Origin of the sequence: Mesorhizobium sp. M1C.F.Ca.ET.210.01.1.1, from assembly GCF_004791585.1 — a bacterium.
Classification (GTDB): Bacteria; Pseudomonadota; Alphaproteobacteria; order Rhizobiales; family Rhizobiaceae; genus Mesorhizobium.
This window is the reverse complement of record NZ_SRUU01000001.1, coordinates 55,260-166,854: the sequence shown is the minus strand read 5'-3', so window position 1 is coordinate 166,854 and position 111,595 is coordinate 55,260. Positions and strand designations below refer to the sequence as shown.

Sequence of the window (111,595 nt, the reverse complement as noted above, 5' to 3'; positions counted from 1 at the left end):
GTTCGTTGCTTGCCATTAACTGGCCGCCCGAGCTTGTCGCGCTAACCACCAAGCCGGCGCTCGATTTCGACCCTTATGTTTCCGGTGGAACGCTGCTTGCGCGGCAAACCTTCCGCCAGCTCTTCCGGTCCGAACGTGTCGACGAGAAGGAGGGGCTCGGCATCCGGCAGATCACCTTCCTGTTCACGGACCTCAAGGGTTCGACCGCCATGTATGAGCGCCTGGGTGACCTCAACGCCTATGCTTTGGTCCGCGAGCATTTCGCTCTGGTCAATGCGGCGGTTCAGCAACATTCCGGAGCGGTGGTCAAGACGATCGGGGATGCGGTGATGGCTGCATTCTCGCAGCCGTCGGATGCGGTTTCGGCTGCCCTCCACATCTTTGAAGAAATCGATCGTTTCAACGGCGACCATGACGGGCCGGGGATCATCCTCAAGATCGGTGCCCACTGTGGCCCCTCGATCGCCGTGACGCTCAACGACAACCTCGACTATTTCGGCCAGACGGTGAATGTCGCCGCGCGGGTGCAGTCCCTGGCAGAGGCCGGACAGGTCTGCATTTCCGAGGCGCTCCATTCCGCGCCCGGGGTCAGCGAAATGCTTGCCGGCCATCGTGTCGTGGCCTTTGACGCGCCTCTTCGAGGCGTGGAGGGTGATGCAACCGTCTATCGCATTATGCGGGAATAGGCACGATTGGGTGCCAACTCCCTTTCGCAATGCCTGGGATCGGAGCCTGTGGCGTCCGTCCGGTGAGCGCGGTCAATTCGATTGCGCCCTCGAAGCATCGCGTTGTGCTTTCGACAAGAGCGATCGTTCCTCGCAAGAGCGATTGGGGGCCCGGCCCGATTGGTGCTACACTCACAAACCGGCCAGCGCCGCGGACCCTTGTTCAAGAACATGACCAAAGTAACCGCTCTACCTGACCAGATCGATTTCGACGTGGCCGCCGATGAGACCTTGCTCGAGGCGGCTCTCAGATCGGGCGTGCCGTTCGCGCATGCCTGCGGCGGCCGGGCGAAATGCTCGACATGCCGCGTCTGGGTGCTCGATGGCCTGAAGGCCTGCCCGGACCGGAATTCTGCCGAGACTTCGATGGCGGACCGATTGCGATTGGCGGATGAGGTTCGGCTGGCCTGTCAGCTCAGGCCGGAAGGCGAGCTTCGCGTCCGGCGCCTGGTGCTGGACGAAACCGACATGATGATCACCAGCCAGCTTGGCGGTTCTGCCGCGACGCGTTGCGGCGAAGCAAAGCATGTTGCGGTCTTCTTCAGCGACATTGTCGATTTCACGGCGCTGTCCGAGCGGCTGTCGCCCTACGACGTGATGTATCTGCTCAACCGCTATTTCGCCCAGGTCGGCGACATCATCGAGCAGAATGGTGGCTTCGTGGACAAGCTCATCGGCGATGGGCTCATGGCAATATTCGGTATCGACGGCCAGCACGACGCTCCGCTCCGCGCCGTGAACGCCGCGCTTCAGACCCTCGCCACAGTCGATCGTCTGAAGCCGTTCTTTGCCTCGATGTATGACATCGATTTCGATATTCGGATCGGCCTCAACTATGGCGAAGCCGTCATCGGCACATTGGGTTTTGCCGAACACGAACGTCTTACGGCAATCGGCGACGTGGTGAACCTGGCCAGCAGGATCGAGGCGGCCAACAAGGATGCCGGTACGCGACTGCTGATATCCGAGGCGCTGCGCGACCAGATCGTCGACAAGGTGGAAATCGCCGACTTTGTCAGGGTGCGCCTTCGCGGTACCGCCGAGCGCACGAGCCTATTCGAAATCGTCGGGCTGAAGCCCGAAATTGACGCCGAACTGAATGCCAGACGGCCTCGCGAAACCATCCGTCACGGCGGCAGGAGGTGGATTCGCGCTTTTGCCGAAGACGAGCTCCAACCCTACCAACGCCGGATTCTCGATTTCGAGAACTGCGATATCGTCGTCATTCGTGGATCCGACAGCTATTGCGCCTTCAACAATGCCTGCCCGCACCTTCATCTGCCGCTCTACGAACGCCGAAGTGCCGCTCAGACCGAAATGCTGAAGCTCCCACACACGGAGAGCACGATCACCGCGGATCTCGGCTTGGTCTGCCGCTGGCATCAGAGTTGTTTCGACCTGCTTACCGGCGAAATCAGGGAGTGGGCGAAGTTGCAGCAGGACGGTACCAGAGCGGGCTTTGAATATTTGGGTGACATTTCGAAAAACCGCACGAAGCTGATCGTTTATCCCTGCCGGAAGCAGGATGGCTTCGTGTGGATCGGGCTCGAGTGAAAGCGACGGTCCGTCACGATCCCGTACCGTGGCCGCATCGATGCCTCAGAAGGCCACCGCGATGCGCTGACCACCGCCGTGCGCGCCCATTCCGAACGCCTGGTGGGCGAGATCGGCGCGCCTTGAACGCCCAGCCTGCGGCGATCAGGCCGCGCCTGTCGACGAAAACCCTCAACGCGCTCGAATCCGCTTCGGTGAACGGCGATCTGTTCTCGGTGCGCGGCAATGCCCGCTGCGATGCCGATCCGATCATCACAGCCTCGCCTCGGCGAAAATGCGTAGCGCCCATTCCAGGAAGGCGCGCAGCCGCGGCGCGAGCTGCCGGTTCTGCGGATAAAGCGCGAACAACTGCGTCGGCGTCGGCGGAAAATCTCTGAGCACCTCAATCAGCGTCCCGTCCGCCAGATCTTGTTCAAGCCTGTAGCGTGGAGCCTGGATAAGTCCGAAGCCCAGTCGCGCCAGATCAGCCGCGGTGTCGGAATTGTTGACCCTCACCCGGCCGGGCAGCGTGACCTGATGCACCTTGCCGCCGATGCTGAATTCCAGCGGCAGGACTTCGCCGGTGCGCGAGGAGACGAACCCGACGGCCTGGTGACCCTCCAGCGCGTCAGGTGATGCCGGCGTCCCATGGCGTTTCAGGTAATTCGGGCTGGCGCAGGTGATTTCGCATATCATCGCCAGCCGCCGCATGATCATGCCGCTGTCCTGCGGTTCGCCGGCACGAATGACGCAATCGACGCCTTCGCGCACCAAGTCGACCAGCCTATCGCTCTGGCCGATATGCAGATCGATTTGAGGGTAGCGTTCGAGGAAGGCAGGCAACTCCGGCAGCAGGAACCGTTGCGTGAGCCGCGGATGCGCATCGATACGCAGCAGACCGCGCGGTTCGGCGCTGCGGAAGCCGGCCTCGGCATCCTCCACCTCGCCCAGGATCGACAGGCAGCGCTCGTAGTAGGCCTGCCCGTCCAGCGTCGTGGCGACATGACGCGTGGTCCGGTCCAACAGCCGCGCACCCAAATGATCCTCCAGCTGCTTGATCGCTTCGGTCGCGGTCGAACGCGGCAGACCGAGATCGGCCGCCGCTGCGGTGAAATTGCGCCGCTCCACCACGCGCACGAACAGCCGCATTCTGTCGAGTCGATCCATTCCGGATTGTTCGACCCATCCGAATACTGCTGTCAATAGCAGGCCGATTATCCGGAAGCCGCGCCGGTCTATATCCGCTTGGCAACAACGAATGGAGATGATCATGCACAAGACAAGGACAGCGATCGTGACCGGCGCCTCCAGGGGTATCGGTGCCGCGATCGCCAAACGGCTCGCCCGGGACGGCATTGCCGTCATCGTCAATTACGCGCGCGGCAAGGATGCTGCCGATGAGGTTGTTTCGGCCATCGAGACCGCCGGCGGTAGCGCCATCGCTGTCCAGGCCGACATCAGCGAGCCGACCGGCATGGCCTCTCTGTTCGACGCGGCCCAAAAGGCTTTCGGCGGCACCGACATCCTCGTCAACAACGCCGGCATGATGAAGCTGGCGCCGATTTCGGAAACCGATGACGCGGATTTCGAACGCCAGCTTGCCGTCAATCTCGGCGGACCGTTCCGCGGCATGCGCGAGGGCGCCCGCCGCCTGAACGATGGCGGCCGCATCATCAACTTTTCATCAAGCGTGGTGGGCTTCTACCAGCCGGCCTACGGGGTCTATGCGGCAACCAAGGCCGGCGTCGAAGCCATGACCCACATCCTGGCCAAGGAACTTGGCCCGCGCCGCATCACGGTCAACGCTGTCGCGCCCGGCCCGGTCGACACCGAACTTTTCACCGAGGGCAAGAGCGCCACGCAGATCGAGGCAATAAGGAAACTCATTCCGCTCGGCCGCCTTGGCCAGCCCGACGACATCGCCGGGCTCATCGCGTTCCTTGCCGGTGCGGACAGCCAGTGGGTCAACGGCCAGGTCATCCGAGCCAATGGCGGCGCGATCTGAAATCCGAAAGAAGAGATGGAGGCTATCGTGCAGCAGACAATTCTCATCACCGGCGCGTCGAGCGGCTTCGGCGCCATGACGGCCAAGGCGCTCGCCAGGGCCGGTCACCGGGTCTATGCCTCGATGCGGGACCCACAGGCACGCGGAGGCGCCGCGGCAGCCGAGATCGAAAAGCTGGCGCGCGACGAGAAACTGGCAATCAGCGCTATCGCGTTGGACGTGCTTTCGGAAGCCTCGATCGAGGTGACTGTGAAAACCATCCTCGCGGAAGCAGGCAGGATCGACGTCGTCATCCACAATGCCGGCCACATGGTGTTCGGGCCGGTCGAAGCCTTCACGCCGGAGCAACTGGCGCAACTCTACGACGTCAACGTCCTCGGCACCCAGCGCGTAAACCGGGCAGTGCTTCCGCATATGCGCGGGCTCGGCCGGGCTCTCATGATATGGATCGGATCGAGCAGCACGCGCGGTGGCACGCCTCCCTTCCTTGCCCCATACTTTGCCGCCAAGGCAGGCATGGATGCGCTGGAGCTTGCCCGTTTCGGCATCGAGACGACGGTCGTGGTGCCGGGCGCCTTCACCAAGGGCACGAAGCATTTCGCCCATTCCGGCAAACCCTCCGATGCAGAACGCGCCGCCGCCTATTGGTCGCGACCATATGCCGGCGTGGATGAGCAGGCGCTCAAAGGTCTTGCCGGGTTGGAGCCCGCCGATGCCGATCCCGCCAAGGTCGCGCAGGCCATCGTCGATCTCGTCGCGAGGCCGCATGGCCGCCGGCCGTTCCGCGTCCATGTCGATCCGTCCGATGACGGCGCGGCCATCGTCAACGGCGTCGCCGACCGCGTCCGGGCGCAACTCCTGGAACGCATCGGCCTCGCCGACCTCCTCCATCCATCGCTGTAAAGTAACCCGAAAGGAACCCTGGACATGCCCTTTGCCAATTTCAAGACACCGCAGGCGGCTCTCACGAAGGCGCAAAAGGAAGACCTCGTCCACAGGACGACGCAGATGCTCGTCGACTATTTCGGCGAGGCCGCGCGTGCCCACACCATGGTGCTGATCGAGGAAGTTGCGGATGGAGGCTACGGCCGCGCCGACGAAGTCTTCATCCTCCCCAATGGCTACCGGGCAAAGGATCCCGCTTGATTTTGAACCAGGCGAGCCGCTTGCCGAGCGGCTCGTCTTGCGGGCGACGCGGAACAGTGCGTCGGTTTGCTGCGCCCCCACTCTGCAATCATGTCGGCACCAACGAAATCTTAATGTAAATCAAGCGTAATCCCGGCCATTAAAATTGTGCGTATTGGGTTGGGGGTTGCGCATGCCGGAGTATTCCTCCTTCATCCGGTCGATCCGGATTCGCTATTTTTCGGGATTGCTCGTCTTCGCGCTGGCCTCGGCCGCCGTCTTGTTCGCGCTCAACCGCGTGAATTCATACCGCCACGAGGTCGATGCCCTCAGCGGCAATTTCGTCGTCTTCTCGCGCGACCTCCGCAACGCCACCAACTTCGCCGAGACAACCGGAACGACCTGGCGGGCCGAGACCCGCGATGCGCTGACCACCGCCGCGCGCGGCCATTCCGAACGGCTGGTGAGCGAGATCGGCGCCTTGAACGCGCAGCTTGCGGCGATCAGGCCGCGCCTGTCGACGAAAACCCTCAATGCGCTCGAATCCGCTTCGGTGAACGGCGATCTGTTCTGGTCGGCGCGCGACATGGTGCGCAACTTCAATCTGATGTCGGTGGCCCAGAAGGTCGATGAATGGAGCTACCGCGAGATCCGCAACCAGAACGACCTTTTCGCCCAGCCGATGCTGGTGCGGGTGCGGACCGCGCTCGATGAAGAGCGCCGTCTGGCCGACGCCTCCAGCGACCGTCTGCTGCTGTGGGCAAGCGGCCTGCTGATCGCCGTGCTGGCCATTGCCGCGGTTCTGATCTTCCGGCCGATGGAGAATGCGATCCGCCGCGCCTTCGCCGAAACCGCCGCGTCGCTGTTCAAGGCGGAAGCCGCCGACCGCGCCAAGTCGGAATTCCTTGCCAATATGAGCCACGAGATCCGCACGCCGATGAACGGCGTGCTCGGCATGGCCGAGCTGCTGGCCAAGACCGAGCTGACGCCGCGCCAGAAGACCTTCACAGACGTTATCGTCAAATCCGGCAACGCGCTGCTCACCATCATTAACGACATCCTCGATTTCTCGAAGATCAATGCCGGCCAGCTGACACTCGACCCCGCCCCCTTCCGCCTGGCCGAAGCGGTCGAGGACGTGGCGACGCTGGTGTCGGCCCGCGTTGCCGAAAAGAACCTCGAGCTCATCGTGCGCGTCGATCCGCGCCTGCCGGCTTTCGTCGTCGGCGACGCCGGGCGTTTCCGCCAGATCGTTACCAACCTGCTTGGCAATGCGGTGAAGTTCACCGAGAAGGGGCATGTGCTGATCGACGTCGGCGGCGATGTCGTCGACGGCGCGGTCCAGCTCAAGGTCCGTGTCGAAGACACTGGCATCGGCATCCCCGCCGAGAAGCTGCAGAGCGTGTTCGAGAAATTCGCCCAGGTCGACGGCTCGTCCACCCGCCGTCACGAAGGCACCGGCCTCGGCCTCGCCATCTCCGCCCGCCTCGTCGACCTGATGGGCGGCAAGATCGGCGTCGAGAGCGAGATCGGCCGAGGCTCGGTTTTCTGGTTCGCCGTGCCGCTGCCGGTGCATCAACAGAATTCGCGCGACGAGATCGTGCCGGTCGACGTCACCGGCGCGCGCGTGCTGGTCATCGAGGACAACCCCGTCAATCGCGATATCCTGCTGGAGCAGTTGAGAAGCTGGAGCTTCGACTGCGCCGCCGCCGAAAGCGGCGCCATCGGACTCGCCTTCCTCGACCGTGCCTGCCAGCTCGGCGCCTCGGTCGACTGCATCATTCTCGACTACCAGATGCCCGGCATGAACGGCGCCGATGTCGCCAAGGCGATTGCCGCCGACAGCCGCCTTACCTCCATTCCGGTCGTGCTGCTGACCTCCGTCGACCAGGTCGACTTCGGCAGGATGGTGATCGACTTCGGCATCGTCGCGCATCTCACCAAGCCGGCGCGTTCGGCCGTGCTGCTCGGCACCGTCATCTCCGCCATCCAGAAGGCGCGCACGCAAGGCGCCAAGGCCCATTTCGTGCGCGAGCCGGTCGTGGCCCCGGCAGCCCCGCCGGCTTTCACCGTCATCCGCGGCCCGGCCGTTCCGGTGCCTGCGGCACTGGAATCGCCCGCCGCGCCGAGCGGCCCGATCGATATCCTGATCGCCGAGGACAATGACGTGAACCAGCTGGTCTTCGGCCAGATCCTCAACGGCCTTGGCTTGAACTATCGCATCGCCGGCAATGGCCGCACCGCAGTGGAGATGTATCGCTCGCTGCGGCCGCGGCTGGTGCTGATGGACGTCTCGATGCCGGAGCTGAACGGCTACGAAGCGACGCGCGCCATCCGCGCGATCGAGCAGCAGAACGACAGCCATACGCCGATCATCGGCGTCACCGCGCACGCGCTGAAGGGCGACCGCGAAAAATGCATCGAGGCCGGCATGGACGACTACCTGCCGAAGCCGGTCTCGCCCGACCGCCTCGGCGCCAAGATCGGCACCTGGCTCAGCGAGACGGTGGCGGCGAAGACGGCTTAGGCCCTTGCGTCAGACAGCTGCGTCGAGACGATAGCGGCGCATCCAGTCGAGGCTTATCTCGTCGGAGAGCGCTGCGACGCCCGGTCTTACATCATCGGCGCTCGGAGGTTGAACGCCCAACGCCTCGCAGACAGAAATCAACGTTGCAGCCGGATTGCCTGCAAGGCGCTCATAACCTATCCGCAGCGGAGCAATGTCCTGCTGTGCGAACCACGTGTTCCAGGCTGTGTCATAGGCTTCGAGTTCACTGACTTCGTCCTTGATGCGCTGGAAGTCATACTGTGGCTCTCCCGGCGGCCCGACCCTTTGGATCTCGGCTCCATCGGGGGCGATGTGCCAAAGGCCGGTCTGCTCCGCCTTGATAAGGGAGACAGCCTGCGCGAGCTTATCCTCGCGCGAAAGGTGCACATAGAGAGTCCGGCCAAAGGCCTTCTCGAAACGCGCCTTGTCTGATGGAAGCCCGGGATAAATCTGGTCCAGGATCGCGGAAAGCTCGTCCAGATTTTCTCGCATCAGGCCGAAGACACTCGACTCGCCCTGGCCAGCTGCATCGCCGCATTGAGATAGGCGACATTGAAGTCGAGTTCGCTCATCGTGCCACGGTCGGGCAGCTTCCACTCCTCGGCCCACTCCACGATGTCTTGCCGACGATAGAATGAGTGAGGAGCTCCGGTCCTCTTGGTCGACGTCAGAAGATCGCACAGCAAAGTGCTGCCGGTTCTGGGTGTGCCGCAGATGATGTATGCGTCAAACATAACGCCCACCGCCGCTGAAGCCAGAATGATCTTGGCCGCCTATAGCCGAAATTGCTGTTGGATGCGCAGGGCGCACTCTTGCGCGGTAAGCATGCTGGTGTCGATTTCGAGATCGTAGCTGATCCCCTCGTGCGCGCGCCCATATTGCCAGCGCGCCAGGCCGGGCATCCGGTCGGCGCGGTCGCTTTCGCGGGCCTCGAGCACGTCGAGCGACGCGAGGACGGCGATGCGGAAGATCTCGAAATCGGCCAGCAGCGCCAGATACTCCGACATTTCGTCACGCAGCATAACGTCGTCGACGATAAGGTTGTTGCCCTGCCGGGCCATGGCGGCGATGGCGTGACGCATGCCTTGCATGGCTCGCCTTCCGACCGGACCGGCCTTGATGGCGACGGAGGGCTTGCCATCCTGCCAACTGGTCTCGAAGAAGAAGCCTTGCCGATGGTTCTGCAGCTTCTCCGGCAGCATCTCCAGGAAGGCGTCCATCTGAACATGCAGGAAGGGCTCGATGGTCATCGCCTGCAATGCCTTGGCGATCGAAGTCTTGCCGGCGCTGCCGACACCGTTGAGCAGGATGATTTTGACTGTCATGTCTGAACGTCTCGAGCTGATCCAACCACACTACCGGTTGCGCATCACCACGCATGCGCCGCCAACGCTCTGCAGCTTGTTGCAGATGCCGTTGGCCTCGGCCCGCGAGTCGGCGCCGATCCTGACCGCATAGATGCCGCGCCTGCCGATCGGCGTGCGCACGCGGCTCACCACCGGATCGTGGCTGGCGAGCAGGGCCGGAAACCGGCTGCGAACCCGCAGCCATTGGCCGATCGCGGCGGAGCGGCGGAAATTGCCGGCCACCTGCACGCCCCACGGCTTGACGTTGATCGAGGCCATGGCGACGGTCCGCGACATGATCACCGGCAGCTGGCGGCAGGCGACCGCGAAGCTCGTCTTCGGATCGAGCGGCTGGATCGCGCCGGCGTAAGCAGCGTCCGAGAACTTGTCGACCGGCTCGCCCATGACGTCGAAGACATAGCTTTCGGTCTCCATCGGCAGAAAGCCGCCGGAATCCAGCCAGCGCGACACCCGGTTCTCGCCGGCATTGTAAGCTGCCGCGGCAAGGCCGAGATTGCCGTAGCCCACCTTCATCTCGGCAAGATATTTCGCTGAAGCCGGAATGGCCTGCTCGATGTCGAAGGGATCGGCAAGCCCGCGCAGCTTGGCCGTGCCCGGCATGAACTGCGCGATGCCTTCGGCGCCCACCGGGCTGACGGCATTGGGGTCGAAGCGGCTTTCCTTCCAGATCAGCCTGGCGAAGAAGTCCTTGGGCAGGCGGTTTTGCTCGGCCTGGGTCTCGATCAAATCGCAGACGCGACCGATCAGCCGCTTGGCGGCCGATTGCGACTGCGGCGGATCGGCGAGCGCCTGGCCTGCAGGGATCAGCGCGCATGTCAGGATCAGTGCCGCCCCGAACAAGCGCCGCATGGGATCATTCCGCCGCGGCTTTGTCGTGTCCGTAGCGCTGCTCGATATAGTCGGCGACCATCTTCTCGAAATCCTGCGCGATCGAAGGGCCGCGCAGGGTTGCCGCCTTCTTGCCGTCGATGAAAACCGGCGCCGTCGGCGTCTCGCCGGTACCCGGCAGCGAAATGCCGATGTCGGCATGCTTGGATTCGCCTGGACCGTTGACGATGCAGCCCATCACCGCGACCTTGAGGTTCTCGACGCCGGGATATTTCTCGCGCCACACCGGCATGTTCTTGCGGATGTCGGCCTGGATGCTCTGGGCCAGCTCCTGGAACACGGTGGACGTCGTGCGGCCGCAGCCGGGGCAGGCGGCGACGATCGGCACGAACTGGCGGAATCCCATCGTCTGCAGCAATTCCTGCGACACCTGCACCTCGCGCGTGCGGTCGCCGTTCGGCTCCGGCGTCAGCGAGATGCGGATCGTGTCGCCGATGCCCTGCTGCAGGAGGATGCCCATCGCCGCGGAGGAAGCGACGATGCCCTTGGTGCCCATGCCGGCTTCGGTGAGGCCGAGATGCAGCGCATGGTCAGAACGGGTCGCAAGCTCGGTATAGACGGCGATCAGGTCCTGCACGCCGCTGACCTTGGCCGACAGGATGATCTTGTCGCGGCCGAGCCCGATCTCTTCGGCCATCTCGGCCGACAGGATCGCCGACTGCACGATCGCCTCGCGCGTCACTTCCTGCGCGGTGAGCGGCGAGCCCTGGGCCTGGTTGTCGTCCATCAGCCGGGTCAACAGCTCCTGGTCGAGCGAGCCCCAGTTGACGCCGATGCGCACTGGCTTGTCATGCTTGATCGCCATTTCGACGATCGCCGCGAACTGGCGGTCCTTCTTCTCCTTGAAGCCGACATTGCCGGGATTGATGCGGTATTTCGCCAGCGCCTCAGCGCAGGGCGGGTGATCGGCGAGCAGCTTGTGGCCGATATAATGGAAGTCGCCGACCAGCGGCACGTTGACGCCGAGCCTCAACAGCCTCTCCTGGATGCGCGGCACGGCGGCGGCACTCTCGTCGCGGTCGACGGTGATGCGCACGATCTCCGAGCCGGCGCGATGCAGCGCAGCCACCTGCGCGACCGTCTGGTCGACATCGGCGGTGTCGGTATTGGTCATCGACTGTACGACGACCGGCGCGCCGCCGCCGACCGTCACGCCGCCGACATCGACGCCGACCGACGCGCGGCGCGGGAAAGGAGAAGAAAAATATCCGGTCATGGGCCGGCCGCCTTTAGCTTGGAGCAGGAAGATGCTCAAGGGTCCGGGCATGAGGTGGAGGAGCAAAGAAGGCTTGTCAATGGCGGGGAGCCGTCGATCGGGCAAATCGGCTGCCCGAGCCGCCGTCGAGACCATAAGACCCGGCTCCGGCCTCGAAGGCGCCCAAGCCACGCCGCCGCTGCCGAAACTGGTCAGAAATCGAAATCAAAAAACCAAGCACCGGTGGCATGAGAGCCACCGGGTGGGATGATTGCGCCGCGAATGGCGCATATGTTGCCTAGAGGAGCCTCAGTGTGCCGTCGGTTTCGCCTTCAGCTTTTCAATCTCGTCCTTGATTGCCAACTTGCGCCGCTTGAGAGTGGCGATCTCGAGGTCGTCTACCGAAGGATGGTTCATCGCGTCGATAAGCTCACGCTCGATGTCGCCGTGCTTTCGCTGCAGCTCATCAAGATGGGATGCAAGAGACATGATTGGTTCTCCCTTTCATGGTTTCCTCGATTGCAGCCGTCGCAGGCACGTCCACCGCAGGTCGCTACTGTGACGGCACGATGACACTTTGCCACCAACCAATCTCGATGTCGAATGCCGCGTGGTAGCATTCCACGACAATGTGAAATGTGATATCAGCGGCGCGCCGGTCACAAACCCCACCGGCCCCGCCCAAAAGGCCCATCCCTGGGCGACGCATACGCAGACGGTAGATAATGTCCGAACAGGAACAGGCTGAGATACGCCTAGAATATTCCCGGCTCAAACAGGAACACGCCGATTTCGACGCCGCCATCAATGCGATGATCGCCATGGGTTGCGACCCGCTGCAGATCCAGCGCATGAAGAAGAAGAAGCTTCTTCTCAAGGATCGGTTGATGGCGCTTGAAGACCGCATCATCCCCGACATCATCGCTTAGAGCAATTCCAGCAAAAGCAAGTAACGGTTAGGCTCGGCGCCTTCGCCGTAGCTTTCCGTTCGGAATTGCGTAAAAACAAATACTTAGAGGGGTTCGGCGATTCTATGAATCGCCGAAACGCTACCAGCGAAACTTTCTCTCGACCTGCTACGAGATCGAAAGCCTGGCCGCGCGTTCGCGCAGCAGCGCGACCAGCTCGCCTGTCCGCTCCTGCGATGTGTCGATCGGCACCACCAGGCACATCGTCGCCTCGACCTTGCCGGGCGCCGAGAAGACCGGCGCCGCCAGGCATTTAGTGTAGGCGTCGACAAGGCCTGAGGTCACGCAGTAGCCGGTGACGCGAGCCTTTGCGATTTCTTCGATGAAGTCGTCGAGCTCGATCTTGCGGCCGTCCGGCAGCACGAGGTCGTCCTCCGTGATGATTGCCTCGATCCGGCTTCGTTCGAGGCCGGCGAGCAGCAGCCGGCCCGACGCAGTCCAGGGCAGCGGTATCTGCAGGCCGGTGGCCGAGCTGATGCGGAACGGCCTCATGCCGGGGCTTGAATGGACGATCGTATAGCGGCCGCTCTGCAGCATGCAGAGTTCCGAGGTCTCCCCCGTCTCCCGCGACAGCGTATCGACCTCCTGCCGTCCGCGCCTGAGCAGATCGTTGCCGCGCATATAGGCCATTCCATAGAGGTAGAGCTTCTTGCCGAAATAGACGCGATTGCCGTCGCCGGCCATCTCCAAGAGCCCTGCATCGACCAGTTCGCGCACCAGCGTGTAGGTCGTCGAGCGCGGCGCGTTGAGCCCCTTCGCCAGCTCGCCGATGCCGATGGCGCGCTGTGTGGCGTGCAGGAACTCCAGGATGTGCAGCACGCGGTTCAGGCCCTTCTCGCGTGAGTTAGCGGGCTTCTCTTCGTCCCTGCTGCCGGTCGGCCACTCCGTCATCGCTTCGCCATCTTGCATTGTCGATTCCTAATGCTAGTATCTGTCTTGTACAGGATACATGCGTCTCTTATAAGAGACAAGACCTTTCGATCATCGACGCATGTATCGCTGCTTCATTGGGGAACAACCAGCAAAGGAGGTCGCCGTGAACGACACATCCGGCAGACGTGATTTTCTGAAATTGGGAATGGCAGGGCTTGCAACCGCCGGGGCGCTCACCGCGGTCAGCGCCGAGAAGGCCGCCGCGCAGGCCGCGTCTGACAGCGTGCTGCGCACAGCGCTCGATCGCGGCAAGCTGATCGTCGGCACCGGCAGCACCAATGCGCCGTGGCATTTCGAGAACGATGCCGGCGAGCTGGTGGGCATGGACATCACCATGGGCCGCATTCTGGCCAAGGGCCTTTTCGACGATCCGACCAAGGTTGAGTTCGTCATGCAGGATCCGGCGCAGCGCATCCCGAATGTGACCACCAACAAGGTAGACATCACCATCCAGTTCATGACCATGACCGCGCAGCGCTCGCAGCTGATCCATTTCTCGCGGCCGTACTACGTCGAAGGCGTCGCGCTGCTGACGCTGCCCTCTTCCGAGAACAAGACCTTCGACAAGCTGCTGGCAAACGGCTCCGCCACGCGCATCTCGATCCTGCAGAATGTCGATGCCGAAAGCTCGGTGCATTATGCGCTGCCGCAGGCGCAGGTGATGCAGATCGACACCCAGGCGAACGTCTTGCAGGCGCTGGAGTCGAAGCGCGTCGATGCAGCAGCGGTCGATCTCTCCACGGTGCGCTGGCTCGCGTCGCGCAATCCGGACAAGTATTTCGATGCCGGCAAGAGTTGGTATTCGATGCTCTACGGCGCCGCTGTCAGACAGGGCGATCTCGACTGGCTGACCTATGTCAACCAGACGTTCACCATCGCCATGTTCGGCCACGAGACGGCGCTCTACGACGCCGCCTTCAAGGAATATTTCGGCCAGGAGCCGCCGCCGCGCCACCCGGGCTTCCCGGTCATCTGACCAAGCCTTTCTGACAAAGCCGGCGGAGGGGGCACATCCCTCCGCCCGTTTCCCCTCGACACGGGCCTGGCGAGTGGCGGATGCTGGATCCGTCACCGCGGGCATTGAGACGGACACATGGGCTACACGCTCAATTTCAACCTGATCTGGCGGCACTTCGACAAGCTTTCGGGCGGCTTGCTGCTCAGCCTCGAGCTTGCCCTGATCGCGATCGCCATCGGCATCGTCATCGGCCTTGTGCTGGCGGTCTGGTACGTGTCGGCCGGACGCGTCGTGCGCGGCATCATCGCGGCTTACGTCGAATTCATCCGCAACGTGCCGCTGATCCTCTTGGTCTATCTGGTGTTCTACGGCCTGCCGACGGTCGTCGACCTTGCCTACAGCGCGCAGACCTCATTCGTTGCCACGCTTGCGCTTTACAGCGGCGCCTATCTGGTCGAAGTGTTCCGCTCGGGCCTCGAGGCCGTGCCGCGCGGCCAAATCGACGCCGGCAAGGCGATCGGCCTCACTCCCTGGCAGCGGCTGGTCCATGTGCGCCTGCCGACGATGATGCGCATCACCCTGCCGGCGCTCTCCAACACCTTCATCTCGCTGTTCAAGGACACCTCGGTCGCCTCCGTCATCTCGGTGCCCGAGCTGACCTATGGCGCGCAGTGGATCAACTTCAACACCTTCCGCATCGTCGAGGTCTATCTGGTCGTGACGGCGATGTATCTGGTGACGGGCTACGCCCTGCTCTTCGCGCTGCGGCTGGTCGAGCGCTGGTACAGGACGGCGCGCTGATGCTTAGCCAGATCCTCTATGCCCTGCCCTTTCTCGCCCAAGGCTTCGCGCTGACGCTCTGGGTGTCCTTGCTGGTCGTGGTGCTGTCGCTGATCGCCGGCGTGATCCTCGGCGTCGGCCTGGTCTACGGCCCGGCGCCGCTGCGCTGGGCGGTGCGCATCTTCAGCGACACCATCCGCGGCATCCCGATCCTGGTGCTGATCTTCTTCGTCTATTACGGCCTGCCGGCGGTCGGCGTGCATCTCCAGTCCTTCTGGGCCGCCGTGCTGGCGCTGACCTTGTTCAAGACCGCCCAGGTGGTCGAATATCTGCGCGGCGCGGTCGCCTCGATCCCGAAGGGCCAGTCGGAAGCAGCGATGGCGATCGGCCTGACCTTCCGCCAGCGGCTGGTTTACGTCGTCTTCCCGCAGGCCTTCCGCCGCTTCCTGCCGCCCTGGATCAATGGCGTCACCGATGCGGTGAAGGGCAGCGCGCTGGTCTCGCTGCTTGGCATCACCGATCTGATGCAGGCCATCAACCAGGTCATCGGCCGCACCTACGAGGCCATGCCGCTCTATATCCTCGGCGCCCTGATCTATTTCGCCGTCAACTACGCGCTTTCATACGCCAGCCGGCGGCTGGAGCAGCGCTTCGCCTTCATCCGGGACTAGCACTATGGCCAACAGCTCAAACAACAGCCCAGCGCTTCTCGATATCGCCGAAGTCTCGAAATCCTTCGGCTCCGTCGAGGTGCTGCGCTCGGTCGGACTGCAAGTGGCGAAGGGCGAGGTGGTCACCGTCATCGGTCCCTCGGGAAGCGGCAAGACGACGCTGCTGCGCTGCGTCAACTTCCTTGAAAGCTATGACAGCGGCTCCATCCGCATCGACGGCAAGGAGGTCGGCTTTCGCGACGGCGGCGCGCGCCAGCGGCGCAGCGAGCGCGACTTGGCCGGCATGCGCGCCGAGACCGGCATGGTGTTCCAGGGCTTCAACCTCTTCCCGCATCTGACCGCCGCCGGCAACATCATGCTCGGCCTCACCAAGGTGCGCGGCAAGAGCACGTCAGAAGCACGCGCGGCCGCCGAGCACTGGCTCGGCCGCGTCGGCCTCGCCCACAAGGCCGACAGCCTGCCGGCGGAGCTTTCAGGCGGCCAGCAGCAGCGCGTCGGCATCGCCCGCGCGGTCGCCATGGAACCTAAGATCCTGCTGCTCGACGAGATCACTTCGGCGCTCGATCCGGAGCTAGTCGGGGAGGTGCTGGCCGTGGTGAGGAGCCTGGCCGAGGACGGCATGACCATGGTGATGGTGACGCACGAGATGGCGTTCGCCCGCGATGCCTCGAGCCGCATCGTCTTCATGGCCGATGGCAGCGTCAGCGCCGTCGGTCCGCCGAAGGAGGTCCTCGCCGCGGAAACCACCAACGAGCGCCTCCGCACGTTCTTGGCCCGCTTCCGCGCCTCGCATTTCTGAAATCGGACGGCCCTCATCGTCCAAGGAGCATTCTTCCATGACGCCTTACATCAGGCTCGCCGAACTCGGCCTGACGCTGCCCGAACCACCGACGCCCATCGCCAACTTCGTCACCCATGCCGAGAGCGGCCGGCTGATCTTCCTCTCCGGCCAGGGGCCGCTGCGCGCCGACGGCACGCTTTGCACCGGCAAGGTCGGCGAGGACGTGACCGTCGAGCAGGCCTATGAGCATGCCCGCCTCACCGGCCTCAACCTTCTCGCCGTCATGCATGCGGCGGCGGGCGACCTTGGCCGTATCGTGCGCGTCGTGAAACTGCTCGGCTTCGTCAACGCCACGCCGACCTTCAGCGACCATCCCAAAGTGGTCAATGGCTGCTCCGACCTCTTCGCCGATGTCTTCGACAAGATCGGCGGCCATGCGCGCTCGGCGATCGGCGTCGGCTCGCTGCCTGGAAACATCACTGTCGAAATCGAAGCGGTCGTCGAGATCGCGGCCTGACATTCACGGGGTCTACCGCCATGAAAACCTATTCCGACACCGGCTCCAACACCACGATCCGCGAGCGGCTGGGGCTGAGACCGATCATCAATGTCTCCGGCACGATGACGACGCTGGGGGCCTCGATCATCGTTCCCGAGGCGATCAGTGCCATGGCCGAGATCGCCTCGCAGTGGGTGGAGATGGACGATTTGCAGCGCGCCGCGAGCGCGATCGTCGCGCGCCTCACCGGCGGCGAGGCCGGTTTCATCACCGCTTGCTGCGCCTCAGGCATCACCATGTCGATTGCCGGCGCGATGACCGGCACCAACCTTTTGGCGATGGAACGCCTGCCGGACGACACCGAAGGGCTGAAGTCCGAGGTCGTCATCCAGCTTGGCCACATCGTCAACTACGGCGCGCCGATCGACCAGTCGATCCGGGTGGCTGGCGCCAAGGTCATCCCGGCGGGCACCGTCAGCGTCACGCAGGACTATCACGTGCGCGAGGCGATCAACGAGCGCACGGCGGCAGCGCTCTACGTCGTCGCGCATCACACCGTCCAGTACGGCATGCTTTCGCTGGAGGAGTTCTGCGAGATCTGCCACGCCAAGGGCGTGCCGGTGATCGTCGACGCGGCTTCCGAATACGACCTGCGCGGCTTTCTCGCCCGCGGCGCCGATATCGTCGTCTACAGCGGCCACAAATTCCTGAGCGGTCCGACCAGCGGCATCGTCACCGGCCGCAAGGACCTGGTGCGCGCCGCCTATCTGCAGAACCGCGGCGTCGCGCGGGCCATGAAGGTCGGCAAGGAAAGCATCGCCGGCACCATGGCGGCGCTCGAAGCCTGGGAAAAGCGTGACCATGCCGGCATCCGTCGGCGCGAGGAAGCGGCGCTCAATCTATGGAAGGACGCCTTGCAAGACATTCCGGGCATCGGCGCGCAGATCATTCCCGATCCGACCGCGAACCCGCTCGACCGCCTGCAGGTCTTCGTTCGTCCGGAAAGCCGCTTCACCGCAGCCGGCCTCGCCTCGGCTTTGGCCGCCGGCTCGCCGCCCGTCATCGTGCGCAACCATGAGGTCGAGCGCGGCCATTTCTTCCTCGACCCCTGCAACCTCCATCCCGGCGAAGCCGAGATCGTGGCCGAGCGGCTGCGCGCTGTGCTGACCGCGAAGGACCGCCCGGCCGATGCGATGAAAGCGGCACGCAAGGATTCATCCGGCGCGCTGCGCTGGCCGGACTAGGCCCCGACGCGCGTCGGGTCCCGCCGCAGCCGTGAAATCCTTGCGGCTGCCGGCGAATTCCGCTAAGGCGCGCCTTTGCCGCCGGGAGCGAAAACCTTGACCGATCAGCGTGCCGACGTCGCCATCATCATGGGCAGCCAGTCCGACTGGGCGACGATGCGCCAGGCGGCGGAAACGCTGGACGCGCTGGGCATTCCGCACAAACGGCTGATCGTCTCGGCGCACCGCACGCCGGACCGCCTCTATGAGTTCGCCAAGGGCGCCAAGGCCGCCGGTTACAAGGTGATCATCGCCGGCGCCGGCGGCGCGGCGCATTTGCCCGGCATGACGGCGGCGATGACGCCGCTGCCGGTCTTCGGCGTGCCGGTCGAGTCCAAGGCGCTGTCCGGCCAGGATTCGCTGCTTTCCATTGTGCAGATGCCGGCCGGCATCCCGGTGGGCACGCTGGCGATCGGCAAGGCGGGCGCCGCCAATGCGGCGCTGCTCGCCGCCGCGGTCCTGGCGCTCAACGATGAAAAGCTCGCCGCCCGGCTCGACGCCTGGCGCGCCGCGCAGACGGCCAAGGTCGCCAGCGAACCGGCGGATACGCCGTGAATCTCGCTCCCGGATCGACCATCGGCATCATCGGCGGCGGCCAGCTCGGCCGTATGCTGGCGATGGCTGCAGCCCGCCTCGGCTACCGCGCCGTCGTGCTGGAGCCTGAGGCAGATTGCCCGGCGGCGCAAGTCGCCAACCGGCAGATCGTCGCCGCGTATGACGACCAGGCAGCCCTTGCCGAACTGGCCAGCGCCAGCGCCGTCGTCACCTATGAGTTCGAGAACGTTCCGGTTGCGGCGGCTCAGACGCTCGCCGCGCGCATTCCTGTCTATCCGCCGGCACGCGCGCTGGAAGTCGCGCAGGATCGCGTGACCGAAAAAAGCTTCCTGAACGGCATCGGCATTCCCACCGCAGAATTCTGCCCAATCGACAACGACGACCAGCTGACGGTGGCGTTGAAGAAATTCAACGGCAGCGGCGTCTTGAAGACGCGCCGCCTGGGCTATGACGGCAAGGGCCAGCGCGTCTTCCGCAACATGGAGACCGGCGGCTTTGCCGGCACCTGCGAGGCGATGGGCAATGTGCCGCTGATCCTCGAATCGCTGGTCGCCTTCGAGCGCGAGATTTCCGTGATCGCCGCGCGTGGACGGGACGGCTCGATTGCGGCCTACGATCCGGCGGAGAACGTCCACCGCGAAGGCATCCTGCGAACCTCAACGGTACCGGCCGGCATCGGTCAGCAAACTGCCTTAGCGGCGAAGGAGGCGGTAGCAAAGATCCTCTCGGCGCTCGCCTATGTCGGCGTCATCGGCGTCGAGTTCTTCGTCCTTGCCGACGGCTCGCTGCTGGCCAACGAACTGGCCCCGCGCGTCCACAATTCCGGCCACTGGACGGAAGCGGCCTGCACCGTCTCCCAGTTCGAGCAGCATATCCGCGCCGTCGCCGGCCTGCCGCTCGGCTCAGCGGCCCGGCATTTTGACTGCGTGATGGAAAACCTGATCGGCGACGATATGCTGAAGGTCCCGGCGCTGCTCGCCGAATCCGACCTGATGCTGCATCTCTACGGCAAGGCGGAGTCACGCCCCGGCCGCAAGATGGGCCATTTCACCCGAGTTCTTCGTCGGAGCTAGAGCAATTCCAGGAAAAGTGTGTAACGGTTTTCCGTCCGGAATTGGGCAAAAAACAAATACTTAGGGCGGTTCGGCGATTCCGTGAAACGCTGAGCCGCTCTAGTCCCGACTACTGCATGTCCTGATCTTCGTCCTCGTTCGGGCTGGCGCAGCTCGTTTCGCCTGCCTGGCAATTGCTGCCGGAGGTGAGCTGCTTGATGCGCTGGTTGGTCAGCTCCATCAGGCACTCGGAGACCTCCATCGGATGGATGGAGCCGCCCTCGCTATCGGCGGTCGAATAGGCGCATTCGGCATCGCGAAAGGCGATCCAGGCGCGCTGCGCCGTCTGCAGCAGCTTGTTGGCCTTTTCGTCATTGCCGCCGACGAGGTTCTTGTAGGCGGCGTTGAGCTTGGCGTCGGCCGCCTCATAGTCGGTGTTGGCGCAGATGGTCATCATCGACTGGCTGTCGTCGCCGCGGTCGCATTCCTGTCCCCAGGCTGCCGTGGCCGTTGCGGCCAAGACAAGACAGGCAGGCAGAAACAGGCGGCGCATTTGGAAACTCCGGTCCTTTCGCGAGGCCGCACCTTTCCAGCCGCCCTTGAGTCGCGCAATGCCGCGCGCCACGGATGGCGAATATTTGATTGGCCGCGCCATTTCTGGCATTCGGGCCGCGCTTGCGGTTGACACGGGCAAGGCTCCTCGTTTATGAGCCACGCAAGTTCAAAGGCGCGCTTTTTCCGGGCGCGCCTTTAAAATTCGGCCCGGGACCGGGCCCCGACCGGATAGGCAAGACCATGAAGATCAAGAATTCGCTCAAGGCGCTCAAGGCGCGTCACCGCGACAACCGGCTGGTTCGCCGCAAGGGACGCATCTACATCATCAACAAGACCGCTCCGCGCTACAAGGCGCGCCAGGGCTGAGACTTGCGCGCGGCTCGATGCATGTCGCCCAAAAGTCCGCAGCGATTTTGGGCGAACGACATGCATCGGAACAAACAGGCCGCGCCCGTTTGATGTCGATTGCCGGTTCGCCGGTGCTTTCACGCTAAAATCATTTTGACGATCCGCCGTCCGGGACTAGATTCCGGCGATGCGGATTCTTTTTTCTTCTTTCGCCGCCATCCTGCTTGCCTGCGCCGCCTCGCCTGCATCGGCCGGGGACCAGGCCACGCAGCCATCCGCGGCCTCGCCGCCGCCGGCCATAACGCCGCCGCCGGCCGCCCCGACCAGGCAGGGGCGCCTCGACCAGCTCTTTGCCGATCTCAAGCGCGAGCGTAACGAAAAGGCCGCCGAGCGCATCGCCGGCCGCATCTGGGGCGAGTGGAACCAGTCCGGCAGCGCCTCGATCGACCTGATGATGCAATGGGCGCAGAAGGCAACCGAAGACCAGAAATTCGACGTCGCGCTCGACTTCCTCGACCAGGTCGTGACCCTGCAGCCTGACTATGCCGAAGGCTGGAACCGCCGCGCCACTGTGCATTTCCTGATGAAGAACTACGGAAAGTCGATGTCCGACATCGACCACACCTTGCAGCTCGAACCGCGCCATTTCGGCGCGCTTTCGGGTCTCGCGCAGATCATGGCCGAAACCGGCCACAAGCAGTCGGCGCTGGAAGCCTGGCAGAAGGTGCTTACCATCTATCCGATGATGCGCAGCGCCCAGGACCAGGTCTCGACGCTTTCCGAAGAGCTCGCCGGCGAAGGCATTTGATATCCCCAAGGCAGTAAGGGAGTAGGGCGGTAACGCAGTAGCGAAAAGAGCACGCCCTACTGCCCTACTGCCCTACTGCCCTACTGCCCTAAACCAATTTCGCCCCACTTCCGTATTCATCCGCATGAACCTCATCTGCGCCGCGCTTCTCTTCCTCATCGCACTCGTCTTCGCCCTCGCCGGTGTCACCCGTGCCGGTGCCTGGCTGATCGAGCGCCGCAATCCTCCTGTGGGAGAATTCGTCGACATCAACGGTGCCCAGATCCATTACGTCCATATCCCGGCCCCGGCCGGCGCCGCTCTGCCGCCGATCGTCTTCATCCACGGCGCCAGCGCCAACCTCAGGGACCAGATGCTGCCGCTCAGGCCCCTGCTCGAAGGCCGCGCCGAGATGCTATTCCTCGACCGGCCCGGCTTCGGCTGGTCGGAGCGTGGAGCGGGCAACAACGAAACGCTGGCGGCGCAAGCCGACACCATCGCCGCGCTGATGGATCGCCTCGGCATCGGCAAAGCCATCATCGCCGGCCATTCCTTCGGCGGCGCGGTCACCACCGCCTTTGCTCAAAAACATCCGGAAAAGACCCTCGGCCTGGTCTTCCTGGCGCCCGTCAGCCACCCGTGGCCGGGCGGCGCGACCGCCTGGTACTACAAGCTGACGGCCATTCCGATTGTCGGCTCGCTGTTTTCCGAGACGCTGGCCTATCCGGCGGGCATCCTGCAGATCGGCAATGCCACGTCTTGCGTGTTCTCGCCGAACAAAGTTCCGGACGGCTATGTCGACGATACTTCGATCCCGCTGGTGCTGAGGCCGCGTGCCTTCCGCGCCAATGCCGTCGATGTGGCACAGCTCTACGATTATGTGCTCAAGGCCTCGCCCGGCTACCGCGACATCAAGGCGCCGACGGTCGTCATCTCCGGCGATCGCGACAAGGTGGTCTATGCCACGATCCATTCCGTCGGCCTCGGGCGCGACATTCCAGGCGCCGAGCTGATCTGGGTCCGCAATCTCGGCCACAAGCCGGACTGGATCGCGCCCGATCTCGTCGTCGGCGCCATCGAAAAGGTCGCGGGCAAGGACATCGATCTGCAGGCGATGGCAAGGACCGTGGAGAGCCGGATCGCCGGCGACACGCAGGGCGCCGGTAGATGTCCGGAGCTCAAGGTTCCTGACGCCCAACTGGCGCCGACTTGAGTTTCTAGAGCAATTCCAGGAAAAGAGTGTAACGGTTTTCCGTCCGGAATTGCGTAAAAGCAAATATTTCGAGCGGTTCGGCGATACTATTCAGGTCAGGCCGAGCCGAAACTGGTGGCTTCCGAGAACCGGAGCGGAGCGTACTTAAGGTACGTGAGCACCGGAAGCGCAGGAAGCCGCTACAGGCCGGACTCACCTGAATATCGGCACACCTCAGTGGGTTTCCGACCCGACATAGGCAATGCGCAGCATGTTGGTCGAGCCGGGTGTCCTCAGCGGCACGCCGGCGGTGATGATGACGCGGTCGCCCGGCTTGCCGAAGCCCTCGTCGAGAGCGATGCGGCAGGCGCGGTCGACCATGTCGTCGAGGTCGATGGCGTCCTCGGAGACGACGCAATGCGTGCCCCACAGCAGCGACAGCCGTCGTGCGGTGTTGACGATCGGCGACAGCGCCACGATCGGCACCTGCGGGCGCTCGCGCGCGGCGCGCAGCCCGGTGGTGCCGGAGGCGGTGTAGGTGATGATCGCCGACAGTTTCAGCGTCTCGGCGATCTCGCGCGCGGCGAGCGAAATGGCGTCGGCGCCGGTCGCTTCCGGCTCAGAGCGCTGGGCGTTGATGATGCCGGCATAGGTCGGATCGGTTTCGACCTTGGTGGCGATGCGGTTCATCATCGCGACCGCCTCGACCGGATAGGCGCCGGCCGCGGATTCGGCGGAAAGCATGATCGCGTCGGCGCCTTCGAAGACGGCGATCGACACATCGGAGACCTCGGCGCGGGTCGGCACGGGCGCGGTGATCATCGATTCCAGCATCTGGGTCGCGATCACCACCGGCTTGCCGGCGCGCCGCGCCGCGCGCGTGATCTGCTTTTGGATGCCGGGCACCGCTTCCAGCGGCATCTCGACGCCGAGATCGCCGCGCGCGACCATCAGCGCGTCCGACAGTTCGATGATCTCGGGCAGGCGAGCCACCGCCTGCGGCTTTTCGATCTTGGCCATGATGAGGGCCCGGCCGCGCGCGATCTTGCGCGCTTCCGCCAGATCCTCCGGCCGCTGCACGAAGGATAGCGCCACCCAGTCGACATTCGCCGCCAGCACCGCGTCGAGGTCGGCGCGATCCTTCTCGGTCAGCGCGCCGACGGGCAGGTCGGTATCTGGCAGGCTGACGCCCTTCTTGTCGGAGATGCCGGTGCCGGCGACGACCGTGCAGGCGATCGACTTGCCGTCGCTCTTCAGAGCCTTGAGCTCCAGCTTGCCGTCGTCGATCAAAAGACGGTGGCCGGCTTCGACCGAGCTCAGGATTTCCGGATGCGGCAGGTAGACACGGCTGGACGTGCCGGGTTCGGGATTGTTGTCCAGCGTGAAGGTCTGGCCGACGGTCAGCGCTTCCTTGCCATTGGCGAACTTGCCGACCCTGAGCTTCGGCCCCTGCAGGTCTGCGAGGATGCCGATCGGCCGGCCGACGGCCGCCTCGACGGCGCGGATGCGACCGACCAGCGTGCGCATCAGCTCGTGGTCGGTATGGCTCATATTGATGCGGAAAACATCGGCCCCAGCCTCGAAAAGCTTCTTCAGCATCTCCTCGGACGAGGAAGCCGGACCGATGGTGGCGAGGATCTTGACCTTGCGGTTGCGTCTCATTGACTGTTCGTTCCCGGGGCGGGGGTCGCTGGCGCGCCTCCCGTTGCGGGCTCGTCGGTCAGCTGGACCATCCAGCTTGCCTGCTCGCCCGTGTCATATTCCTGAAATCCGGCGCGCTGGAAGCCCCGGGCGACGCAATCATTCACGCCGGCGATCTTGAACTCTTTTTCGGCGACGCACATGTTGATCGGGCCATCCCAACGCCCCCCGCGCTCGGCGTCTTCTGCATAAAGATAGTAAAACCTTGATGACAGCGGTCCCTCGATCAGCGTCTTGCAGGTCGATCCTTCGATGTGCCACCAGCCTTCGGTGATCCAGCCGGCCTTGGCGCGATAGCCGATGCCGACGCCCACCAGATTTTGCGTCGCGTTGCAGACGCGGAAGTCGGCGCGCGCCGGCGAGGTCGCGCAAAGCGCGCCGAGAACCGCGCCAAAGATCAGGAGCGGTAGGGTCAGGCGCTTGCGCGGCCTGCCGGCGAAACCCATCCCAAATCCCTTCGCGAACCACATCTGCATCTCTCGAAGCCCTTTTCAGCAAACTCCGGGCGCATGTCAACGCGCCGTTTTGTTCAATTCCAATCGATTTAGAAGGGCCCGGTGTGCGCTAAGTCGTCCCGTTCGGGATTTTTTGCAGAAACCGTGGCCAAACAACGGCATTGCGCCTGCGTCCTCTTCGTGGAATGACGATACCACCCTGCCTGGACACCAGCGAACAGACCGTTTTCAGCCGATGACCCGATCCACAGTTTTCGCGCCTTTCGACATCGTCGAGGGCGACCGCAAAAAAGGCATCGTGCTTCTGGCCGATCATGCCCGCCGCGATCTGCCGGAGGAATATGGCAGCCTCGGCCTGCCGGCGGCGGAATTCGAACGCCACATCGCCTATGACATCGGCGTCGAGACGGTCACGCGCGAGCTGGCGACGGCGCTCGACGCGCCCGCGGTGCTTGCCGGCTTCTCGCGGCTTTTGATCGACCCCAACCGGGGCGAGGACGACCCGACGCTGATCCGCCAGCTCTATGACGGCACCATCGTGCCGGGAAACTATCCGATGGCCGAAGAGGAGCGGGAGCGGCGCCTCGAAGACTTCTACCGACCCTATCACGACGCCGTCGGCGCGATGATCGCCTCGGTGGCGCACGCTTCGGGGAAAGCGCCGTTCATCTTCTCGGTGCATTCCTTCACCCCGCGCATGCAAGGCTTCATCCGGCCCTGGCATGTCGGCATCCTGTGGGACCGCGACGACCGCGTGGCGCGGCCGCTGATCGACATGCTGGCCGCGGACAAGAACCTCGTTGTCGGTGACAACGAGCCTTATGACGGCGCGCTGCGCGGCGACACCATGTTCCGCCACGCCATCGTCAACGGCTACGCCCACGCGCTGCTCGAGATCCGCCAGGACCTGATCGCCGATCGCGCCGGCGCGTTGGCATGGGCGGAACGGCTGGCGCCGATCGTTGACGCCATCGACCGCCGTGCCGATATACACCAAGTGAAGATGTTCGGCTCGCGCACCGGGCCGGTGTGACAGTGGCCCGTGAGGCCGGGAAACGACGAAATGACCGAACTCAGCCAAGAGCAAAAACGCGATTTCGAGGCCGCCGCCTTCCGCCGGCTGGTCGATCACCTGCGCGAGCGCGGCGACGTCCAGAACATCGACCTGATGAACCTCGCCGGCTTTTGCCGCAACTGCCTGTCGAACTGGTACCGCGAGGCCGCCGAGGCCGATGGCGTCGCGCTATCGAAGGACCAGTCACGCGAGATCATCTACGGCATGCCCTATGCCGAATGGCAGGCACTTCACCAGACCGAAGCCTCCGAAGCCAAGAAGGCCGAGTTCGAGGCGAAGCGGCCGAAGGACCACTAACGGAGGCCTTGATCCTGCGTTGAGGCTCGCTACCCGACTCGGCCCAGCGCTATGGCCGATCCCGTGAACGGCAGCGCCAGATCGTAACCGGCCGGCGGCGGCGCGATCGGCGTGGCTGCGGAGGTACCGAACTGGGTGACGCCCTCGCCGAGATGGTGCGCGAGATCATGGCGGCCGCCACCGAACTCAAATGTGCTGCTGGCGACCAGGCGCGCGCTGAACACGTTGGTGCCGATCAATGGCACCATTGCCGTACCGGCGGAGACCGCGACCGTCGTGCCCGCCACCAGGCTGGTGCGGCGGAAGGTGGCGATGCGTTCGCCTTGGTCGAACGAAGCCGGATCGTCGAAGGTTCCCATCGGCCGGCGCTGCAGATAAAGCGAGAACTCCCCCACCGGATCGAGCCCGAGCGACAGCGCTCCGTTGTCGACCCCCTGAGCCTTGAATGGCCTTGCCGCGAAGGTGAAATGCGCGGTCGTCTCGGCGCGCTTGCCGTCGAACAGCGGCACGTCGGGGAAGGGCAGATGCAGGAAATATCCGTAGTCGGCCACCGCGCCATCCTTGGCGCGGTAGAAGCGGCCGGTGGCGTACCAGGCGAGTTCGGCGGGAAGCAGGGCGGTCATGCGGGGTCCTGTCATGTCTGGGAATGGACACCGCGACTGTGCCGCGTTCCGGTGGGCGCGGGAAGCACCGCATTGCCGGCGCGGCTTGGCCCAAGCACTTTCAACCAGCGGCGCTTGACTGAAGGTTGAATCGATCTAATTTGCCGTCCAAGCCTTTCTCGCAGCGGATTCTCGACCATGGGCGCGCGCAATCTCATGCAGGCCGCGATCCGCGGCCGCTGGGCCGTTGCCGGCATCTTCCTGGCCAACGGCTTCCTGACCGGCAGCTGGGCGCCGCAGATCCCGGTGTTCCTCACCCGGCTGGACATCTCGAAATTCACGCTCGGCCTGCTGATCCTTTTGTTCGGCGTCGGCGCGGTCTTGGCGATGACCTGGTGCGGTCATCTCATTTCCAGGCACGGCTCGCGCACCGTGCTGCGCTGGTTCGGCCTCTGCGGCAGTTTCGGCCTGCTGGTCGTGGCGCTTGCACCCAACGTGCAGCTGGCGGCAATCGCCATGCTTATCTTCGGCGGCTCGATCGGCGGCATGGACGTCGCCATGAACTCCAACGCCGTGGTGGTCGAGCGGCGGCTGTCGCGGGCAATCATGTCGCCCTCGCATGGCTTCTGGAGCCTGGGCGGCTTCGCCGGCGGCGCGTTGGGCGGCTATTCGATCCAGAACTACGGCTACCTCGCCCATGCCGTCGTGGTGACGGCAATCGCATTCGCCGTTATCGCCTTCGCGATCGGCCATCTGATCGCCGAAGACAGGCCGCAGGCCACCGAGCACCCGAAATTCGCGCTGCCCCGGCACACGATCGTCTACCTGGTCGGGCTGATGGCGCTGCTCACCATGGTCTCCGAGGGCGCGGTGCTCGACTGGGCGGCGCTCTATCTCCAACAGGAGCTCGGCGCCGACCTTGCGATTGCCGGCCTCGCCTACGCGGCCTTCTCCGGCGTCATGGCGTTGATGCGCTTCTTGGGCGACAGCGTGCGCAACCGCTTCGGTGCGGTGGCAACGCTGCGCGGTTCGGCGCTTGTCGCTGCTGCCGGCATGTTCGTGGCAGGCCTCTCGCCCTCGCCCTGGCTTGCGATTGCCGCTTTCGCCTGCTGCGGCTTCGGCATCGCCAACATGGTGCCGATCCTGTTCTCGGCCGGCGGCAACCAGGAAGGCATGTCGTCGGGCACCGGCATGAGCGTGGTCACCACCATGGGCTATTCCGGCATTCTGGTAGCCCCGTCGGCGATCGGCTTCGTCGCGGAGCATTCGAGCTTCGGCCCGATCTTCATCGCGCTCTCCGGCCTGCTGCTTATCGTGCTGTTGATGGCGAGCCTCGCTCACCGGGCCGAGTTCGCTGCCGAACCGGCGCCGGCCGAATAGCGCTTCAGCTCTTCATGCAAGAAATCCGCCACGCGGCGGATGCGCATGCTCGTGCGCACGTCGCGATGCATGGCAAGCCACACCGGCAGGTTGGGCAAGGGCACGTCCGGCAGCAGCTTCTCCAATAGCGGATCGCGGTCGGCGAGCGGCTCCTGGCCGATACCGATGCCGTTGCCGGCCCGCACCGCCTCCCACAGCACGATCTGGTTGTCGGTCCTGAAACGGAAATTGCTGCGGCTGACCGGGATGCCGAACGCGGTGAAGCCGCGGATGATCTCGTCGCTGCGGTCGAAACCCACCAAAGGATGGTCGGCAAGATCGGCCGGTGTCTCCGGCCGGCCGCGCCGGTCGAGATAGGATTTCGCCGCGCACAGGCAGAGCGCAATGTCGGTCACCCTGTGGGCCACCAGCTCGTTCTGCGCCGGCCTGACCATGCGGATGGCGATGTCGGCGTCGCGGCGCAAAAGGTTCTCGACCTGGTTCGAGGCGACGATCTCGACCTCGATGCCCGGCTCCTCTTCGCCAAGCTTGGCCGTGATCTCCGGCAGCACGCAGGCCGCGACCACTTCGCTTGCTGCGATGCGCACCGTGCCCTCGATCGCCTCTACCGATCCGAGCGCCAAAAGCGAGAAGGCATTGGCCTGCTCGCTGACCGCCCGTCCGCGCTCATAGAGCGCGCTGCCGGCCTCTGTCAGCTCATAGCCGCGACGCCCGCGCCGGAAGAGCGTGATGCCCAGCGCCTGCTCCAGCTCGGCGATGTGGCGACCAAGCGTCGGCTGGCTGGCCGTCAGCCGGCGCGCTGCGGCCGACAGGGTGCCGGTTTCGGCGACCGCCACGAAGCTCTTGATCAGGTTCCAGTCGAACTCTCTCATTCATTTTTGAATATCAGATCGCCGATCTAAGTCAATTTCCATTCGTTTGCGGAAGGGCCAGATTGAGCAGGCAAACGCAAGCAAACGGAGACGAACAATGATCAAGATCGCAATTCTGGGCGCCAATGGCCGGCTCGGCCGCGTGGTCGCCAAGGCTTTCATCGCCGCCGGTTTCGATGTCCGCGCCGTCACCCGCACCGGCAAGGTGCCGGCCGAGCTCAAGGGCACTGTTGCCGTCGCCGGCGATGCGCTGGATCGCCAGTCGCTGATCCGAGCCACCGAAGGCGTCGACATCATCTTCAACGGACTGAACCCGATCTACACCGACTGGGGCAAGTGCCTGCCCATGGCCGAGAACGTCATGGCCGCCTGCCGTGCCAACAACGCGCTGCATCTCTTCCCCGGAACCGTCTACAATTACGGCTTGCCGATGCCTGAGGTGATCACCGAGGAAACGCCCTTCCATCCGACGACCGAGAAGGGCCGCATCCGCTGCGCCATGGAAGAGCTGTTCCGCCGCGAGGCGGAGGCTGGCCGCGTGCGCACCATTGTCCTGCGGGCCGGCGACTTCTTCGGCGGCACCGGCAGCGGTTCCTGGTTCGACCTCGTCGTCGCCGCCAAGATGGAAAAGGGCGCCTATACCGCGCCCGGCCCGGCCGGCCTCACCCATGAGTGGGCCTACCTACCGGATTTCGCCGTGGCCTTTGTCGGGCTGGCGCGCAATCTCGACAAGCTCGGCTTCTATGAAGCGCTGAATTTCCCGGGCCACGCCGTCACCGACCTCGACATCAAGGCCGCCGCCGAGAAGGCGATGGGACGCAAGCTCAAGCTCTCCTTCATGCCCTGGTGGGTACTACGCGCCGGCAGCCCGTTCGTGGCCATGTGGCGCGAGATCGTGTCGATGTCCTATCTGCGCTTCCAGCCGCACCGGCTGGTCTCGGCGCGGCTGGAAGAGGTCATCGGCGAAATCCCGCACACCCCGCTCGACCAGGCAGTCGCGGAAGCCATGCAGGACATCGGCATTGCCGTCGCGGCCTCGCGTCAGGCCGCCTGATCACGACAAAGTACCGAAATGCTGCGGCCGGTCCCGAAGCCCGGCCGCAAACATGTCGAGGTTAAATCCTGCCCATCAACAAGAGGATCAGCAGCACGACCAGAATGACGCCGACAAGCCCCGAAGGCCCATAGCCCCAGGAGCGCGAATGCGGCCAGGCCGGCACAGCGCCGATTAGGATCAGGATCAGGATTATTACGAGAAGTGTGCTGATCGTCATGGTAGCCCTCGCCGTCTGTTGAACTGAGGGAACAATGCGAAAAGCCGCCCGGTTGTTCCCGGGCGGCCTTGGTGTCTGCCGGTTGCGAAGTGGCCCTATTCGGCTGCCTTCGGGAAAGCGATCTCGGTTTCGGCAGCCACGTCCGCCGCCTTGCCGATCGGCGACATCGCTCCGCTGCCGCGGCGGAACAGGCGGCCGAACCAGCCGCGTCGCGCGCCGGGCTTCACCTTGGCGCGGGTGAACACCATCAGCATCGAAGGCGTCACCACCAGCGTCAGCAGCGTTGCGAAGGACAGGCCGAAGACGATCGCCGAGGACAGCGAGATCCACCATTGCGTCGACGGCGCGTTGATCGTCGTCTCGTGATGGAAGATCTCGAGGCCGAGGCCGAAGGCGATCGGCAGCACGCCGAGGATCGCCGAAACCGCCGTCAGCACCACCGGCCGCGCGCGCTCGCGACAAGTCTGCAGAACCGCGTCCATCTTGTCCCAGCCTTCCTCGCGCAGCCGGTCATAGGTGTCGATGAGCACGATGTTGTTGTTCACCACCACGCCGGCCAGCGCGATGACGCCGATGCCCGACATGACGATGCCGAAGGCTTCGCCCGTCAGAAGCAGCCCCAGGAACACGCCGATGGTCGCCATGACCACGCAGGACAGAACAAGCCACACGCTGGTGAACTTGTTGAACTGCGCGAGCAGCACCAGGAAGATCAGGAAGATCGCGGCGCCGAAGGCCTTGCCGAGGAAGGCGCTGGCTTCGGCACTGTCCTCGTTGGAGCCGGCGAGCTTCCAGCGGATGCCGCTGCCGAGATTCATATCGGCGACGGCCTTGGTGACTTCCTGCTGCACCGCCGCAACCTGCGCGCCGGCGCTGACATTGGCTTGCACCACCACGGTGCGCGCGCCGTCGATGCGGTTGAGGATACCCACCGTCGGCTCGGGCTTGCGCACCACGAAGTTCGAGATCGGCACCGACCCTTGCGAGGTCTGCACCCGAAGCTCGTCGAGCGTCGACAGCGTGCGCCGGTCCTCCGGCAGTCGCAGCCGGATGTCGACCGCGTCGTCGGCGCCCGCCGGCCGGTATTCCGAAAGCTTGAGGCCGTTTGTCACCAGTTGCACCACGGTGCCGACCGAGGTCGGGCTGATGCCGTATTGCGCCGCCTTGGCGCGATCGACCTCGAGCGCCCAGTCGACGCCTGGCGGCGGCAGACCGTCCGAAACATCGATGACGTTGGGGATCTTGGCGATCCGCGCCGCCACCGCCCGCGCCCTGTCGTCGAGCCCGGCCGGGTCGGCGGCCGACAGCCTGATCTGTATCGGCTTGCCGGTCGGCGGACCAGCTTCCGGCACGCGCACCTCGACGTCCACGCCGGGAATGCCGGCCATGACGCCGCGCAGGTCGTTCAGGATCTGGTTGGCCGACTTGCGCTCGCGCCAGTCGACGAATTCGTACTGGATCACGCCGACGACGTCTTCCGGAATGTCCTGGCCGCCGCCTTGCGTCTTGCCGGCGCGCGTATAGACCGATTTCACGCCGGGCCAGCCGAGCAGCCGGTTTTCCGCCGTCCTGGTGGCGGCGTCCATTTCAGCCAGCGAAAGATTGCCGCGCGCATGCACGTAGAGCAGGCCGTAATCCGGCTCGACGCTGGGGAAGAACTCGACGCCGGCGCCATATTTCGAATAGGCGAAGCCGACGCCGACCAGCAGGCCGACGGTGAGCAGGATGACGGTGATTGGGAAGCGCACTGCCTGCTTGACCAGCGCCATGTACCAGCCGTCGCGGTTGCCCTCCTCGTGATGCGCCGGCGCCTTGGCGAAGATGGCGCCCAGCGTCGGCGCGAAGACCAGCGCGTAGAGCATCGAGGCCGACAGCGTCACGATCAGCGTGATCGGCATGTACTTCATGAAGTCGCCGATGATGCCGGGCCAGAACAAGAGCGGCGAGAAGGCGGCGATGCGCGTCATCGTCGCCGCGATGACCGGGCCGGCCATGCGCTTGGCTGCCAAAGCGAAGGCGTCGGCCTTCGGCATGCCCTCGCTCATGCGCCGCTCGGCGAATTCGGTGACGATGATGGCATCGTCGACCAGCATGCCCACCGCCAGGATGAGGCTGAACAGCACGATCATGTTGATCGTGTAGCCCATCATGGCGAGGAGAAGGATGCCCATCAGGAAGGATGACGGGATGGCGAGGCCGATGAGCAGCGAGGCGCGTCCCGACAGCGCATAGAGGATGACGATGAACACCAGGATGACGGCGATCATCACGTGGTTCTGCAGGTCGCCGAGCAGCTGGTTGACGAAGACCGACTTGTCCTGCGTGTAGGTGACATGCATGCCTTCGGGCATCGACTTGATGAAGTTGTCCGATACCTCCCTGACATGGTTCAGCGTGTCGATCAGGTTGGCGCCGATGCGCTTCTTCACCTCGATGGCGATCGCCGGCTTGCCGTCAAGCCGGGTCACCGTCTCGGCGTCCTTGAAGGTCGAGCGCACGGTCGCGACGTCCTTGGCCTGCACCACGGCATTGGGCGTGGCGACGACCGGCAGGTTGGCGATATCCTCCGGCGTCTCGATCAGCGACGGCACCTTGACGGCGTATTTGCCCTCGGAGCCTTCGAGATTGCCGGCCGCGACCAGGCTGTTGGAGGCGCCGACGCCCTGGATCACCTGGTCGAGCTGCAGCCCGTAGGAGGAGAGCTTCACCGGATCGATGACGACTTCGACCAGATCGTCGCGCGCGCCCTGCAGCGAGCCTTCCAGCACGCCGGGCACCTCTTCGATCCGGTCGCGCAATTCTCGCGCCGCCGCCGTCAGCACGCGCTCCGGCACGTCGCCGGATAGCGTGACGACCAGAACCGGGAATTCCGAGACGTTGACCTCGTTGACGGTCGGCTCCTCGGCCGCCTGCGGCAGATCAGCCTTGGCGTCCTGCACCTTGCTGCGCGTGTCCTGCAGCGCGGTGGCCAGATTGGTCTGCGGCTGGAATTCGACCAGCACGTAGCCGCCGCCCTGGAAGGCGGCCGAGCGCATCTCCTTGAGCCCCTTGAGGCTCTTCAGCTTGCTTTCCATCGGTCGGAGCAGCAGGCGCTCGGAGTCCTCCGGCGAGATGCCCTGATAGATCAGGCTGACATACATCATCGGAATCGGAACGTCCGGCTCCGCTTCCTTCGGCGTCGACTGATAGGCGACCCAGCCCGCGACGAGCAGGAACATCAGCGCCGATATCGTGAGGCGGGCGTTGTGGATGGCGAGTCTGACGATGTCCATGACTTTTGCCTGCTGTTTCTATGGAAGCGGCGACATTGGCCGGCAGCGCGCCGGCGGCCCGGCGCGCCAAGCGATCGCGCTACTGTGTGCCGGCGGAAGCTTCGCTGATCAGCTTGTTGATGGTCGCCTGGTCGGCCTCGACCGGCTTCACAAGATCGCCTTCCTTCACCAGCTCCTGGCCGGCGACGATGATGCGCGCATCCTGCGGGATGCCGCCGAGCACCAGGCCATGCGGCGTGTCGTCGACCAGATCAATCGGGAAGAACGCCACCTTGTCGTCCTTGCCGACGGCGCGAATGCCGAGGTCACCCTTGTCGCCCAGCGTCACCACGGAGCGCGGCAAAAGCACCGCATCGGTCGGTTCGGCGCTGAGCGCGATCTCGGCCGTCATGCCGGCGGGGATCGAGCCGTCGCCATTGGGGATCGCCACTTCGACGCGGAAGGTGCGGGTCTGCGAGGAGGCATCGCGGCTGATGTAGCGCACCGTGCCGGTGACCTTCTGGTCGTTGACCAGGCGCACATTGGCCTCGTCGCCGATCTTGATGTAGCGCAGGTCGCGCTCGCTGATCTCGCCGCGCGCGATGACCGGATCGAGCTTGAGTATCGTCGCTACTTCGCCGCCCTGCATTACCGAGCTGCCGAGTTCCACCGGCACGCGGTCGATGACGCCGTCGAACGGCGCCTTCACCTCATTGCGGTCGAGTTCGGCTTGCGCCGTCTCCAGCATCGACTGCGCCGCAGTGAGGTTCGATCGGGCGGTGTCGAGCTGCAGCTTGGGCAGATTGCCGGTCTTGGCCAGCCGCTCGGCGGCATCGAGCTCGGCCTTGCGCTGCACCAAGAGCTGCTTGGCGTTGTCGACGTTCGAGATCTTCTCCTCGGCGGCGAGCATCAGCACCAGGTCGCCCGTCTTGACGTGATCGCCCTGCTTGACCGGCAGCTTGTCGATGACGCCGGCGACGCGGGTGGCCAGCACCGCGCGCTTGTCGGCCTCGGTCAGGCCCGAGATCCGTATCGCCCGCGCATAGGTCTTGCGCGGTGGCGTCACCACCGCCACGGTACGCAACGCAGCCTTCGGCTCGGCCTCTGCCGTCTTCGGCTTTTCGGCCCCGGATTGCGTGGCTTTGCTTGGCTCTCCCGCCTTCTGGTGGTCGGCGGCGCTGCCCACTGACGAGAACTCGCCCGTTGCCATCCAGGCGGCGAATCCGATGAGCACAGCAATGGCCGCAAGCTTGTGAAACCTGATTTTCGGCATCGTCATTTTTCCGTTGCAGACTTGGCGAGGTCGGCGCTCCGACTCCCGGGCGCGCGGCCGATATGGGTGCGCGCAAGGCCATGTTCAATTTGCCGTGATCGGCGAAGCGCCGCTTCTACCTCAAAGTTGCAGCGCAATATAGTGAGAAAAATTGCAGCATCATTGCACTTTCACCCGTGGCGATCCTGCTTTTTTCATTTTCAGTCAGTCGACTGCCCTGGTTTTTCCCGATCCGGAGAGACTTCTTGCTCGCGCGGACACTCAATGGCAGCAGATGTCAGCATGATGCGGAATTTTTTCGCGCAATGACTTACAGCATTAGCACGTGACAATGCTCAGGGCGCGCCCACTTCGAAATAAATGCTCTCAGCTGATCAGGTTCAGCAACCGGAATAGTCGCTCGAATGTCCTGCCGTAGGGCGGTCTAAGCAGGCCGCCGGCGCTCAGCCTGGATTGGACGAAGATCGGCTTTTCCTTGCTGAAGGTCCGGAAACCCCATTCGCCGTGATAGGCGCCTATGCCGCTCTCGCCGACGCCGCCGAACGGCTGCCGCTCCTGCACCAGATGCATCATGCAGTCATTGACCGTCACGCCGCCGGCCACGGTTTCCCGCATCACCCTTTGGCGATGGACGCTGTCCTTGCCGAACCAGTAGAGCGCCAGCGGACGCTCGCCCCGGTTCACATGCTCGATCGCCTCATCGACCGTTCCGTATTCGAGGATCGGCAGCACCGGCCCGAAGATTTCCTCGCGCATCAGTCGCAAATTCTCGCCGGCATTCCGGACCAGGACAGGCGCCAGCTTGCGGTCGCTCACGCCAAGTTCTTCGCTTGCCGGATTGACCTCGGTGACATCGGCGCCGGCTTCGCGCGCCTCCGCGATCATGTCGCTCAGCCGCTGGCGGTGCCGTTCGCTGATGATAGCCGTGTAGTCGGGATTGTCGCGCAGGCTGGGATAGAGCCGCGCCATCGCTGCGGCGAGTTTTGCGGCGATCGCGGCGCCCTGCCCCTGCGGGACCAGCAGATAGTCGGGCGCGATGCAGGTCTGGCCCGCATTCAAGAGCTTGCCGTAGGCGACGCTCGAGACCGCGGCATCGAGATCGCAGGAGGCATCGAAGATCGCCGGCGACTTGCCGCCCAGCTCGAGCGTGACCGGCGTCAAATTGGCGGCCGCGGCCAGCGCCACCTGGCGGCCGACGGCGGTCGAGCCGGTGAACAAGAGGTGATCGAAAGGCATCGACACGAATGTCTTGCCGACCTCGGCGTCGCCGACCACCACGCTCATTTCGTCGGGAGAAAAATGCTCTTCGACCAGCCGGGCAAGCAGGTCCGAAAACTTCGGCGTCAGCTCGGAAGGCTTTATCAGCACGCGATTGCCGGCGGCTAAAGCGGCGGTCGCCGGCGCGATGGCGAGCTGGAATGGATAATTCCAGGGCGAGACGATGCCGACGACGCCAAGCGGCTGCGGCAGCAATCGGTTGCGGCCCGGCAGGAACGGCAGGCTGGTGGCGACGCGTCGCTCGCGCATCCAGCCGCGTAGATGCCGAATGGCATGCCTGATGCCGGCGCCAACGACGAACAGTTCCGCAAGCCGCGTTTCCTGGGCTGCCCGACCGGAAAAATCGCTGTCGATCGCCGCGCAGATCTCGGCCTCGTGCTTTTCGGTCAGCGCCAGCAGCCGCTTCAGCCGGTCCTTGCGCACCTCGAGACTGGGAAAGGGTTCCTTCTCGAAGGCCCTGCACTGCGCTTCAAATCTGACCCCGAGGGAGTTCTGTCTGGTCTGCAGCATCGCTACCTCCCGTTTACGTCGAGGTAAACTACTCGCCCGGCGAAGGTGAATCCAGCGCGCCGCCGGTTCCGCAAGGTAAGGCGGCGCAAGACCTGTTCGCGCCTTCCCTAGCAGGCGCTGACGAGGTCACGCCGAGTTTAGCGATTTGCTTAGCCAGTCGGCAAATCCTCGGGCGCGCTTGCTTGGCTGACGGCCGGCCGGGAACAGGGCGTGGATCGGGATGCTCGGCAGCGGGAACTCCGGCAGCAGCCGGAGAAGCCGGCCGTCATTGAGCTCTGTACCGAACATCCATCCCGAGCCGAACGCCACCCCAAGTCCAGCCACGACGCACGCAGTGACGCCAGCAGAACTCGACACCCTGATGCGTGGGCTTTCCGGCAGGACAAAGCCGGCGCCCGGACCGATCTGACCTTGCAGGGTTGCCCCTGAGCTATCGGAAGGACCGAAGATAACCTGATGATGCGCCAAATCGGCAGGAGAGGCCGGCAGGCCGTGCCGGGCGATGTAGTCAGGCGCCGCGACGAGCAGCCTCGGCGTCTGCCCGACCTTACGAGCCATCAGACTGGAATTGTCCAGCAACCCCAGCCTTATCGCGACATCGGCGCCCTCCTCGACAAGGCTGCGCCGGCGATCGTCCATCATCAGCTCGATGGAGAGATTCGGATGTTCTGCAAGAAGGCTGGGCAGACGAGGAATGAGCGCGCGCATTGCGAAAGTGACCGACAACTCGACGCGCAACTGACCACGCAATTCCTCGTTGCCGGCGGCGGTATCTGCCGCTGCTCCAAGCTCGGCGAGCAGCGGCCGGATCTGGTCGAGATAAACTTGCCCTGCCTCGGTAGCCACGACCTTGCGGCTGGTGCGGGCGAGAAGGCGGGCGCCGATACGCGCCTCCAGATCGTTCAGGATACGCGACACCGAAGGCTGCGACAGGCCGATTTCGCGGGCAACCTGCGAAAGATTGCCCCGTTCGGCGACGCGCACAAAAACTTCCAGTTCCTGCAGTCGGTCGGCCATTCGTTTTCCGGATGATTACTATCCCTTTTGGAACGCTACCCCTCTTTCGGGAAATAGGCGAGGACACATTCCGCCGCCCTACGGGCACTTAACCTTTGGAGCAGTCCTATGTCTCTTCAAGAAAAGCTCGATGCCTTCAAAGCCGATTTCGAGGGCAACAAGGCTCCCAGGCACGCCGTGGAGATCATGCATCGCGCGACCGCAGAGCTGATCGCCTCGGGTCAGGCTGAGCATGCTTTGAAAGCCGGCGCGGTCGCCCCGGCCTTCACGCTGATGGAGGCCGATGACGGTCCCGTTGCATCGAACGACCTGCTTGCTCGCGGGCCGCTTGTCCTCAGCTTCTATCGTGGCGTCTGGTGCCCCTATTGCAACATCGAACTCGGCGCCCTTCAGGAAGCCTGGCCGCGGATCGAGACGATGGGCGCGCGGCTTGTTTCCATTTCGCCGCAGTCTCTGGCCAACGCGCGCAAGGCAAAGCGCGACAAGCAGGTCACGTTCCCGATGCTGAGCGATCCGAATGGCGATGTCGCCAATGCCTTCGGCTTGCGGTTCCGGCTGCCGGACGATTTGATCGACTTGTACAGAAGCTTCGGTGTCGACCTGCCGATAATCAACGAAGACGCATCATGGACGTTGCCCATGCCGGCGCGGTTCGTGATCGGGCAGGATGGCATCATTGCCTATGCGGAGGTCAGTCCGGACTACACCCGCCGACCCGACCCGGCTGATCTTATTCCGATCCTGAAGCGGTTGCGCGGTTCCGTGGCTGCCTGAAATTCCGGCGGAGCGGACCATGGCAATCGCGAACCCGGCATTGGCCGGCACCGGCAGGCGCTGGCCAATGCTGGCCCTGATCTCGGTCAGCGCCTTCCTGCCTATGACAACTTGGTTTTCAGCAACGGCGATCACCCCGCAGCTGACGCGATTGTGGGGCCTCTCGCCAGCGCAGGGTGCCTGGATCACCGGCGCAGTGCAGATCGGCTTTGCGATCGGCGCATTGGCATCCAGCATTGCCGGTCTGTTGGACCTTGTCTCGCTTCGCAGGGTGATGGGCGTCAGCGCTCTGATAGCGGCCGCCGCCAATTTTTGTCTGCTGTTTGTCCCCTGCATTACCTTGCTGCTGATTGCCCGTCTGGCCACGGGCATCGCATTGGCAGGCGTCTACCCGCCCGCGATCAAGCTGGTTTCGACCTGGTTCAACCAAGGGCGCGGAACCGCGCTCGGCGCACTGCTTGCCGCGCTTACGCTCGGATCCGCCTTCCCTCATCTGTTGTCTGCGCAAGCCACTGAATTGGCTTGGCAGGATGTCATCCTTGCGACGTCGCTGGCGGCAACGTTGGGAGCAGTGCTCATCCTGTGGTTCGGTGCCGAAGGACCCCATTCCTTCGCCAGGTCGACCTTTGACCCCCGTCAAATCAAAACGATCTTGCGCAACCAAGCGTTGGCGCTAGCCAACATCGGCTATCTTGGGCACATGTGGGAACTCTATGCCATGTGGGGCTGGATATTGGCTTATATCCATGCCGGAGCCCCTGGCCTCGGCGTCAGCAGTCCGAGAATTTTGTCGCTGCTTGCATTCTTCGTCGTGGCATCGGGCGGGATCGGCTCGATTCTTGGCGGTGTCGCGGCCGATCGTATCGGTCGCACTGCGACCGCAGCGGCTATGATGGCAGTTTCGGGTTTCTGCACGTTGTTGATAGGTCTGGTCTTCGACGGTCCGCTCTGGCTGTTCGTCGCGGTCGCCATCGTTTGGGGAATGACCGTGATCGGCGATTCTGCCCAGTTCTCGGCAATGGCTACTGAATTGAGCGATCCGCGCTATGTCGGCACCGCGCTCTCCCTGCAGTTGAGCGCCGGCATTGCCCTTACCTTCGTCTCCATCCATCTGACCTCATTTGTGGCCGAGAGCATCGGCTGGCGTTGGAGCTTTCTGGTCCTCACCCCCGGGCCGCTGCTTGGCGTCGCGGCGATGTTGTTGCTGAGGCGAATGCCGACGGCAAGGCAGATAGCAAACGGGCTGAGGTAGCGCCGTCCGTTGTGTCAGGCACTGGACCTGCGAACGGCCTCCGGCTTGATCCGCGCCGCCAGGAATTCCTTGACCCGCCGCCCGGGCGCCGGACCGCGCATCGGCTTGAAGCCGTCGTCGAGTTCGCCCGAAAGATCGAGCGTCGCCCGGCTGCCGACGGCATCGTAATTCTCCTCCAGCCAGTCGCTTGCGGCATTTCGGCCGAGGTCGCGCAGATAGGCCAGAAAGGCCCATTCGGCGTTGACCTTGGACGAAGCCGAGAGATCCTTGAACGCCTCGTCGGCGTCGATCCTGTGCATGCGGATGTCGCGGTATTCGCCATGCGGCAGGCGGCCGGCGGCGATCAACTCCTTGACGAAGGCGATCGAGCGGAATTCGCGCAAAAGCCCGGCGTTGAAGGTGATCTCGTCGATGCGGTTCTGGATCTCGTTGGCGCTTTTCGGAGTGCCTTCGCGCACCACCGGGTTGATCTGCACCAGCAGCACATCCTCGGTCGCCGCCGTCTTGAAGAACGGATAGAGCGCGGGATTGCCGCCATAGCCGCCGTCCCAATAGGGCACGCCCTTGATCTCGACCGCGCGGAACAGTTGCGGCAGGCAGGCCGACGCCATCACCGTGTCGAGGTCGATCTCGCCGTCGGAGAAGACGCGCAGCTGTCCGGTCTCGACATTGGTCGCCGAGACGAAGAGCTCCATCGACTTGCAGGCGCGCACGTTGCGAAAGTCGATCTCCTTCTCGACCACGTCGCGCAGCGGGTTGAGTCCGAGCGGGTTGGCCACGTAGGGCGAGAAGACCCGCGACATGGTGTCGAAGAAGAAGTATCCGGGCGTGTTCTCGATCGACCAGTTGCCCCACACGACGTCCCAGGGCATGCGCTGCACCGGGCTGAAGCGGCCCTTCGAGGCCACGGCGCGCCAGAAATCGTCGAGCTTCTTGCGCGCGCCCTCGACGCCGCCGCGGACGAGACCGTCGGCCAGCGCCACCGCGTTCATGGCGCCGGCGCTGGTGCCGGACACGGCCGCGATCTCCAGCCGCCCATCCTCGAGCAAGCGGTCGAGCACGCCCCAGGAGAAGGCGCCGTGCGAACCGCCACCCTGGAGCGCGACGTTGATCTTCTTCCTGTCTTCCGCCTTACCGTTCTTCGCCATGGAATTCCTCGTCTCGATGCGCCAGTTTGCCCCTGCGTCATGGCGCGAGGCTGTTGGTCATCAGCTAATGTTGCAGTGCAGCATATAGGGGCGAACCAAGGCAAGAACACGAACACGGTCGCGTGATCGGTTGGAATTTCGGCCATAAAAAAACCTCCCCGCTCGCCGGAGCGGAGAGGTTTCATCAGGCTTGGCAATGTCAGGCGACGAGTTCGGGCACCGGGCCGACATAGCGCGACTGCGGCCGGATGAGCCGGCCGGTCGCCTGCTGCTCGCGCGCATGCGCAATCCAGCCGGCGACGCGGCCGGCGGCAAAGACATTGGAGAACGCCTCTTTCGGGAAGCCGGCTGCCTCGAGCAGCAGCGCCGTGTAGAATTCGACATTGGTCTGGATCGAGCGCTGCGGCTTGGCGACCCTGAGCACCTCGAGCGCCGCCTGCTCCACCGTTTCGGCGAAGGCCAGCCGGTCGCCCATCTTGCGGCTGCTCGTCTCTTTGCCGGAACCGAGCTGCCGCACGACCGCCTTCAGCACGTCGGCGCGCGGATCGCGCACGCGGTAGATCCGATGGCCGAAGCCCATGATGCGCTCGCCGCGCGCGATCTCGCCGCGCAGCCAGGCGGCGGCGTCGCCGCTAGTTTCAATGGCGTCAAGCATCTCGATCACCGGGCCCGGCGCGCCGCCATGCAGCGGCCCCTTGAGGGCGCCGAGCCCAGCCAGCACCGCCGAGGTCAAGCCAGCCTGCGTCGACGCCACCACCCGCGTCGCGAAGGTCGAGGCATTGAGTCCATGGTCGCAGACCGTCACCAGATAGGTGTCGAGCGCCTTGGCGAGCGCCGGCGATGCTGTGCCGCCGAGCATTCTGAGCATATCGGCGGCATGACCGGCACGACTGTCCGGCGCAAGCGGTGCCTCGCCGCGGCCGAGCCGCAGCAGGGCAGGTGTCAGAACCGCCGGCGCAGCAACCAGCCTGAGCGCATCGGCAAGCTCGTCGCCATCCGGCAGCAGGGAGATGCCGGCGCGCATGGCGCTGTAGATATCGAGCGGCGCGAGTTGGCCAAGCGTCGGCTGCAGCCGTTCGAAAACCTCGACGCGCGCCCTGCCGATCGCCTTTTCCAATTCGCTATCGCCGGGAAGCGCGTCGAAGAATCCATCGAACAGCAGGCGAACCACCTGGCCGTAGCGCCAATGGCCGGCCAGCTCCTTCAGCGAATGGCCTCGGATGGTGAGATGTCCGCCGACACCGTCGACATCGGAAAGCACCGTGTCCGCCGCCACAACATCATCGAGCCCGTTTGCCATGACCTGTCTCCTTGACCTTTCGTGCACTCCAACTAATGCTGCACAGTCAATGCATCAATCTTGATCAACTGAATCAATATGAGGCGGCAAGCATGTCGGAATGGCTGACGCGGGAGGAAGCGCTGGCGCGACTCAATGTCCGGCCGCAGACGCTCTATGCCTATGTCAGCCGCGGCCGCATCGGCATGCGGCCGGACGGCACCGACCCCCGCCGCAGCCAGTATCGCGCCGACGACATTGCCGCGCTTTCCACCCGCCGAGCGCGCGGACGTTCACCCCAGGCGATTGCCGAAAGTGCCATCGCCTGGGGCGAACCGGCTATCACCACCGCCATCTCGACGGTGGTTCATGGCCGCCTCGTCTATCGCGGCAAGGATGCCGTGGCGCTTGCGGCGACGGCGACGCTCGAAGAAACGGCAAGCCTGCTTTGGGCCTCCGACACTTTAACGTCCTTCGCATCGCTGACCGCTTCGGCCGCTCGACAGAGCGGCACTCCAACGGCATTTGCGAGGCTTTCGGCGCTTGCGGCCGAAGACCGGCCCTCGCTCGGCCGCCGGCCGGCGATGCTGCAGCAGGATGGCGCCAGCGCCACCAGCGTCCTGGCGACAGCCATCGGAGCCAGCCCAGGGGCGGGGCCGGTGCATGAAAGGCTGGCGCGCGGCTGGTCGGTCGATGCCGCCGGCGCCGATCTCATCCGCAAGGCTCTCGTGCTGCTTGCCGATCATGAGCTCAACGCCTCGACTTTCGCCGCGCGCGTCGCAGCCTCCACGGGGGCGCCGATAGCGGCCTGCCTGCTCGCCGGCCTCGCTACCCTTACCGGCCCGCGCCACGGCGGCGCCGGCGCCGCGGCGATCGCACTGGTTGAGGACGCGGAACGCCTGGGGCCGGACGAGGCGATTGCGCGTTGGCTCGCCCACGATCGGCCACTGCCCGGTTTTGGCCACCCGCTCTACCCGGAGGGCGATCCGCGCGCCGAGGCTCTGCTGTCCGATTTCAAGATCGAGGATGGCCTGTTGCGTCTGCGCGATGCCGCTTCAGCCGCGACCGGCATGCATCCGAACGTCGATTTCGCCCTGGCGGCGGTGACGCTAGGCCTTCGGCTGCCTGCCGATGCGCCCTTCCGCCTGTTCGCGCTCGGACGCAGCGTCGGCTGGACGGCGCATGCCATCGAACAGGTGACGAGCAACAGGCCGATCAGGCCGCGCGCCCGTTACGACGGGCCCGCAGGGATGGAGCGGTGACTGATGAAAACCTTTAGCGCTGGCCTTTGGTGAAGCGCTTTAGGGTGTGTTGAGATTCAGGTCAGGCCGAGTCGAAAATGGTGGCTTCCGAGAACCGGAGCGGAGCGTACTTGAAGTACGTGAGCACCGGAAGCGCAGGAAGCCTCCATTTGCAGGCCGGCATTACCTGAATATCAACACACGCGTCACGACATGGTGTCGAGCTTGCGCTGCATCGCGGCGATCTGCGCCTTCAATTCCTGCAGGTCGTCGGATTTCTCTTCCTTCTTTGACGGCTCGGCCGGGGCGGAGGAATTGGTCCCCGCTGACGGGAACGGCGTGAACATGCGCATGGCGTTCTGGAACATCTCGACATTCCGGCGCGTCTGTTCCTCCAGCGCCTTCATCGGCGTCTTCATGATGTCGATCGGCGTCTTGCCGAAGGCGCCCTTCAGCTGCTCGCGGAAGCGCTCCTGCTCCTTGGAGAAGGCGATCATCGACTGTTCGAGGAAGCTCGGCACGATCATCTGCATCTGGTCGCCGTAGAAGGAGATCAGCTGGCGCAGGAACGGAATCGGCAGCATGTTCTGCCCGTCCTTGTTCTCCAGCTCGAAGATGATCTGGGTCAGCACAGGATGTGTGATGTCGTCGCCGGTCTTGGCATCCTGCACGGTGAACTCCTCGCCCTTCTTGACCATCTCGGCCAGATCCTCGAGCGTCACATATGTGCTGGTGCCGGTGTTGTAGAGCCGGCGGTTGGCATATTTCTTGATGACGATTGGGTCGTCTTTTGCGGCCATCCGTATCCTCCCCAGGATACCGGCGCGTTCAGAGTAAGCGGCCGGTAACGATTGCGCCATTTGTCGAGGATATGCGCAAAAGCCTCACAATTCCAAGTGGTTTGTGCAGTGCGGCATCATTTAATGCGGAATGGGCGGAGCAAATTGTGCTGCACGCCAACTGCCATGCCGTCGCAATAAGCGCTCGACCTGCTTGCCGCGCATGGCGGCCATGCCCATTTCCGGTTTGACTCAGATCATTGAACGGGCAAGAAAAGCCTTCAAGGATAGCCCAAAACACATCACCTCGAAGTCTGGAGAAGAAAATGTCAGCTTCCAACTCGATCGTCGTCGCCAGCGCCGCCCGCACGGCGGTCGGCTCCTTCAACGGCAGTTTCGCCGCAACGCCGGCGCATGAGCTCGGCGCCCTGGTCATCAAGGAATTGCTTGCCCGGGCCAAGGTCGAGGCGGCGGAAGTCGACGAGGTCATCCTCGGCCAGGTGCTGACCGCGGCGCAGGGACAGAACCCGGCCCGCCAGGCCTCGATCAATGCCGGCCTGCCCAAGGAGACCACCGCCTGGGGCCTCAACCAGGTTTGCGGCTCCGGCCTCAGGGCAATCGCGCTCGGCATGCAGCAGATCGCCACCGGCGACGCCAAGCTGATCGTCGCCGGCGGCCAGGAATCGATGTCGCTGTCGCCGCACGCCCAGCACCTGCGCGCCGGCGTCAAGATGGGCGACTACAAGATGATCGACACCATGATCAAGGACGGCCTGTGGGATGCCTTCAACGGCTACCATATGGGCAACACTGCCGAGAACGTTGCCCGCCAGTTCCAGATCACCCGCGACGACCAGGACGAGTTCGCCTTAGCCTCGCAGAACAAGGCCGAAGCGGCGCAGAAGGCCGGCAGGTTCAAGGACGAGATCGTCGCCTTCATCATCAAGGGCAAGAAGGGCGACACCGTCGTCGACCAGGACGAATACATCCGTCACGGCGCGACGCTAGACGCCATGACCAAGCTGAGGCCGGCTTTCGACAAGGACGGCACGGTCACCGCAGCCAACGCCTCCGGCATCAATGACGGCGCCGCCGGCGCGCTGCTGATGACTGAGGCCGAGGCCGCCCGTCGCGGCATCACCCCGCTGGTCCGCATCGCCTCCTGGGCGACCGCCGGCGTCGATCCGGCCATCATGGGCACTGGCCCGATCCCGGCTTCGAAAAGGGCGCTGGAGAAGGCCGGCTGGTCGGTCAAGGATCTCGATCTCGTCGAGGCCAACGAGGCCTTCGCCGCGCAGGCCTGTGCCGTCAACAAGGGCATGGGCTGGGATCCCTCGATCGTCAACGTCAATGGCGGCGCCATCGCCATCGGCCATCCGATCGGCGCCTCCGGCGCCCGCGTCTTCAACACGCTGGTCTACGAAATGCGCCGCCGCGGCGCCAAGAAAGGCCTTGCCACGCTCTGCATCGGCGGCGGCATGGGCGTCGCGATGTGTGTGGAAGCGCTGTGAGCTCAGCGAATAGCCAATAGGGAGTAGCGAATAGGGAAAGCGTCGCGCGGCGGGACACCACATCCCTACTCGCTATTCGCTAACTCTCCATTCGCTCAGACGATCTTAAAGGGAGGACCACATGAGCAAGGTAGCAATCGTCACGGGCGGATCGCGCGGCATCGGCGCGGCGATATCGATCGCTTTGAAGAGTGCAGGCTATTCGGTGGCGGCGAACTATGCCGGCAACGACGAAGCGGCCCAGAAATTCAAGGCCGAGACCGGCATCTCCGTCTACAAATGGTCGGTCGCCGACTATGACGCCTGCGCTGCCGGCATCAAACAAGTAGAGGCCGATCTCGGCCCGGTCTCGGTGCTGGTCAACAATGCCGGCATCACCCGCGACGCCATGTTCCACAAGATGACCCGCGAGCAGTGGAAGGAAGTGGTCGACACCAACCTCTCCGGCGTCTTCAACATGACGCATCCGCTGTGGGGCGGCATGCGCGATCGCAAGTTCGGCCGCGTCATCACCATCTCCTCGATCAACGGCCAGAAGGGCCAAGCCGGCCAGGTCAACTATTCCGCCGCCAAGGCCGGCGATATCGGCTTCTCGAAGGCGCTGGCCCAGGAAGGCGCCCGCGCCGGCATCACCGTCAACGTCATCTGCCCCGGTTACATCGCCACCGATATGGTCAAGGCGATCGATGAGAAGGTGCTCAACGAGCGCATCATCCCGCAGATTCCGGTTGGCCGTCTCGGCGAGCCGGAGGAGATCGCGCGCTGCGTTGTCTTCCTGGCGTCGGACGAGGCCGGCTTCATCACCGGCTCGACGATCACCGCCAATGGCGGCCAGTACTTCGCCTGAGATCTTATTTCGCCCGAGATCTTTGACCTGACGGCGGGCGGTCCGGCGCAAGCGGACCGCCTGTTTTTGTCCACGCCGCTGGCAGGGCGCCACGACGCATGCCTCAATTCGGCACGCAAAAGTTAACGGCCTCCGCGCACCCTGTGTGAAACCTCGTTTACAGGCTGTGAATTTTCGGTGCGCAAGCTGTGGATAACACCATATCTAGGGGTGAACAAAACAGGAAAATTTGTAGATCGCTGATTCGTCGCCGATTCGTTCCGGCTTTGGCCGAAAAGTTAACGCGCGGCGCCGGAAATGGCGCCGAAAAGGTTAACCGCAGTTAGGAAAGATCAACCATTTCATAACGTTGGCGACCAAGCCCAAGCCTGTCACGATCGTTCACCGGCAAAGGTTAATGACCCTTCGGAACTTGGCCGGGCAAAGCATGAAACGGCCAGCGCCTGGATTCAGCATGTGGTGAGACTCGTTGTCAAAAAATCCACATATAGCCGTGAACAAAACCTGAATCAGGCCGAGTCAGCGATTCGTCGCCGATTCGTTCCAGACTCGTTCCAACGGTTAATCAGCAGTGGGATTTTGACCATGCTTGTTGGCGCACCACCTCTCGATTGGAACATTCCGCTTTCGCTTCGCGTCTGAAATCCCTATGTGTCGCCTGTCACATGCGGCGGCGCCGCCATGCTTCAGACTAAAAGCGGCAGAAACCTTATTTCCGAGCCGATGAATATCCAGCCGAAACATTCCCAGCCGCTGATCCTCTCGGGCCGCGACGTGACGGCCGTGCTCGGCCCCACCAACACCGGCAAGACCCATCTCGCCATCGAGCGCATGGTGGCGCACGAGACCGGCATCATCGGCCTGCCGCTCAGGCTACTGGCGCGCGAGGTCTACACCCGAGTCTGCGAGAAGGTCGGCGCGCACAAGGTGGCGCTAATCACCGGCGAGGAGAAGATCCAGCCGGCGGGCGCAAGATATTCGGTCTGCACCGTCGAGGCGATGCCGCGCGAAACCGATGCGGCCTTCGTCGCCATCGACGAGGTGCAACTGGCCGGCGACCTGGAACGCGGCCACATCTTCACCGACCGCATCCTGCATCTGCGCGGCCGCCAGGAGACGCTGCTGCTCGGCGCCGCCACCATGCACGGCATCCTGCAGAAACTGCTGAAGGGCGTATCGGTGGTGACGCGGCCGCGGCTGTCGCACCTTGCCTATGCCGGCTCGAAGAAGCTCACCCGCCTGCCGCGGCGCACGGCGATCGTCGCCTTCTCCGCCGACGAGGTCTACGCCATCGCCGAGCTGATCCGCCGCCAGCAGGGTGGCGCGGCAGTCGTGCTCGGCGCGCTCTCGCCCCGCACCCGCAATGCCCAGGTGGAGATCTTCCAGTCGGGCGATGTCGACTATCTCGTCGCCACCGACGCCATCGGCATGGGGCTGAACCTGGACCTCGAGCATGTCGCGTTCGCCCAGAACCGCAAGTTTGACGGCTACCAGTACCGCAACCTGGCCGCGGCCGAGCTCGGCCAGATCGCCGGCCGCGCCGGCCGGCACCTGCGCGATGGCACCTTTGGCGTCACCGGCCAGGTCGATCCGTTCGACGAGGACCTGGTCAAGAAGATCGAGGGACACGATTTCGATCCGGTGAAGGTGCTGCAGTGGCGCACCGCCGATTTCGATTTCGCGAGCCTCGACGCGCTGAAGCGCTCCATCGAGACCAATGCTCCGGTCGAAGGGCTGACCCGGGCATTGCCGGCAGTCGACGCCCAGGCGCTTGAACATCTGTCGCGCGACGCGGACATCAGGACGCTCGCCACCGGCAGGGAGCGCGTGGCGCTGCTTTGGGAAGCCTGCGCGCTGCCCGACTACCGCAAGATCGCGCCCGCCCAGCATGCCGACCTCATCGCCTCGATCTACATGGACCTTGTACGCCATGGTCATGTCGATGAGAATTACATGGCCGAGCAGGTGCGGCGGGCCGACACGACGGACGGCGATATCGATACGCTGTCGCACCGGATCGCCCAGATACGCACCTGGACTTTCGTCTCCAACCGGCCGGGCTGGCTGGCCGATCAGCTACACTGGCAGGAAAAGACGCGCGAAATCGAAGACAGATTGTCGGATGCGCTGCATGAGCGGTTGACGAAACGCTTCGTAGACCGCAGGACTTCCGTCCTCATGCGGCGCCTTAGAGAAAATACCATGCCTGAAGCTGAAATCAGCCCAACCGGAACCGTCCTCGTCGAAGGCCATCATGTCGGCGAGTTGCAGGGATTCCGCTTCACCGCCGACCAGAGCGCCGGCGGCGAGGACGCCAAGGCGGTGCGCACCGCCGCCCAGAAGGCGCTGAGCACGGAGTTCGAGGCGCGGGCCGAGCGCTTCGCCGCCTGCGCCAACGGCGATCTGGCTTTGGGCTCGGACGGCATCCTGCGCTGGATCGGCGCCCCGATCGGCACGCTGGTGGCCGGCGACGAAGCGCTGAAGCCGCGCCTTGTTCTGCTTGCCGACGAGCAGCTCACCGGGCCGGCCCGCGACAAGGTCGCGGCGCGCGCCGAGCGTTTCGTCAATTTCCAGATCGAGTCGCTGCTGAAGCCGCTGGTCGATCTGAAGAACGCCGAGCAGCTTGCCGGCATCGCGCGCGGCATCGCCTTCCAGCTCGTCGAGCATTTCGGCCTCATCAACCGCCGCGATATCGCGGAAGAAATGAAGTCGCTCGACCAGGAAGGCCGCGCGGCGCTGCGTCGCCTCGGCGTGCGTTTCGGCGCCTACCACGTCTTCGTGCCGGCGCTGATCAAGCCGGCGCCCGCCGGGCTGGTGACGCTGCTCTGGGCGCTGACGACCGACGGCAAGGACAAGCCGGGCTTCGGCGACGTGGTGCATGCGCTCGCCTCTGGCCGCACGTCCGTGGTCATCGATCCGGCCTTCGACAAGACCTTCTACAAGCTCGCCGGCTATCGCAATCTCGGTCGCCGCGCTGTGCGCGTCGACATCCTCGAGCGGCTGGCCGACCTCATCCGCCCGGCAACCAACTGGAAGCCCGGCCTCGGCCAGCGGCCGGACGGCGCCTATGACGGCCACGCCTTCATGGTGACGCCGCCGATGATGTCGATCCTCGGCGCCACAGCCGACGACATGGAAGAGATCCTCAAAGGTCTCGGCTATCGCGCCGAACCGAAGCCGGCCGCCGAGGTGAAGGCCAAGCTCGACGCACTGGACAACGCCGCGCGCGAAGCCGCGGCCGCGAAGCTCGCCGCGGAAGCGGCCGAGGCAACAGCCGCGACTGCCGAGGTTTCGGAAACGGCAGACGAAGCGCAAACCACGGAAGCGGCGGTAGACGCCGGGACAGAGTCCGCTGCAGAGATTGGCGTAGAGCCGATGTCGGATGAGCAGCCCCAAACCGGGACTGTCGCGTCAGAGCCGGTGGCGGCCGAAGCTCCCACCTCCCCCTCGATGGGGAAGGTCGCGATGCGAAGCGACGCGGGTGGGGGTGAAAGCGCCAACGATGCGGATGGTACTGATAACGCCGGCGCTCCCCCCGCCCCGGCGCTGCGCGCCGACCCTCCCCACGAGGGAGAGGGTAACGCTACCGCCGCCGAGGTCCCCGCGGAGGCTGAAGAGCCGAAGCCGATCCTTTTGTGGCGGCAGGCCCGTTTCGATCATCAGCGGCCGCGCCATCGTCATGACAACCGCCGCGACAATCGTTCGCGCAACGGCCAGGCGGCGCGCGATGGCCAGGCAGGCGTCACGGCCGGCCAGGCCGGCGATCGGCCCGCCCAAGAGGGCCGCCGCGACCAGCGCGACGGCGCCGGCAAGCCGCGCTTCGATCGCTCGAAGTTCAAGCCGAGACCGGAACGCGAAGGCGGCGAGCGGCGCGAAGGCCGCCCGCAGGGCGAGCGTCCCGACCGCCGCGAGGGCCGGCCGGACTGGAAAGGCGGCAGGCAGGACGGCAAGGGCAATGCCTCCGCCGGCAAGCCGGCCTTCCAGGGCAAGCCGCGCGAGGAGCGCCCGCAGCGCTTCGACCCGGATTCGCCCTTCGCCAAGCTTGCCGCCTTGCGCGACCAGCTGAAGAAATAGCCTCGGCCGGTTGCGATGGTTGGAGAAGGCCGCCAGCGCATCGACAAATGGCTGTTCTTCTCGCGCGCGGTGAAATCGCGGTCGCTGGCGGCGAGGGTCGTCGTCGCCGGGCGCGTCCGCATCAATCGCGACAAAGCAGCGCAGGCCTCCGATCTGGTCAAGGCCGGCGACGTGCTGACCATCACGCTTGAAGGGCGCATCCTGGTCTGGAAGGTGCTTGGACCGGGAACCCGGCGCGGCCCGGCCGAGGAGGCGCGCCTGCTCTATGAGGACATGTCGCCGCCGCCGGCAGCGAAGGGCGAGGCCGTTCCGGACGCCATTCCGGCGCTGCGTGATGCCGGCAGCGGACGCCCGACCAAGCGGGAGCGCCGGCAAACTGACCGGCTGCTCGGCGAAGACTAAAAGACACGACTGAACCCCGTCGCGGCAGCCGGCTGGAATTCCATTCGGCGACGCCGGCACAGGCAGCAATCCCTGCCCTTGCAAGCGACGGACAAAGGCGTTACCTCACCTTGAAAGCACAGCAAAATCGGGATGTCCCGGAGCCCGCAATGACCTATGTCGTGACCGACAATTGCATAAAATGCAAATACATGGACTGCATCGAGGTCTGTCCGGTCGACTGTTTCTACGAAGGCGAGAACATGCTCGTCATCCACCCGGATGAGTGCATCGACTGCGGCGTCTGCGAGCCCGAATGCCCGGCCGACGCGATCAAGCCGGATACCGAGCCCGGGCTCGACAAGTGGTTGCAGGTCAACTCTGAATACGCCGAGAAATGGCCCAATATCACTGCCAAGAAGGAGCCGCCGGCCGACGCCAAGACCTTCGACGGCGAGACCGGAAAGTTCGAGAAATATTTCTCGGCCGAGCCTGGCGAAGGCGACTGACAGCTGAGCCGGCCAGGTCGGCATGACGCTGCGTAACACAGCCGAAACAATTGCTGTCTTGACAGCCAGCGAGGGCGCTTGGCGTTAGCGAACGCAGCAAAACCTTGATTCTTCCGACTTTTTGTGTTACATCAACCAAACATGCCGGTGACACAACGTCGATTTATGGCGCTAACGCCCCAAATCACTGAAAGGTGAGCTTCTCAAACCCCAACCAGAGCGATCTGGGGCAGGCGTTCGCATTCGTGCGGGTTGTCGGTCTCGGTTTTTCCGGCGGGTTCACCTGTTGTGCGGCTAACGGTCGGCCAACGCCGATCACGTGGGTTCAGCCGGCGCCGCCATGCCGGCGCTACAACTAAGGAGTTCAGGGCGTAATGGCAACGATCACCCCGCAGAAGAAGTCCAACGCGGCCCGTCACGGGTTCAAGACCGGCGAGTTCATCGTCTACCCGGCGCACGGCGTCGGCCAGATCGTGGCGATCGACGAGCAGGAAGTCGCGGGTCACAAGCTGGAGCTGTTCGTCATCGATTTCCAGAAGGACAAGATGCGGCTGAAGGTGCCGGTCGCCAAGGCGACCTCGATCGGCATGCGCAAGCTGTCGGAAGAGGACTATGTCGATCGCGCGCTGAAGGTCGTGCAGGGCCGCGCCCGCATCAAGCGCACCATGTGGTCGCGTCGCGCGCAGGAATATGACGCCAAGATCAATTCCGGCGACCTGATCTCGATCTCGGAAGTGGTGCGCGACCTCTACCGCGCCGACAACCAGCCGGAGCAGTCCTATTCCGAGCGCCAGCTCTACGAGGCCGCCCTCGACCGCATGGCCCGCGAGATCGCCGCCGTCAACCGCATGTCGGAGACGGAAGCCGTGCGCCTCATCGAGGTCAACCTCAACAAGGGCCCGAAGCGCGGCGCCAAAGCCGACAACGAGGAAGCCGAGCAGGAAGAAGCTGCCTGAGCTTTCGCTTACCGAATACGAAAAACCCGGCCTCGCGCCGGGTTTTTTGTTTCCGGCAATCTGACGGGATTACGTCCCGCCGCCGGCCTCCTTCTGCGCCTCTTCCTGCCGTAACGAGGCAATGAACCGCTTGGTCCGCTCGCGCTGCGGATTGTCGAACACGACCGAGGCCGGTCCCTCTTCGACGATGGCACCGGCATCGAGGAACACCACCTCCTGCGCGATCTTCGAAGCGAGCCGCAGGTCATGCGTGGCCATCACCATGGTGGTGCCTTCGCGGGCCAGCTGCCCCAGCACATCGACCACCTCCTGCGCCAGTTCCGGATCGAGCGCCGAGGTCGGCTCGTCGCAAAGCAGCACACGCGGCGACGGCGCCAGCGCCCTGGCGATCGCCACGCGCTGCTGCTGGCCGCCGGACAGCGTCGCCGGCCAGGCATCGGCCTTGTGCGCCATGCCGACCTTTTCGAGCAGGGCAAGCGCACGTTCCCGCGCTCTCGGCCGCGGCCATTTCAGCACCGTCACCAGCCCTTCCATGACGTTCTCGATCGCGGTGCGGTGCGGAAAGAGCTGGAAGTTCTGGAACACCATGCCGGTCTGCAGGCGCACGCGTTGGACATCCGCCGCCGGCACCCTGCCGCCTGGCCGGAACGCAAGCGTCTCATCGCCGATGCGCAACGTGCCGGAGGTCGGTATCTCGAGGAGGTTGATGCAGCGCAGAAGCGTGCTTTTTCCCCCGCCCGAAGGGCCGACCAGCGCCGTGACGCTGCCTTCGTCGATGCTGACGGTGACACCCTTCAGGACAAGGTTGTCGCCGAAGCGCTTCTCGATGTCGGTGAGGCCGATCATGCGTTGGCCTCCAGGAAGCCGCCATAGCGGTTGAGCCGCACCTCCAGCCGCGCCTGCAGCGCCGACAGCACCGAGCTCATCGCCAGGTAGAGCGCGGCCGCCTCGACATAGAGGATCAGCGGCTCATAGGTGGTGGCGACAATACGCTGCGCGGCCTGGAACATTTCCGGCACGGTGATGGCCGCGGCGAGCGAGGTGTCCTTGACCAGCGAGATGAAGGTGTTGGAGAGCGGCGGCACCGCGACGCGGCCGGCTTGCGGCAGGACGGTGCGCCGCATCGCCTGGCTCCAGGTCATGCCGATCGAATAGGAGGCTTCCCACTGCCCCTTCGGCACCGAGCCGATGACGGCGCGGATGATCTCCGAGGTATAGGCGCCGATGTTGAGCGTGAAGCCGATCAACGCGGCGGGAAAGGCATCAAGCAGGATGCCGACCGACGGCAGGCCGTAGAAGATCAGGAAGAGCTGCACCAGGAGCGGCGTGCCGCGAAAGATCCAGACGTAGAAGCGCACCAGCGCGACCAGCGGCTTGGGGCCGAACAGCCGGATCAGCGCCGTGACCAGCCCGGCGATGAGCCCAAGCGCGAAGGACAGCAGCGTCAGCGGCACGGTGAAGATCAGCGCCGCCCACAGCAGCGTCGGCAGTGACTCCAGCATCAGTTGCAACCAGTGCGGCACGGAGCCTTCTCCTTTGCGGATGCTGCGACCGCCTCTGGCCGGCCTTGGCAACGACTATCATGCAAAGACCGGCGGGCCGTCAAAAGACGACCCGCCGGGCTTCAAACGGACCGACGGTAGGACTTACTGCGAAACGTCCTGGCCGAAATAGGTGTCGGCGATCTTCTTGTAGGTGCCGTCAGCCTTTATGTCGGCCAGCGCCTTGTTGATCGCCGCCACCAGTTCCGGATCGCCCTTGCGCACGATGACGCCGGAATAGTCGGCATTCTCTTCCTGCGCGGCGATCTTCACATTGGCGTCGGGCTTGTGCTTCTTGAAGTCGAGGAAGGACAGGCTGTCATTGATGGTGGCGTCGGCGCGGCCGGTCAGCAGCAGCTGGATCGACTGGTCGAAGCCGTCAGTGCCGACCAGTTCGGCGCCGTTCTTCTCGGCGAGCTTGCCGAAGTTTGAGGTCAGCGACTGCGCCGATTTCTTACCCTTGAGGTCGGCGAAGGTCTTGATGTCGGCGTTGTCGCCGCGAACGATCAGCACCGCCTTGGACGCGATGTAGGGATCGGAGAAATCATACTTGGCCTTGCGGGCATCGGTGATGCCTACCTCGTTGATGACGGCGTCGTAGCGGTTGGCGTCGAGGCCGGCGATCAGGCCGTCCCACTTGCCTTCGAGGAACTCGGCCTTGACGCCGAGCTTCTCGGCGATCGCCTTGGCGATCTCGACATCGAAGCCAACCAGCGCCCCGGATTCGTCATGATAGGTGAAGGGCGCGTAGGTGCCCTCCGTGCCGACCTTGATGACGCCTGCCTGCTTGATCTGGTCGAGATTGGCGCCGGCATGTCCGGCGGTGATCGCCAGAGCCTGCAGCGTCCCGGCGACGAGGAGCGATTTGAGCCATTTCATTTTTCTGTGATCCCGTTTTGACCGGTGTCCCGGCGCGCTGTGAGAGCCGGAAACTGACAGATAGATGTCCGCGAATTAAGGAACCAGATTTCAAAAATCGGCTCATCCAGAAATCGGGTACTCAAGGTCGATGCAAATCACGGCAGGCAAGCGGTATGGAACGATAACAAGCCCGTGCTGGCGCGCAGCATGCGCGCCACCGCCGCTACGGAACCATCCATGCGCCTGACACGTTGCAAGCTGTTGTAGGGCGCGGCAGCGTCTTTTCAACCGTCATCAGCGCGCAACGATCGCCAGGGGAGCTAGCATGATCGAGGATGTGGCAGGACGAACACTGGTCCGGGCGGCAATGAAGGCTCCCTATCTCGAGCGCGAGGAGGAGCACCTCCTGGCCATACGCTGGAGGGAAAAGCACGACCAGGACGCGCTGCACCTGATCACCGTCGCCCATATGCGCCTGGTGATTTCCATGGCCTCGAAATTCCGCCACTACGGCCTGCCGCTCGGCGACCTTATCCAGGAAGGCCATGTCGGCCTGCTGGAGGCGGCGGCCCGCTTCGAACCCGCGCGTGAAGTACGCTTTTCCACTTATGCCACCTGGTGGATCCGCGCCTCGATGCAGGACTACATCCTGCGCAACTGGTCGATCGTGCGCGGCGGCACGAGCTCGGCGCAGAAGGCGCTGTTCTTCAACCTGCGGCGGTTGCGAGCGCGGCTCGCAAACGGCGCCGAGCCGATTTCCAATGCCTCGCTCTATCGCGAGGTATCGGCCGCGCTCGGCGTGCCGGAAGCCGACGTGGCGATGATGGATTCGCGCCTTTCAGCTCCAGACAGCTCGCTCAACACCCCGCTCGCGGACGAGAACGGCGCCGCCGAACGGATGGATTTCCTGGTCTCGGAGGACCCGCTTCCCGACGAGGTGGTGGGCGAGACGATCGACGTCGAGCGCCGCGCGGTCTGGCTGAGGAGCGCGCTCGGCGCGCTCAACGCCCGCGAGCTCAGGATCATCGAGGAGCGCCGGCTGAGCGACGACGGCGCCACCTTGGAATCGCTCGGCGCAGCGCTCGGCATCTCCAAGGAACGCGTCCGTCAGATCGAAGCGCGCGCCATGGAAAAGCTGAAGGTGGCATTGGTTAAACAGAATCCCGAATTCCTGGCCGAGGCCGCCTGAGCAACAACTTGAAGTTGCTTGTGTAAAATAGATATCTAATAAAAATAGAATAGCTCATTTCACAACAGCCTTTCTTCTTTTCCATATCAGCGTATTGTGAATTCTTTAACAGACCCGCGCGCCGCAACTGGTCTTTTGTGAATCCGACAGACCATAGCGGATGGGGGACTTGCCATGCTGCGATGCTGCGCCTTCTTTGCAGCCTTGATCCTCGTGGGCTTCACGACGCTCGAGGCTCATGCCGATGGCAGGGTTGCCCTTGTGATCGGCAATTCCGAATATCGCAATATTCCGGCCCTCAAGAATCCGGACACGGACGCCGAGAATGTCTCAAAGACATTGCGGCTGGCTGGCTTCAATGTGTTCGTTGCCAAGGACGTGACAAAGCTCCAGTTCGAGGAGAAGTTCCGCAACTATCTCGCCGCGGTCGACGGCGCGGATCTGGCCGTCGTCTATTATTCCGGCCACGGCTTTCAGATCGGCGGCGAGAATTTCCTCATCCCGGTCGATGCCTCGCTGAAAGATGCGGCCGACATCGAGGTCCAGGCGATCAAACTGGACGACGTGCTGGAGCAACTGCGCTCGAAGTCGAAGATCCAGGTGATTATTCTCGATGCCTGCCGCAACAATCCGTTCCCGCGCAAGGATTACTGGCTGCGCGACCAGTTGATCGTCTCCGGCGATACCGGCCTTGCACAGGTGAAAAGCTCGCTGAACACGCTAATTGCCTTCGCCACCGAACCTGGAGCGGTCGCCTATGACGGCACTGGTGCCCTCAGTCCATTCTCGTCCGCCTTCTCCCGCCGCGCGCTGGCGCCGAACCAGGAGATCCGCGCGGTCATGGCGGCCGTTCGCCGGGATGTCGTGAAAGCGACCAATGGCAAGCAGGTTCCGTGGGAGAATTCCTCGCTGGTCGACGACGTGGTGCTGATGCGCAACGATGAGCCCGAGGGTCAGCAGGTCATGGTCGAGCAGACGCAGCCGGCGTCGGAGCGCGGGCTCCATATCACCGGCGCCGCCGAAGCCATCGACAACCACGGCGTCAGCATCCCGGTCGGTGTCGGCCCGGTGCCTCTGAAGCTGGATTTCCCGACCAACGACCCCGCGGTCAGCCTGAAGCTCGCAAGCTATCCGGCTACGGGCACGCTGTCGCTGCCGGATCGGACCTTGTCTCCCGAATCAAGCCTGATGGCCGATGATGTCGACCATTTGCGCTACGAACCCCAGATCGGCTCGGCGGCTCCCGTCGAGGTCGGCTTTCAGATCAGTGCTGGCAAGGCGTCCAAGCGGGCGACGATGAAGCTGTCGCCAAGCGTCGACCCCTGCGATCAGGCGGCGGGCGCGCCGCTCGACCTGCAAGGCGTCGCCCCCGGCCGGCAGCCGAATGAGATCGGCGGCGGGGCCGTCGAAGCCTGCGAGACAGCCGTGAAAACCTATCCCGATGTCACCCGTTTCCGCTACGAGCTCGGGCGGGCGCTGCTGGCGTCCGGCAAGGTCGACGAGGCCAGGAAAGCCATCCAGGAGGCTGCCGACAAAGGGCATGTCCGGGCCGTTTTCGAGCTCGGCTACATCGCGGCGTCCGGAACAGGGACCGCCGTCGATCCGACGAAAGCCAGCAGCCTCTATTCGCAAGCGTCCGACAAGGGCGACCCCTACGCCATGGCCGCCTGGGGACGCGCCCTGTTCGACGGTATCGGCGTCCAGCCCGATACCGGCAAGGGATTGGACCTGCTGCTCAAGGCGGCGGCTATGGGGCATATCAACGCCATGAACGATCTCGCGGTGATCTTCCAGGAAGGCCGCAACGGGGTGCCTGCCGATCCGGCCCGCGCTTTGGCTTTCCTCAGGGCCGGCATCGAGCGGCAAGGCGTGTATTCCATGAGCATTCTCGGTCTTCCCGCCCGCAGCGCCTTACCGGTCGCGGTGTGCAAGCCCAAGGTCGTGCGGAAGATCATTACGAAGATAAAGGTTGTCAAAATACCCACGCCGCCACCGGTCACCGAAATACCGGTCAAGCCGAAACAGAACGACACCTGGCCTGCGCCATGGCGCGGCAGTGACGGCGATCACGATCGCCCGTCTCGCCCCAGCGGCGGCGACAGCGGCGACTCCGGCGGCGATGTCGGCGCCCCTGAAACCGATAACACCGGCACCCCTGAAGGTGGCAGCACCGGTACCTCTGATACCGGCAGCACCGTCGGCTCTGACACCGGCAGCATCGGGCTCTTCTGACAGATAGCAGCAGCGATGGCATGCCTGGACCGGCCGAACGGAAGCCGCATGAGCGCGGACCCCCTCCTATTTGTCGGTGACGATCTTGACCTTGTCGCCGGTCGACACCGTCGCGCCCGGCGACATCGCGTTCAGCACGCGGAAGAGATCGAGCTTGCGGTCGACCCCGACCATCTGGGCCGCGAGCGTGCCCATGTTCTGGCCGGGCTGCACTGTAACCACCCTGATGTGCAGCGGCTTGAGTGCCGCCTTCTCGGCCGCGCTCAACGTGCGGAAGGAGCCGCTGACCGAGCGCGCGACCGGCTCCAGCGCTGTGCTGGCCGAAGGGGCGGCGGTGAGCAGCCGGTAGACCTGCCCGCCGGAGCGGATCACCGCGATATCGAATTGCCAACCTTGCGCGCTGGCATGCGCCATCGCCGCCTCGTTGCCGTTGACCGTTTCCTGGCGCACGCTTGCATCGTCCAGCCCGGCGACCCAGCCGCTGCGGATGTAATCGGTCAGCGACACCGACTTATTGATCGCCACGCCGTCGAAGCGGATGGCGATGTCGCCAGGTCCGGTCGCTGTCACAGCCGCCGCCGAGTTGTCGATGACGAAGCCGTCCGGCACCGAGAACGACACGCCGAGGCCTGGATGCATGAAGGTCTGGCCGCGCACATAGCCCTCTTCCGGCGTATCGCCGTAGAGCAGGCCGTCTATGCCGGCGAGGAAGGCGTCGCGATCGCGCGTGCCGACGCCCGGCGGCCCGAAGTTGCGGGCCAGCCGCTGCGCCAGATCAATGCGCTGCGGCGTGTTGGGGTGCGTGGCCAGGAAGTCGAGGCTGGCATCGGTGGCGCCGCTCACCGAACGGAAATCGGTATAGGCCGACATCGACTGCAGGAAGCGGCCAGCCGCGTAAGGGTCGTAGCCCGCCTCGCCGATCGACTTGATGCCGATGGCGTCGGCCTGCAGTTCCTGGTTGCGCGAGAACTGCGCCAGCTTCAGCTTGCCGCGGATGAGCGCCGCCTTGGCGGTCGGGCTGTCGCCGAGCACGTCGGAGACGACCTTGGTCGCCAGGCCCTCTTCGGCCTCGAGCTGCTGCCGTTGCAGGCCGTGATTCGCGGTGACGTGGCCCATCTCATGCGCAATGACGGCAGCAAGTTCGGAGGAATCATTGGCCAGCGCCAGCAGTCCGCGCGTGACATAGAGATAGCCGCCAGGCAGCGCGAAGGCGTTGACGTTGGGCGAATTGAGAATGGTGATGCGATAGGTCTGGGTCGGGTTGGCCGACACCACCGTCAGATTGCCGACGACCTTGGCCACCATGCGCTCGAGCTTCGGATCGGAATATTCGCCGCCATAGGTGGCAAGAATCCGCGGATGCTGCGCCTTCGCCATCTCGGCGAGCTTGGCGTTGGCGACGACATTGTCGACGGTGATCGGCTTGTCGGACGGTTGGAAGCCGGATTCCTGCACGTCCGGCGGCGTAAACATTTGGCAGCTCGCCAGCGCCACGACGAAGCTGGCCAACGCGAAAAATCGCGCCAGCGGCTTCGTCCAGACTCTACCGATGCCGGTCGACAGATCGGCTTCCTTTCCAAATTCTCGGCAAATCACGGCCCACCCGGACCAGCGTGGCCGGACCTAGCCACACTCCCCCGGACAAGGCAAGCAAACGCCGCATCGCACGTTGACGGTTTGGGCGTAAATTATGTCCGCTTCCGGGCAATATGTTGTGATCCGGCAACGCTGTCGCCTCGATCGCCGATATAGCGCCGGAAGGCGTCCGGTCCAGAGCGGTCGAAGAAGTCGGCGGCCGGGCCGGTTGCCGCGACCCTGCCCTCGTCCACGAACGCGATCTCCTCGCCGATGCGGCGCGCGTCCTCCGGCTGGTGGGTGACGAAAAGCACCGTCATCCGCCGCTCGGCATGGATGCCGGCGACCAGATCGAGCATGTCGTCGCGCAGCGCCGGACCGAGTGAGGCGAAGGGTTCGTCGAGCAGCAGCACCGGCCGGTCGCGCAGCAGCACACGCGCCAGCGCGACGCGCTGCCGTTCGCCGCCGGAAAGCTCGCGCGGCAGGCGGCTTGCCTTGCCGGAGAGGCCGACGCACGCCAGCGCTTCCGCGACCGCCTGGCGGTCGGCGGAGGTGAGCTTGAGCGATGGCGAGCGGCCGAGCCCGACATTGCCCTCCACCGACAGATGGGCAAACAGATTGTTCTCCTGGAACACCATCGACACCGGCCGCGCTGAAGGCGGCACCTTGCCGACATCGATCCCTCCGATCAGCACCTTGCCCGCACTGGGGGCTTCGAAGCCGGCGATCAGATTGAGCAGCGTCGACTTGCCCGACCCGCTCGGCCCCATGATGGCGGTGATCCTGCCGGCAGCGAATTCGGCGTCGAAGCGGAACGACGCCTCGCCATAGCTGAACGAAACGTCGTCCAGCGTGACAGCCAGCGCCTTCCGTGCCGTGATCGCTGTCATGCCTTTGCTTCCCGCCCCAGCCAATCAGCGGCGGCCACCAGCATCAGGCAGACGAGGCCCAGCAGCAAGGCCAGCCCCGCGGCGTCGGCGGTGCGGTAGCTGCCCATGCGCGCGAGCAGAAGATAGGGCAAGGTCTGCACCGAGTCGCTGCCGAACAGCGCGATCACGCCGAGATCGCCGAGCGACAGCGCCATGGCGAAGGCAAAGCCGGTGGCCAAAGGCCGCCGGAGCGACGGCCAGTCGACCAGGCGCAGCCGGTTCCAGCCGGAGATGCCGAGCGCCAGGCAAAGCCGCTCATGACGCTCGCTTGCTGCATCGTAAGCCGGGCGGACGGCGCGGATGGCGAACGGCATCGCCATAACCGCATTGACGGCGACGACCATGACGGGGGCGATGGCGAACACATCCGTGACGCCGCGCAAAGCCAGGAACCACCCTGCGCCGACCACGATCGGCGGCACGACCAGCACGAAACCGGCGCCGGTGTCGGCGGCATGTTCGAGCAGCGACATGGCGCTGCCCGCGCGGCGCCGCAAGGCCAGCGCGCGCCGGGCCGCGATGAGCGAGAGCGACAGCGTCACCGAAAGCAGCGCCGAAAGGAAGGAGAGCCCGGTGCTGGTGAGCGTCGCCTGGCGCACGGCCCCCTCGCCGGCCAGCCGGCCAAGATCGGCTTGCAGCCCGGCCAGCACGGTGGCCGCCATCGGCCCGGCGACGAACAGCAAGGCAAGCGCGATCAGGCCGGCGTTCAGCACGGTTTCGACCTTGCCCGCCGAAAGATGGCGGCGCGGCGCCACCTGCAGATTGGCATCGCCAACGGTGTTGGCGCCAAGCCGTGCCAGCGCAGCGATCACGACAAGGGTGAGGACGATCTGCAGCAGCGTCAGTGCCACCGCCCGCGCGGGATCGAAATCGAAGCGCAGCGCCTGATAGATGGCAACCTCCAGCGTCGCCGCCGCCGGTCCTCCGCCAAGCGTCAGCACGATGGTGAAGGAGGTGATGCAGAGCATGAAGACCAGCCCAGCGACGCCAGGCAATGCCGCGCGCAGCGCCGGCCATTCGATCAGCCGGAACGCGGGCGCGGCACTCATGCCGAGCTGGCTCGCCAGCCGCCACTGGTCGGCCGGCACGGTGCCGAGCGCCTCCAGGAACAGGCGCGTGGCCAAAGGCAGGTTGAAGAAAACATGTGCGACCAGGATGCCGGACAGGCCGTAAATGCCGGGCCATTCCCCGCCGCCGAGGCCGCCGAGGACGCCGGCAAAATAGCCGGCGTGGCCGTAAAGCGCCAACACGCCGAGGGCGGCGACGATGGCCGGCAGCGCCAGCGGCACGGCGAAGAGCTGCAGGATCAGGCGACGCCCGGGAAAGCCCGGATGCCTGGACAAGGCGCGCGCCACCAGCAGTGCCGGCGCGACCGACAACAGCGTCGACAGCAACGCCTGCCAGAGCGTGAAGCGGGCGACGCGCAAGAGGTAGCCGTCGAAGGCAGCGATAGCGCCGGACGGGTCGTGCGCGCCTTCGAGGATGAGCCCGGCGAACGCGCCGCCGATGAGCAAGGCTATTGCCGCCAGCGCGACGATGCCGGCGGTTACGCGGGGGTCAGAGCGCGGCGCGGGCTGCACGCTGCACCTTCTCGGTTAGCGATAGGCTGAAGATTAGGGAACGTCGCGCTCCTTCGCGCCCCCCTCTGTCCTGCCGGACATCTCCCCCACGAGGGGGGAGATCGGCAGCTTTGACGCCTCGCCCAGTCCTGCAACGCTGGCGATTGGCGAAATCGCCGACGACAGCCAATCTTCCCCCTCGTGGGGGGTGAGGAGTGGTCCGCGCAGCGGACGGGAAGCCAATTGCTTGGCTTTCCGAATGACGAACGCCCGGAGCGGCAGCGAAGGGCCGGGCCCGGCAGGACGGAGGGGGGCGCCGTAGAGCATTCATCTTTCAAGAACTAGCCAGACCTACTTGCTCATCACCGCCAGCCACTCGTCCACCCAGGCCTTGCGGTTGGCCGCGACCTCTTCCGGGCTGAACAGCAAGGTCTTGGTCGGCTTCACCAGTCTGTCGAAGGCCGGGTTGAGCGGCTTTTCGGTCTTGCCGGCCGGGAACATCCAGTTGGTCTCGGGGATGACGTCCTGGAATTTCGGCCCGGTCATAAAGGCGATGAACTTTTGCGCCAGCGGGTTCTTCGCGCCAGTGGTGGTGATGCCGGCGACCTCGATCTGCAGATACTCGCCCTCGTCGAATGAGGCTGCCTGATAGCGCTCGGTGTTCTCGGCCACCATGTGGTAGGCCGGCGAGGTGGTGTAGGAGAGCACCATCGGCGCTTCACCCTTGGTGAACAGACCATAGGCCTCGCTCCAGCCCGGCGTCACGGTGAGCACCCTGGATTTGAGCTTGGCCCAGGCTTCCGGCGCCTTGTCGCCATAGACCGACTTCACCCAGAGCAACAGGCCGAGGCCCGGCGTAGAGGTGCGCGGATCCTGGATGACGATCTTGTCGGTGCCAGCGCCCTCGACCAGCTCCTTCAGGCTTTTCGGCGGCGTTTTCAGCTTCTCGGTGTCGTAGACGACGGCGAAATAGCCGTAATCGAAGGGCACGAAAGTGTCGTCCTTCCAGCCGCCGGGCACATCGATGCCGGACACGTCGCCATGTGGCGCGAACAGCCCGCTTGCCTTGGCATCCGCCGTCAGGTTGGTGTCGAGCCCAAGCACGATGTCGGCCTTGGTGCCGGCGCCCTCGGGCTTGACGCGGTTGAGCAGCGCCACGCCGTCGGCGACCGAGACGAATTCGAGATCGCAGCCGCACTCGGCCTCGAATTCCTTCTTCACCGCCGGGCCGGGACCCCAGTCGGCGGTGAAGCTTTCATAGGTGTAGACGGTGAGCTTTTCCTTCGCTTCGGCGGGTCCAACGCCTGCCAGTAGCGAAACAACGCCCGTTGCGACGATAAGCTGGGACAATAGTGAGCGCATCGGCGCCTCCTTCGTTCGTGTTAAGGAATTGAGGCGTCGGATGGTCCGAAACGTCTAATCCCTCCGCCGGTACAAACCGGATCAGGTTCAGCGGGTTGGCTTTTCGCCTCTCAGCCGGTTCGCGAAGTCAGCGTCCGGCACCCCGTTAGAGCGTTTCGAGACATAGGCCCGGCCAAAGTGCCGTGCAAGCGGAAGTTTGCTGGGCATCTGATGTTTCGCGTGCCTCGGACGTGATGTGCGGCAGCCGCCGGCTTCCGTTTCGCGGGCGGGGCTGGTAAGGGCGACGCCCATGGGCACATTCACCATCCTGCTTGGCGGCGACCTCGTCCGCACGCCTCGCCTCGATCGCCAGATCGAAGGCTCGCGCGTCATCGCCGCCGATGCCGGCATCGGCCATGCCCGCATGCTTGGCCTCGTCCCGGAGCTCTGGGTCGGCGACTTCGACTCGGTGCCGGCAAACCTGCCGGATGATCTCGCCGCCGTGCCGCGCAAGATTTTTCCGGCCGAGAAGGACATGACCGATGGGGAACTCGCCATCGCCGAAGCGCTCGCGCGCGGCGCCACCAGCCTGGTGCTGGCGGGTGCCTTCGGCGGCAAGCGCGCCGACCATGCCTTCCTGCATCAGGCACTCAGCCTAAGGCTGGCCGAGGCGGGCACGACGGTGCTGCTGACCAGCGGCGCCCAGGAAGGCGTGCCCATCCTGCCCGGCCGGGCCAAGTTCGACTACGCCGACGGCACTCTGTTCTCGGTGCTCGGCTTGTCCGAACTCGCCGGCCTGACGGTCACCGGCGCTAAATGGCCGCTCGATCGTGTCGAGGTGGCGTTCGGCTCCTCGCTCACCATATCAAACGAGGTCAAGGGCCGGCTCGGGATCGCGCTTGAGCGCGGCAAGGCCCTGCTTCTGGCCCACCCCTATCCTCTTCCCGAAAGCTGACATGGCCCCGCCACTCCTCAATCTCGACGGCATTAAACTGACCTTCGGCGGCACGCCGCTGCTCGACGGCGCCGCGCTCAGCGCTTCCGCCGGCGAGAAGATCGCGCTGGTCGGCCGCAACGGCTCTGGCAAGTCGACGCTGCTCAAGATCGCCGCCGGACTGATCGAGCCGCAGGATGGCGAAGTGTTTCGCCAGCCATCGGCGACGGTTCGCTACCTGCCGCAGATGCCGGACATGGATGGCTTCGCCAGCGTGCGCGCCTATGTCGAGGCTGGCCTTGGGCCAGCCGACGACCCGCATCGCGCCACCTATCTGATGGAACATCTCGGGCTTACCGGCGGGGAGCGGCCGAACGACCTTTCCGGCGGCGAGGCGCGCCGCGCCGCCCTTGCCCGCGCGATGGCGCCGGAACCCGACATCCTGCTGCTCGACGAGCCGACCAACCATCTCGACCTGTCGGTCATCGAATGGCTGGAAGAGGAGCTTTCCCGCACCTCGTCCGCCGTCATCCTGATCTCGCACGATCGCCGCTTTCTCGAGCGCGTCTCGCGCGCCACGGTCTGGCTCGATCGCGGCCAGACGCGGCGGCTGGACAAGGGTTTCGCGCATTTCGAGGAATGGCGCGACCAGGTGCTGGAAGAGGAAGAGCGCGAGCAGCACAAGCTCGGCCGCCAGATCGTGCGCGAGGAGCACTGGCTGCGCTATGGCGTGACGGCCAGGCGCAAGCGCAACATGCGCCGCCTCGGCGAACTGCAGGCCATGCGCCAGCGCTTCCGCAGCCATCGCGGCGCCGAGGGCACCGCCACCATGGTGGCGAGCGACGCCGCCGAATCCGGCAAGCTGGTGATCGAGGCCAAGAGCATCGAGAAGAGTTTTGGCGACCTCACCGTGGTCAAGGGCTTTTCGACCCGCATCCAGCGCGGCGATCGGGTCGGGCTTGTCGGTCCGAACGGCGCCGGCAAGACGACGCTCTTGAAAATGCTGACCGGCGAGCTTGCGCCGGACGCGGGCGCCGTGCGGCTTGGTGTCAACCTGGAGATCGCGACTCTCGACCAGAAGCGCGAGGCCATCGACCCGCAGGAGACGCTGGCGCATTATCTCACCGACGGTCGCGGCGAGAACCTTCTGGTCAATGGCGAGCAGCGCCACGTCGTCTCCTATATGAAGGATTTTCTGTTCAAGGCGGAGCAGGCGCGCACGCCCGTGCGCGAGCTTTCGGGCGGCGAGCGGGCGCGGCTGCTGCTGGCCCGCGTGCTGGCGCGGCCGGCGAACCTTCTGGTGCTCGATGAGCCGACCAACGACCTCGACATGGAGACGCTGGAGCTTCTGCAGGAGCTGGTCGCCGGTTTCGCCGGGACGGTGATCCTCGTCAGCCACGACCGCGATTTCCTCGACCGCACCGTCACCAGCGTGATCGCGCCAGACGGCGGCGGGCGTTGGATCGAATATGCCGGCGGCTATTCCGACATGCTGGCGCAGCGCGGCGGCTCGAGGCTTGAGGAGCGCAAGGCAAGGCGGAAGGTCGAGACAGCTGATGCGGGCGCTGCGCCGAAGGCTGAGCAGGCCGCCTCAAAGGGTCCGGCAAAGAAACTCTCGTTCAAGCAGAAATTCGCGCTGGAATCCCTGCCGAAGAAGATCGAGGCGGTGACGGCCTCGATCTCTCGGCTGGAGAACAACATCGCCGACCCGTCCTTTTACGAGCGCGACCCGGTTTCCTTCCAGAAGACCATCGCAGCGCTCGACAAGGAGCGCACGACGCTGGCCGCGCTTGAGGAGGAATGGCTGGAACTGGAAATGCTGCGCGAGGAGATGGAGGGCTAGGCTGCGACGGCGTCGTGCCCCTCACAAACAGGCCTCGCAGATCGCAGCGATATGGCGCCTGTCCGTGCCGCAGCAACCGCCGAGCACAGCGATGTGGCCGAAGCGGTCTCGCATGGCGCGATAGCGCCGGCCGAGATCGACGGGATCGCCCGGATCGAGTTCGGTCGCCGCATCCAGCTCGGCATGGCTTTTGGCGGACGCATTGGCCCGCACGCCACGAACACGCCTGATCCAGCTTCCGCCACCGGCAAGAACCGCATCGAAATGGCTGGGGTGCGCGCAGTTGATCATGAAATAGGCCGGCGCACTGTCGGTTTCGTCGTCAACGGTTTCGATGGCATCTTTCAGGCTTTCGCCCGAAGGCAGGCGCCCATCCGTTTCGACCGTGAAGGAAATCACCGACTGGAGCCCCGCTCCTGCGGAGGCGCGAGCTATTCCCGCAGCCTCCTGAGAATAGGTCATGGTGATGGCGCTGACCATATCGGCGCCAGCATCGCCGAACGCCTTGACCTGATCGCGGTGATAGCTCTCGGCCTCTGCGGGCGTCATCACCGTTTCGACGCGGTAACCATCGCCACGCGGCCCGACCACCCCATTCACCAGCACGGTCATGCCGCGCGCCGCATAGGGCGCGGCCAGCGCCCGTGCCCATGACACCGCCTGCATATCTATACTCGCCAGCGCCCTCTTGGAGAAGCCGAGAATTTCGCCCCAGTCCGGATTGGCGCGCCAGGTCGGCGTATCGAGCACGAAGCCGACGCCGTATTTGTCGGCGATGTCGAGATACTGGCGGAAGTAGCGGTCGAGCCTCTCCCGACCCTCCTCCTCGCCAAGCAGCGGAAAGGCGGCGAAGGAAGGCAGATTGATGCCGTCCAGGAACACAAGTGAGGTTTCGAGGCCGCCATCCGTCAGGAGAACGGCGTCGCTGAGCTCACGAAGATCGATCTTCGCACCGGTCATCGCCGTGCCCGGTTAGACCTGCCATATTGGCCATTATAGCACCTGACGGCGAGTTCACCATGTCGTTTGGGTAGTGGGCCGCGGAGGGATGACAAGCTTGTCCGCACAAAGATATGCGCTTACTCTATGCGCATAAAGAGGTAGGCCATGCTCCAATCGACTGGAAAGTCAAAGCGCAAATCCGTCAACACCTCGATCGATTCCAGATTGATCGAAGAGGCTAAGGCGTTGGGCATCAATATGTCCCGTGCTGCCGAGCAGGGAATCGCCAAGGCAATTTCTGCCGAAAAGACGCGCCGCTGGCAGGAGGAGAACAAGCAAGCGCTCGAAAGCTCCAACGACTACGTTAAGCGCAACGGTCTGCCTTTAGCCAAATACCGGCTATTTTGATGGCCCGATATGACTTCTACCGATATGCGGGAAGCGGCGGTTATCTCCTCGACGTCCAGTCCGACCTGCTGGAACACCTCGACACCAAGGTCGTCGTTCCGCTTCTGCCGCCCAACATGGCACCCTTGCCGGCTCGCAGGCTGAATCCAATCTTCAGGATTGATGGCGAGGACCATGTGATGGTCACTCAATTCATGTCGGCTTTGACGGCTTCCGAACTGCGGGCGGCAGAAGGGAATCTCGCCAGACATCACGACGACATCGCCGCCGCCCTTGATATGCTGTTCCAAGGCTTTTAGGCGGCGACGCCTTCCTCACCCCGACGTCTTCGCCGCCCAGGCCTTAAGCGCCTCGTCAAAGACCTTCTCGCCGGGAATGCCCTTTTCCATGGTGAGCAGGGCGCGGCGTCCGGTCTTGTAGACCACCGGCACGTCGATCCAGGCCTGGCCCCGAAGCAGCGTCAGGTTGGCGTCCTCGTCTGCCTTGGTGTCGTTGAGCGCGACGAGGAAGAAGCCGTCGGCGATCTTGGCCGGAATGCCGATCAGCGGGCTGCCGGCATCCTGTTCGGAGCTCTTCATGGCGATGCGCAGGATGTTGTCGACGCCGCCGCCGTCAAACCCTTCCGGCGTCAGGAAGATCATCTCGATGATGTGGCTGGCCGGCAGGGTCTGGTCGGTGTTGCGGCGGATCGTCATCCTGAGCTGGATATCCTTGCCGGGTATCGTCGCCTCGGCGCGGATCGCCGGCTCCGGCGGCAGGTCGCCGCCAGGCGATTCCTGCACCAGCGACCAGACGATGCTGCCGGGCTCGGCGGTGCCTTGCTGCGTGCTGGTGCGCTCCTCATAGAAGATCGCCTTCTGGCCGACCGGCACGGTCGCTTCCGCCGTCGCGGGCGCGGGCGCGGGCGTGGTTCCAGACGCGGGTGGTGTCGTGCCAGCGGCAGGCGGCGTGGCCCCGGCGGCGGAAGGTGCGGTCCCGGCGGCCGGCGCAGGCGGATTGGCGGCGGCGGCGGCTGGCGCCGCCGGCGTTCCCGCGGCAGGTGGTGTCGCGCCCGGCGTCGGCGAAGCCTCGGCCGGTGGTGTGCCGGCGACGGGTGGGGTCGTCGTCGCAGGCGCAGCCGGCGGCGGCGTGGTCAGCGCGGCGACCGATTCGCCCTCGCCGATGGTGCTCTGCCCGCCGGCCGGGCCGGGATCGACCTCCTTGCCTTCAGGGGTCAGGCGCTGCGTGAACTTGGGTGCTTCGGCCGGCTCGTTGGTGCCGGCAGCGGGCGGCGCGGCCGCCGTCTCGGTGGCCGGCTTAGCCGGGGCGGGCTTGACCAGGGGCTCGGTCGAGACCGTCTTGCTGCCGCCGCCAAGGCCAAGCATCGAACTGAAGGCATTCTTGTTCAGCCAGATGCCGTAACCGCCTCCGGCCAGCACCAGCAACGCGACAACGGCCGCGATCAAACCGCCATAGCTGCGTTTGCGCTGCGGCGCCTGCAGCCGCTGGAAAGTGTCGGCCGGCTGCTCGTCATTCGCGAACACGTCGCTGCCGTCGTCCGGCGCGGCGGCGTTCATGCCGGGCAGGCCGACATCGTCTTCGCGCGGCGAGGGCATCGGCGGCGGTGTCGCGGGCACCTTGTGCCAGCCGCCGGGCTCCGACTGTGTTGCCCCTTGCCAGCTTGGCTCAGTCTTTGGTGGGCTTTGCCAGCTCGGTTCCGCCTTCACCGGTGCCGGCACAGGCTTGAAAGGCTCTGGCTTGGCCGGCTCGGGTTTTGCCACCGGCGGCTGCCGGACGTGGCTCGGCTGGTTCTTGTTGCGGTCGATCGACGAGAAGATATGCTCCAGCTCCGCCAGCGGATCTTCTGCTGGAGCCGGCTTGGGCGCCGGAGCGGGCATGGCATACTCCCGCTCGACGCTGGAAATGGCGTCTTCGAGCGAGCGCTTCTGCTTGCCGATGACATCGGCGGACAGCGGCGGGGAATAGTTCGCGAGCTTCTTCGCCAGTGCCGTACGCGCATTCTCGTAGATCCGCTTGCGCAGCTCGGACGAGGGCTCGCCGTACTTCTCAAGCTGCTTTTTCAGAACACCAACGAAATCTGCCATGCGTCCGTCGACCTGCAATTCTTTCCCCGGCGTCGCCGCAAATCAGCCGTAACGCCAGGAAGGGCTGTGAAACTAGTCTTGAAACGGATCGGTCACAAGTATCGTGTCGTCCCGCTCGGGGCTGGTGGAAAGCAACGCGACCGGGGCGCCGATCAGTTCCTCGATGTAGCGGACATATTTGACGGCTTGCGCCGGCAGAGCGTTCCAGCTCCTGGCGCCGGCCGTCGTCCCCTTCCAGCCTTCGAGCGTCTCATAAACCGGCTCGACGCGCGCCTGCGCGCCCTGGCTGGCCGGCAGATAGTCGATCAGCTCGCCATCGAGCCGATAGCCGGTGCAGACCTTGATCTCGTCCAGCCCGTCAAGCACGTCGAGTTTGGTGAGCGCGATGCCCTTGATGCCGTTGACGGCCACCGCCTGGCGCACCAGCACCGCGTCGAACCAGCCGCAGCGGCGCTTGCGGCCGGTGACGACGCCGAATTCGTGGCCGCGCGTGCCGAGGAACTCGCCGATCTCGTTCTTCTGCTCGGTCGGGAACGGGCCTTCGCCGACGCGCGTCGTATAGGCCTTGGTGATGCCGAGCACATAGCCGATGGCGCCGGGACCGGTGCCGGAGCCGGCGGCCGCCTGTCCGGCCACCGTGTTGGACGAGGTGACGAAGGGATAGGTGCCGTGGTCGATATCGAGCAGCGTGCCTTGCGCGCCCTCGAACAGGATGCGCTCGCCGGCGCGCCTTTTGTCGTCGAGCACTTTCCAGACCCGGTCCATGTAAGGCAGGATCTCTCCGGCCACCGAGGTCAGCTCCTGCATGATCGCCTCATGCGTCGCTTCCGCATGGCCGAGCCCGCGGCGCAGCGCATTGTGGTGCGTCAGCAGCCTGTCGACCTTCAGGGGGAGCGTTTCCAAATCCGCCAAATCCATCACCCGGACGGCGCGACGGCCCACCTTGTCCTCGTAGGCGGGGCCGATGCCGCGGCGGGTCGTGCCAATCTTGGTTCCGGAATTCGAGGCGGCGTCTTCGCGGAATCCGTCCAGTTCCCGGTGCAGCGACAGGATAAGCGCGGTGTTTTCGGCTATTTTCAGGCGTTCCGGCGTCACGTCCACGCCCTGTTCCTTGAGCTTCGCCACCTCCGCGACGAAGGCATGCGGGTCGAAGACCACGCCGTTGCCGATAATCGACAGCTTACCCTGCCTGACCACGCCTGACGGCAGGAGCGACAGCTTGTAGACCTTGCCGTCGACGACCAGCGTATGACCTGCATTGTGGCCGCCCTGGAAGCGCACGACCACGTCGGCACGTTCCGACAGCCAGTCGACGATCTTGCCCTTGCCTTCGTCGCCCCATTGCGAGCCGACGACCACCACATTGGCCATGTTCTTTTCCCTTGAGATGCCGCCCTGGCGGCTTGAAACGACAGGCCTCTATAGCGTCATGCGCCGGCCGACGCGACCCTTTCTTTGCCGCCGAAACCGGCCTGAGGCACAACAAATTCCGGCTTTCGCATCATTTACTTGCGGCGGCCGGCGCAATAGGCCGGGCCTGGATACCCGAACGCGCCTCCGCGCCGGAGCCGAGATGCATCGAGCCGCATATCTTCTCCTTCTCTCCACCATGCTGCTGTGGGGCGGCAATTCCGTGGCCGGCAAGCTTGCCGTCGGCCACGTTTCGCCGATGACGCTGGTTTTCCTGCGCTGGGTGCTGGCGGTGGCGATCATGCTGCCGATCGGCTGGCGGACGCTGTGCGAGGATTGGCCGAGGATGCGGCGACATTGGCTCCTGCTCGCGGGCCTCGGCGCCGGCGGTTTCACGATCTTCAACGTCATCTTCTACACGGCGCTGAACTACACCACCGCCATCAATGTCTCGATCGAGCAGGCGGCCATACCGGTTGTCATCATTCTTGCCAATTTCATGCTGTTCCGGCTGCATGTGCGGCGCCTGCAGGTCATCGGCGTGGCGCTGACCATCCTCGGCGTTGCCCTCACCGCGAGCCATGGCGATCTCGGCCAATTGCTGAAGCTCGATCTCAATTTCGGCGACGCGATCATGCTGGTCGCGGTTCTCTGCTACAGCCTCTATTCCGTGGGGCTGCGCCTGAAGCCGGCCATCCGCTGGCAGGGCCTGATGCTGGCTTTGTCGTTCGCCGCCCTTGTGACCTCCGTGCCTTTCTTCATCTGGGAAGTGGCGGCGGGCCGCGCCATCGCTCCAGACGCGCGCGGATGGGCGGTCGCGTTCTACACCGCGCTCGGCGCCTCCGTCGTCTCGCAGATGTTCTACATCAGGGCCAATGAGCTGATCGGCGCCAACCGCGCCGGGCTGTTCATCAACCTGGTGCCGATCTTCGGCACGCTGCTTTCGGTGCTGATCGTCGGCGAGAGGTTTGAGCTCTATCAGGGCCTGGCACTTGTGCTCGTGTTCGGCGGCATTGCGCTCGCCGAGTACAGCGGCAGAAGGGCAACCCTGCAGGCGCCGCAACATCCTCTGCTGAATGTGTCAGGCAACGATTGACGGTGGCGATGCAAGGTCACACCCGGCTTCCCTGCCGGTGAGGTATTGACTTAAGGAGGAAAGGCTTCGCACGCCGCAACTCGCGAGGCCTTTTTGATGACTTGTCAATCGGCGCCGACGTCGAACCGCAGCGGCTTGGCCGAGTCGATCGACTTGTGCGCCCGCAGCTGGTCGAGCACCTTTTCCGGAAACGGCGCGTCGAGATAGAGCAGCGCGATGGCATCGCCGCCCGGCCGGTTGCGGCCGAGCTGGAAGTTGGCGATGTTGACGCCGTTCTCGCCGCAGACAGTGCCGAGCAGGCCGATGATGCCCGGCGCGTCGGCATTGGTGGTGTAGAGCATGTGCTGGCCGACCTCGGCGTCGAGGTTGATGCCCTTGATCTGGATGAAGCGCGGCTTGTGATCGGAGAAGCAGGTGCCGGCGATCGAGCGCGTCATATGCTCGGTCGTGACGGTCAGTTTGATGTAGCCGTCGAAGACACCCGACTTGTCGCGCTTGACCTCGGCGACGATGATGCCGCGCTCCTTCACCATGATCGGCGCCGACACCATGTTGACGTCCGAGACCTGCGGCCGGATCAGGCCTGCGAGCGTGGCGCTGACCAGCGCGCGGGTGTTCATCGTCGCGGTCGAGCCATCGAACAGGATCTCGACCTCCTTGATCGGATCCTCGGTGACCTGGCCGACAAAGGCGCCGAGCACTTCGGCGAGCTTGACGAAGGGCTTCAGCCGCGGCGCTTCTTCCGCCGTTATCGACGGCATGTTGATGGCATTGGAAACGGCGCCCTTGATCAGGTAGTCGGCCATCTGCTCGGCGACCTGCAGCGCGACATTCTCCTGCGCCTCGGTGGTCGAGGCACCAAGATGCGGGGTCGCCACGACATTCTCCAAGCCGAACAGCGGGTTGTTCTCCGCCGGCTCGACCTCGAAAACGTCGACGCCGGCGCCAGCCACCTTGCCGCTTTTCAGCGCCGCGACCAGGTCGGCCTCGACGACCAGCCCGCCGCGGGCGCAATTGATGATGCGCACGCCGTCCTTCATCTTGGCGATGGCGGCCGCATCGATGATGTTGCGCGTCTTGTCGGTCAGCGGCGTGTGCAAGGTGATGAAGTCGGCGCGGGCGAAGAGCTGGTCGAGCTCGACCTTCTCGACGCCGAGCTCCTCGGCGCGGCTATCCGACAGGAACGGATCGAAAGCCACGACGTGCATCTTCAGGCCGACGCCGCGCGTGGCAACGATCGAGCCGATATTGCCGCAGCCGACCACGCCCAGCGTCTTGCCGGTGATCTCGATGCCCATGAAGCGGTTCTTTTCCCACTTGCCGGCATGCGTCGAGGCGTTGGCCTCCGGGATCTGGCGCGCCAGCGCGAAGATCATCGCCACGGCATGCTCCGCCGTGGTGATCGAATTGCCGAAGGGCGTGTTCATCACGATGATGCCCCTGCGGCTTGCCGCCGGGATATCGACGTTGTCGACGCCGATGCCGGCGCGGCCGACGACCTTGAGCCTGGTTGCGGCATTGATCAGCTTTTCGGTGACCTTGGTCGCCGAACGGATGGCGAGGCCGTCATACTGGTCGATCACTTCGAGCAGCTTTTCCTTGTCCTTGCCGAGATCGGGCAAGTAGTCGACCTCGATGCCGCGGTCCTTGAAGATCTGCACGGCGGTGGTTGAAAGTTTATCCGAGACGAGAACGCGGGGCGCCATGGCGGACTCCTTGAAGGGAATTGGATCTGTCGGGAAATGGCGGCCCGCGGGCCGCCATGGAGCTCAGGCCGCGGCCTTGAGCGATGCCTTCTGCGCGGCGAAAGCCCAGTCCAGCCAGGGCAGCAGTGCTTCGAGATCGGAGGTCTCGACGGTGGCGCCGCACCAGATACGCAGGCCAGGCGGCGCATCGCGATAGGAGCCGATGTCGTAGGCGACACCTTCCTTGTCGAGCGAAGACACGATGCCCTTGGCGAAGGCCGCCTGAGCGTCGGCATCGAGCGCCGCGGCATCCGGATCAGTGAAGGACAGGCAGACCGAAGTGTTCGAACGCGTCGCCGGATCGACGGCCAGATGGCCAAGCCACGGCGACTTGTCCGCGAACCGGCCGAGCACTGCGGCATTGGCATCGGCGCGGGCAAAGAGCGCTTCCAGGCCGCCGATCGACTTCGCCCAGTGAAGCGCATCGAGATAGTCCTCGACGCACAGCATCGACGGCGTGTTGATGGTCTCGCCCTTGAAGATGCCCTCGATCAGCTTGCCGCCCGAGGTCAGGCGGAAGATCTTCGGCAGCGGCCAGGCGGGCTTGTAGGTCTCCAGCCGCTCAACCGCTCGCGGCGACAGGATGAGCATGCCATGCGCGCCCTCGCCGCCCAGCACCTTCTGCCAGGAGAAGGTCACGACATCGAGCTTCTGGAAGTCGAGCCTTTGCGCGAAGGCAGCCGAGGTGGCGTCGCAGATGGTCAGGCCGCGGCGCTCGGCCGGAATGAAATCGCCGTTCGGCACGCGCACGCCGGAGGTCGTGCCGTTCCAGGTGAAGACCACATCGCGGTCGAAGTCGATCTGGGTGAGATCGGGCAGCTCGCCATAGCCGGCTTCGAACTTGCGCACATCGGCGAGCTTGAGCTGCTTGACGACATCGGTCACCCAGCCGGCACCGAAACTTTCCCAGGCGACCATGTCGACGCCGCGCTCGCCGAGCAGCGACCACAGCGCCATTTCGACCGCGCCGGTGTCGGAGGCCGGCACGATGCCGATGCGATAGTCGGCGGGAACATCGAGGATCTCGCGCGTCAGCTCGATCGCCTGCTCGAGCTTGCCCTTGCCGATCTTGGCGCGATGGGAGCGTCCGAGCGCGGCAGCTTTCAGCGCCTCGGCAGACCAGCCGGGTCGTTTTGCGCAGGGACCTGAGGAGAAATTGGGATTTGCCGGACGGAGTCCGGGCTTGGTAAGCGTCGTCATCGTGGTCTATCCTTCCAGATAGTGGCCCCTCGTTGGGGAGGGGTGGCCCACGGACGGCGATATGCTTTCAGCCTTCCGGCGTCAAGAGCAAAGTTTTTGTCGCGGGCAGGATATTCGCTCCTGACCTGGTGCCGTTCCGAAATGAAAAACGGCGGACCACTGGATCCGCCGTCGACATTTCCCGGCCCGCGTCGCTTACCAGAGATCGTAGCGCAAGCCGAGCTTGACCTGGTGGTTGCTGATGCCCTTGCGGACAGGGAATGAATTCAGGCTGGCGGCGGTGACATATTCCGCGTCGGGGGCTGAAAAATACTGATAGCCCAGGTCGATCAGTACATTCTTCGAGACTTGGTAGGCAACACCCGCGTTCAAAGTGTAGGCGAGCGAATACTTCGCCTTGGAGCTCCGCTCGACAAAATCGTCGGTGTCGTCGCCGTTGGCGGTGAAGTAATTCGCCGAGAGCTCGTATTTGCTGCGGACGATGCCGACGCCTGCGCCGACATAAGGCGTGAAGCCGACATAGGTGCCGAGATCGACGTAGCCGTTGAGCATGCCCGAGATCGCATTGTTCTTGAGGCTTGCCGATGCCACGGTCGGCTGTGCCGCGGTCCCCGTGTCATCGTAGCTGAAGCTGAACTTGTTGCCGGGCAGATAGCCAAGGTTGAGATCGGCGCGGAGATAATCGTTGAAATGATATCCGAAACCGATGCTCGCGAAATACGCGTCCTCGCTCTCGCTTTGGCTCGCGGGCGTGAAGGTGAAATCCTGGTCCCGGAAGCTCTTTTGCGGCAGATAGGAGACGTCGCCGCGCAGATACCAGCCCGAGCCCACCTCGACCGGCTGATAGTCGGGCGCCTGGTCGACATAGATCGGCGGATCGTAGTCGGCGGCGAGCGCCGGGGTCAGCGGCAGAAGGACGGCTATGGCAAGCGCTGACGCGATACGCGATTTGAGTGTCATGGTCCCCGGCTCCTGAAATTGGCGCCCGCCGCGAACGCGAGCGCCGTTTCAAGGAGCCATTGTTAACCATAGTGGTTAAGTGCCGGTTAAGGATAACAGGCGGTTACCGGATTGATTTCGATGCAATTTTACCAACCGCGCAAAAACGAAACCGCCCGGCGGGCGCCGGGCGGCTCGCAAATTTCAGGACGCGGAAGAGACTACTTGGTGTAGATCGGCTCCGGTTGATAGGCAACCACAGGCGCTGCGCAGCCATTATTGCCGCCAAACTGATAGCGCAGACCGCCGCGCACCTCGTGCGTGCTGATACCGTGGTCGAAGCCCGGACCCGAGCTGGTCGTATCAAACTCGAACATGCGGCCGCCCTGGATGTGGCTGAAGCGGTAGCCTGCATCGAGGATGACCTTGTCTGTGAGGCAGTAGGAAGCGCCGGCCATGAGTGCGTAGGCAAAGCGCCAGTTGGTCGACCCGGGGTTGGTCTCGGTGGTGTTCGGATCGCGGACAGTGTCCCACTTGATGCGCGCGCCGCCGATACCGGCGCCGATATAAGGCGTGATCCCGTGCCACGTGCCGATATCCACATAAGCATTGGCCAGCAGCAGCAAGGCGCTCATCCTCGAGACCTCGGTCGACGTTGTGACGAGATCCGAGGTCTGGCCGTTGAAGTCTGACTTGAACCAGTAGTCGGCAGTCAGATCGGTGCGGAAGTAATCATTGATCTTGTAGCCGACGCCGCCGCCGAGCGAGAACCCGCCCTTCAGATCGCCGAAATCGAAATCGTTGGTGCCGGGCGGCGGGCCGTAGGTGATGTAGTCGATGCTGCCCAAATTCGACCAGTGATAGTCGATGTCGCCGCGGATATACCAGCCGCCGACATCGACCGGCTGCGCCTCGACGACCGGCGGCGGAGCTTCCTCAACCGGTGGCGGTTCCGCGATATCCGCTGCGAAAGCCGGTCCTGCCAAGCCCGCGAACAGCGCGGCAAACAATGCCATTTTTGCTGTATTGAACATGCTGTCACCCCTAAGAAGCCTCGGGACGACACCGCCCGAAGTTGAACCTCGGCATGGATAATGAATTGCAAAGGTTAAAAGCCGTTTAACCCTACCGATTAACCACGAATCTCTGCAATTTTAGAGGGTATGCCGTTGTCAGGCTGGCAAGGGCGCACGAAAAAGCCCGCCGGGCGGCGGGCTTCCACAAGCGCGACGGGCTTTGGCTCCGGCCTTCGTCAGGCGGCGCTGCGGGTTTCCGAGATGATGCCGACGATATCGTTGACGACGGTCTCGACCAGTTGCGGATCGTCGCCTTCGGCCATGACGCGGATCAGCGGTTCGGTGCCGGAGGGGCGGATGACCAGGCGGCCGGACTTGCCGAGCCGATTGCGCGCCTCCTCGATCGCCGCCTTGACCGGCGCCTCCTCCAGCGGCTTGCCGCCGGAGATACGGACATTCTTCAGAAGCTGCGGCACCGGCTCGAACTTCTTCGACAGCTCGCTGACCGGCCGGTTCTGCCGCTTGATGCAGGCCAGTACCTGCAGCGCCGAAACCAGGCCGTCGCCGGTGGTCGAGAAATCGGAGAGCACGATATGGCCGGACTGCTCGCCGCCGACGTTGAGGCCGTGCGCGCGCATGTGCTCGACGACGTAGCGATCGCCGACCTTGGTGCGGTGCAGTTGCAGCTTCATGTCGCCGAGGAAACGCTCGAGGCCGAGATTGGACATCACCGTGGAGACGACGCCGCCGCCCGCAAGCCGCCCGTTCTGGTGCCAGGACTCCGCGATCAGCGCCATGATCTGGTCGCCGTCGACGATGGCGCCGTTCTCGTCGACGATGACCACGCGGTCGGCGTCGCCGTCGAGCGCGATGCCGATGTCGGCGCGCACCTCGTGCACCTTCTTCTGCAGGCCGGCCGGATGGGTCGAACCGCACTCCTTGTTGATGTTGAAGCCGTTCGGCTCGACATTGATGGCGACCACTTCGGCGCCGAGCTCCCACAGCGCCTCGGGCGCCACCTTGTAGGAGGCGCCGTTCGCGCAATCGACAACGATCCGAAGCCCGGACAGCGACATCGAGCGCGGCAGCGTGCGCTTGGCGAATTCGATGTAGCGGTCATGCACGCCGTCGACGCGCTTGGCGCGGCCCAGCCCGTCGGAATCGGCAAGCGCCAGCTCGATGTCCTTGTCGAGCATACCCTCGATGCGCTCCTCGATCTCGTCGGAGAGCTTGTAGCCGTCGGGGCCGAACAGCTTGATGCCGTTGTCGTAGTACGGGTTGTGCGAGGCCGAGATCATCACGCCGATATCGGCGCGCAGCGAGCGCACCAGCATGGCGACCGCCGGTGTCGGAATGGGTCCGAGAAGGAACACGTCCATGCCGGCCGCGCACAGGCCCGACACCATCGCATTCTCGATCATGTAGCCGGAAAGCCGCGTGTCCTTGCCGAGCACGACGCGGTGGCGATGATTGCCGCGCTGGAACGAAAGCCCGGCGGCCATCCCGACCCGCATGGCGACCTCGGCCGTCATCGGAAACCTGTTGGCGCGTCCGCGGATACCGTCGGTGCCGAAATACTGCCCTGCCATGCCTGCCAAAGTCCCCGTCGGTTTTCAACCGCACGTAATGCCACAATTGGGCCGCACCCGATCATCACATTTCGTGATTATATATTACCATTCCTTAGAAAATCATTGTCGCGGGCGGTTCAAGTGATTCGACAGCCTATCACGACCTCTCTCTGTAGCGGCAATATACCAACCGAGGCGAGCTTTTCTGCGCAGAGCCGCCCGTCAGACTTTGTTTTGCGCGACCGGTTCGCAAGCAATTCATCACCTTATCGGGAGGAACACACTTTGTGACGATATCCGCGCTGGAACCATCTGGCGCAGTCTGAAGTTGAGAGCTATTGATTCGGTATAGGGACACCACTTGGCGGCAGCAAGGGAGAAAACGCCATGCTTATTCATAGACTTGCAACGTTGACGGGCATCGCCGTCGCAACCTTGTTCCTGGCGGCGCCGGCCAACGCGCTGACCATGGCCGAGTGCAGCACCAAGTACAACGCGGCCAAGGACGCCGGGACGCTCGCTGGCCAGACCTGGAACCAGTTCCGCAAGGCGCAGTGCGGCAGCGATGCCTCCGCCGCGACCGACACCAAGGCGGCGACGGACACCAAGGCAGCCGAAACCAAGCCGGCCAAGAAGGCCAAGGAGATGACCGCCGCGGCAACCGCCGACAGCTCGGCCAAGGGCCTGACCGCCAAGGAGTGCAGCGCCAAGTACCAGGCCGCGAAGGCCGCCGGCACCCTGAACGGCATGAAGTGGAACGACTTCCGCAAGACCGAATGCGCGGCCGGCGCCACCGCGGCAGCGACCGACACGAAGCCTGCCAAGGCGACCAAGACCGCGACCACGACGACGGCGACTGAAGGCGGCAAGGGCCTGAGCATGGCTGAATGCAGCACCAAGTATCAGGCAGCCAAGACCGCCAACAAGCTCAACGGCATGAAGTGGAACGACTTCCGCAAGGCCGAATGCGGCGCCGGCGCTGCCGACGACGACACCGCGCCGGCTCCGACCGAGGCGACATTCACCAAGGAACCGGCGAAGCCGACCGCAGCCGCGCCGAAGGGCGTGACCTTCCCGACCGCCATCTCGCCAAAGTTCGCCACCGAGACCCCGGCCAAGGGCCGCATGCATACCTGCCTCGAGCAGTACTATGCCAACAAGGACGCCAACACGCTGAACGGCCTGAAGTGGATCCAGAAGGGCGGCGGCTTCTACAGCCTCTGCAATGCCAAGCTGAAGAGCTGATCTCCTAGGCCAGTCAAAAAAGAGCCCGCGCATTGCAAGATGCGCGGGCTTTTTGTTTGGCCTCAGCTGCCAATCTCCCCCTTTGTGGGGGAGATGTCCGGCAGGACAGAGGGGGCGCGAAGGAGCTCCACGCTTGCAAAGGCGACGGTTGCTTCGCCTCACGGAAGTAGGGGAGCGCGAGAACCCCGCCTGCAAAGCGCCCTCTCTCGCCTTCAGTGTGAGGAACCAAGACCGACACGATGGGGGAATTTGGACGTCACGCCGGCTTTCGCCAATCGCGAACGCCATAAAGCGCTAGGTCGCTCCCGCCCCAAAAGGAAAACGCCGCGGTTTGATCCGCGGCGTTTTCTAATCAAATCAGGCGTAAGACCTACCCCTGCGGCTGCGGCTCCATGCCGCCTTCGGGCTCGGGGCCCTTCTTGCGGCGGCCGCCGGTGCCGGCCTTCGGCACGGCCGAGCCGCGGCTGGGCGGCGTGTCGTCGCCGAGGTCGCGGGCGGGCTTGTGGCCGGCGATCAGCTGCTTGATCTCTTCGCCGGTCAGCGTCTCGTATTCGAGCAACCCTTCGGCCAGCGCGATCCAGTCCTTCTTCTTCTTGGTCAGCACAGTCTTAGCGGTGGAGTAGGCGTCGTCGATCAGCCGGCGCACCTCGGCGTCGATGATCTGCGCCGTCTCTTCCGAGATATTCTGCTGGCGCGCCACCGAATGCCCGAGGAAGACCTCTTCCTGGTTGTCGCCATAGGCGACATGGCCGAGCTTGTCGGAGAAGCCCCAGCGCGTGACCATGGCGCGCGCCAGCTTGGTCGCCTGCTCGATGTCGGAGGAGGCGCCGGAGGTGATGTTCTCCTTGCCGAACTTGAACTCCTCGGCGACGCGGCCGCCCATCATGATCGCGAGCCTCGAGATCATGTATTTGTAGCTCATCGAATAGCGGTCGCCTTCCGGCAGCTGCATGACCATGCCGAGCGCGCGGCCGCGCGGAATGATGGTCGCCTTGTGCAGCGGGTCGGCCGTCGGCACGTTGAGCGCCAGGATGGCATGGCCGGCCTCGTGATAGGCGGTCAGCTCCTTCTCGGCCTGCGTCATCGCCGACGAGCGGCGCTCGGCGCCCATCATGATCTTGTCCTTGGCGTCCTCGAACTCGGCCATGGTGACGAGCCGCTTGTTGCGGCGCGCCGCCATCAGCGCGGATTCGTTGACGAGGTTCATGAGGTCGGCGCCGGAGAAACCGGGCGTGCCGCGCGCAATCACCTTGAGATCGACATTGGGCGCCAGCGGCACGTTGCGCACATGCACCTTGAGGATCTTCTCGCGGCCGACGATGTCGGGATTCGGCACCACGACCTGGCGGTCGAAGCGACCGGGCCTGAGCAGCGCCGGGTCGAGCACGTCGGGCCGGTTGGTGGCGGCGATCAGGATGATGCTCTCATTGGACTCGAAGCCGTCCATCTCGACCAGCAGCTGGTTCAGCGTCTGCTCGCGCTCGTCATTGCCGCCGCCGAGGCCGGCGCCGCGATGGCGGCCGACCGCGTCGATTTCGTCGATGAAGATGATGCAGGGCGCGTTCTTCTTGGCCTGGTCGAACATGTCGCGCACACGGGATGCGCCGACGCCGACGAACATCTCGACGAAGTCCGAGCCGGAGATGGTGAAGAAGGGCACGTTGGCTTCGCCGGCGACCGAGCGGGCGAGCAGCGTCTTGCCGGTTCCGGGAGGGCCGACCAGAAGCACGCCGCGCGGGATCTTGCCGCCGAGCCGCTGGAACTTCTGCGGATCGCGCAGGAACTCGACGATCTCCTCGAGATCCTCCTTGGCCTCGTCGACGCCGGCCACATCCTGGAAGGTGACGCGGCCATGCGCCTCGGTCAGCAGCTTGGCCTTCGACTTGCCGAAGCCCATCGCTCTTCCGGAGCCGGACTGCATCTGGCGCATGAAGAATATCCAGACGCCGAGGATCAGGATCATCGGCAGCCACGAGATCAGGTAGCCGAACAGCGAGTTGGAGCCGTCGGTTTCAGGCCGCGCGTTGATGGTGACGTTCTTGTCCTGCAGCCTGGAGACCAGCGACGGATCGCCGGGTGAATAGGTCTGGAAGCCATTGGCGTTGTCCGTGTAGTTGCCCGAGATGCGGGCACCGGCGATGGTCACGCTTTTGACCCGGCCGGACGCGACATCCTGCAGGAACTGCGAATAGGCAATCTCGCTGGAGGCACCGCGCGTCTGCGGCGTCTGGAAAAGGTTGAACAGGGCGATGAGCAGGACCGCTATGATCGCCCAGAGCGCGAGGTTGCGATAATTCGGATTCATCTATTGTCCTGTTGGCGTCCGCGTGCGGACCCACGATGGTGATGGAAGCTTTGGTGCCTAACATAGGGAGAGCGCCTGTCCTTGCCAAGCATAACAGCACTCCTCGGTTAAGCTTTCGCCCATGCTCCGTCGCGATCATGGCCGCGAAAAGGCAATGGCGGCAGCGGCGGCGCGCCGATCAGCGCGGCGACGGCCGCCGCTGGCTCGAGATCGAAGGACGGCAGGAAGCGGGCGAAAGGCGACACCACCGCCACAGTCGCCATCGGCGGCGGCGCGGTGCCGCCATCAGCAAAATCAAGGCGTTCGCCGCCGCGCCACAGCGCAGGTTCGGCGGCCAGCGCCCTGCGCAGCACGCTTGCCGGGACGTCACTTTCCTGGGCAAATCGTTTGGCCGCGGCGAACCCCGCCGGCGCGATCACCAACCCGCCCGATCTGTCGCTCAATGTGATCTTGCGCCGACCGTCCCAAAGGGCCTGGTTCTCTGCAGGAACGGCGGGCAGATTGCGCGCCTCGCGATAAAGGAAGATGCCGGTCCGGCGCGCATCGACCACGGTCCGCGACAATGTGGCGCAAAGCATCCCGGAGCGCAGGCGCCGGTACAGCGCCCGGCAGCGCGCCTCGTCGACGAGGAACGGGACGCCGCCGATCGTGGCGAGCAGGATGCGCAGCGCATAGACGGCCGTTTCGTGGTCTTCGCCAGTGGCGAAATCGCGATCGAGGCGGATGAGCCCTGAAGCCGGCCGGCTGGCGAAGGTTCCGATCAGCGCGGCCGCGCGGCGGCCGAGCTCCTCGCGTTCGGCGGCCGCCTGCCCAGCCTTGGCGATCGCCTGCGCGAAGCGCGCCTCGCCGTCGCCGCCCGCTAGCGTGATGCGCAGGCGCGGGCGCTCGAAACGCTGGTCGACATTGGTCGGATCCTCGATCCAGCCGATGCCGCGGCGCTTCAGCATGTCGCGCAATGCCGCGCGCCGCGTGCCGAGCAGCGGTCGGCCGATCCATGTGCGCCAGTCGTGGAGCGTGGCGGGCGCCATGCCGGCCAAGCCGCGCGCCCCCTCGTCGCTAGCCCCTTCGACGCGTGCCTCTTCATTGCGGGCTTGCCGCATCAGCACCGTCTCCGCCTGGTCGTCGGCGGTGTGGCCGGTCAGGACCAGGCGGATGCCCTGCGCTTCGGCCGCCTCGGCCAGCAGTCGGTAGCGCGCCTCGCGCGCGGCGGCGGGCACGCCGGTCGACGGCTTGGGGCCGGACCAGACGAGCGTGCGATGCGCGATGCCGTTCTCGGCGCAGAGCCGGGCCACGGCTTGCGCTTCAGCCGCCGATCCTGGTCTGAGATCATGGTCGATCGTCACTGCAAGCAGCCGTGCCGCCGGCAGGATTCGGTCGAGGTAGTGTTTGAGGAGGAAGAGAAGGGCGGTCGAGTCACTGCCGCCGGACACGGCTGCTACGGCGCCGTTGGAAAAGTCGTAGTCTGAAAAAAGACGGTCCGAAAGATCAGGCTCGGTGTCGAGCATCAGTGCATGTCGTCCAGAGTTGGTCCCGGTCGGGGGACAACGGCATGCAGGCTAGCACGATGCCAGGGCCTTTTCCTGCTTGATGCGCTCCTTGAGCGTGCCGGAAACATCTGGATAGCGCTTGCCGATCTCGTTGAAGGTGGCGCAGGCCACGTCGTTCTGCTTGAGGCCGACCAGCGACACGCCGAGCTTCAGCAACATGTCGGGCGCCTTCTTGGCCTTCGGATATTCCTTGCTTGCCGCCAGGAAGACTTCCGCGGCATCGCGGTATTTCTGCTGGCCAAGCAGGGATTCGCCAAGCCAGTAATGCGCATCCGGCGCCTTGGCGTCCTTGGGGAAGCGGGAGATATGGTCGCGGAAACCCTGCTCGGCGGTGGGATAGTCGCCCGACAGGATGAACTGGTAGGAGTTGCGGTAGAGCTCGTCCGGATCGTTGGTCGAGGGCAGTGAAGCCATGACCGTGCCGCCGGACTTCTTTCCGCTCTTGCTGGCGGTCTCCGCGGAAGGCGCGTTTGCCGTGGCGGCGGGAGCTTGCGAACCCGCCTGCGGATCGGATTCGGCATTGACGACATTGCCGTTCTTGTCGACCGTGATGGTGCCGAAGGTCTTCGGCGGCGCGCCGGTGATCAACTTGCCCGGGTCGCCGGTCTGCGATTCGACGATGACGTCGCCGACGCTCTTGCCGCCGCCGTCCTGCCCGCCCGTGGCGGCGGGGGGCTGCGTGGCCGGGGCAGCGGCAACGCTGGTGCCGGTGCCGCTGTCGCCGCTGCCTGAGTCGCCCACATTAGTGTTGCCGTTGCCGGTATTGCCGTCCTGCGGCGCGGCCTCGGACTTCTTCTGGCCGGTCGGCTTGGCGCCCTGCGAGCCGCCTTCGAGCTGCTGGAAGCGGAACTCGTTGTCTTCCTGCTGCTTGCGCATCTGCTCCTGCATTTGCAGGATCTGGAAATTGAGCTCCTCGATCTTGCCGTTCATCTGGCGCAGCTGGTCTTCCACACCGGTCATGCCGGCGCTGTCCTGCTGCGCCATCTGAGCCTGCTCAGGCTTCTTCTTGTCGCCGAAGATGCCGAGCGTCGGCAGGTGGAAGGTAAACCCGCTGTCCGAGGCTTGCCCGCTGTCCGCCGGGGCGGCGACGCCTGCGATGCTTGATACGAGCAGCAGCGCAAGCGTGCCGCTCAGGACCGTTCTGAAATGCATTCTATCTCTCGCCGTGAAATCTGTTGGCCTGATGCGCCTTTCCAAATCGGAATGGGAGGAAGCGCCCTCGCGCTCATAGCAGGACGCGAGACTTCGGCCAAATTTTGTTTCAAGCCGTCGCACACGAAAAAGGCGGCCCTGAGGCCACCTTTTCATCTGTGCGATGTTGTATTTTTGTCGCCCGACGGAGTGTCAGGAGCCGGCGCCCGAGAGCGTGGTAACGGCGCGGCGGTTCTGCGACCAGCACGAGATGTCGTCGCAGACGGCCACCGGGCGTTCCTTGCCGTAGGAAATGGTCTTCAGGCGGTTGGCGGCGACGCCCTTGGAGACCAGGAAGTCGCGCGTGGCGGCGGCGCGGCGGGCGCCCAGCGCCAGATTGTATTCGCGCGTGCCGCGCTCGTCGGCATGGCCTTCGATGACGATGGCATACTGCCGGTACTGGTTGAGCCACTGTGCCTGGCGGCCAAGCGTCGTCTGCGCGTCAGCGCGGATCGACGAGGAGTCGGTGTCGAAGAAGATGCGGTCGCCGATGTTGACGGTGAAGTCCTGCGCGGAGCCGGGCGTGGCGGCGCCAGCGCCGTTCAGGCCGAGATCGGCCGCGCTGTTCGGGGTCTTCTTCGAGGCGCAACCGGTGATGGCAAGCGCTGCCACCAGCGCGATCATCGCCGGATTTCTGGTAAGTGCTGCGATACGGCCCATGCCGCCTCTCCTTCGCATTCGAGTGATTTCGTTGATCACCCAGTAACCACGTTTGGGTTAACCGCTGTTCAAGAAACACGGTTAATTTTTCGTTTCGAGCCGCCGTCCTCGGCCGATTTTGCCCGGCGCACAATGCGTGCGGACCGTAGGCGGAAATGCGGCCAAAACGCGACCGGCTTGTGAAAAAGAGGCCGGAAAAGCCCCTTTCTCGGTCGTTCAAAAAGGAGAAGGCGCTACTCCAGCAGCGGCGACCAGGCCGGGTCCGAGGCGAAGTTCGACGTCGGGATCGGCTGTTCGTTGCGGCCGGTGAGGTCGACCGTGACCAGCTTCGGCCCGCCGGCAGAGTCGCGGAAGAACATCAGCACGCGGCCGTTCGGCGCCCAGGTCGGGCCTTCCTGCTGGAAGCCGGAGGACAGGATGCGCTCGCCAGAACCGTCGGTCTTCATGACGCCGATCTGGAACTCGCCGCCGGACTGCTTGGTGAAGGCGATGAGGTCGCCGCGCGGCGACCATACCGGCGTCGAATAGACGCCGTCGCCGAACGAGATGCGGTGCGGGTTGGAACCGTCGGCGCCCATGACGTAGATCTGGGAACGTCCGCTGCCGCCGCCGCGGTCGGAGGTGAAGACGATCTGCGAGCCGTCCGGCGAATAGGACGGCGAGGTGTCGATGGCGACCGAATCGGTCAACCGCGTCGTCGAGCGGCTTCTCAGATCCATGGCGAAGATGTTGGAATTGCCGTCGTCGCGCAGCAGGCTCATGATCACCTTCTGGCCGTCGGGCGAGAAGCGCGGCGCGAACGTCATGCCGGGAAAGTTGCCGACCAGCTCGCGCTGCCCGGTCTCGATCTGCAGCAGATAGACCTTCGGCTGCCCGCTCTCGTAGGACATGTAGGTGATTTCCTGCCGGTTCGGCGAGAAGCGCGGCGTCAGCACGATCGAGCGGCCGTCCGACAGATAGCGCACATTGGCGCCGTCCTGGTCCATGATGGCGAGCCGCTTCTTGCGCACGTTCTTGGCACCGGATTCGTCGACGAAAACGACGCGGGTATCGAAATAGCCCTTTTCGCCGGTCAGCCGCTCATAGATCGCATCGGCGATGATATGGGCGACGCGCCTGGTGTTGGCGTCGTTGGCGAAGAACTGCTCGCCCGCCATCTGCTGGCCGGCAAACGTATCCCACAGCCGGTACTGGGCGCGGATGCGGCCGTCGGCCTCCTTGCCGACGCTGCCGGTGACCAGCGCCTGGGCATTGATCACCTTCCAGTCGTCGAAGCGCGGCGTGGCGTCCGGGCCCGATATCTTCTCGATGAAGGCGCTCTTGTCGATCGGCGCGAACAGGCCGGACCGCTTCAGGTCGGCCGTGACGATCTCGGTGATCTGGGCGCCCAGCGCATCATTGGACTGGAAATCCGTAATGGCGATCGGCAGCGGCTCGACATTGCCCTTGTTGACGTTGAGCTCGACGAGCGCCCAGGCCGGCAAGGTGGCGCCGGTCGTCATGCCCAGCGCTAAGGCTGCAATCGTCAGGAGCGGCTTGAGGAAAGATCTCATGTCTTCTCGCTTCTCTTCTTTGATGGTTCAGACACTCGACCTAGAGGCCAAGCATCTCCCGTGGATCGAAGGTGACCCGGATGTCGTTCCAGATGTCCTGCTTGCCGGCAGGAACCTGCAGGCCGGCCACATCGCATTTTTGAACGGCGCGCACGGCGCTTTCATCGAACTGCCGGTTGCCGCTCGACTGCTCGACCGAGGGGCGGCCGTCGAGCTTGCCGTTGGTGTCGAGATTGAATCGGACCACGACGACGAAGTTCTCCGAACCCTCCAACCCGACAGGCAAAGTCCAGCAACCGCCGAGCTGCGACTCCAGAGCCCCCTGCTCGGACTTCGACAGCTTCTGGCCCTGGTCCTTCTCGCCGCCGAGCGAGGACTGCTGCGTCGAGCGCTTGGCGCCGCCGCCGGACGGCTTCTGCTTATCGAGCAGCGCCGTTATCTCGTCGGCGTTGAACTGCTTCTCATCCGACTTCGGCTTCAAGGAGGCCTCCTTGACCGGCTTTTCCGCGTCCTTGCGTTCCGGCGCCTTGGCACTCTCGGCCTGGGCGGGCTGCGGCTTCGGCCGCGCTTCCGGCGCAGGAGCGGAGTCCGGAAGCTTGGCCTCTTCGGTCGGCTGCTCCTTGGCGATCGCCTCGGCGACGGCGTCGGGCTTCACCTCTTCCTTAGGCTGGATGGCGGCGGTCTTGTCCGGCTGCGGGGCCGGTGTCGGCTCCTTGGCCGGTGTCGGCTTCGGTTCCGTCTGCTTGACCGGTTCGGGCTTGACCTCTTCCTTCGGCGCAGGCGTCGGCGCCACTTCGGTCGCCGGCACCGGCTTCGGCTTTTCCTGCGGCTTCGGCACGTCCTCGACGGCCGGCTTTTCGGTCGGCGTCGGCGCCGGCGGCGGCGCGGAGGTCTTTTCGACCGGCTTCGGTTTGGCTTCGTCCGTCACCGGCTTCTCGGTGTCGACGCTGTTCTCGCCGACCTTCTGGGCATCGGGAACAATATCCGGCCGCTTGGTCGGCAGCGGCGCCGGCTTGTCATGCATGACCGCTTTCTTGTCGCCCTGCAGCGTCTGCGCGATCGCTTCCATCGGCACGATGTCGACCGCCACCGACTCCACGTCGGAAGCGGGCATGGCCGGCGGCGAGGACAGCGTGAACAGGCCGAAGGCCAGCGCCACCGCATGCAAGATCACCGAGGAGGTGAGGCCGGTCCTCATTGTTCGTCTATTGGTCCTGTTCCTGCAGCGAAACCAGGCCGATGTTCTTGTAGCCGGCCGCCGAAATGCGAGCCATGACCTTCATCGCGGTGCCATAGTCCGTCGACTTGTCGCCGCGGATGAAGATGCGCTCGTCATAGCCGGTCTTCGAGATCGCCTGCAGCTTCGCCACCAGTTCCTCTATCGGGATCTCGGTTTCCTGCAGGTAGATCTGGCCGGTGGCGTTGATCGACACGGTGATCGGCTGCGTGTCGACATTCATCGCCTTGGCCTGCGTGTCCGGCAGGTCGATCGGCACACCGACGGTCAGGAGCGGCGCGGCGACCATGAAGATGATCAAAAGCACCAGCATCACGTCGACCATCGGCGTGACGTTGATTTCCGACATCAGGCCATGATGGCGTCCGCGCCGCCTGTGGCCGCGTCCGCCTCGCCCTATGCCACCTGCGCTAGCAGCAGACATCCCCATGATCGTACCTCAGGCCTTCTGGGCTACTTTTTCATCGATTTGGCGCGAGAGTATGGCGGAGAATTCGTCCGAGAACCCTTCCATGCGCATAGCGAGTTTGTTCGCATCCGATGACAGCTTGTTGTAGGCGATGACGGCGGGGATCGCCGCGAGCAGGCCAATGGCCGTCGCGAGCAGCGCTTCCGCAATGCCGGGCGCCACGACCGACAGGCTGGTGTTCTTCGAGGCGGCGATCGCCTGGAAGGAGGTCATGATGCCGATGACGGTGCCGAACAGGCCGATGAAGGGGGCGGCCGAGCCGGTGGTGGCGAGGAAGCCGAGACGGCCCTCCAGCCTTTCCATCTCGCGGGTCAGCGCCAGGTCCATCGCCTTGTCGATGCGGGTCTGCAGCGCCAGCGCCGATTTCGCGCCCTTCTCGAAGCTCTTCTTCCATTCACGCATGGCAGCGACGAAGATCGCGCCCATGCCGGTGGTCTTGCGGTCGGCGAGCGTGCGGTAGAGCTCCTCGAGCGACTGTCCCGACCAGAACACCTGCTCGAAGCGGTTGAGCGCCATCCGCATGCGGCTGTAGGCGACAAGCTTGTCGATGATGATCGCCCAGGTCCAGATCGAGGCGCAAAGCAGGCCGATCATGACCAGTTTGACCACCCAGCCGGCCTGCATGAACAGGGCCCATATCGACAAATGCGCGCCTGGGTCGGCGAGTGCGATGTTTTCCATGACTTAAGTCCTTAAGATTTTCCGGGGCATCGCTGGCGGCTGGCCCATGGGCATCCCTTTGGTCCGATTGCGCGAAGCTTGAAGCTGCGGCACAAGCCCCGAATGCACCGTTTCGCGGCCTTTTCGGGGCAAATATTGGTGAAAGGAAGGCGCACGAATTGCGCCAATCTTCACCAATTCCTTCATGAACCGTTATGGTTAAGGATGGGTTAGGACATGAAGCGCGGCGCATTGCCGCGCCCGCCCGGCCCGCGCGGCGCCTCGCATTGGCTGGGTCAATGCCTCGATGGCTGCCTGCCAGGGACCGAGATCAGCTGCGGCCCTTAGGAACAAAAGCCGCGACCCACTCCTTCGGAAACCGCCTCGGCCTGCCATTCTCGCCGATGATCGCGGCTTCGACTTTTGCCTCGACCAGCACCTCGCCACCGCGCTTCAGTTGCTGCGCCATGAAGATGCGGGCGCCGGAAATATCCTCGGTACGCGTTTCGATGGTAAGGATGTCATCCATGCGGGCCGGCGAACGGAAGTCGATCTCCATGCGTCTGACCACCCAGACGATGCGCTCGCCATGCTTGCCATCCAAAAGCTCGGTGTGATGGACGCCGGCCAGCCGCAGGTAATCCGAGCGGCCGCGCTCGAGGAATTCGAGATAGCGTGCATGGTAGACGACGCCGGAGAAGTCGGTGTCGGCATAGTAGACCCGGGCCATCAGGCGATGGCCGGATTCCGTCAGCGCCCCGGAAAGGCCGGCGCTGAGCGCCGCCGATTCACCATGATCGTCCATCGCGCTTTCCTTTTGAGGTCCAAACAGGCAGGTGTTTTCGCGCGGGAACCGGATGGCACTGTTGGGCGCGATGATCAAGACCTTGATGGCGGCGCTGCTGGCGCTTGTGGCTCTGGCATTGCCGGCCGAGGCGGCGACGTTCTCGGGGAAGCGCGGCCTCAACCTCGACCAGTGGACGACCTGGACCGGCGAGGACAAATGGAACGATCCGAACGCCATCCTGCCCTATCCGGAATGGCGCAAATTCCTGAAAGAGGATGACCTCAAGGCGCTGAAGGATGCCGGCTTCGATTTCCTGCGCATGCCGGTCGATCCCGCGCCCTTCCTGTCCGACGAGACGCTGTCGCTGCGCGACGACCTCTACGCCAGCGTGCGGGACTCGGCGCGCCTGATCAACCGCGCCGGACTGAAAGTGATCGTCGACCTGCATCTCATCCCGGCCGGCGGCAACCGCAAGATCGGCATGAGCCAGGTGATGGACGATCCGGCCACCTTCGACGCCTATGTCGAGCTCGTGCGCAAGATGGCGCATGCGCTGTCGCAAGAAGACCCAGGCCAGGTGGCCTTCGAGCTGATGAACGAGCCGATCGTCGATTGCGACGACAGCGGCACCAACCTGTGGCCGGACCGCCAGAAGAAATTGTTCGCGGCGGCGCGGTCTTCCGCCACCAGGTTGACGCTCATCCTCACCGGGGGCTGCTATTCGAACGCAACATCCCTGGCGAAGATCGACCCGAAGGCGATCCCTGACGACAACATCATCTGGGCCTTCCATTCCTACGATCCGTTCCTTCTGACGCATCAGGGCGCGACCTGGGCCGGCGACTTCATCCGCTATGTCACCGGCCTGTCCTATCCGTTGACCGCGGTGCCGCGCGCCCGGCTCGATGTGGCGCTGGAGACGATCCGCGACGGGATCAAGGCCGAGGCGCCATGGACGCGCCGCGGCGGCATGCTTGCCTATCTCGACGAGCAGGTCGCCGCCATGGACACGCCCCAGAAGCTCATCGGCGTGATGAATGCGCCTTTCAAGACCGTCGAGGAGTGGGCGAAGGCCAACGGTATCAAGCCGCAAGACATCACGCTCGGCGAGTTCGGCATGATCCGCCAGGAGTACGGCAACGCCTATGTCATGCCCGCCGAATACCGCGCCGCCTATGTCAGGGACATGATCGCGCGGGCCGAGGCGCATGGCTTCTCCTGGTCGGTATGGGGCTATGGCGGCGCCTTCGGCATCGTCGACGCCTTCGACGGCAACAAGGCCGAGCCCAACGTGATGGACGCGATCAGGTCGCTTCGCTGAGGCGGGCTTAGCCCAAATCGATCTGCAGGATTTCGGGCCGCACACCAAGGCGCACCGGCATTATGCTGAAGCCGAGCCCGCCGGACACGATCAGGTTGCGGTCGTTCTCGACGACGTGGCCATAGGCATAGCGGTTGCCGAACTCCGACGGCACGACCGGCGAATAGCCGAACAGCCGGACCTGCCCGCCATGGGTGTGGCCGGACAGCGTCAGCGAAACCCGCCACGGCACCTTCGGAAAAATGTCCGGCTCATGCGCAAGCAGGATGACGGGCGCGTCGTCGTTCACCTTGGCGAGCGTGCCGTGGAGATCGTCCAAGCCCTTGAAGCCGTGCCGGCCGAGCGCTTTGCTTGGCCGGATGGCCAGCTGATCCGCAAGTCCGGCGATCCAGAAGCCATGCCCGTCCTTCTCCAGCCGCACGACATCGTTCTCCAGCACCGGGATGCCGATGCCCTCCAGCGCTTTGCGCGCGATCGTTGGTCCGGCTCCGGCTACCTGCGCGGCATAGTCGTGCCACCAGTCGTGGTTGCCGAGGATCGAGAGCACGCCGAGCGGCGCCCTCAATCCTGAAAGAGCGGAGGCCCAATCCGGCGCGGACACGTCGGTCGTCACCAGACGCATTCCGTCGACATAGTCGCCAAGCAGCACGATCAGGTCTGGCTGCAAGGCATTCGTCGTCTCGGCGAGCGAAGCGATCCGCTCGGGCGTCATCCAGGGCCGGCAGGCATGGATGTCGGCCAGCGCCGCGACGCGAAGCTTGAGCCCCGCCGGCCAGTGCGGCGGCGTCAGGGTGTAGCGTTTCACATGGGTGAGCAGCATCGGCTCGATGCCGACCGCATAGGCACTGAGCGACACCATCGACAGAAATGAGCCGCCGATGAGGCGCAGGAAGCCACGTCTGGTGATCATCAGTCAGCCCAAGCCCTTGGGGATTCCGTCAAGCGAGCTTGCTTTAAAGGCGGCAATTGTGCCTTCAGCTGGGCCGAGGCGAGCAGATTCTGCGCAGACAGGCGGTTCCTCGCCCGACAGGCGAACAAATGTCCGTTACTCTTCCTGGAACAGGCCGATCTGCTGCTGCGCGAGGTCCTTTGGTGCCTCGAGGCCGAGGTGCCGCCAGGCATTGGCGGTCAGCACGCGGCCGCGCGGCGTGCGCTGGATGAAGCCCTGCTGGATAAGATAGGGCTCGATGATGTCCTCGATGGCGTCGCGCGGCTCGGACAGTCCGGCGGCGATCGTCTCGATGCCGACCGGGCCGCCGCCGAAGTTGCGGGCGATCATCGAGAGATAGCGGCGATCGAGCGCGTCGAGCCCGAGCCCGTCGACCTCGAGCCTCGTCAGCGCTTCGTCGGCGATGCGTCTGTCGACATGGCCGTTCCCGGCGACGGAGGCGAAATCGCGCACCCGGCGCAACAGCCGGCCGGCGATGCGCGGCGTGCCGCGGGCACGGCGCGCGATCTCCAGCGCGCCATCGTCGCCGAGCGGCATCGAGAGAATCCGTGCGCCACGGCGCACGATCTGCTCCAGCTCCTCCACCGTGTAGAAATTGAGCCTGACCGGGATGCCGAACCGGTCGCGCAGCGGATTGGTCAGAAGCCCGAGCCGGGTTGTCGCCGCAACCAGCGTGAAGCGGGCGAGATCGATCTTGACCGAGCGCGCCGCAGGCCCCTCGCCGATGATGAGGTCTAGCTGGAAATCCTCCATCGCCGGATAGAGGATTTCCTCCACCGCCGGGTTGAGCCGGTGGATCTCGTCGATGAAGAGCACGTCGCGCTCCTCGAGATTGGTGAGCAGCGCGGCCAGATCGCCCGCCTTGGCGATGACCGGCCCCGAGGTCGAGCGGAAGTTGACGCCGAGTTCGCGCGCCATGATCTGCGCCAGCGTCGTCTTGCCTAGCCCGGGTGGGCCGACGAACAGCACATGGTCGAGTGCCTCGCCGCGGCTCTTGGCGGCGTCGACGAAGACCTTGAGATTGGCGCGCACGGCCGCCTGGCCGACGAACTCGTCGAGCGACTGCGGCCGCAAGCTCTGGTCGGCATCCTCACCGCGCTTGTCGGGGGCAATGAGGCGGGGCGAAAGGTTCATGTCTTTGTCCTTGCACACGCCATGGCGAACGGCAAGCCAACGCTCACCGCGCCAGTTCCTTCAGGCCGAAGCGGATCAGCTTCGAGGCGTCCGCGCCTTCGCCGGCCGTCTTCAGCGCTGCCGAAACCGCATTGGCGGCGATGTCGCGCGAATAGCCGAGATTGACCAGCGCCGAGACGGCGTCGGTGATGGGGGCCGGCGCCACGCCTTCGCCGAGTTCCTGCTTGAGCCCGATCGTGCCGCTGGCTGCGCCCGCATAGGCCGGCGCCTTGTTCTTCAGTTCGGTGACGATACGCTCGGCCACCTTCTTGCCGACGCCTGGCGCGCGGGAGACCATGGCGATGTCGCGCAGCGCGATCGCATTGGCGAGATCGGGCGGCGCCATGGTCGACAGCACCGCGAGCGCCACCTTGGCGCCGACGCCCTGCACATTGTTCATCAACAGGCGGAACCATTCGCGCTCGAGCGCCGACTGGAAGCCATAGAGCCTGATCATGTCCTCGCGCACATAGGTCTCGATAAACAGCACCACCGCCTCGCCGGGCGACGGCAGCGATGCCAGCGTGCGGGCCGAGCAGTGGGCGACATAGCCGACGCCATGCACGTCGACCAGGCAGGAGTCCTCATCGATCTCGTCCAGCGTGCCTTTCAGTTTGCCAATCATGTCCTGGCCTTCATGGGTGTGTTTCCGGAGAGATGATTTCGAGCTCGGGAAAATAGCTGCGGTAACGAGCAGGGTCGCGCGTCAAAAGACGGTGCCCGGCAACGGTCGCATGAGCGCCGATGAAGAAGTCGGGCAGCGTCCTTTCGCGAACCCCGCCGGCGCGACGGTAACGGGAATGCGCGACGCCGGCCACAAACGCCGCCTCCCAAGGCACAAGCTCGCGGTCGATCTCGAGCATGTCCGTTGCTCTTTTAAGCTGCGCTTCCGTCGCAATCAGCGGGGCAAGCTCGGACCAGACAATCGTGTTGACCACCAACGCGCCTTCGCGCCGACAGGAGGCAATGGCATTGGCCGACCATTCCGTCGACAGCCCGACCGGACCCCAGACGTCGATCAGCACATTCGTGTCAACCAACGTCGAGATCTTCACGCGAGCCCCTCAACCATTCCATATACTCGTCGGTCGTCATGCCACCCAGATCCAGTGTTCCCTCCATCTTGTCGAGAACCTCCCTGAATTTGCGAAAGGCTTCCTCCTCGGACAGGTTTTGGTTGACCGCGACGAGCCGGGCGCCCTCGTCGGTCGCCACGAACTCCACCTCGGAACCCGGACCTATACCCAGGTGATCTCTTATCTGTTTGGGGATTGTGACTTGCCCCTTGGTGGTCACACGCATGGTAATACCTCGCAGGTATTACTTACCGTCTTGATGAGAACAAGTCAAGAACAAGCCTATCCGGCAATGGCCATCCGATAGGCAGCGCTCTGGCGGTGATGCGCGTGGCAGATGGCGATGGCCAGCGCGTCGGCGGCATCGTCGGTCTCGAAGACCGCCTTCGGCATCAGCACCTTCACCATCATATGGATCTGCTTCTTCTCGCCGTGGCCGACGCCGATCACCGCTTTCTTGACCGCATTCGGGGCATATTCGGCGACAACCAGCCCGGCGCGCGCCGGCACCAGCATCGCGATGCCGCGGGCCTGGCCGAGCTTCAGCGTCGCCGTCGCATCCTTGTTGACGAAGGTCTGCTCGACCGCGGCCTCGTGCGGCATGGCCTGATGCAGCACCTCGACCAGCCCGTCATGCAGTTGGCAGAGCCTCGTTGCCAGCGGCGCCTTGTCGTCCGATCGCACGGTGCCGGAGGCGACGAAGCGCAAAGAATTGCCGAGGCTCTCGACGATGCCCCAGCCGGTGCGCCTGAGGCCCGGATCGATACCGATGATGCGAATCGCTTCCCCCATGCGCCAACTCTAACCTCCGGGCACGGCGATGCCAGCGAATTGTGAACAAACCAGAAACGCTGTCTCGCGACATGCCTCCGGCTGCTTCAGAATTCGCTCTGACGCGGCAGATGGCGCTGTTTTCGAGAACCGGGGCGAAGCGTACTTTCAGTACGTGAGCACCGGAAACGCAGAAAACGGCGTCAGGTGCCCGTCAGAATAGAATTATCGAGCAGGCGGATCAGCCGCGGGCGAAGGCCGTGTTCAACAGGCTGATCTGGTCGGACACCGGATTGGCGCGGCGGACGGCGGACGGCGCGTCGTTCATGACCCCACCATAGATCTCCTCGTCCATGCGCTTTACCAGTGCCTGCAGGCGCAGCGACCGGCTCACCAGGTCCAGGAATTCCTTCGGCAGCTCGCTCCAGCCGAGCGCTTCGTCATGCGCCGAAGCGGTGTCGAGCCGCACCTTGGATTTTTCCGAAGCGACCTGGTCGCGGGTCATTTCGCCGGAATTGGCCGCCCGCTGCAGAAGCAGCCAGGAGGCGACCTGCATCAGCCTTGTGGTCAGCCGCATGGATTCGGCCGCGTAGAGTGTCGCCGCCGTGCGCGACAGCTTCTTGGCCTCGAGCCGGCCCTTGCCGTCGAGATACTCGGCCGCCTGCTCGACAAGGCCCATGCCCTCCTGATAGAGCGGCTTGAAGGATTGGGAGAACACCCGGCGTTCCGCGAGTTTTATGGTTTTCGCGCTGCCCTTCGAAGGCTCGGTCATCGATACGCCCCTGCACTGCCGCAAGCCGATTCGGCATCCTTGCCGATACGTCCTGCACCCTTAAACGACTGAGGCTTGAAAATGCGCTTCGATGCCCACGAAGGCAAGCGCATGTTTAACAAACGGTTAACGCCGGACCGCGCCTTGGCTGGCCACCAGCGGACAAAAAAAGAGCCGCGGATAAGGCGGCTCTCAGGAGTTTAACAGGGAGGCGTCAAACAAAGTGGCTCCAACCACTCGGTAAGAATCCAGAAAAACTGGATGCGCATAGTAAACGCCTGTAAAGCTTAATGAAGTCTTAACACCAATTCGAATTTTTGACCGAACCGGCATTCCTGTGCCGGAATGGGACGAGCCGGTTTACCCCGGCGGCCGGTATGAAGACCGGATTCTCCCATGCTTCTCGCGGCGCCGAAACATGCTGGTCGCCGCTGCGACATCGTTCCGAAACACGTGCCGCGCAAAACGCCGCTCCTCGCAAGGACTGGCGCAAATCCGCGCCGTCGCCAATCAGGAAAGAAATGCAGGAGCAAAGCATGGACTGGTACTCGATCGTCAAATTCCTTCACGTCGTCTCGGCCGTTCTGTGGGTCGGCGGCGGTTTCGTCCTGTTCCTGCTCGGCCTGCTTGCCGAGCGCGCCGGCAAGATCGAGGACAAGCTCCAGGCGTTGCGCGCCAGCGGCCAGCTCGGCGGCAGGTTCTTTGCGCCGATGTCGATGCTCACTCTGATCTTCGGCCTCATCATGTGCGGCTTCTGGGTGGGCTTTTCCGAGCTGTGGATCGTCATCGGCCTTGCCGGCTACGCCACGACCTTTTCGATCGGCATGCTCGTCTTCAAGCCGACCGGCGAGCGGATGGGCGCCATGGTCGCCAAGGAAGGCGTGACGCCCCCTGTTCTCGCCATCGGCCAGCGCATGATGAGCTGGGCGCGTTTCGACTATGCGGTGATGCTGGTGATCATCGCCGACATGGTGCTGAAGCCCACCATGAACGACATCGGCATCCTCGCCGGCATGGTGCTGGTGATGGCGGCCGGCGCGGCTCTCGCCCTTGGCGGCAGCCGCCAGATGGTGCCGAGCGCGGCCTGAGAGCGTCATGCCCAGGGGGCGGCTGCCTGGCCGCCCCATCTGCTACATAAGCCCCGCGATGCCGTCCCAAAGCAGCTTGACCGCCACCACGGCCACCGTCGCGTAGGTGAACGGATAAAACACTTCCGGGCGCATGCGGCGCACCAGCCAGGCGCCGGCAATGGTGGACAGCGGCGCCAGCGGCATCAGCGCAAAGGAAGCGATTAGGTTGGTGCTGTCGAACTGGCCGAGCGCGAAATAAGGGATGAGCTTCAGCGCGTTGGTGGCGGCAAAGAAAATCGCCGCCGTCCCCGACAGCACCTTCGGGTCGAGCCGGATCGGCAGCGCATAGACCTGGAAAGGCGGGCCGCCGACATGGGCGACGAAGCTGGTGAAGCCGGCGACCGTGCCCCAGAAGGCCGCCGCGATCCGGTTCGGCTCCGCCGCGTGGTCGGCGCCGTGGCGGAACTGCAGATAGATCCAGCGCAGCACGAAGACCAGCGCGACCGCGCCGACGATCAGCCGCACCATCTCCTCGGTCACCAGGGCCGCCGTCAGCCAGCCGAGGCCGATGCCGATGACGGCGCCCGGCATCATGTCGACCAGCATCTTGCGGTCGTAGATGCCCCACCACGTCCATACCGAGACGACGTCCATCAGGCAAAGGATCGGCAGCAGGATGGCGGCCGCCTGCACCGGCGGAATGGTCAGCGCCATCAGCGGCACGCCGACGAAGCCGACCGCGCCGCCGAAACCGCCCTTCGACAGGCCGACGAGGATGACCGCCGGAATGGCGGCGGCATAGAACCAGGGATCGCTGAGCAGGCCTGTCATAGGGAACGGGGGGTGAGAGCGGCTGGGAGGATGACGGGAGACCCGCAATAGACCACAAAGCGGAGGACCGCGATAGCCGATGTGTCCTGTCAGCCGGTCGGCACGACCAACTGTCTGTAAGCCGAGTTCCCGGTTTGCGGCAAGCGCCTGGGCCATGCATAAGGTCACCGGCCCAGCACAAGGTTTTTGACAATGAGCGAAGTCGTGATCCGCCGCGCGGAAAAAGCCGATCTCCCGGCGATCGTCGCGATGCTGGCCGATGACGCGCTTGGCCGTGCCCGCGAGAAAGCAAGCATGCCTTTGGCGCAAGCCTATCTGGATGCCTTCGCGGCGATCGACGCCAACCAGACCCAGTTCCTGGCGGTGATGACGGACGGCGACGATGTCATCGGCACGCTGCAGATCAGCTTTCTCCCGGGGCTGTCGTTGCAGGGCGCCTGGCGCGGCCAGATCGAGGCGGTGCGCATCGCGGCGAACCGGCGCGGCGAACGGCTCGGGCAGCGCTTGCTGGAATGGGCGGTCGAAAGATGCCGCGAGCGCGGCTGCAAGGTCGTCCAGTTGACGACCAACAAGAGCCGGCTTGACGCGCACCGCTTCTATGAGCGGCTTGGCTTCAAGGCGAGCCACATCGGCTACAAGCTCGAACTCTAGCGGTTGGTGTCGTTGCCTGTCGGCAATCGCGGCCGCAGCCCTACATCTTGTCCGGTCCCGGGTCGCCACCGGCGGCGGTGATTGCGAGCCGGCTCAGATAGTGAGTCCAGCCCTTCTCATGGCTGTCGCAAATCTCTCGGTCGGCAAGGCCGCTATGGGTGAGCTTGACCCGCGTTCCGCCGGACTCTTCGACCAGATCGATTTCAACAAGGCTCGAACCGGGCGGTGTCTTGTCGTTGCCCTCCCAGCCGAAGCTGTAGGCAAGGCGGTGGACGGGTACGACCTCGGTGAATTGGCCGCGTGCCGTGGCTCTTCCTGCCAAATTCAGCAAGTAAAGCCCGCCGGGGTTGAGCTCTGCCGTTGCCTCCGTTCCCATCCAGCGCACGATCTTGTCGGGGTCTGTCAGGAAAGCGAAGACCGTCGCCGGCGGCGCCGCGATCTGCACCTCACGACGAACGATCAAGGGCTCAGCCATCGAAACCTCCCGAGTTTACGTGCGGCAACATGGCTCGCCCGACAGGCGGCGCCGGACAAGCGCTTTCGATTCGAAGCCAAATCGCCCTTCCGTTCAACAAAAATCTCGTTGGGTTATTTCACGCTGGTGACAGCGACGGAACGCCGAAGCATGATCGTATCGATGCGGCTTTCTTCAACTCTCGCCTGGCTGGTCGACAGCGCCGGCGTCGCCGTCCAGCCGGATGATTTCCTGGCTACGCTCGGCGCGCGCCTGGTTGACGATGGGCTGCCGCTCGCCGGTGGAGCCCTGACGCTCGCCGCGCCGCATCCGATCATAACGCGCCGCGCCTGGCTGTGGCGGGCCGAGACAGGGGTCGTCATGGAGGCTCTGGGTTTTGGCGCCGGCACGATGCCTGGAGCCGGAGAGGAGGATCTTGGACGCGAATGGCTGGCGGGACTGGGAACCGGTGTTGTGCACGATTACACGGTTGGGCCTGAGCGTGAGTATGCGCAGTCCGAGAATCCAAAACTGAATTGGGTCGCGACCCGGCCTCTCGCGAAGCACGAATCGAACTCGCTGGACCAGGTGGCGCGCTTCGCCGCCGCGCCGCTTGCCGCTCTCGCCGCCAGGTCGGCGCTGTCGGCCCTGCTTCAGGCCTATCTCGGGCAGCGAAGCGCGGCGCAGGTGTTGGCCGGCCGTTCTCGGCGCGAGGTCGGCGAGTCGATCCGCGCTGTCCTGCTCTACAGCGATTTGCGCGACTTTACCGCCCTGTCGGAGAAGACGGACGCCGAACAGGTCGTGGCGGCGCTCAACGCCAGCTTCGACCGCATCGCCGGCGCCGTTCACGCTTTTGGCGGCGAGGTACTGAAGTTCATTGGCGACGGGGTGCTGGCGATCTTTCCTGTCGGCGAGCGCTCGGCTGCAGCGGCTTGCGAAGCAGCGTTGCGCGCGGTCGGAGCGGCGCGGGCGGGGATGGCGCAGCTCAATCAGGTCCGCACCAGCCAGGGCATGCCCGCGCTGCAGTTCGGCATGGCGCTGCATCTGGGCGACATGGTGTGGGGCAATATCGGCACAGCCGACCGGCTGGATTTCACCGCTATCGGCCCGGCCGTGAATCTCGTCAGCAGGCTCGAAGGCCTGTGCCGGCCGCTTGGACGGAGTGTGCTGATCTCGGGGGCTGTCACGGCGGAAATATCAACGCCCATGGTCCCGCTGGGCGAACATCAATTGCGCGGAATCGCCAGATCGTGCGCCGTCTTCGGCCTGGCGGACGGGTGACCCCTGGACCGCCGTTCTCGATGGCTCTGGGCGCGGCCTTCTGACGATCCTGCTTCGCCCGCCTGTTCAAGCCGGGCGCTTTGCTCTATGCCGCAATGCAACCATCTTCGCCCCGCATAGGCGAAAACCGGAATCGAAGACCGATGAACGATTTAACGCCGCCCAACCGCTGCCGTATCGTGCTGATCGCGCCGCCGCTCGCGACGGCCGAACACATCTGCGCGGCGTTCGGCGGCGGCGACGTTGCTTCGCTGATCCTCCCCGCTAACGGCATGGACGATGCCACCTTCCAGGCCTTCGCCGAGAAGATCGTGCCGGTCGCTCAAGCTGCCGGCATCGCGGTCATCATCGCCGGCGACAGCCGCATCGCCGGCCGCGTCCACGCCGACGGCATCCACGTCGAGGCAAATCGCAAGGAGCTCGCCGAGACGATCGAGCGCCTGGCCGACAAGATGATGGTCGGCGCCGGCGGCGCCAAGACCCGCGACGAGGCGCTGGAACTTGGCGAGGAGCGGCCCGACTATATGTTCTTCGGCCGTTTCGGCTACGACAACAAGCCCGAGCCGCATCCGCGCAACCTCTCGCTCGGCGAATGGTGGGCGCAGATGATCCAGATACCCTGCATCGTCATGGCCGGGTTCGAGCTCGCCTCGGTGGAGACGGTGGCGGCCACCGGAGCCGAGTTCGTGGCGCTCTCCAGCGCGGTCTTCGCCAACGGGCTCGATCCACGCGCAGCGGTCGCCGCGGCCAACGCGCTGCTCGACGAAACCGCGCCGCGCTTCGAGGACTGACGTGCGCTGGCCCCGGCTTCCCTTTGCGGCGTTGGCCGCTGCCTTGGCGATCCAGGCGGCCGCGGCGGCGGGCACGGAGACGGTGCCGGTACCGCAGCCCAGACCGGATACAAACGCGCCGGATAATGGCGCGCCAAGTACCGGCGCTCCCAGCGCCGGCGCCCCGGGTACCGCAGCCCCGAACGCTGGCGTCCCGAATGCGGACCCGGTGCATAGCGACAAGGCGATCGAAACACCGCTGCCGCAGCCGGCGACGCTCTCGCCGCCATCGGCCGATACCGTCAATCCCGATCGCTTCGGCGCCAAGCCGCCGGACGCCGCATACGGCGCCTTCCAGCGCGGGCTCTACAAGACCGCCTACAACCTCGCCTTGATCCGGGCCAAGAACGGCGACCCTGCGGCCCAGACACTGGTCGCCGAGATCCTGTCGCGCGGGCTGGGCGTGCCGCTCAGCGCGGCGGAGGCCGCGAAATGGTATGGGCTTGCCGCCGAGCAGGGCGTGCCGGAGGCGCAGTTCCAGTACGCGCTGATGCTGCTCGACGGTCGCTACGTGAAGAAGGACGGCAAGGAAGCCTATGCGCTGATGCAGGCCGCCGCCGAGGCCGGCAACCGCCTGGCGCAGTTCAACTTCGCCCAATTGCTCGTCCAGCAGGATCCGGGCGACGCCGGCCTCGCCAAGGCTGCCGTCTACTACGAGCGCGCCGCCGCGACCGGACTTGCCGACGCCGAATATGCGATGGCGCAACTCTACGCCAACGGCGCCGGCGGCAGGCCGCATGACGATGCCAAGGCGCGTATGCTGCTGGCGCAGGCCGCGCGGCAGAACTACGACACCGCGCAGATCGATCTCGCCGCCTGGATGATCGAGGGACGCGGCGGCGAGCGCGATCTGAAATCGGGCTTCGCCTGGATGAGGCGCGCGGCCGCGGGCGGCAACGTCGCCGCCCAGAACCGCCTCGCCAAGCTCTATATGGGCGGCATCGGCACCGACCCCGATCTGATCCTGGCCGGAGCCTGGTACATCGTCGCCCGCCGCGCCGGGCTGGTCGACCCGCAGATGGACGATTTCCTGCAGGGCCTCGACGACGAACAGACCAGGCAGGCTTTGCAGAAGGCGAACCGGCTGCCCTGACGGCGCTTGGCCGCGGCGGCCGGCTCTGTGACCGCCGCTCTTGCATGCCACCCTCTCCCTTGCCTCTCCGCAGGATTTGTGGTCTTGGAGGCGCCAAGGCGCGCTCCGCGCGAAAAAATCTCATTCCGGATCAGTTCATCATGGCCAAGATCAGTGGCAGCGAAATCCGTCCCGGCTATGTCATCGAGCACGATGGCGGCCTGTGGGTGGCGGTCAAGACCAATACCGTCAAGCCTGGCAAGGGCGGCGCCTACAACCAGGTCGAGCTGAAGAACCTGATCAACGGCACCAAGCTCAACGAGCGCTTCCGCTCGGCCGAGACCGTCGAGCAGATCCGGCTCGATCTGAAGGACTTTTCGTTCCTCTACGAGCAGGGCGACGCCCTGGTGTTCATGGACACCGAAAGCTACGAGCAGCTCGAGCTGCCGAAGGATTTCGTCGGCGAGCGCGCCGCCTTCCTGCAGGACGGCATGATGGTGACTGTCCAGCTCTATGAGGAACGGCCGATCGGCATCTCGCTGCCCGACCAGGTGACGCTGACCATCACCGAGGCCGACCCGGTGGTGAAGGGCCAGACGGCGGCATCCTCCTACAAGCCGGCGGTGCTGGAGAACGGCGTCCGCGTTCTCGTGCCGCCCTTCATCTCGGCCGGCGAGCGCATCATCGTCGACACCAACGAGATCACTTACGTCCGCCGCGCAGAGTAACGGCAGCAGGAAGAAAAAATGGCACGCTCCGCGATCCTCAATGTCATGGTCCAGGCCGCGATGAAGGCCGGCCGGTCGCTGTCGCGCGATTTCGGCGAAGTGCAGAACCTGCAGGTCTCGATGAAGGGACCCGGCGACTATGTCAGCCAGGCCGACCGCAAGGCCGAAGAGATCGTCTTTGCCGAGCTGTCCAAGGCGCGGCCGGGCTACGCCTTTCTCATGGAGGAGCGCGGCGCCGTCGAAGGCGAGGACGGCCAGCACCGCTGGATCGTCGACCCGCTCGACGGCACCACCAATTTCCTGCACGGCATCCCGCTCTTCGCGGTCTCGATCGCGCTGGAGCGCCAAGGCCAGATCGTCGCCGGCGTCGTCTACAATCCGGCGATGGACGAGCTCTACACCGCCGAGCGCGGCGGCGGCGCCTTCATGAACGACCGCCGGCTGCGCGTCGCCGGACGCGCCAAGCTCACCGATGCCGTGATCGGTTGCGGCGTGCCGCATCTCGGACGCGGCCAGCACGGCAATTTCCTGATCGAGTTGCGCAACGTCATGGCCGAAGTCTCCGGCGTCCGCCGCCTCGGCTCCGCCGCGCTCGATCTCGCCTATGTCGCGGCCGGCCGCATGGACGGGTTCTGGGAAACCGGCCTTTCGGCCTGGGACATCGCCGCCGGCACGCTGCTCATCCGCGAGGCGGGCGGCTTCGTTTCGGATATGAATGGCGGGCAGGACATGCTGGAGGCCGGCTCCGTCGTCGCCGGCAACGAGATCATCCAGCGCGCGCTCCTGAAGACGGTGAAGAAGCCGCTTGCGCCCCGCTGACAGGTTGTCGCAGCTGCCAGGTTGGCCGCGCTGACTGGTCGGCCCGGCTGAAACGCGCGGCGCACTGAAGCAAATCGAGGTACTACGTCGTCCTTTGCGCGTCGAAAGGACGCGCCGCTGTCGTCGCAAAACCGCAACCGAAGCTTGAAATACTGATCCGCGACTGCCCAGATTAGAGTTGCAGGATCACTCATGAACGACGCGCGCCCAAACTCCCAGATCGAAATCCCCTTCGTGGGGCGCTGGCATTATTCGCGCGCCGAGATGATCGCTGATGGCGTCGTCCATGCCGTGGGCATCGTGCTGGCGATCGCCGCCGGCTCGGCCTTCCTGGCTTTGGCCGCCTTCCATTCCGGCCCGGGCGAATATGTCGCCGCCGTCTTCTACGTCGTATCCCTGCTCACCGTGCTGTCGGTTTCGCTGGCCTACAATCTGTGGCCGACATCGTGGCCGGCGAAGTGGATCCTGCGCCGCTTCGACCACGCCGCGATCTATCTCCTGATCGCCGCCACATACACGCCTTTCCTGGCCCAGCTCCGCACTTCGCCGCTTGCCGTGCCCATGATCGTCATCGTGTGGAGCGCGGCGGCGATGGGCATCGCGATCAAGATGTTCCTGCCCGGACGCTACGACCGGCTGGCGATCCTCTTCTACCTCGCCATCGGCTGGAGCGGCGTCCTGCTCGCCGGACCGCTGGTCGAGACGCTGCCGACCGCCTCCGTCGCGCTGCTCATCGCCGGCGGCATCGTCTATTCCTTCGGCGTCATCTTCTTTGCCTGGAAGGGGCTGCGCTTCCACAATGCCGTCTGGCACGGCTTCGTCGTCGCCGGCGCGGGGCTGCACCTGGCCGCGATGGTCGACTGCCTGGTCATCAACCGGTTCTGAACGAGTGCGTTTCGCCCAAAAGTGCGCAGCGGTTTTGGGAGAACGACATGCATCAAAAGAGATTGAAGCGCGTCGCCTGAATATCTTCCGGCGCGACGCGCTTTGGAGCAGTTCCAGCAAAAGTGTGAAGCGCTCAGGCTCGACGACTTCGCCGTAGCCCTTCCGTCCGGAATTGCCTCAAAACAAGGCGGCGGCGGCGATATTGCCAAGCGCCATTCAATTTGGTCACAATTCCGTTTAGAGTCGCGGCAATTCTGCGGCGGGTAGCATCGCAAACGGGGCACGGATGGCTTTTCTCAGATCCTTCGGCAGGCGCTCGGATGTCCTGGTCTACGATCCGCACAAGCTGTCGAGCCCGCAGGTCTTCCTGCTCACCATGGTGATCTTCCTGGTCATCGTCGCCTTCATCGCCGCCATCCTCACCCGCCAGATCTCGAGAGCCTTCTCCAGCAATCCCGGCCTCAACGGGCTGATCATCGGCGTGCTCGCCGTCGGCATCCTGCTCGCCTTCGTCCAGGTCGGCCGGTTGTTCCGCGAAGTGCGCTGGGTCAATTCCTTCCGCGCCGGCTCCGAGACGACCGAGCCGGTGCTTCTTGCGCCTATGAAAGCGATGATCGGCCGCTCGTCGACGATCGCCTTCTCGACCTCCTCGATGCGCACCATGCTCGATTCCATCGCCACCCGCCTCGACGAAAGCCGCGACACGTCGCGCTATCTGGTCGGCCTCCTGGTGTTCCTCGGCCTGCTCGGCACTTTCTGGGGCCTGCTCAACACCATCGCCTCAATCCGCGAGACCATCGAGGCGCTCGACCCCGGCACAGGCGACGCCGCCGCAGTGCTCGACGCGTTGAAGCAGGGCCTTTCGGCGCCGCTCGCCGGCATGGGCACGGCCTTCTCGTCCTCGTTGTTCGGTCTCTCCGGGTCGCTCGTGCTCGGCTTCCTCGACCTGCAGGCCGGCCGCGCCCAGACCCGCTTCTACACCGAGCTTGAGAACTGGCTGTCCTCGGTCACCGACCTGTCGTCCGACATCGTCGTCTCCGATCAGGCGCGCGCCGAGCCGTCGGAAGAAATCCGGCTGCTGTCGGAGCGGCTGCGCAGCCTGCAAGAGAATGGCGGTGGCTCCAACCCGCGCGTCGCCACCGCCATGGCCAACCTGGCCGACGGGATTTCCGGCCTGGTCAAGAACATGCGCTCCGAACAGCAGATCATGCGCGACTGGGTCGAGGCCCAGTCCGACGAGCAGAAAGCCATGCGCAACACGCTGGAAAAGATCGCCGACGCGCTGAAGAAGCAAGGGGTCCACTGACGTGGCGCTGGCAAGACGGCGCGCCGACCGCCGCATCGACTACTGGCCGGGTTTCGTCGACGCGCTGTCGACACTGCTGCTGGCGATCATGTTCCTGCTGACGGTGTTCGTGCTGGCGCAGTTCCTGCTCAGCCGCGAGATTTCGGGCAAGGACACGGTGCTCAACCGGCTCAACTCGCAGATCAACGAGCTGACCCAACTGCTAGCGCTGGAGCGTTCGAACAGCCAGGACAAGGAAGACTCGCTCGCCAACCTGCAGGCTTCGCTGTCGGCGGCAGAGGCCGAAAAGAGCCGACTCGAACAGCTGCTGGCCCAGGGCGCCGGCGCCGGCGATGCCGCCAACAAGCGCGCCGCGGCCCTCTCGGGCGAGCTCGGCAACCAGCGTCAGATCAGTCAGCAGGCGCTGAGCCAGGTCGAGATCCTCAACCAGCAGATCGCGGCTTTGCGCAAGCAGATCGCGGCGCTCGAGGACGCGCTCAACGTGTCCGAGCAGCGCGATCGCGACTCCAACACCAAGATCGCCGATCTTGGCCGCCGCCTGAACGTCGCGCTGGCGCAACGTGTGCAGGAACTCAACCGCTACCGCTCCGACTTCTTCGGCCGGCTGCGCGAGATCCTCGCCGACCGCGAGAACATCCGCATTGTCGGCGACCGCTTCGTCTTCCAGTCGGAAGTGCTGTTCCCGACCGGCTCCGACGAGATCAACGATGCCGGCAAGGTCGAGATGAAGAAGCTCGCCGACGCCGTCATCGAATTGCAGAAGGAAATCCCGCCCGAGATCAGCTGGGTGCTGCGCGTCGACGGCCACACCGACAACAAGCCGCTGTCCGGCACCGGCCGCTATCGCGACAACTGGGAGCTTTCGACGGCGCGCGCGACGTCGGTGGTGAAGTTCCTGATCGAGAATGGCGTGCCGGCCAATCGGCTGGTCGCCGCCGGCTTCGGCGAGTTCCAGCCGCTCGATCCGGCCGACACCGACGACGCGCGCAGCAAGAACCGCCGTATTGAACTGAAGCTCACCGAACGTTGATTCAAACTCACGCGAAATTGTTCGCCGGCTCAACTCTAGGGCGCGGACGGCGACCGGCAAGGCCTGAAAACATTATATTTTTTTAATTACACATCGCAAATTGACGCTCCTAGCTTGCCGCGCAGGGCCGGGGACCGCCGGCGATGCCTCCCATCGCGACGCGACGGAACCGGACGGCCCGCAAGGTCGGAAGGCGCGGCAGCATGGCTGCGCCCTTCCCCAGCAGAAGGATGCGCCGTCATGCGCGCTTCGACATCTCTCAAGACTGCAACCCTCGCCGCGGTTCTGATCGCCGCTCCGCTCGCCAGCGCCTACGCCGCCGGGCATCACAAGGGCGCCCTCGACGCGACCGATCCAACCGACATGACCGGACCGCGCGTGACCAGCCTCATCCATCAGGTCCAGGGCGTGGACCAGGGCATCAAGGATGCGCGGGAAGCCAACACCATCTCGGCTGCCGAGGCTGAGCAGCTGCATAGGCGTGCCGCCCACATCAGCCAGGCCGCCGAGAAGGTCGCCGCTTCGGATCATGGCAGGATTCCCGCCACCCAATATCACGCCCTGCTGCGCCGTCTCGATCTTGTCGATCAGAAGCTGATGGTCGACACCGGCAGCGGCTTCCTGATGGGCGACGGCGCCGACGGCGGTCACTATCCGAACGGCTGAGCAATTCCAGGAAAAGTACGAAGCGGTTTTCCGTCCGGAGTTGCGTCAAAGCGCAACATCGCTCGGAGGAAACGGAAGGGACCAACTGGCGCCCGAGGAACCTGGCTCCAAGGGCGTCCTTTTTCGATCGCGTCCTATTGATCGCGTCTTTTTGATCACAGGCCGAGCCAGAGCGCCACGATGGCCAGCACCGCCGGCAGCGTCTGGATGAACAGGATCTTCCGGCCGACGGTCGCCGCGCCGTAAAGGCCGGCGATGGCAACGCAAACCAGGAAAAACACCTTGATCTGGAATCCGCCGCCGCCGAGATAAAGGCCCCAGATCAGCCCGGCGGCAAGAAAGCCGTTATAGAGCCCCTGGTTGGCGGCGAGCACTTTTGAGGCGCTGGCAAAGTCAGGCTTCAGGTTGAACGCCTTGTGGCCGCGCGGCGTATCCCACAGCACCATCTCCAGATAGACGATGTAGCAGTGGATCAGCGCCACCAGCCCGACCAGGATATTGCCGGTCATTGTCCCCTCCGCTCGTTCTAATCAATGCATTGATCACGCGCTGCCATCGGTAGGCAAGATGGGCTGACCCGAAACCGACGGATCAGGGTTGCCAAGGTCGATGCCTTGGTATCTTTTCGCGCCAGCCCATCTGCAGCCGGAATCCATCCATGTCCTTCCAGAAACTCGACCAACTCGGCCATAAGCTCGAAGCCCTGGAGCATGCGCTGGCCATCCTCGGCGCCGACGAAGCGACCCACATGGCGGTCGGCGGCGGCGAGAAGCGCGCCGAAGCGGTGTCGACACTCGCCGGCATGCTGCACGCCCAGGCGACCGCGCCGGAGATCGGCGACTGGATCGCCGCCGCCGAAGCCGAGCCCTTGAACGACGAGCAGCGGGCGGCGGTGCGGGAGATGCGCCGGCAATACACCAATCTCACCTGCCTGCCTGTCGAGTTTGTCGAGCGCCAAACGATCGCGCGCATGCGCTCGGAGCAGCTCTGGCGCGACCTGCGCGCCAGGAACGACTGGGCCGGCTTCCTGCCGGCGCTGGAAGGCGTCGTGGCGCTGGTGCGGGAAGAGGCGGCGTTGCGCGCCGACGCACTCGGCCTCGCCCCCTATGACTCGCTGATGGAACAATACGATCCCGGCAACCGCGCCGCCGACATCACGCCGGTGTTTTCCGAGCTGAAGGCTTTCCTCAAGGATTTCCTGCCGCACGCGCTGGCTGTGCAGGATGCGCGGCTGGCCAAGCACCCGCTGAAGCCGCTTTCCGGCAGCTACGCCATCGACCGCCAGCGCGAGCTCGGCCTTGCCATGATGGCGGCGGTCGGCTTCGACCTCACCCACGGCTCGTTGTCGGTGTCGCACCATCCGTTCTGCGGCGGCGTGCCGAGCGATGTGCGCATCACCACCCGCTACAAGACCTCCGACTTCCTGTCGGCGCTGATGGGCGTGCTGCACGAGACCGGCCACGCGCTCTACGAGCAGAACCTGCCGAAAGCCTGGTCGCACTGGCCGCTCGGCAAGGCGCGCGGCATGGCTGTGCATGAGAGCCAGAGCCTTTTCGTCGAAAAGCAGATCGGCCGCAACCCCGCCTTCTGGCGCTGGGCGTTGCCGGTGGTCGAAAAACATCTCGGCGAAGCCTGGTCGCTCGACGCCATCCTGCCGCACGTCCACCATGTCGAGCGCGGCCTGATCCGCGTCGACGCCGACGAGGTCACTTATCCGCTGCATGTCATCCTGCGCTACGAGCTCGAGCAAGAGCTCGTCTCCGGCCGGCTGGAAGTCGTCGACCTGCCAGAAGCGTGGGACGCCAAGATGCGCGACTATCTCGGCCTGTCGACCATCGACAACCCGGCCGACGGACCGATGCAGGACGTGCACTGGCCGGGCGCCGCCTTCGGCTACTTCCCGTCCTATACGCTGGGCGCGATGATGGCGGCGCAGCAATGGGCCGCCTTGACCAGGGAGCATCCGTCCGCCGACGAGGATCTCGCCAAGGGCGATTTCGGCGCCATCAACGACTGGCGGCGCAAAAGGATCTGGTCGCAAGGCTCGCGCTGGTCGACGCCGGAACTGCTCGAGCGCGCCACCGGTGAAAAACTCAACGCCGCCTACTTCACCGAACATTTGCGCAAGCGCTATGGGGACTGACGCGCAGCGGTCCAAGACCGGCTGCTTTGTCGCTTGGGCTACTCCGCCGCGCCTCTGAAGGCGCTGGCACCCGTCTCGAACTGCAGCTTGGCGAGCCGCGCATAAGTGCCGCCCCTGGCGACCAGGCTTTGATGCGTGCCTTCCTCGACGATGCGCCCGCCTTCCATCACCAGGATCCTGTCGGCCTTCAGCACCGTCGCCAGCCGATGGGCGATGACGATGGTGGTGCGGCCGCGCATCAGGTGCTCCAGCCCCGTCTGCACCAGCGTCTCGCTTTCGGCGTCGAGCGCCGAGGTCGCCTCGTCGAGCAAAAGGATCGGCGCGTCGCGCAGGATGGCGCGGGCGATCGCCACGCGCTGGCGCTGGCCGCCGGATAGCGTCACGCCGCGCTCGCCGACCTGGCTGTCATATCCCTTTTCGAGCTTGCCGATGAATTCGTCGGCAAGGGCCGCCTTTGCCGCCGCCTCGATCTCGGCGTCGCTGGCGCCCGGCCGGCCAAAGCCGATATTGTCGCGCACGCTCGCCGCGAAGATGGTGACGTCCTGCGGCACGATCGCGATGCGCCCGCGGATCGCGGCGGGATCGGCCTCGCGCACGTCGATGCCGTCGATGACGATGCGTCCGCTTTCCGGATCGTAGAAGCGCAGGATCAGCGAAAAGACGGTGCTCTTTCCCGCGCCCGACGGGCCGACGATCGCCACCGTTTCGCCCGGCTTCACCTGGAAGCTCAGGCCGTGGACGGCGGCCCGGTCCGGCCGCGCCGGATAGGAGAAGGAAACCTCGTCGAAGCTGATGGCGCCCTTGGCCTTGGCCGGCAGCGGCTGCGGCTCGGCGGGCGGCTGGATGGCAGGTCTTTCGGCCAGGATCTCGGTCAGCCGCTCGGCGGCGCCCGCCGCCTGCGACAGTTCGCTCCACACTTCAGACAGGGCGCCGAGCGCGCCGGCGGCAAACACTGAATAGAGCAGGAACTGGCCGAGCGTGCCGGCCGACAACGTACCGGCAAGCACGTCGCGCGAGCCGAACCAGAGCACCGCCACCACTGACGAGAAGATCATGAAGATGGCGAAGAAGGTGAGGAAGGAACGGGCAAAGACCGACGTGCGCGCCGCCTCGAAGGCGGCCTCAACCGCGGCCGAGAAGCGCCGCGTCACCAGCTTCTCGTTGGTGAAGGCCTGCAGCGTGCGCACGGCGCCGATCTGCTCGCTGGCATAGGC

The 111,595-nt window shown here is 64.6% G+C and carries 106 protein-coding genes, 1 pseudogene and 1 riboswitch (2 of these 108 only partly in view); of the genes and pseudogenes, 52 read left to right on the top strand and 55 right to left on the bottom strand.

Features of this window, described 5'->3' with window-relative positions:
* Nucleotides 1-686: the final stretch of an adenylate/guanylate cyclase domain-containing protein gene (locus tag EN853_RS00835; protein ID WP_127857389.1), read on the top strand. It extends 760 nt beyond the left edge of the window; 686 of the gene's 1,446 nt are visible here — the last part of the coding sequence; its start codon lies beyond the left edge, outside the window; its stop codon occupies nucleotides 684-686.
* Between the two features lie 507 nt (nucleotides 687-1,193).
* On the top strand, nucleotides 1,194-2,279 hold the full coding sequence (locus EN853_RS00830; protein ID WP_245517374.1) for an adenylate/guanylate cyclase domain-containing protein: 1,086 nt from the start codon (nucleotides 1,194-1,196) through the stop codon (nucleotides 2,277-2,279).
* Nucleotides 2,280-2,531: 252 nt separating this feature from the next.
* Here the strand turns inward: EN853_RS00830 and EN853_RS00825 are convergent, their stop codons facing one another.
* Nucleotides 2,532-3,425 carry a LysR family transcriptional regulator gene (locus tag EN853_RS00825; RefSeq protein ID WP_127857620.1) on the bottom strand — a complete coding sequence of 298 codons (894 nt, stop codon included), beginning with the start codon at nucleotides 3,423-3,425 and terminating at the stop codon, nucleotides 2,532-2,534.
* A gap of 97 nt (nucleotides 3,426-3,522) precedes the next feature.
* On the opposite strand from EN853_RS00825, the gene EN853_RS00820 reads away from it, so the two are divergent.
* The 4 genes from EN853_RS00820 (at nucleotide 3,523) to EN853_RS00805 (ending at nucleotide 7,915) form a co-directional block, all read left to right on the top strand.
* Nucleotides 3,523-4,263, top strand: a complete 741-nt coding sequence (locus EN853_RS00820) for an SDR family oxidoreductase (protein ID WP_167524346.1) — start codon at nucleotides 3,523-3,525, stop codon at nucleotides 4,261-4,263.
* A 24-nt stretch (nucleotides 4,264-4,287) separates the two neighbouring features.
* Nucleotides 4,288-5,166: an SDR family oxidoreductase gene (locus EN853_RS00815; protein ID WP_127857618.1), complete on the top strand. Its 879-nt coding sequence runs from the start codon at nucleotides 4,288-4,290 to the stop codon at nucleotides 5,164-5,166.
* A 24-nt stretch (nucleotides 5,167-5,190) separates the two neighbouring features.
* Complete coding sequence (locus EN853_RS00810) at nucleotides 5,191-5,409, top strand: 4-oxalocrotonate tautomerase family protein (protein WP_127857387.1); 219 nt, start codon at nucleotides 5,191-5,193, stop codon at nucleotides 5,407-5,409.
* Nucleotides 5,410-5,581: 172 nt separating this feature from the next.
* Nucleotides 5,582-7,915, top strand: a complete 2,334-nt coding sequence (locus EN853_RS00805; RefSeq protein WP_127857386.1) for a response regulator — start codon at nucleotides 5,582-5,584, stop codon at nucleotides 7,913-7,915.
* A gap of 9 nt (nucleotides 7,916-7,924) precedes the next feature.
* Here EN853_RS00805 and EN853_RS00800 read toward each other — a convergent pair.
* From EN853_RS00800 to EN853_RS00780, 5 genes and pseudogenes are all read right to left on the bottom strand, one after another.
* Nucleotides 7,925-8,670 (bottom strand): annotated as a pseudogene (locus EN853_RS00800) (Stf0 family sulfotransferase).
* Between the two features lie 39 nt (nucleotides 8,671-8,709).
* Nucleotides 8,710-9,261 carry an AAA family ATPase gene (locus EN853_RS00795; protein WP_127857385.1) on the bottom strand — a complete coding sequence of 184 codons (552 nt, stop codon included), beginning with the start codon at nucleotides 9,259-9,261 and terminating at the stop codon, nucleotides 8,710-8,712.
* Between the two features lie 30 nt (nucleotides 9,262-9,291).
* Complete coding sequence (locus tag EN853_RS00790) at nucleotides 9,292-10,152, bottom strand: lytic transglycosylase domain-containing protein (protein ID WP_127857384.1); 861 nt, start codon at nucleotides 10,150-10,152, stop codon at nucleotides 9,292-9,294.
* Nucleotides 10,153-10,156: 4 nt separating this feature from the next.
* The gene (ispG, locus tag EN853_RS00785) at nucleotides 10,157-11,407 is read right to left on the bottom strand and encodes a flavodoxin-dependent (E)-4-hydroxy-3-methylbut-2-enyl-diphosphate synthase (RefSeq protein WP_127857383.1); all 1,251 of its coding nucleotides are present in this window, start codon (nucleotides 11,405-11,407) and stop codon (nucleotides 10,157-10,159) included.
* A 288-nt stretch (nucleotides 11,408-11,695) separates the two neighbouring features.
* Nucleotides 11,696-11,875 (bottom strand): YdcH family protein, encoded by a 180-nt coding sequence (locus EN853_RS00780; protein ID WP_040998838.1) that lies wholly within the window; start codon nucleotides 11,873-11,875, stop codon nucleotides 11,696-11,698.
* 236 nt (nucleotides 11,876-12,111) lie between these two features.
* Between EN853_RS00780 and EN853_RS00775 the strand changes: the two genes are divergently transcribed.
* Nucleotides 12,112-12,315, top strand: a complete 204-nt coding sequence (locus tag EN853_RS00775; protein WP_027166663.1) for a DUF465 domain-containing protein — start codon at nucleotides 12,112-12,114, stop codon at nucleotides 12,313-12,315.
* Between the two features lie 147 nt (nucleotides 12,316-12,462).
* Here EN853_RS00775 and EN853_RS00770 read toward each other — a convergent pair whose 3' ends face one another.
* A complete protein-coding gene (locus EN853_RS00770) occupies nucleotides 12,463-13,263 on the bottom strand; it encodes an IclR family transcriptional regulator (RefSeq protein WP_127857382.1) in 801 nt (266 codons plus the stop codon).
* A gap of 169 nt (nucleotides 13,264-13,432) precedes the next feature.
* Between EN853_RS00770 and EN853_RS00765 the strand changes: the two genes are divergently transcribed.
* The 8 genes from EN853_RS00765 (at nucleotide 13,433) to EN853_RS00730 (ending at nucleotide 19,887) form a co-directional block, all read left to right on the top strand.
* Nucleotides 13,433-14,263: a transporter substrate-binding domain-containing protein gene (locus EN853_RS00765; RefSeq protein ID WP_189343851.1), complete on the top strand. Its 831-nt coding sequence runs from the start codon at nucleotides 13,433-13,435 to the stop codon at nucleotides 14,261-14,263.
* A gap of 117 nt (nucleotides 14,264-14,380) precedes the next feature.
* Nucleotides 14,381-15,046 (top strand): amino acid ABC transporter permease, encoded by a 666-nt coding sequence (locus EN853_RS00760; RefSeq protein WP_127857380.1) that lies wholly within the window; start codon nucleotides 14,381-14,383, stop codon nucleotides 15,044-15,046.
* On the top strand, nucleotides 15,046-15,696 hold the full coding sequence (locus tag EN853_RS00755; RefSeq protein ID WP_127857379.1) for an amino acid ABC transporter permease: 651 nt from the start codon (nucleotides 15,046-15,048) through the stop codon (nucleotides 15,694-15,696). The genes EN853_RS00760 and EN853_RS00755 overlap by 1 nt, the downstream gene beginning before the upstream one ends.
* A 4-nt stretch (nucleotides 15,697-15,700) precedes the next feature.
* A complete protein-coding gene (locus tag EN853_RS00750; RefSeq protein WP_127857378.1) occupies nucleotides 15,701-16,495 on the top strand; it encodes an amino acid ABC transporter ATP-binding protein in 795 nt (264 codons plus the stop codon).
* Between the two features lie 37 nt (nucleotides 16,496-16,532).
* On the top strand, nucleotides 16,533-16,994 hold the full coding sequence (locus tag EN853_RS00745; RefSeq protein ID WP_010911960.1) for a RidA family protein: 462 nt from the start codon (nucleotides 16,533-16,535) through the stop codon (nucleotides 16,992-16,994).
* Nucleotides 16,995-17,014: 20 nt separating this feature from the next.
* On the top strand, nucleotides 17,015-18,220 hold the full coding sequence (locus EN853_RS00740) for an aminotransferase class V-fold PLP-dependent enzyme (RefSeq protein WP_127857377.1): 1,206 nt from the start codon (nucleotides 17,015-17,017) through the stop codon (nucleotides 18,218-18,220).
* Nucleotides 18,221-18,316: 96 nt separating this feature from the next.
* Entirely contained in the window at nucleotides 18,317-18,814 is a 498-nt protein-coding gene (purE, locus tag EN853_RS00735) for a 5-(carboxyamino)imidazole ribonucleotide mutase (protein WP_126091497.1), read from the top strand.
* Nucleotides 18,811-19,887, top strand: coding sequence for a 5-(carboxyamino)imidazole ribonucleotide synthase (locus tag EN853_RS00730; RefSeq protein WP_127857376.1), 1,077 nt, complete (start codon nucleotides 18,811-18,813; stop codon nucleotides 19,885-19,887). Before purE ends, EN853_RS00730 begins: the two co-directional genes overlap by 4 nt.
* A 109-nt stretch (nucleotides 19,888-19,996) precedes the next feature.
* Here the strand turns inward: EN853_RS00730 and EN853_RS00725 are convergent, their stop codons facing one another.
* Nucleotides 19,997-20,419 carry a lysozyme inhibitor LprI family protein gene (locus tag EN853_RS00725; RefSeq protein ID WP_127857375.1) on the bottom strand — a complete coding sequence of 141 codons (423 nt, stop codon included), beginning with the start codon at nucleotides 20,417-20,419 and terminating at the stop codon, nucleotides 19,997-19,999.
* A 242-nt stretch (nucleotides 20,420-20,661) separates the two neighbouring features.
* On the opposite strand from EN853_RS00725, the gene ykgO reads away from it, so the two are divergent.
* The 3 genes from ykgO (at nucleotide 20,662) to EN853_RS00710 (ending at nucleotide 22,769) form a co-directional block, all read left to right on the top strand.
* A complete protein-coding gene (gene ykgO, locus EN853_RS00720) occupies nucleotides 20,662-20,787 on the top strand; it encodes a type B 50S ribosomal protein L36 (RefSeq protein ID WP_040974291.1) in 126 nt (41 codons plus the stop codon).
* Nucleotides 20,788-20,956: 169 nt separating this feature from the next.
* The gene (locus EN853_RS00715; RefSeq protein WP_127857374.1) at nucleotides 20,957-21,577 is read left to right on the top strand and encodes a hypothetical protein; all 621 of its coding nucleotides are present in this window, start codon (nucleotides 20,957-20,959) and stop codon (nucleotides 21,575-21,577) included.
* Between the two features lie 124 nt (nucleotides 21,578-21,701).
* Nucleotides 21,702-22,769 carry an alpha/beta hydrolase gene (locus tag EN853_RS00710; protein ID WP_127857373.1) on the top strand — a complete coding sequence of 356 codons (1,068 nt, stop codon included), beginning with the start codon at nucleotides 21,702-21,704 and terminating at the stop codon, nucleotides 22,767-22,769.
* 213 nt (nucleotides 22,770-22,982) lie between these two features.
* On the opposite strand, the gene pyk is transcribed toward EN853_RS00710, so the two are convergent.
* Nucleotides 22,983-24,410 carry a pyruvate kinase gene (pyk, locus tag EN853_RS00705; RefSeq protein WP_127857372.1) on the bottom strand — a complete coding sequence of 476 codons (1,428 nt, stop codon included), beginning with the start codon at nucleotides 24,408-24,410 and terminating at the stop codon, nucleotides 22,983-22,985.
* Nucleotides 24,407-24,895, bottom strand: a complete 489-nt coding sequence (locus tag EN853_RS00700; RefSeq protein WP_126089678.1) for a DUF1036 domain-containing protein — start codon at nucleotides 24,893-24,895, stop codon at nucleotides 24,407-24,409. The genes pyk and EN853_RS00700 overlap by 4 nt, the downstream gene beginning before the upstream one ends.
* A gap of 244 nt (nucleotides 24,896-25,139) precedes the next feature.
* Here EN853_RS00700 and EN853_RS00695 point away from each other — a divergent pair, with 244 nt between their 5' ends.
* Nucleotides 25,140-25,937, top strand: coding sequence for an N-formylglutamate amidohydrolase (locus EN853_RS00695; RefSeq protein ID WP_127857371.1), 798 nt, complete (start codon nucleotides 25,140-25,142; stop codon nucleotides 25,935-25,937).
* 30 nt (nucleotides 25,938-25,967) lie between these two features.
* A complete protein-coding gene (locus EN853_RS00690; RefSeq protein WP_127857370.1) occupies nucleotides 25,968-26,276 on the top strand; it encodes a DUF1244 domain-containing protein in 309 nt (102 codons plus the stop codon).
* 29 nt (nucleotides 26,277-26,305) lie between these two features.
* Here the strand turns inward: EN853_RS00690 and EN853_RS00685 are convergent, their stop codons facing one another.
* A complete protein-coding gene (locus EN853_RS00685; RefSeq protein WP_127857369.1) occupies nucleotides 26,306-26,899 on the bottom strand; it encodes a hypothetical protein in 594 nt (197 codons plus the stop codon).
* A gap of 177 nt (nucleotides 26,900-27,076) precedes the next feature.
* Here EN853_RS00685 and EN853_RS00680 point away from each other — a divergent pair, with 177 nt between their 5' ends.
* Entirely contained in the window at nucleotides 27,077-28,258 is a 1,182-nt protein-coding gene (locus EN853_RS00680) for an MFS transporter (protein ID WP_127857368.1), read from the top strand.
* Here the strand turns inward: EN853_RS00680 and EN853_RS00675 are convergent.
* Entirely contained in the window at nucleotides 28,216-29,130 is a 915-nt protein-coding gene (locus EN853_RS00675; protein WP_127857367.1) for a LysR family transcriptional regulator, read from the bottom strand. The two genes, EN853_RS00680 and EN853_RS00675, sit on opposite strands and share 43 nt — an antisense overlap.
* 97 nt (nucleotides 29,131-29,227) lie before the next feature.
* On the opposite strand from EN853_RS00675, the gene EN853_RS00670 reads away from it, so the two are divergent.
* Nucleotides 29,228-30,184 (top strand): SDR family oxidoreductase, encoded by a 957-nt coding sequence (locus EN853_RS00670; RefSeq protein WP_127857366.1) that lies wholly within the window; start codon nucleotides 29,228-29,230, stop codon nucleotides 30,182-30,184.
* A 61-nt stretch (nucleotides 30,185-30,245) separates the two neighbouring features.
* On the opposite strand, the gene EN853_RS00665 is transcribed toward EN853_RS00670, so the two are convergent.
* From EN853_RS00665 to EN853_RS00645, 5 genes are all read right to left on the bottom strand, one after another.
* Complete coding sequence (locus tag EN853_RS00665; RefSeq protein ID WP_127857365.1) at nucleotides 30,246-30,404, bottom strand: DUF3309 family protein; 159 nt, start codon at nucleotides 30,402-30,404, stop codon at nucleotides 30,246-30,248.
* A gap of 95 nt (nucleotides 30,405-30,499) precedes the next feature.
* Entirely contained in the window at nucleotides 30,500-33,676 is a 3,177-nt protein-coding gene (locus tag EN853_RS00660) for an efflux RND transporter permease subunit (RefSeq protein WP_127857364.1), read from the bottom strand.
* Nucleotides 33,677-33,755: 79 nt separating this feature from the next.
* Complete coding sequence (locus EN853_RS00655) at nucleotides 33,756-34,928, bottom strand: efflux RND transporter periplasmic adaptor subunit (RefSeq protein ID WP_127857363.1); 1,173 nt, start codon at nucleotides 34,926-34,928, stop codon at nucleotides 33,756-33,758.
* Between the two features lie 366 nt (nucleotides 34,929-35,294).
* Complete coding sequence (locus EN853_RS00650; RefSeq protein WP_127857362.1) at nucleotides 35,295-36,716, bottom strand: coniferyl aldehyde dehydrogenase; 1,422 nt, start codon at nucleotides 36,714-36,716, stop codon at nucleotides 35,295-35,297.
* 126 nt (nucleotides 36,717-36,842) lie between these two features.
* Nucleotides 36,843-37,733 (bottom strand): LysR family transcriptional regulator, encoded by an 891-nt coding sequence (locus tag EN853_RS00645; RefSeq protein WP_127857361.1) that lies wholly within the window; start codon nucleotides 37,731-37,733, stop codon nucleotides 36,843-36,845.
* A gap of 108 nt (nucleotides 37,734-37,841) precedes the next feature.
* Here EN853_RS00645 and EN853_RS00640 point away from each other — a divergent pair, with 108 nt between their 5' ends.
* On the top strand, nucleotides 37,842-38,507 hold the full coding sequence (locus EN853_RS00640) for a peroxiredoxin-like family protein (RefSeq protein ID WP_127857360.1): 666 nt from the start codon (nucleotides 37,842-37,844) through the stop codon (nucleotides 38,505-38,507).
* Between the two features lie 19 nt (nucleotides 38,508-38,526).
* Nucleotides 38,527-39,759 carry an MFS transporter gene (locus tag EN853_RS00635; protein WP_127857359.1) on the top strand — a complete coding sequence of 411 codons (1,233 nt, stop codon included), beginning with the start codon at nucleotides 38,527-38,529 and terminating at the stop codon, nucleotides 39,757-39,759.
* Between the two features lie 14 nt (nucleotides 39,760-39,773).
* Here the strand turns inward: EN853_RS00635 and EN853_RS00630 are convergent, their stop codons facing one another.
* Nucleotides 39,774-40,907, bottom strand: a complete 1,134-nt coding sequence (locus EN853_RS00630) for a patatin-like phospholipase family protein (protein ID WP_127857358.1) — start codon at nucleotides 40,905-40,907, stop codon at nucleotides 39,774-39,776.
* A 199-nt stretch (nucleotides 40,908-41,106) separates the two neighbouring features.
* Complete coding sequence (locus EN853_RS00625) at nucleotides 41,107-42,207, bottom strand: citrate synthase/methylcitrate synthase (protein WP_127857357.1); 1,101 nt, start codon at nucleotides 42,205-42,207, stop codon at nucleotides 41,107-41,109.
* 92 nt (nucleotides 42,208-42,299) lie between these two features.
* Here EN853_RS00625 and EN853_RS00620 point away from each other — a divergent pair, with 92 nt between their 5' ends.
* Nucleotides 42,300-43,448, top strand: a complete 1,149-nt coding sequence (locus EN853_RS00620) for a citrate synthase (protein ID WP_127857356.1) — start codon at nucleotides 42,300-42,302, stop codon at nucleotides 43,446-43,448.
* A 185-nt stretch (nucleotides 43,449-43,633) separates the two neighbouring features.
* On the opposite strand, the gene phaR is transcribed toward EN853_RS00620, so the two are convergent.
* Nucleotides 43,634-44,227 carry a polyhydroxyalkanoate synthesis repressor PhaR gene (gene phaR / locus EN853_RS00615; protein ID WP_127857355.1) on the bottom strand — a complete coding sequence of 198 codons (594 nt, stop codon included), beginning with the start codon at nucleotides 44,225-44,227 and terminating at the stop codon, nucleotides 43,634-43,636.
* Nucleotides 44,228-44,532: 305 nt separating this feature from the next.
* Between phaR and EN853_RS00610 the strand changes: the two genes are divergently transcribed.
* The 6 genes from EN853_RS00610 to EN853_RS00585 all read left to right on the top strand — a co-directional run bounded on the left by EN853_RS00610 (nucleotide 44,533) and on the right by EN853_RS00585 (nucleotide 52,484).
* Nucleotides 44,533-45,717, top strand: a complete 1,185-nt coding sequence (locus EN853_RS00610) for an acetyl-CoA C-acetyltransferase (RefSeq protein WP_127857354.1) — start codon at nucleotides 44,533-44,535, stop codon at nucleotides 45,715-45,717.
* A gap of 121 nt (nucleotides 45,718-45,838) precedes the next feature.
* Nucleotides 45,839-46,564: an acetoacetyl-CoA reductase gene (gene phbB, locus EN853_RS00605; RefSeq protein ID WP_127857353.1), complete on the top strand. Its 726-nt coding sequence runs from the start codon at nucleotides 45,839-45,841 to the stop codon at nucleotides 46,562-46,564.
* Between the two features lie 723 nt (nucleotides 46,565-47,287).
* Entirely contained in the window at nucleotides 47,288-50,638 is a 3,351-nt protein-coding gene (locus EN853_RS00600) for a helicase-related protein (RefSeq protein ID WP_127857617.1), read from the top strand.
* 15 nt (nucleotides 50,639-50,653) lie between these two features.
* Nucleotides 50,654-51,040 carry an RNA-binding S4 domain-containing protein gene (locus EN853_RS00595; RefSeq protein ID WP_127857351.1) on the top strand — a complete coding sequence of 129 codons (387 nt, stop codon included), beginning with the start codon at nucleotides 50,654-50,656 and terminating at the stop codon, nucleotides 51,038-51,040.
* A 149-nt stretch (nucleotides 51,041-51,189) separates the two neighbouring features.
* A complete protein-coding gene (fdxA, locus tag EN853_RS00590) occupies nucleotides 51,190-51,528 on the top strand; it encodes a ferredoxin FdxA (RefSeq protein ID WP_126087145.1) in 339 nt (112 codons plus the stop codon).
* Between the two features lie 374 nt (nucleotides 51,529-51,902).
* Nucleotides 51,903-52,484: a CarD family transcriptional regulator gene (locus EN853_RS00585; protein ID WP_040991750.1), complete on the top strand. Its 582-nt coding sequence runs from the start codon at nucleotides 51,903-51,905 to the stop codon at nucleotides 52,482-52,484.
* A 69-nt stretch (nucleotides 52,485-52,553) separates the two neighbouring features.
* Here EN853_RS00585 and EN853_RS00580 read toward each other — a convergent pair whose 3' ends face one another.
* From EN853_RS00580 to EN853_RS00570, 3 genes are all read right to left on the bottom strand, one after another.
* Complete coding sequence (locus EN853_RS00580) at nucleotides 52,554-53,330, bottom strand: amino acid ABC transporter ATP-binding protein (RefSeq protein WP_127857350.1); 777 nt, start codon at nucleotides 53,328-53,330, stop codon at nucleotides 52,554-52,556.
* Nucleotides 53,327-54,007, bottom strand: coding sequence for an ABC transporter permease subunit (locus EN853_RS00575; RefSeq protein WP_127857349.1), 681 nt, complete (start codon nucleotides 54,005-54,007; stop codon nucleotides 53,327-53,329). Before EN853_RS00575 ends, EN853_RS00580 begins: the two co-directional genes overlap by 4 nt.
* Before the next feature lie 123 nt (nucleotides 54,008-54,130).
* The gene (locus EN853_RS00570) at nucleotides 54,131-54,904 is read right to left on the bottom strand and encodes an amino acid ABC transporter substrate-binding protein (RefSeq protein ID WP_127857348.1); all 774 of its coding nucleotides are present in this window, start codon (nucleotides 54,902-54,904) and stop codon (nucleotides 54,131-54,133) included.
* Between the two features lie 307 nt (nucleotides 54,905-55,211).
* On the opposite strand from EN853_RS00570, the gene EN853_RS00565 reads away from it, so the two are divergent.
* Both EN853_RS00565 and EN853_RS00560 read left to right on the top strand, forming a co-directional pair.
* On the top strand, nucleotides 55,212-56,075 hold the full coding sequence (locus EN853_RS00565) for an RNA polymerase factor sigma-32 (RefSeq protein WP_127857347.1): 864 nt from the start codon (nucleotides 55,212-55,214) through the stop codon (nucleotides 56,073-56,075).
* Nucleotides 56,076-56,249: 174 nt separating this feature from the next.
* Nucleotides 56,250-58,307, top strand: a complete 2,058-nt coding sequence (locus EN853_RS00560; RefSeq protein WP_210234787.1) for a caspase family protein — start codon at nucleotides 56,250-56,252, stop codon at nucleotides 58,305-58,307.
* A 66-nt stretch (nucleotides 58,308-58,373) separates the two neighbouring features.
* On the opposite strand, the gene EN853_RS00555 is transcribed toward EN853_RS00560, so the two are convergent.
* From EN853_RS00555 to thiB, 4 genes are all read right to left on the bottom strand, one after another.
* Nucleotides 58,374-59,780, bottom strand: coding sequence for a M48 family metalloprotease (locus EN853_RS00555; protein WP_245516784.1), 1,407 nt, complete (start codon nucleotides 59,778-59,780; stop codon nucleotides 58,374-58,376).
* Between the two features lie 215 nt (nucleotides 59,781-59,995).
* Entirely contained in the window at nucleotides 59,996-60,772 is a 777-nt protein-coding gene (gene thiQ, locus EN853_RS00550) for a thiamine ABC transporter ATP-binding protein (RefSeq protein ID WP_127857346.1), read from the bottom strand.
* Nucleotides 60,769-62,391, bottom strand: a complete 1,623-nt coding sequence (gene thiP, locus EN853_RS00545; RefSeq protein WP_127857345.1) for a thiamine/thiamine pyrophosphate ABC transporter permease — start codon at nucleotides 62,389-62,391, stop codon at nucleotides 60,769-60,771. Before thiP ends, thiQ begins: the two co-directional genes overlap by 4 nt.
* 330 nt (nucleotides 62,392-62,721) lie before the next feature.
* Entirely contained in the window at nucleotides 62,722-63,732 is a 1,011-nt protein-coding gene (thiB, locus tag EN853_RS00535; protein WP_127857344.1) for a thiamine ABC transporter substrate binding subunit, read from the bottom strand.
* Between the two features lie 41 nt (nucleotides 63,733-63,773).
* Nucleotides 63,774-63,887: riboswitch (TPP riboswitch) on the bottom strand.
* A 134-nt stretch (nucleotides 63,888-64,021) separates the two neighbouring features.
* On the opposite strand from thiB, the gene EN853_RS00530 reads away from it, so the two are divergent.
* Both EN853_RS00530 and EN853_RS00525 read left to right on the top strand, forming a co-directional pair.
* Nucleotides 64,022-64,666, top strand: coding sequence for a thiamine diphosphokinase (locus tag EN853_RS00530; RefSeq protein ID WP_127857343.1), 645 nt, complete (start codon nucleotides 64,022-64,024; stop codon nucleotides 64,664-64,666).
* 1 nt (nucleotide 64,667) lies between these two features.
* Nucleotides 64,668-66,488 carry an ABC-F family ATP-binding cassette domain-containing protein gene (locus EN853_RS00525; RefSeq protein WP_127857342.1) on the top strand — a complete coding sequence of 607 codons (1,821 nt, stop codon included), beginning with the start codon at nucleotides 64,668-64,670 and terminating at the stop codon, nucleotides 66,486-66,488.
* A gap of 21 nt (nucleotides 66,489-66,509) precedes the next feature.
* Here EN853_RS00525 and EN853_RS00520 read toward each other — a convergent pair whose 3' ends face one another.
* Complete coding sequence (locus EN853_RS00520) at nucleotides 66,510-67,448, bottom strand: homocysteine S-methyltransferase family protein (RefSeq protein WP_127857341.1); 939 nt, start codon at nucleotides 67,446-67,448, stop codon at nucleotides 66,510-66,512.
* 147 nt (nucleotides 67,449-67,595) lie between these two features.
* On the opposite strand from EN853_RS00520, the gene EN853_RS00515 reads away from it, so the two are divergent.
* Together EN853_RS00515 and EN853_RS00510 are read left to right on the top strand one after the other, a co-directional pair.
* Nucleotides 67,596-67,838, top strand: a complete 243-nt coding sequence (locus EN853_RS00515) for a type II toxin-antitoxin system CcdA family antitoxin (protein ID WP_127857340.1) — start codon at nucleotides 67,596-67,598, stop codon at nucleotides 67,836-67,838.
* Nucleotides 67,838-68,137 carry a CcdB family protein gene (locus tag EN853_RS00510; RefSeq protein WP_127857339.1) on the top strand — a complete coding sequence of 100 codons (300 nt, stop codon included), beginning with the start codon at nucleotides 67,838-67,840 and terminating at the stop codon, nucleotides 68,135-68,137. The genes EN853_RS00515 and EN853_RS00510 overlap by 1 nt, the downstream gene beginning before the upstream one ends.
* Nucleotides 68,138-68,152: 15 nt before the next feature.
* Here EN853_RS00510 and EN853_RS00505 read toward each other — a convergent pair whose 3' ends face one another.
* Complete coding sequence (locus tag EN853_RS00505) at nucleotides 68,153-69,922, bottom strand: hypothetical protein (RefSeq protein ID WP_127857338.1); 1,770 nt, start codon at nucleotides 69,920-69,922, stop codon at nucleotides 68,153-68,155.
* A gap of 72 nt (nucleotides 69,923-69,994) precedes the next feature.
* Nucleotides 69,995-71,293 carry an adenylosuccinate synthase gene (locus EN853_RS00500; protein ID WP_127857337.1) on the bottom strand — a complete coding sequence of 433 codons (1,299 nt, stop codon included), beginning with the start codon at nucleotides 71,291-71,293 and terminating at the stop codon, nucleotides 69,995-69,997.
* 202 nt (nucleotides 71,294-71,495) lie between these two features.
* Between EN853_RS00500 and EN853_RS00495 the strand changes: the two genes are divergently transcribed.
* Complete coding sequence (locus EN853_RS00495; protein ID WP_127857336.1) at nucleotides 71,496-72,428, top strand: DMT family transporter; 933 nt, start codon at nucleotides 71,496-71,498, stop codon at nucleotides 72,426-72,428.
* 104 nt (nucleotides 72,429-72,532) lie between these two features.
* Here the strand turns inward: EN853_RS00495 and serA are convergent, their stop codons facing one another.
* From serA to glmM, 5 genes are all read right to left on the bottom strand, one after another.
* On the bottom strand, nucleotides 72,533-74,134 hold the full coding sequence (gene serA, locus EN853_RS00490) for a phosphoglycerate dehydrogenase (protein WP_127857335.1): 1,602 nt from the start codon (nucleotides 74,132-74,134) through the stop codon (nucleotides 72,533-72,535).
* Between the two features lie 63 nt (nucleotides 74,135-74,197).
* Nucleotides 74,198-75,373: a phosphoserine transaminase gene (locus tag EN853_RS00485; RefSeq protein ID WP_127857334.1), complete on the bottom strand. Its 1,176-nt coding sequence runs from the start codon at nucleotides 75,371-75,373 to the stop codon at nucleotides 74,198-74,200.
* 195 nt (nucleotides 75,374-75,568) lie between these two features.
* The gene (locus EN853_RS00480; RefSeq protein ID WP_127857333.1) at nucleotides 75,569-76,333 is read right to left on the bottom strand and encodes an outer membrane protein; all 765 of its coding nucleotides are present in this window, start codon (nucleotides 76,331-76,333) and stop codon (nucleotides 75,569-75,571) included.
* Nucleotides 76,334-76,533: 200 nt separating this feature from the next.
* Entirely contained in the window at nucleotides 76,534-77,346 is an 813-nt protein-coding gene (locus EN853_RS00475; RefSeq protein WP_127857332.1) for an outer membrane protein, read from the bottom strand.
* A 218-nt stretch (nucleotides 77,347-77,564) separates the two neighbouring features.
* Nucleotides 77,565-78,917 (bottom strand): phosphoglucosamine mutase, encoded by a 1,353-nt coding sequence (gene glmM / locus EN853_RS00470; protein WP_127857331.1) that lies wholly within the window; start codon nucleotides 78,915-78,917, stop codon nucleotides 77,565-77,567.
* A gap of 369 nt (nucleotides 78,918-79,286) precedes the next feature.
* Between glmM and EN853_RS00465 the strand changes: the two genes are divergently transcribed.
* Complete coding sequence (locus tag EN853_RS00465) at nucleotides 79,287-80,144, top strand: hypothetical protein (RefSeq protein ID WP_127857330.1); 858 nt, start codon at nucleotides 79,287-79,289, stop codon at nucleotides 80,142-80,144.
* 370 nt (nucleotides 80,145-80,514) lie between these two features.
* Here the strand turns inward: EN853_RS00465 and ftsH are convergent, their stop codons facing one another.
* The 9 genes from ftsH to ybgC form a co-directional block, all read right to left on the bottom strand.
* Nucleotides 80,515-82,449: an ATP-dependent zinc metalloprotease FtsH gene (gene ftsH, locus EN853_RS00460; RefSeq protein WP_127857329.1), complete on the bottom strand. Its 1,935-nt coding sequence runs from the start codon at nucleotides 82,447-82,449 to the stop codon at nucleotides 80,515-80,517.
* A gap of 107 nt (nucleotides 82,450-82,556) precedes the next feature.
* Nucleotides 82,557-83,954, bottom strand: coding sequence for a tRNA lysidine(34) synthetase TilS (gene tilS, locus EN853_RS00455; protein WP_127857328.1), 1,398 nt, complete (start codon nucleotides 83,952-83,954; stop codon nucleotides 82,557-82,559).
* Nucleotides 83,955-84,005: 51 nt separating this feature from the next.
* Entirely contained in the window at nucleotides 84,006-85,148 is a 1,143-nt protein-coding gene (gene ybgF, locus EN853_RS00450) for a tol-pal system protein YbgF (protein WP_127857327.1), read from the bottom strand.
* Between the two features lie 192 nt (nucleotides 85,149-85,340).
* On the bottom strand, nucleotides 85,341-85,847 hold the full coding sequence (gene pal, locus EN853_RS00445; RefSeq protein ID WP_095816681.1) for a peptidoglycan-associated lipoprotein Pal: 507 nt from the start codon (nucleotides 85,845-85,847) through the stop codon (nucleotides 85,341-85,343).
* Nucleotides 85,848-86,080: 233 nt separating this feature from the next.
* Nucleotides 86,081-87,349 (bottom strand): Tol-Pal system beta propeller repeat protein TolB, encoded by a 1,269-nt coding sequence (gene tolB, locus EN853_RS00440; protein WP_245516792.1) that lies wholly within the window; start codon nucleotides 87,347-87,349, stop codon nucleotides 86,081-86,083.
* A 91-nt stretch (nucleotides 87,350-87,440) separates the two neighbouring features.
* On the bottom strand, nucleotides 87,441-88,598 hold the full coding sequence (locus EN853_RS00435; RefSeq protein WP_127857325.1) for an energy transducer TonB: 1,158 nt from the start codon (nucleotides 88,596-88,598) through the stop codon (nucleotides 87,441-87,443).
* A 7-nt stretch (nucleotides 88,599-88,605) separates the two neighbouring features.
* Nucleotides 88,606-89,067, bottom strand: coding sequence for a protein TolR (tolR, locus tag EN853_RS00430; RefSeq protein ID WP_127857324.1), 462 nt, complete (start codon nucleotides 89,065-89,067; stop codon nucleotides 88,606-88,608).
* Nucleotides 89,068-89,076: 9 nt separating this feature from the next.
* Nucleotides 89,077-89,787: a protein TolQ gene (tolQ, locus tag EN853_RS00425; protein ID WP_127857323.1), complete on the bottom strand. Its 711-nt coding sequence runs from the start codon at nucleotides 89,785-89,787 to the stop codon at nucleotides 89,077-89,079.
* Nucleotides 89,788-90,097: 310 nt separating this feature from the next.
* Nucleotides 90,098-90,571, bottom strand: coding sequence for a tol-pal system-associated acyl-CoA thioesterase (gene ybgC, locus EN853_RS00420; protein WP_127857322.1), 474 nt, complete (start codon nucleotides 90,569-90,571; stop codon nucleotides 90,098-90,100).
* Between the two features lie 52 nt (nucleotides 90,572-90,623).
* On the opposite strand from ybgC, the gene EN853_RS00415 reads away from it, so the two are divergent.
* Nucleotides 90,624-91,874: a cellulase family glycosylhydrolase gene (locus EN853_RS00415; RefSeq protein WP_127857321.1), complete on the top strand. Its 1,251-nt coding sequence runs from the start codon at nucleotides 90,624-90,626 to the stop codon at nucleotides 91,872-91,874.
* 7 nt (nucleotides 91,875-91,881) lie between these two features.
* Here the strand turns inward: EN853_RS00415 and EN853_RS00410 are convergent, their stop codons facing one another.
* From EN853_RS00410 to EN853_RS00380, 7 genes are all read right to left on the bottom strand, one after another.
* A complete protein-coding gene (locus tag EN853_RS00410; RefSeq protein ID WP_127857320.1) occupies nucleotides 91,882-92,784 on the bottom strand; it encodes a metallophosphoesterase in 903 nt (300 codons plus the stop codon).
* A 135-nt stretch (nucleotides 92,785-92,919) separates the two neighbouring features.
* The gene (gene ruvB / locus EN853_RS00405; protein WP_127857319.1) at nucleotides 92,920-93,957 is read right to left on the bottom strand and encodes a Holliday junction branch migration DNA helicase RuvB; all 1,038 of its coding nucleotides are present in this window, start codon (nucleotides 93,955-93,957) and stop codon (nucleotides 92,920-92,922) included.
* 43 nt (nucleotides 93,958-94,000) lie between these two features.
* Nucleotides 94,001-94,621 carry a Holliday junction branch migration protein RuvA gene (gene ruvA / locus EN853_RS00400; protein ID WP_127857318.1) on the bottom strand — a complete coding sequence of 207 codons (621 nt, stop codon included), beginning with the start codon at nucleotides 94,619-94,621 and terminating at the stop codon, nucleotides 94,001-94,003.
* A 10-nt stretch (nucleotides 94,622-94,631) separates the two neighbouring features.
* Nucleotides 94,632-95,051 (bottom strand): type II toxin-antitoxin system VapC family toxin, encoded by a 420-nt coding sequence (locus EN853_RS00395; RefSeq protein ID WP_127857317.1) that lies wholly within the window; start codon nucleotides 95,049-95,051, stop codon nucleotides 94,632-94,634.
* On the bottom strand, nucleotides 95,029-95,298 hold the full coding sequence (locus EN853_RS00390; RefSeq protein ID WP_127857316.1) for an AbrB/MazE/SpoVT family DNA-binding domain-containing protein: 270 nt from the start codon (nucleotides 95,296-95,298) through the stop codon (nucleotides 95,029-95,031). Before EN853_RS00390 ends, EN853_RS00395 begins: the two co-directional genes overlap by 23 nt.
* Nucleotides 95,299-95,354: 56 nt before the next feature.
* Nucleotides 95,355-95,864 carry a crossover junction endodeoxyribonuclease RuvC gene (gene ruvC / locus EN853_RS00385; RefSeq protein WP_127857315.1) on the bottom strand — a complete coding sequence of 170 codons (510 nt, stop codon included), beginning with the start codon at nucleotides 95,862-95,864 and terminating at the stop codon, nucleotides 95,355-95,357.
* 220 nt (nucleotides 95,865-96,084) lie between these two features.
* Nucleotides 96,085-96,615 carry a DUF1465 family protein gene (locus tag EN853_RS00380; protein WP_127857314.1) on the bottom strand — a complete coding sequence of 177 codons (531 nt, stop codon included), beginning with the start codon at nucleotides 96,613-96,615 and terminating at the stop codon, nucleotides 96,085-96,087.
* Between the two features lie 536 nt (nucleotides 96,616-97,151).
* On the opposite strand from EN853_RS00380, the gene EN853_RS00375 reads away from it, so the two are divergent.
* Complete coding sequence (locus tag EN853_RS00375; RefSeq protein WP_127857313.1) at nucleotides 97,152-97,703, top strand: DUF2269 family protein; 552 nt, start codon at nucleotides 97,152-97,154, stop codon at nucleotides 97,701-97,703.
* Between the two features lie 42 nt (nucleotides 97,704-97,745).
* On the opposite strand, the gene EN853_RS00370 is transcribed toward EN853_RS00375, so the two are convergent.
* Nucleotides 97,746-98,516, bottom strand: coding sequence for a sulfite exporter TauE/SafE family protein (locus tag EN853_RS00370; protein ID WP_127857312.1), 771 nt, complete (start codon nucleotides 98,514-98,516; stop codon nucleotides 97,746-97,748).
* A 192-nt stretch (nucleotides 98,517-98,708) separates the two neighbouring features.
* On the opposite strand from EN853_RS00370, the gene EN853_RS00365 reads away from it, so the two are divergent.
* Nucleotides 98,709-99,167 (top strand): GNAT family N-acetyltransferase, encoded by a 459-nt coding sequence (locus EN853_RS00365; protein ID WP_127857311.1) that lies wholly within the window; start codon nucleotides 98,709-98,711, stop codon nucleotides 99,165-99,167.
* A gap of 40 nt (nucleotides 99,168-99,207) precedes the next feature.
* On the opposite strand, the gene EN853_RS00360 is transcribed toward EN853_RS00365, so the two are convergent.
* Nucleotides 99,208-99,642: an SRPBCC domain-containing protein gene (locus tag EN853_RS00360; RefSeq protein ID WP_127857310.1), complete on the bottom strand. Its 435-nt coding sequence runs from the start codon at nucleotides 99,640-99,642 to the stop codon at nucleotides 99,208-99,210.
* A gap of 162 nt (nucleotides 99,643-99,804) precedes the next feature.
* Between EN853_RS00360 and EN853_RS00355 the strand changes: the two genes are divergently transcribed.
* The 9 genes from EN853_RS00355 to EN853_RS00315 all read left to right on the top strand — a co-directional run bounded on the left by EN853_RS00355 (nucleotide 99,805) and on the right by EN853_RS00315 (nucleotide 108,238).
* Complete coding sequence (locus tag EN853_RS00355) at nucleotides 99,805-100,902, top strand: adenylate/guanylate cyclase domain-containing protein (protein ID WP_127857614.1); 1,098 nt, start codon at nucleotides 99,805-99,807, stop codon at nucleotides 100,900-100,902.
* A 143-nt stretch (nucleotides 100,903-101,045) separates the two neighbouring features.
* A complete protein-coding gene (locus tag EN853_RS00350; RefSeq protein ID WP_127857309.1) occupies nucleotides 101,046-101,693 on the top strand; it encodes a thiamine phosphate synthase in 648 nt (215 codons plus the stop codon).
* A 1-nt stretch (nucleotide 101,694) separates the two neighbouring features.
* A complete protein-coding gene (locus EN853_RS00345) occupies nucleotides 101,695-102,825 on the top strand; it encodes a tetratricopeptide repeat protein (protein ID WP_167524336.1) in 1,131 nt (376 codons plus the stop codon).
* Between the two features lie 140 nt (nucleotides 102,826-102,965).
* Nucleotides 102,966-103,532, top strand: coding sequence for an elongation factor P (gene efp, locus EN853_RS00340; protein ID WP_127300627.1), 567 nt, complete (start codon nucleotides 102,966-102,968; stop codon nucleotides 103,530-103,532).
* An 18-nt stretch (nucleotides 103,533-103,550) separates the two neighbouring features.
* Nucleotides 103,551-104,351: an inositol monophosphatase family protein gene (locus tag EN853_RS00335; RefSeq protein ID WP_127857308.1), complete on the top strand. Its 801-nt coding sequence runs from the start codon at nucleotides 103,551-103,553 to the stop codon at nucleotides 104,349-104,351.
* 192 nt (nucleotides 104,352-104,543) lie between these two features.
* On the top strand, nucleotides 104,544-105,236 hold the full coding sequence (locus tag EN853_RS00330; protein WP_127857307.1) for a hemolysin III family protein: 693 nt from the start codon (nucleotides 104,544-104,546) through the stop codon (nucleotides 105,234-105,236).
* A 286-nt stretch (nucleotides 105,237-105,522) separates the two neighbouring features.
* Complete coding sequence (locus tag EN853_RS00325) at nucleotides 105,523-106,542, top strand: MotA/TolQ/ExbB proton channel family protein (protein WP_127857306.1); 1,020 nt, start codon at nucleotides 105,523-105,525, stop codon at nucleotides 106,540-106,542.
* Between the two features lies 1 nt (nucleotide 106,543).
* Nucleotides 106,544-107,572, top strand: coding sequence for a peptidoglycan -binding protein (locus tag EN853_RS00320; protein WP_127857305.1), 1,029 nt, complete (start codon nucleotides 106,544-106,546; stop codon nucleotides 107,570-107,572).
* Nucleotides 107,573-107,812: 240 nt separating this feature from the next.
* Nucleotides 107,813-108,238 (top strand): hypothetical protein, encoded by a 426-nt coding sequence (locus EN853_RS00315; RefSeq protein ID WP_127857304.1) that lies wholly within the window; start codon nucleotides 107,813-107,815, stop codon nucleotides 108,236-108,238.
* A gap of 155 nt (nucleotides 108,239-108,393) precedes the next feature.
* On the opposite strand, the gene EN853_RS00310 is transcribed toward EN853_RS00315, so the two are convergent.
* Entirely contained in the window at nucleotides 108,394-108,747 is a 354-nt protein-coding gene (locus EN853_RS00310; protein ID WP_127857303.1) for a DUF1304 domain-containing protein, read from the bottom strand.
* A gap of 149 nt (nucleotides 108,748-108,896) precedes the next feature.
* Here EN853_RS00310 and EN853_RS00305 point away from each other — a divergent pair, with 149 nt between their 5' ends.
* Nucleotides 108,897-110,381 carry a carboxypeptidase M32 gene (locus tag EN853_RS00305; protein ID WP_127857302.1) on the top strand — a complete coding sequence of 495 codons (1,485 nt, stop codon included), beginning with the start codon at nucleotides 108,897-108,899 and terminating at the stop codon, nucleotides 110,379-110,381.
* 38 nt (nucleotides 110,382-110,419) lie between these two features.
* Here EN853_RS00305 and EN853_RS00300 read toward each other — a convergent pair whose 3' ends face one another.
* On the bottom strand, nucleotides 110,420-111,595 hold the 3' portion of the coding sequence (locus EN853_RS00300; RefSeq protein WP_127857301.1) for an ABC transporter transmembrane domain-containing protein. Its footprint extends 627 nt past the window's final position; only the last 1,176 of its 1,803 coding nucleotides appear in the window; its start codon lies off the right edge, out of view; it ends in the stop codon at nucleotides 110,420-110,422.

Excerpts from the sequence above, each read along its gene's own strand:
- thiQ (WP_127857346.1), bottom strand. The coding sequence starts at position 60,772 with ATGACAGCGATCACGGCACGGAAGGCGCTGGCTGTCACGCTGGACGAC.
- EN853_RS00510 (WP_127857339.1), top strand. The coding sequence starts at position 67,838 with ATGGCCCGATATGACTTCTACCGATATGCGGGAAGCGGCGGTTATCTC.
- EN853_RS00520 (WP_127857341.1), bottom strand. The coding sequence starts at position 67,448 with ATGACCGGTGCGAAGATCGATCTTCGTGAGCTCAGCGACGCCGTTCTC.
- EN853_RS00695 (WP_127857371.1), top strand. The coding sequence starts at position 25,140 with ATGACCCGATCCACAGTTTTCGCGCCTTTCGACATCGTCGAGGGCGAC.
- EN853_RS00750 (WP_127857378.1), top strand. The coding sequence starts at position 15,701 with ATGGCCAACAGCTCAAACAACAGCCCAGCGCTTCTCGATATCGCCGAA.
- EN853_RS00620 (WP_127857356.1), top strand. The coding sequence starts at position 42,300 with ATGTCGGAATGGCTGACGCGGGAGGAAGCGCTGGCGCGACTCAATGTC.
- EN853_RS00775 (WP_027166663.1), top strand. The coding sequence starts at position 12,112 with ATGTCCGAACAGGAACAGGCTGAGATACGCCTAGAATATTCCCGGCTC.
- EN853_RS00715 (WP_127857374.1), top strand. The coding sequence starts at position 20,957 with ATGCGGATTCTTTTTTCTTCTTTCGCCGCCATCCTGCTTGCCTGCGCC.
- EN853_RS00370 (WP_127857312.1), bottom strand. The coding sequence starts at position 98,516 with ATGACAGGCCTGCTCAGCGATCCCTGGTTCTATGCCGCCGCCATTCCG.
- EN853_RS00555 (WP_245516784.1), bottom strand. The coding sequence starts at position 59,780 with ATGTTTACGCCGCCGGACGTGCAGGAATCCGGCTTCCAACCGTCCGAC.
- EN853_RS00805 (WP_127857386.1), top strand. The coding sequence starts at position 5,582 with ATGCCGGAGTATTCCTCCTTCATCCGGTCGATCCGGATTCGCTATTTT.
- serA (WP_127857335.1), bottom strand. The coding sequence starts at position 74,134 with ATGGCGCCCCGCGTTCTCGTCTCGGATAAACTTTCAACCACCGCCGTG.
- tolR (WP_127857324.1), bottom strand. The coding sequence starts at position 89,067 with ATGGGGATGTCTGCTGCTAGCGCAGGTGGCATAGGGCGAGGCGGACGC.
- EN853_RS00505 (WP_127857338.1), bottom strand. The coding sequence starts at position 69,922 with ATGGCAGATTTCGTTGGTGTTCTGAAAAAGCAGCTTGAGAAGTACGGC.
- EN853_RS00480 (WP_127857333.1), bottom strand. The coding sequence starts at position 76,333 with ATGACACTCAAATCGCGTATCGCGTCAGCGCTTGCCATAGCCGTCCTT.
- EN853_RS00625 (WP_127857357.1), bottom strand. The coding sequence starts at position 42,207 with ATGGCAAACGGGCTCGATGATGTTGTGGCGGCGGACACGGTGCTTTCC.
- EN853_RS00790 (WP_127857384.1), bottom strand. The coding sequence starts at position 10,152 with ATGCGGCGCTTGTTCGGGGCGGCACTGATCCTGACATGCGCGCTGATC.
- EN853_RS00755 (WP_127857379.1), top strand. The coding sequence starts at position 15,046 with ATGCTTAGCCAGATCCTCTATGCCCTGCCCTTTCTCGCCCAAGGCTTC.
- EN853_RS00655 (WP_127857363.1), bottom strand. The coding sequence starts at position 34,928 with ATGCCGAAAATCAGGTTTCACAAGCTTGCGGCCATTGCTGTGCTCATC.
- EN853_RS00745 (WP_010911960.1), top strand. The coding sequence starts at position 16,533 with ATGACGCCTTACATCAGGCTCGCCGAACTCGGCCTGACGCTGCCCGAA.
- ispG (WP_127857383.1), bottom strand. The coding sequence starts at position 11,407 with ATGACCGGATATTTTTCTTCTCCTTTCCCGCGCCGCGCGTCGGTCGGC.
- EN853_RS00585 (WP_040991750.1), top strand. The coding sequence starts at position 51,903 with ATGGCAACGATCACCCCGCAGAAGAAGTCCAACGCGGCCCGTCACGGG.
- EN853_RS00690 (WP_127857370.1), top strand. The coding sequence starts at position 25,968 with ATGACCGAACTCAGCCAAGAGCAAAAACGCGATTTCGAGGCCGCCGCC.
- EN853_RS00380 (WP_127857314.1), bottom strand. The coding sequence starts at position 96,615 with ATGACCGAGCCTTCGAAGGGCAGCGCGAAAACCATAAAACTCGCGGAA.
- EN853_RS00725 (WP_127857375.1), bottom strand. The coding sequence starts at position 20,419 with ATGCGCCGCCTGTTTCTGCCTGCCTGTCTTGTCTTGGCCGCAACGGCC.
- EN853_RS00825 (WP_127857620.1), bottom strand. The coding sequence starts at position 3,425 with ATGGATCGACTCGACAGAATGCGGCTGTTCGTGCGCGTGGTGGAGCGG.
- EN853_RS00650 (WP_127857362.1), bottom strand. The coding sequence starts at position 36,716 with ATGCTGCAGACCAGACAGAACTCCCTCGGGGTCAGATTTGAAGCGCAG.
- EN853_RS00350 (WP_127857309.1), top strand. The coding sequence starts at position 101,046 with ATGAACGATTTAACGCCGCCCAACCGCTGCCGTATCGTGCTGATCGCG.
- EN853_RS00435 (WP_127857325.1), bottom strand. The coding sequence starts at position 88,598 with ATGAGGACCGGCCTCACCTCCTCGGTGATCTTGCATGCGGTGGCGCTG.
- EN853_RS00635 (WP_127857359.1), top strand. The coding sequence starts at position 38,527 with ATGGCAATCGCGAACCCGGCATTGGCCGGCACCGGCAGGCGCTGGCCA.
- ruvB (WP_127857319.1), bottom strand. The coding sequence starts at position 93,957 with ATGAACCTTTCGCCCCGCCTCATTGCCCCCGACAAGCGCGGTGAGGAT.
- EN853_RS00315 (WP_127857304.1), top strand. The coding sequence starts at position 107,813 with ATGCGCGCTTCGACATCTCTCAAGACTGCAACCCTCGCCGCGGTTCTG.
- EN853_RS00515 (WP_127857340.1), top strand. The coding sequence starts at position 67,596 with ATGCTCCAATCGACTGGAAAGTCAAAGCGCAAATCCGTCAACACCTCG.
- EN853_RS00325 (WP_127857306.1), top strand. The coding sequence starts at position 105,523 with ATGGCTTTTCTCAGATCCTTCGGCAGGCGCTCGGATGTCCTGGTCTAC.
- EN853_RS00700 (WP_126089678.1), bottom strand. The coding sequence starts at position 24,895 with ATGGGTTTCGCCGGCAGGCCGCGCAAGCGCCTGACCCTACCGCTCCTG.
- EN853_RS00500 (WP_127857337.1), bottom strand. The coding sequence starts at position 71,293 with ATGGCCAATGTGGTGGTCGTCGGCTCGCAATGGGGCGACGAAGGCAAG.
- EN853_RS00310 (WP_127857303.1), bottom strand. The coding sequence starts at position 108,747 with ATGACCGGCAATATCCTGGTCGGGCTGGTGGCGCTGATCCACTGCTAC.
- EN853_RS00795 (WP_127857385.1), bottom strand. The coding sequence starts at position 9,261 with ATGACAGTCAAAATCATCCTGCTCAACGGTGTCGGCAGCGCCGGCAAG.
- EN853_RS00770 (WP_127857382.1), bottom strand. The coding sequence starts at position 13,263 with ATGCAAGATGGCGAAGCGATGACGGAGTGGCCGACCGGCAGCAGGGAC.
- thiB (WP_127857344.1), bottom strand. The coding sequence starts at position 63,732 with ATGCGCTCACTATTGTCCCAGCTTATCGTCGCAACGGGCGTTGTTTCG.
- EN853_RS00360 (WP_127857310.1), bottom strand. The coding sequence starts at position 99,642 with ATGGCTGAGCCCTTGATCGTTCGTCGTGAGGTGCAGATCGCGGCGCCG.
- EN853_RS00415 (WP_127857321.1), top strand. The coding sequence starts at position 90,624 with ATGGCACTGTTGGGCGCGATGATCAAGACCTTGATGGCGGCGCTGCTG.
- EN853_RS00685 (WP_127857369.1), bottom strand. The coding sequence starts at position 26,899 with ATGACCGCCCTGCTTCCCGCCGAACTCGCCTGGTACGCCACCGGCCGC.
- EN853_RS00645 (WP_127857361.1), bottom strand. The coding sequence starts at position 37,733 with ATGGCCGACCGACTGCAGGAACTGGAAGTTTTTGTGCGCGTCGCCGAA.
- ykgO (WP_040974291.1), top strand. The coding sequence starts at position 20,662 with ATGAAGATCAAGAATTCGCTCAAGGCGCTCAAGGCGCGTCACCGCGAC.
- pal (WP_095816681.1), bottom strand. The coding sequence starts at position 85,847 with ATGGGCCGTATCGCAGCACTTACCAGAAATCCGGCGATGATCGCGCTG.
- efp (WP_127300627.1), top strand. The coding sequence starts at position 102,966 with ATGGCCAAGATCAGTGGCAGCGAAATCCGTCCCGGCTATGTCATCGAG.
- EN853_RS00810 (WP_127857387.1), top strand. The coding sequence starts at position 5,191 with ATGCCCTTTGCCAATTTCAAGACACCGCAGGCGGCTCTCACGAAGGCG.
- EN853_RS00580 (WP_127857350.1), bottom strand. The coding sequence starts at position 53,330 with ATGATCGGCCTCACCGACATCGAGAAGCGCTTCGGCGACAACCTTGTC.
- EN853_RS00820 (WP_167524346.1), top strand. The coding sequence starts at position 3,523 with ATGATCATGCACAAGACAAGGACAGCGATCGTGACCGGCGCCTCCAGG.
- EN853_RS00600 (WP_127857617.1), top strand. The coding sequence starts at position 47,288 with ATGAATATCCAGCCGAAACATTCCCAGCCGCTGATCCTCTCGGGCCGC.
- EN853_RS00365 (WP_127857311.1), top strand. The coding sequence starts at position 98,709 with ATGAGCGAAGTCGTGATCCGCCGCGCGGAAAAAGCCGATCTCCCGGCG.
- ybgF (WP_127857327.1), bottom strand. The coding sequence starts at position 85,148 with ATGCATTTCAGAACGGTCCTGAGCGGCACGCTTGCGCTGCTGCTCGTA.
- EN853_RS00375 (WP_127857313.1), top strand. The coding sequence starts at position 97,152 with ATGGACTGGTACTCGATCGTCAAATTCCTTCACGTCGTCTCGGCCGTT.
- EN853_RS00330 (WP_127857307.1), top strand. The coding sequence starts at position 104,544 with ATGAACGACGCGCGCCCAAACTCCCAGATCGAAATCCCCTTCGTGGGG.
- EN853_RS00660 (WP_127857364.1), bottom strand. The coding sequence starts at position 33,676 with ATGGACATCGTCAGACTCGCCATCCACAACGCCCGCCTCACGATATCG.
- fdxA (WP_126087145.1), top strand. The coding sequence starts at position 51,190 with ATGACCTATGTCGTGACCGACAATTGCATAAAATGCAAATACATGGAC.
- EN853_RS00525 (WP_127857342.1), top strand. The coding sequence starts at position 64,668 with ATGGCCCCGCCACTCCTCAATCTCGACGGCATTAAACTGACCTTCGGC.
- EN853_RS00570 (WP_127857348.1), bottom strand. The coding sequence starts at position 54,904 with ATGAAATGGCTCAAATCGCTCCTCGTCGCCGGGACGCTGCAGGCTCTG.
- ybgC (WP_127857322.1), bottom strand. The coding sequence starts at position 90,571 with ATGGACGATCATGGTGAATCGGCGGCGCTCAGCGCCGGCCTTTCCGGG.
- EN853_RS00475 (WP_127857332.1), bottom strand. The coding sequence starts at position 77,346 with ATGTTCAATACAGCAAAAATGGCATTGTTTGCCGCGCTGTTCGCGGGC.
- EN853_RS00495 (WP_127857336.1), top strand. The coding sequence starts at position 71,496 with ATGCATCGAGCCGCATATCTTCTCCTTCTCTCCACCATGCTGCTGTGG.
- EN853_RS00355 (WP_127857614.1), top strand. The coding sequence starts at position 99,805 with ATGCGGCTTTCTTCAACTCTCGCCTGGCTGGTCGACAGCGCCGGCGTC.
- EN853_RS00390 (WP_127857316.1), bottom strand. The coding sequence starts at position 95,298 with ATGCGTGTGACCACCAAGGGGCAAGTCACAATCCCCAAACAGATAAGA.
- EN853_RS00410 (WP_127857320.1), bottom strand. The coding sequence starts at position 92,784 with ATGATCACCAGACGTGGCTTCCTGCGCCTCATCGGCGGCTCATTTCTG.
- EN853_RS00640 (WP_127857360.1), top strand. The coding sequence starts at position 37,842 with ATGTCTCTTCAAGAAAAGCTCGATGCCTTCAAAGCCGATTTCGAGGGC.
- EN853_RS00485 (WP_127857334.1), bottom strand. The coding sequence starts at position 75,373 with ATGACGACGCTTACCAAGCCCGGACTCCGTCCGGCAAATCCCAATTTC.
- phbB (WP_127857353.1), top strand. The coding sequence starts at position 45,839 with ATGAGCAAGGTAGCAATCGTCACGGGCGGATCGCGCGGCATCGGCGCG.
- EN853_RS00710 (WP_127857373.1), top strand. The coding sequence starts at position 21,702 with ATGAACCTCATCTGCGCCGCGCTTCTCTTCCTCATCGCACTCGTCTTC.
- EN853_RS00765 (WP_189343851.1), top strand. The coding sequence starts at position 13,433 with ATGGCAGGGCTTGCAACCGCCGGGGCGCTCACCGCGGTCAGCGCCGAG.
- ftsH (WP_127857329.1), bottom strand. The coding sequence starts at position 82,449 with ATGAATCCGAATTATCGCAACCTCGCGCTCTGGGCGATCATAGCGGTC.
- EN853_RS00565 (WP_127857347.1), top strand. The coding sequence starts at position 55,212 with ATGATCGAGGATGTGGCAGGACGAACACTGGTCCGGGCGGCAATGAAG.
- EN853_RS00760 (WP_127857380.1), top strand. The coding sequence starts at position 14,381 with ATGGGCTACACGCTCAATTTCAACCTGATCTGGCGGCACTTCGACAAG.
- EN853_RS00530 (WP_127857343.1), top strand. The coding sequence starts at position 64,022 with ATGGGCACATTCACCATCCTGCTTGGCGGCGACCTCGTCCGCACGCCT.
- EN853_RS00465 (WP_127857330.1), top strand. The coding sequence starts at position 79,287 with ATGCTTATTCATAGACTTGCAACGTTGACGGGCATCGCCGTCGCAACC.
- EN853_RS00830 (WP_245517374.1), top strand. The coding sequence starts at position 1,194 with ATGATGATCACCAGCCAGCTTGGCGGTTCTGCCGCGACGCGTTGCGGC.
- tolB (WP_245516792.1), bottom strand. The coding sequence starts at position 87,349 with ATGACGACCGGCGCCACCTTGCCGGCCTGGGCGCTCGTCGAGCTCAAC.
- EN853_RS00630 (WP_127857358.1), bottom strand. The coding sequence starts at position 40,907 with ATGGCGAAGAACGGTAAGGCGGAAGACAGGAAGAAGATCAACGTCGCG.
- EN853_RS00780 (WP_040998838.1), bottom strand. The coding sequence starts at position 11,875 with ATGTCTCTTGCATCCCATCTTGATGAGCTGCAGCGAAAGCACGGCGAC.
- tolQ (WP_127857323.1), bottom strand. The coding sequence starts at position 89,787 with ATGGAAAACATCGCACTCGCCGACCCAGGCGCGCATTTGTCGATATGG.
- phaR (WP_127857355.1), bottom strand. The coding sequence starts at position 44,227 with ATGGCCGCAAAAGACGACCCAATCGTCATCAAGAAATATGCCAACCGC.
- EN853_RS00560 (WP_210234787.1), top strand. The coding sequence starts at position 56,250 with ATGCTGCGATGCTGCGCCTTCTTTGCAGCCTTGATCCTCGTGGGCTTC.
- EN853_RS00675 (WP_127857367.1), bottom strand. The coding sequence starts at position 29,130 with ATGAGAGAGTTCGACTGGAACCTGATCAAGAGCTTCGTGGCGGTCGCC.
- pyk (WP_127857372.1), bottom strand. The coding sequence starts at position 24,410 with ATGAGACGCAACCGCAAGGTCAAGATCCTCGCCACCATCGGTCCGGCT.
- ruvA (WP_127857318.1), bottom strand. The coding sequence starts at position 94,621 with ATGATTGGCAAACTGAAAGGCACGCTGGACGAGATCGATGAGGACTCC.
- tilS (WP_127857328.1), bottom strand. The coding sequence starts at position 83,954 with ATGCTCGACACCGAGCCTGATCTTTCGGACCGTCTTTTTTCAGACTAC.
- EN853_RS00595 (WP_127857351.1), top strand. The coding sequence starts at position 50,654 with ATGGTTGGAGAAGGCCGCCAGCGCATCGACAAATGGCTGTTCTTCTCG.
- EN853_RS00665 (WP_127857365.1), bottom strand. The coding sequence starts at position 30,404 with ATGACGATCAGCACACTTCTCGTAATAATCCTGATCCTGATCCTAATC.
- EN853_RS00680 (WP_127857368.1), top strand. The coding sequence starts at position 27,077 with ATGGGCGCGCGCAATCTCATGCAGGCCGCGATCCGCGGCCGCTGGGCC.
- EN853_RS00610 (WP_127857354.1), top strand. The coding sequence starts at position 44,533 with ATGTCAGCTTCCAACTCGATCGTCGTCGCCAGCGCCGCCCGCACGGCG.
- EN853_RS00335 (WP_127857308.1), top strand. The coding sequence starts at position 103,551 with ATGGCACGCTCCGCGATCCTCAATGTCATGGTCCAGGCCGCGATGAAG.
- glmM (WP_127857331.1), bottom strand. The coding sequence starts at position 78,917 with ATGGCAGGGCAGTATTTCGGCACCGACGGTATCCGCGGACGCGCCAAC.
- ruvC (WP_127857315.1), bottom strand. The coding sequence starts at position 95,864 with ATGGGGGAAGCGATTCGCATCATCGGTATCGATCCGGGCCTCAGGCGC.
- EN853_RS00670 (WP_127857366.1), top strand. The coding sequence starts at position 29,228 with ATGATCAAGATCGCAATTCTGGGCGCCAATGGCCGGCTCGGCCGCGTG.
- EN853_RS00740 (WP_127857377.1), top strand. The coding sequence starts at position 17,015 with ATGAAAACCTATTCCGACACCGGCTCCAACACCACGATCCGCGAGCGG.
- EN853_RS00305 (WP_127857302.1), top strand. The coding sequence starts at position 108,897 with ATGTCCTTCCAGAAACTCGACCAACTCGGCCATAAGCTCGAAGCCCTG.